A 111,081-nucleotide genomic window follows, 5' to 3' on the forward strand; every position below is an offset into this window, starting at 1 on the left:
GACGCAGGGCGCCTCGGACGACGAGTCGAAGATGACGACCTTGACGCCGATCGAGCAGGCCTGCTGGATCACGGGCGTGAGCGCCGACGGCGAGGCGGGGTCGATGAGCAGGATGTCGGGCTTCTGCAGCAGCAGCGTCTTGATCTGCGCGATCTGCTCGGTGGCCGAGTTGTCGCCGGGGGCGTTCTCGACCTTGAAGCCGGAGATGTCACCGGCCTTCTGCGCCTTGGTCGCCGCCGCTTCGAAGCGGTTCACCATCGTCTGACGCCAGCTGTTGCCGATGAACGAGTTGCTCAGGGCGATGAACGGGGCGTCGGATTTCGAGGCGGCCGGCTGAGCCGAGCATCCGGCCAGCACGGCGACGGTGGCGACCGCGAGGGCGAGCGCCCTGGCGAGAGTCGTTCTCCGCATGTGAATCTCCTTTGATTTCTGGCCCTGCGTCCCAGTCTGCGAGCCCTGGGGAGGGCGGGGAACAGTATGGGGTGGTTTTCGACAAGGTGTCAACCGGTTGACCAATATGTCCCCTGATTGCGGTTCACGATCCGGTCACGGCCGCGGGATCACGGCCGCTCAGACCGCCGCGCGTCCCCCGTCAGCGTCTCGACGCCGTAGATGCTGGTGCTGGCCGCGATGAACAGCGACGACCCGTCGACGCCGCCGAAGCAGAGGTTGCCGGTGAGCTCGGGCAGGTCGACGCCACCCAGGTGCTCCCCCGACGGAGCGAAGACCTCGACGCCACCCGCCGACGACGACCACACGTTGCCCGCGCGGTCGACGCGGATCCCGTCGGCGAAACCGCTCTCGATCGTCGCGAAGACGCGGGAGTTCTTGCAGCGGATCCCGTCGACGACGTCGTAGGCCCGGATGTGCCGATTGCCCACGCCCTCCGGTTTCCGCACCGACGACGAGTCGGCGACGTAGAGAACCGACTCGTCGGGCGAGAACGCCAGGCCGTTCGGCTCCTCGACGTCGAGCACGACCGGGCGGACGTCGCCGGTGGTCTCGTCGACGCGGAACACCCAGTGGTCGCCGTACTCGCGGAAGCCCGGGTGGCCCTCCCGCGCCTCGATGATGCCGTAGGGCGGGTCGGTGAACCAGATCGTTCCGTCGCGCTTGACGACGACGTCGTTCGGCGAGTTGAAGCGCCGGCCGTTCCACGAGTCGGCGATCACCTCGACGACGGGACGGCCGGCAGGATCGCGGCGGCCCGTATCGCGCTCCACACGGCGGCGCCCGTGCGAGCACTGGATGACTGACCCGGCATCGTCGAGGGTGCGGCCGTTCGTGAACTCCACGCCGGCGGCGTAGACGGACGTGTCGCCCGTCGCCTCGGACCACTCGAGGATCCTGTCGCCCGGGATGTCGCTCCAGCGGAGCGCGCGGCGGTCGGGGATCCAACACGGCCCTTCCGACCAGGTCGCGCCGGTGGCGATGCGGACGACGTCGGCACCGGGGGCGATCAGGCCGGTGAGGCCTCGGACGGCGGTCATGACTCTCCTTCGAATCTCGAGGGGTGCGAGGATTGCCCTCACCCGATACTCTGATCCTAACCTCGCAACCGGTTGACCGGTTTCGATCCCGCTTGCTGCGCTCCCCGCGCCTCGACCACATCGACGGAGATGCCATGACCGACACCGCCACCGCACCCGCGGGCTCCGGCCCGGCGAGCGACTGGCGGGCCGGCGAGGAGCGGCATCCGATCGAGAGCACGGGCTGGTCGCTCGAGGTGATCGACGCCTCGCTGGACCACATCTCGTATCGCGGCACCCGCATCCTGCGCGCCCTCCGCGTCATCGTGCGCGACCGCGACTGGCGCACGGTGCCGGCGGTGCTCGACGCACTGGAGACCACCGTCGACGGCGCTGCGACCGTGGTGACGCTCCGCGCCCACCACGACGATCTCGGCGCGCGGGCGCACTGGACCGCGACGCTCCGCCTCGATCAGGGGCGCCTCGACCTCTCGGTCGACCTCGGCGTCGACAGCGATTTCCTGCGCAACAGGATCGGCATCGTCGCCCTGCACCCCACCGATCTCGCCAGCATTCCGCTCGCCGTGACGCACCCCGACGCGTCGACGACGTCCACGGTCTTCCCGGTCGAGATCTCGCCGCACCAGCCCGCCGTCGACATCGCCGGCCTCGCCTGGCACACCGGGGTCTTCGACGTCGCCCTGCGATTCGAGGGCGACGTGTTCGAGATGGAGGACCAGCGCAACTGGACCGACGCCTCCTACAAGACGTACAGCACGCCGCTCGGGCTGCCGTTCCCCGTCGACGTCGGGCCGGGGGATGCCGTGGGGCAGAGTGTGACGGTGACCGTGGCGCCCGGCGGCGCCGCGGATCCTGCGCCCGTCGCCTCGGAGCACGGGATCGTGGCCGACGCCGCACGAGTCCCGTCGGTGACGGTCGGCGCCGCCACCGCGCCTGGCACTCCCGGCGCGCGCCCGGCCTGGCTGCACGGCGCCGGCGTGCTCGTCGAGCTCGACCTGCGCGACCCGGGCTGGACCCGCGCGCTCGCCCGCGCCCGCCGCGACGCCGGGTCGTCGCCGCTCGACGTGCGCCTCATCGCCGTAGACCCTTCGCAGCTCGACCACGCCGTCGCGGCGCTGTGCGGGGTTCCCGTCGCCCGCCTCGCCGTGTTCGACGCCGCACGCCACATCACGACGGCGCCGCTCTGGGAGCGCCTGCGCGACCTCGCCACTCGCGAGCCCGTGCTCGGCCTGCTCGTCGGCGGCACCCGCGGGCACTTCACCGAGCTGAATCGCACGCACGCCGAGCTGCCTCGCGACGTCGGCGGCGTCACCTTCTCGATCACGCCGCAGATGCACGACCTCTCGACCGACCAGGTCGTCGAGTCGCTGGTCGAGCAGCGCCGGGTGGCGCTCCAGGCGAGCAGGATCGCCGACGGCCGCCCGGTGCACGTCGGCCCGGTCACCCTCCGCGCCCGCTTCAACGCCGTCGCCACCTCGCCGTGGGCGGCGGGGCCGGCCGACGTCGACGCCTTCGGGTACGGAGCCGAGCACGTGTGGAACTCGACGGACCCGCGGCAGGGCTCCGACGAGTACGCGACCTGGCTGCTCGCGTCGTTCGTGGCGCTGTCCACCGGCGCGGTCGAGTCGGTCGCGCTGGCAGAGGCGTGGGGGCCCAGAGGGTTCGGGTCGGTCGACGGGGTGCCTGCTCCTGCGGCCTCGGTGCTGGCCTGGCTCGTCGAGGTGCAGGGGGCGCCGGTCGTCGCGCTCGATGCGGCTGCGCTGCCCGACGGGGTGTTCGCTCTCGCCGCCCGCCTCGCGTCGGGCACGGTGCTGCTCGTCGCCAATACGTCGCAGGCGCCGGTGTCGTTCTCGCTGCTCGGCGCGCCCGTGTCGCTCGCTCCCTTCGCCCGCGCCCGCCTCCTCCTGCCGTGATAGACATGCTGCACATCAGCCGCTAGTCTGGGTCCGTACGCCGCATTAGCGACGTGAAGTGGACTCGGCAGCCTTCCGGACGGTGGGTGAGCCGAGTTTCGCGCTTAATCGCACGTCGTCGTAGACCAGATGAGACCCGCGACCCGAGCTCGCCATGAGCCACCGCGAGCAACGCTCCAGGCGACGGCATCTGCAATCCAGAGGAGCGGCTCTGCGTGTGCGGCCTCGTGGCCGTACGACATCACGTCATGAAGCCCGAATCGGCTGATCTGACGATAGAGGAGTCGCCGATCAGCCTTCTCGAGAGAGTCGTCTCGCTCGAGCACGATCTTCGTGTGCCCGGCTTCAACGGCCCACGAGACCACGGCGACGAGGCACGCCTCTCGTGCCACAGCCTGCCGTTTCGACCGCGACGAGAACAGGTGCACGCCGACCTCCATAGCTACGAGGGCGGCGAGGATCTGCCGTCGTCTCGCATCACTCTCATTCGTGAAGTGCAACCGCCGTTGACCGGGCAGGACGAGCTTCCGCAAGGCCTTGCGAAGCTTGACCAGGTCGTTCTCCGAGACGGCGACGGCCGCCATGAGGTATCCCCCGGCCTTGGTCTCGTCGACGAAGAGCACTCCCATGTTCCCCCCCACTCGCCGAAGGTGGTCGCGGCCCGGTGAGTGACGACCGACCCGTCACGCGACGAGGCTAGAGGGGATATCCATATCCGCAAGCGAAGCGGGCAGGCCGGGACAGCAAATGAGTCGAGGGTCAGGCGGCGAGATGGAAGGTGTCGGCGAAACGAGCGAGCAGGGCGCCGGGGCCGCTCAGGATCCTGACCGCACCCGTCTCGAGCGCGCGCGTCGGCTCGAGCTCGCCCGACAGGAGGCGGTGGAGTCCGCCCGACGCGTCGAAAGCGAGGTCCGCGCCGCCGGCGTCTCCGGCACGATCGTCGCGCGTGACGACGAGCGCGGCCCCGTCGACGCGCACGAGCAGCCCCGCGTCGCCGAGGCGCGCCGAGTACGCGGTCGCGGGCAGCGACGCGGCCACCGACGCACGGAACGCGGTCCGGAGTTCGATGGTCAGCGCATCCGGCGTTACCACCTGCGACGGCAGCGGCTCGCCGAGCGCCTTGAACCCCCAGGCGCCGAGCGCGAGCACGATCGGCTCGAGCTCGCGACCGTAGTCGGTGAGCTCGTAGACGATGACGCGCGACCTCGGCGCCCGCCGGATGATCCCGGCCGCCTGCAGCTCCTTGAGTCGCGACGCCAGGATGTTCGTCGGGATCCGCTGCAGCCCCGCGGCGAGCTCGCCGTACCGCCGCGGGCCCACGAGCAGGTCACGCACGATCAGCAGCGCCCAGCGCTCGCCGATCAGCTCGAGAGCCTGGGTGACGCCGCCGTACTGACCGTAGTCTCGGGCGGCCACTCCCCTAGGCCTGCTGCTGCGCGGCGGCCTCCGGGCCCACCTCGGCGGCCTTCGGGTCCATCCAGCCGAGCTCGAGCAGGTTGCCGTCGGGATCGGTGAGCTGCCGCTGGTACATGAAGCCGTAGTCCGCCGCGGCGCGAGGCTCGCTGCCGCCGGCGGCCAGGCCGGCCGCGACGAGCGAGTCGACCTCATCGCGCGAGCCGACCATAAGCGCGGTGGTGTTCGAGGGGTTCACGGAGTTGTCGCCGATCGGGAGGTCGGTGAAGGTCTGGAAGAACTCGCGCTTGAGGATCATGAAATAGTTGTGGCCGTCTTCGACCACGACGCACGCGGCGTTGTCGTCGGTGAAGAGCGGGTTGATCGCGAAGCCGAGCGACTCGTAGAACGCCTTGGCGCGGTCCAGGTCGGTCACGGGCAGGTTGACGAACATCATGGGCATGGCGTGCTCCTTCACCGGCTGCGAGAGCCCCGGTCGAGGCTTCGCACGCGACCCGGCCGGGTCGCGTGCGCCAATACTTGCAAAAAACAAGTGGCGTGTCTAGACCCGCGGCCGACCTTCGCCGTCGAAGGTCGGGATCGTGCCGAGGGTGACGATCCGGTCGAGGTACGGGTGCAGGGCGTCACGCCAGCCCGAGCCCTCGGCGAGGAGGGCGCCGACGCCGACCACCTCGGCTCCTGCGCTCTCGAGCAGCCGCAGGCCGGCGGCGGCCGACGAGCCCGTCGACAGCACGTCGTCGACGAAGAGCACGCGGCGCCCGGCGACGTCGCCGAGGCGCGCTCGGTCGAGCAGGAGCTCCTGACGCCCCGCCGTGGTGATCGCCTCGAGCGGCTCGCGAAGCGCGTCTCGCAGATGCACCTTGTTCGTCTTCTGCAGGATCAGATAGTCGTCGAGCCCGAGCGCCCTCGTCGTCTCGATCGCCAGCGGGATCCCGAGCGTCGCCGGGGCCACGACGATCTCGGGCGCCGCGTCGCGGAACGCGTCGCCGAGCTCGGCGCACGCGGTGCGGACGAACTCGACGCCGTGGTCAATGACCATCAGTAGGGCGATCGTGAGGTCGGGCGAGATCGCCACGAGGGGCAGCTCGACGGTCTGCGTGCCGATCCGGGCGCTGTGGGTCGCGGTCATGGGGACACCCTTCCAGACACGTGTTTCGGGGGCGTGACCAGAGGCGTTCACTTCACGTACCCCCCGTCGTGGGGGTACGGTCACATGACTTTCTTAGGGTCGCCTACGCACCTTCCCAGGCAGGGGGCCTCGGCCGCGGGCGATCGCTCGCGCCCCGATTCCCCCGCGACCCGTATCAGAGAGAAGAAGCCACCCATGCGCACGAAGACCACCCGTTCGACGGTCAGGAAGGTCGCGATCACCGCTGTCGCGGCGTCCTTCCTGGTCGCCACGCCGCTGGCCGCCCAGGCCGCCGGCACCGCCACCGGCACCGCGACCGCGACGCCCACCGCCTCGGCGACCGTCACCCCCGCCTCCTACCCGAGCGACACCCAGGCGCCCGACCTGGTGCCGCTCCTCGCCGGCTACCAGCAGCTCTGGACCCCGAGCGGCAAGAGCGACCTGCACGGCACCGTGCTGAACAGCGGCGTGCTCGCGCTCAACGACAAGCTGACCGTGTGGATCAACAACAACGCCACGAAGCAGCAGCAGTTCCGCGCCCTGCAGAACGCGGAGTACCAGACCGCCGACGGCACCGCGTACGACCAGTCGGTGTCGATCGCCGACGCGCTCGGCTCGAAGCTGGCCGCCGCCTACGTCAAGGGCACGGAGGACGGCGCCCTGCCGCTCACCACCGCGCTGATCAACTCGTCCAACGGCACCTCCGGCGCCTACGTCTCCACCGGCACCGCGAAGGGGCTCTACAGCTACCCGCGCCCGTACCTCCCCAGCGACCCGGCGACCCCCGCCGTCGCGGGCGACGCGGCCGGCTGCGCGCCGACGCTCGTGAACGCGTCGTCGCTGATGGCGAACCGCACCGGCAAGTCGTACGCCTCGGCCGACGGCAACCTGAACATCAAGCGCGTCGCCGACACCGTCGACACCACCCACGAGTTCTCGAAGAGCGACGTCGCCCTCTCGGCCGGCTACGCCTCGACGGGCATCTGCACGGGCGGCTCGTTCCCCTCGGGCCACACCACCACGGCCTACCAGGCGGGCATCACCCTCGCGACGATCCTGCCGGAGCTCGCCCCCGAGATCCTGGCCCGCGCCTCCGAGGCCGGCAACAACCGCATCGTCCTCGGCGTGCATTACCCACTCGACATCGTCGGCGGCCGCATCGACGGCGAGGCCGCCCTGGCCAAGCGCTGGAGCGACCCCGCCTACGTCAAGGGCGTCCTCCTGCCCGCGCGCGCGGAGCTGGTGAAGTACCTGCAGACCTCGACCGGCCTGTCGCTCTCGAAGGCGATCAAGACCGAGAAGGCCTACGCCGACAACCCCTACGGCGGCAAGACGATCCCCGGCGGCTCCGCGCAGATCGTGAACAACCGCGCCTCGGCCGTCTCGGTCTACACCGAGCGCCTCACCTACGGATTCCCGAAGACGGGTGTGACGGGCGCGAAGGCCTCCGTCCCGGCCGGCGCCGAGAACCTCCTCATCACCACCTTCCCGACCCTCACCGCCGCGCAGCGCGCCTCGGTGCTGGCCCAGACCGAGATCGCGTCGGGCTACCCGCTCGACCAGACCGGCTCCGACCAGGGCTCGTGGGAGCGCCTGAACCTCGCCGCCGCGACCAGCGCCACCGTGCTGCTGTCCCACAACGGCCAGGTCAAGGTCATCGCGACCGGCGGCACCGCCCGCGTCGTGAAGAACTACCGCTAGTCACCGCGTCACCGGACGGCCGGTCGCCCCTCGGGGTGGCCGGCCGTTCACCGTGTCCGGCCCCGCCGGAGCGGTCTCGGGCGATCGCGACGAGACGGCAGGATCGCGCGAATCGACCCCGTGGTGTTCAGGCTGAGCTCGCGATGCGGCCTCGCCGGGAACCCCTGCCGGGCGACGATCACGACGACCAGCGCGGCCACCAGCACCGCCGCGCCCCCCACGGGCAGGAGCGCCGGCCCGACCGCCGCGAGCGCCACTCCCCCGGTCGCCGAGCCGATCGTGATGCCGACGTTGCTCGTCGAGTTGATGAACGCTCCCGCGACGCCGGGCGACGTGACGCCGGTGCGGATCGCCGCGGTCATCATGAAGGTGCCGATGCCGGCGAAGGCGATGTTCCAGACCGCGACCACCACGAGCGCGGGCACGTCGAGGCCTGCCGCGAGCAACGCTGCCAGCGCGGCGAGGCTCGCGGCCATCACGCCGGTGTGCAGCAGTGCGCCGAGTCTCGGCCGCCGGTCGACGAGCGCACCGGCGGCGACGAGACCGAGGGCGCTGACGAGGCCGAGGGCGAAGAGCACCGCGCTCACCCGGTCGCTCGTGATCCCCGCCAGGCGCAGGATGCTCGTGACGTACGTGTAGACGAAGTGATGCCCGACGAAGACGAGGGCGTTCACGGCTCCCACCGCGTACAGCCCGGCCCGCCACCAGGCGCGCTGCGACACCGTGGCCGGCGTCTCGTCGACGCCCTCACTTACCCGGGGCAGCGCGACGGCGATCCCGAGCGCGAGCAGCGCCGCCGCGATCGCCATCACCACGAACGCGGTGCGCCAGCTCGTGGCGACGCCGATCGCCGTCGCGATCGGGACCCCGAGGATCCCGCCGACCGACGCGCCGGCGAAGACGACGCTCATGGCCCGCCCGACGAGGTCCGGTGACACGAGACGGGCGGTGTAGCTCGTGACGACCGAGTAGAAGAGCGCGTGGCCGACGCCGCCGACCGCGCGGCCGACGAGGATCACGCCGAAGTGGGGCGTCGACGCGACGATCAGGTCGCTGAGGGCGTAGCAGGCGACCGTGGCGACGAGGAGCGCCTTGCGGGGCAGATGGTCGGTCGCCCGGGCGAGCGGAACCGCGAGGACGGCGACGCACACCGCGAACACCGACACGGTGAGGCCCGCCGTGCCCTCGGCGACGCCGGCGTCGCGAGCGATCTCGGGGATGAGGCCGACGGGCAGCAGCTCGGAGGTGAGCGCGATGAATGTCGAGAGCGTGAGGAAGGCGAGGCCGGTGGCCGTCGCGCGGCGTGGGAGTGCCATCGCGTCAAGGCTAGGGCCTGCCCGGGCGCACGAGCCTCGTGGCGGCGCGCGGGTACCCGCCCGTGGTGGCCCCGCGACTCCTGCGCACCCGCTGTTTCCTTGCCTTGTCACCGATGACGTGCTTTACTCATGTCATCGGTGACATGGACGGAAATGACATCGACGACATGATCCGCGACGAGCGCAACGAAGCGGCCCGAAGAAGGAGACACGCGTGACCACCACTCTCACCGGCAACGATCTGACGACGGCCGAGCGCCGCCAGCTCGCCGCCATCTCGACGGCGAAGGGGCACATGCTCATCGTCGCCGCCGATCAGCGCAACAGCATGAAGGCCGTGATGCAGGACGCCCCCGAGGGCACCTCCGCCATCACCACCGCCGAGCTCGCCGAGGCCAAGGCCGACCTGGTGCGCCACCTCGCCAACCACGGCCCCGCGATCCTGCTGGACCCCGAGGTCGCGCTGCCCGCGATCCCCGACGACGGCGTGCTCGACCGCGACACCGCCCTCGTGGTCGGCCTCGACGCCTCCGGCTTCGAGATCGTCGACGGCATCCGCTACACGCGCTTCGTCGAGGGCATGACCCCGCGCCGCGTCCGCGAGCTCGGCGGCGACGTCGCCAAGATGCTCTGGTACACCCGCCCCGACCGCCAGGGGCTCGACGACCGCGTCGCCGACGAGATCCGCGAGCTCACCGCCGCCTGCGCCGAGGAGGGTCTCCTCCTCATCGTCGAGCTGCTCACCTACCAGCTCGAGGGCGAGAGCGACGGGGAGTACGCCGCGAAGTTCCCGCAGCTCGTGGCCGACGGCGCCCGCCTGGCCGTCGCCTGCGGCGCCAAGATCCTCAAGCTGCAGTACCCGGGCTCGAGCGCAGGAGCCGACCTGGTCACCGAGGCCGCCCAGGGAGTGCCGTGGGCCGTGCTGTCCGCCGGCGTGAACCACGAGACCTTCATCGTCCAGGTCCGCGACGCGATGGCGCACGGCGCCGCCGGCGCCATGGCCGGCCGCTCGCTCTGGAAGGACGCGCTGTCGGTCGACCCGGCCACGCGCGAGCAGCTTCTCACCGAGCGTGCGCGCCCGCGTCTCGAGGAGCTGCGCGCCGCCGTCGACGGCGAGTAGCCCGGCTCCTGCGCCCTGGGGCTCACCCCGAGTGCACGGAAAGCGCCCCCTGACCTGTCGTCAGGGGGCGCTTCTCGCGCACTCGGCGGCCGCCTACACGTTCGTGTAGCCGCCGTCGATCGGCAGGGCGGCGCCCGTGATCATCGCGGCGTCGTCGCTGAGGAGGAACACGATCGGGCCGGCGATGTCGTCCTCGGTCGCCCAGCGGCCGAGCGGCATGCGCTCGAGCGTCGGCCCTTCGATCTCGGGGCGGCCCCAGTACCAGGCGCTCATGGGCGTCATGACGACGGTCGGGTTGACGCTGTTGACGCGGATGCCGAACTGGCCGAGCTCGAGCGCCGAGACGCGGGTGATGTTGTCGAGGGCCGCCTTCGACGAGCCGTAGGAGATGTGGCCGGTGAGCGCCACGAGCGACGCCTGGCTCGACACGTTGACGATCGCGCCGCCGCGGCCGAGGCGGATCATCGACGCGGCCGCGTACTTCGTGACGAGCAGCGAGCCGCGGGCGTTGATCGCGATGACCTTGTCGAAGACCGCGATGTCGGTGTCGACCGGCGACGCGATCTCGCCGCCCCAGCCGCCGCAGTTCACGACGCCCCAGAGGTCCAGGCCCTCGAGCGCCTCGCGGATTTCGCTCTCGCTGGTGAGGTCGAAGGCGAGGGGCGTGGCGCCGGTGTCGGCGACGATGGGTTCGAGACCCTCGAGCGTGCTGCCGGCGGCGATGACGTCGGCTCCTGCGGCCACGAGGCGTCGCACCGTGGCGCCGCCGATCCCGCCCGAGGCCCCGGTGACGAGGATCGTCTTCTCGGTGAAGTCGGCCATGTCGTTCTCCTTGATGTCCTGTCCACGACATCGATGTCATGGAATCGAGACCATCTTGACATCGATGACACGAAGAATCTACGGTTCGAGTGTGACCAGCGCAGATCCCCTCCCCGAGACCACCCTCGACGAGCTCGTCGACCGGGCCAGGGGCCTCGCGGCGAAGGGTGGCAGGCGGATCCTGGGCGTCGTCGGCACGCCCGGCTCGGGCAAGTCGACCGTGAGCGCGGCCCTTCTCGACGCGCTGGGAGACAGCGCCGCTCTGGTCGGCATGGACGGCTTCCACCTCGGGCAGCAGGAGCTGGCGAGACTCGCCCGAGCCGACCGCAAGGGCGCCCCCGATACCTTCGACACCGACGGCTACACCGCCCTCCTGGCGCGCCTCCGGGCCCAGCGGCCGGGCGACGCCGACATCTACGCGCCCGTCTTCGACCGCTCGCTCGAAGAGCCGATCGGCAGCTCGGCGCCGGTGCCCGCCGACGTGCCGCTCGTCATCACCGAGGGCAACTACCTGCTGCTCGACGGCGGCGGCTGGCAGGGCGTCCGCCCGCTGCTCGACGAGGCGTGGTTCGTCCACGTGACGCAGGCCGAACGCCGCCGACGCCTCGTCGCCCGCCGCCTCTCGTACGGCCATCCGCACGGTGCGGCCGAGCACTGGGTCGACCACGTCGACGAGCCCAACGCGCGGATCGTCGAGGCGACCGCCGCACGAGCCGACCTCGTCGTCGCCCTCGCCCGGCTCGACGCACAGCCGCACCCTCTGACATCGACGTCACAGGGGCCGACACCGACGCCACAAGGAGACCCCCGATGACCCGCCTCACCCCCGCCGCCCTGCCCTCGCTGCCCGAGACCGTCGGCACGCCCGACTACCCGCGCGACCCCGCGTCCTGCGGCATCGTGCACTTCGGCGTCGGCGCGTTCCACCGCTCGCACGAGGCGATGTTCCTCGACCGGCTCTTCCGGCACGACCACGCGGCCGCCGACGCATGGGGCATCTGCGGCGTCGGCCTGCTGCCCGGCGACGCCGCGATGCGCGACGCGCTGGGCGAGCAGGGCCACCTCTACACGCTCGTGACCCGCGCGCCCGACGGCACGACCGAGGCCCGGGTCATCGGCTCGATCATGGACTACCTGTTCGCGCCCGACGACTACGACGCCGTCCTCGAGCGCCTCGCCTCCCCCGCGACGCGCATCGTCTCGCTCACCGTCACCGAGGCCGGCTACCCCGTCGACGACGCCACCGGCGAGTTCCGGCCGCAGGATCGCGCGATCGCCGCCGACCTCGCCTCCCCCGGCGCCCCCACCGGCGTCTTCGGCCTCATCGCGGAGGGTCTGCGCCGCCGACGCGACCGCGGTGTCCCGGCCTTCACCGTGATGTCGTGCGACAACATCCCGGGCAACGGCCGCGTGGCCCGGACGGCGCTCACCTCGTACGCCCGCCTCGTCGACGCCGACCTCGCCGACTGGATCGAGGCCGAGGTGACCTTCCCGAACTCCATGGTCGACCGGATCACGCCCGCGACCAGCGACGCCGGCCGCGCGGAGGTGTCGTCGATCCTGCGCCTGGACGACGCCTGGCCCGTGCTCTCGGAGTCGTTCGAGCAGTGGGTGCTCGAGGACTCGTTCGTGCTCGGCCGCCCGGCCCTCGAGACCGTCGGCGTGCAGATCGTGCCCGAGGTCGAGCCGTACGAGCTGATGAAGCTGCGGCTGCTGAACGCGTCGCACCAGGCGATGTCGTACCTCGGGCTGCTGGCCGGGCACACGATGGTGCACGAGGTGTGCCGGGACGAGCGGTTCCGCGCCTTCCTGCTCGGCTACATGCACGCCGAGGCGATCCCGACGCTCGCACCGGTGCCCGGGATCGACCTCGCGGCGTACTGCGACCAGCTGCTCGAGCGGTTCTCGAGCGAGGCGATCGCCGACACGCTTGCGCGGCAGGTGGTCGACGGGTCGGCGAGGCTGCCGAAGTTCCTCCTGCCGGTGCTGCGCGACCAGCTCGCGGCCGGAGGGCCGATCGAGCGGATGTGCACCGTGATCGCGGCGTGGAGCATCTACCTCGAGCGCGACGAGGGCGTCGTCGACGCGCGTCACGACGTGGTCGTCGAGGCGGCGCGGCAGGAACCGACGGCCCCCGGCAGCCTGCTGCTCGTCGCCGACGTGTTCGGCGACCTGGGCTCGGTGCCGCGCTTCCGGGAGGGCTATCTCGCCGCCCGCGAGACTCTGCTGACGGCCGGGCCGCTCGCCGCGATCGACGCCGTCGCGGCGGCCGTCTGAGGTCTTGACATCGGTGACACAGGCAAGCATCATTGATCCTGATGTCATCGATGACATGCCTGCCGCTTCCGTGATCGCGAGCCGATCGCGCCATCCATTCCCCCGAGGAGACCGACGACGATGTCCACGACGCCCCTGACCCCGCAGCCCGCCGCCACGACGACCGGGCGCGCGATCCTCGTCTGCGGCGTGCCGGCCAGCGGGAAGACCACGTTCGGCCGCGAGCTCGCCCGTCACCTCGGCTACGCGCTGCTCGATCTCGACACCGTGACGAACCCGCTGTTCGAGTACGTGGGCGGCGAGTTCCTCGTCGACGTGCCTACGGCCGAGGCGCCGACCCGGGCGACGGTCAACGACGTGCGGTACCAGTGCCTGTTCGACACGGCGGCCGAGATCATGAGCGTCGGCGTCAGCGTCGTCGTCATCGCCCCGTTCACCTCCGAGCGCACCTTCCCCGCGGCCTGGGCTCGAGTGCCCGTGAAGCTCGGCGTCGACGACTCCGACGTCACGCTCGCCTGGGTCGACACTCCGAAGGAGGAGGTCGTCGCTCGCATGATCAAGCGCGGCGCCGACCGCGACCTCGACAAGATCGAGCGGCCCGACGTCTTCCTCACGCCCGACGTCACCAGGGCCCCCGGCGTCGACCACGTGCGGGTCGACGGGCTGCTCACTGTGCCGGCGCAGATCGCCGCGTTCGAGCGGGAGTACTTCGCGGCGTCGCCCGCCGCCGAGCTCGCCGGCTGACCCGCCCCGCCCTGTCCCCGCGACACAACGCGACACCTGCGACGCTCCGAAGCGTCGCAGGTGTCGCGTTGTGTCGCGCTGCGCCTCCCGAAAACGACTCTGCGCACGTGATTTCACGTGCGCAGAGTCGTTTTCGGGAGGGGTAGGGGCAGGCCGAGGGCGCAGGAGCAGGCGCACGCACCTCAGCGGAGCGTGACCCGCACTCCCCCGTCGACCTCCTCGAACCGCACCGCGTCGAGCCCCGAGACCACGAGGTCGGCGTCGAGCTCGGACGCGTCGTGAGTGCCCGCAACGCCGAGCGTCGCGGCCCCTGAGGCGCGACCGGCGACGAGGCCGGCGAAGGCGTCCTCGACGACGAGGCAGTGCGCCGGGTCGACGCCGAGCAGCGACGCCCCGAGCAGGAACGGCTCGGGGTCGGGCTTGCCGTTCGTGACGTCGCTCGCCGTGACCACCGTCGCCGGGCGCACGAGCCCGGCCGCGGCCATCCGCGCCTCGAACAGCGGCGCCGTGCACGAGGTGACGACGGCCTTGCGCGGTTCGCCGATCGCGGCGAGGGCTTCCGCTGCTCCTGCGAGCATGTCGACGCCGTCGACCTCCTCGATCTCGATCGCCTCGATGCGGGCGAAGGCCTCGTCGACCTGCTCGGCCGGGACGAACGACGCGACGATCGAGCGCGCGGGCATGCCGTGGCCGCCGCCCTCCCGGAAGTTCTCGGGCAGGCCCAGCTCGCGGCCCCAGCGGGCCCAAGAGCGCCGCACGGCGGGCGTGGAGGAGATGAGGGTGCCGTCCATGTCGAAGAGGACGGCGGCGAACACGGTGTCGAGCACGGGGCGGGTGGAGGTCATGGGCGTCTTTCGGTCGGCGGCGGGGAACGCACGAGGGCCGCGCCTGCCGAAGCGGGCGCGGCCCCAATGCTGTCAGATCAGCGGGATGCGGCGGGCGCGATGCGGGTCGCAGCCTCGGATGACGAGGCTTGTACGAAGTCCGTGGCGGTGACCCGCATCGCACCCCGGATAATCAGCAGGTCGTCTTGTAGACGTAGTTCGCGCCCTCGCCGGTGAGGTTGTCCTTCGTGATGGTGAAGAAGCCGGTCGGGATCTTCTTGGTGACCTTCTTGCCGGTGAGCGCGTTGTAGGCCTGCTGCACCGCGTCCTTGCCGATGAGGGCGGGCTGCTGGGCGACCAGCGCCTGGACGGTGCCGTTCTTCAGCTGGGTGACCGCGTCGGATCCTGCGTCGAAGCCGACGACCTTGACCGTGTTCTGCTTGCCGGCCTGGCGGATGCCCGTCGCGACGCCCTGGGCGGCGAAGGTGTTGGCGGCGAAGATGCCGACGATGTCGGGGTCCTTCGCGAGCGCCGCGGTGGTGAGCTTGGCGGCGGTCGCCGGGTCGTTGTGCGAGTACTGCACGCCGAGGTAGTCGTACGACGAGTTCGCCTTGGCGGCCTTCGCGAAGCCAGAGACGCGCTGGTCGGCGGTCGAGACGCCGGGGTCGGTCGAGATGACGAGCACCTTGCCGCCGCCCGGGTGCAGCTTCGTGATGGCGTCGAAGGCCGCCTTGCCGCCGCCGACGTTGTCGGACGACACGGCCGTGGTGGCGAACGACGGGTCGTTGACCGTGGTGTCGACGAGGGCGACCTTGATGCCGGCGTTGGCGGCGGCCTTGAGCGGCGCCTCCATGGCCGAGGTGTCGGTCGGGGCGATGAGGATCGCCGACGGCTTCGTGGCGACGACGGAGTCGACGATCGGCTTCTGCAGCGTCGGGTCGAACTTCTGCGGGCCCTGGGTCGACACGGTGACGCCGAGCTTCTTGGCCTCCTGCTCGACGCCGCACTGCATCGTGACGTAGAACGGGTCGCCGGCGACGCCCTGGATGAACGTCATCTTGATGTTCTTGGCGCTGGTGGTGCCGCCGGCCGACGACGTGCCCGACGCGCAGCCGGTGAGGGCGATCGCGGCGACGGCGCCGAGGGCGAGAGCCGAGACGAGCTGTCTCTTCAACTTCATTGTTCTGCTCCTAGAGGAAGGGTGGTGCTGTGAGTGTGATGTGGTGCGGGGAGGGGTGCCCGAGGGCACGGGTCGAGGAGGCCGGAGCCGCGAGGGCCCTGGTCGAGAGGTGTGGGGCGGGATCCTGCGCCCGGGGTCAGCTCTTCTGGCGTTGCAGGAGCCCGGCGAGAGACACCTTCCGAGGGCTGCCCCCGCCGCGAGCCGCCGAGGCCCGCCGCCGCTGGTCGATGTAGACGGCCGCGACGAGCACGACGCCGACCGCGACCTGCTGCCAGAACGGCTGGACGCCGACGATGACGAAGCCGTTCTGAAGGATCGCCGGGATGCAGAGGCCGACGGCCGTGCCGAAGATGGTGCCGAGGCCGCCGAAGAGGCTCGTGCCGCCGATCACGACGGCCGCGATGACGTTCAGGTTGGTCTGCGACTGGCCGGCGATGGCCGTCGTGCCGAACTGCGACAGCGACAGGAGCCCGGCGAAGCCCGCCAGGCCGCCCGACAGGGCGTACACGGAGATGAGCTGCCGGTCGACCTTGACGCCCACCCGCCGCGCGGCCTCCTCGTTCGAGCCGACCGCGAAGGTGTAGAGCCCGAACTTGGTGCGGTGCAGGATCACGCCGAAGACGACCAGGAAGACGATGGCGATGACCGAGATGAGCGGCAGAGTGGTGCCGACGAGGTTGCCGTAGCCGATGTTGTCGGAGAGCACCTGCGGGATCTTCGTGATGTCGACGCCGCCGGTCATGACCTCGGCGAGGCCGAGGGCCGCGCCGAGCGAGCCCAGGGTGACGATGAGCGGCGGCACCTTCGCCTTCGCGATGAGGAGGCCGTTGACCGTTCCCCAGGCGAGGCCCGAGGCGACCGCGACGACGAGGCCGACGAGGGCCGTGAGCCAGCCGTCGCCGCCGACCCAGATCATCGCGTCGGCCGACACGACGCCCGAGAAGACGAGCACGGAGCCGACCGAGAGGTCGATTCCGCTCGTGACGATGACGAACGTCATCCCGATGCCGAGGACGCCGAGGATCGACATGTTCTGGATCACCTGACGCAGGTTCGTCCACTGCGGGAACGCCGTCGGGGCCAGGGCCGTGAAGACCAGGAAGATCACGACCAGCACCAGGACGATCTGGAAGGCCTGGATGCCGAGGACGCGACGGAAGACGTTCGGGCCGCCGTCGGCTCCTGCGGGCGGGGTGGTCGGCTTCGGCGCCGGAGACGTGGTGGTCGCGGCGGCGGTGTTCGTGGTGGTCATTTCGCTCCCTGTGCGACGGCGCCGGTCATGGCTCCGACGAGCTCTTCCATGGACGTGTCCTTGGCCTGGTAGGTCGCGACGCGGCGGCCGAGGCGAAGGACCTGGACGCGGTCGGCCACCTCGATCACGTGCGGCATCGAGTGGCTGATGAACACGACGGCCACGCCCTTGTCGCGGACGCGGCGGATGGTCTCGAGGACGTTCTTGGTCTGGACGACGCCGAGGGCCGCGGTGGGCTCGTCGAGGAACACGACGCCTTTGGCCCAGGCGACGGCGCGGGCGATGGCGATCGCCTGGCGCTGGCCGCCCGACATGCCGCCGACCGGGTCGGTGAGGCTGCGGACCGTGGCGCCGAGGTCGTCGAAGGCCTGCTTCGAGCGGAGCGCCATGGCCTTGTTGTCGAGGAACCCGAACCTGCCGGCGACGCCCTTCCTGGGCAGCTCGCGGCCGAGGAACATGTTCTGCACCGGGTTGAGGTGCGGTGCGAGCGCGAGGTCCTGGTACACGGTCTCGATGCCGAGCTGGCTGGCCGCGGTGGGGCTGTCGAGGTCGACCCTGCCGCCCGCGAAGAGGATCTCGCCGGAGTCGAGGGCCAGCGAGCCCGAGAGCGCCTTGACCAGCGTCGACTTGCCGGCGCCGTTGTCGCCGATGAGCGCGACGACCTCGCCCGGGTAGATCTCGAAGTCGACCGCGTCGAGGGCCCGGACGCTGCCGAAGCTGCGCGTGAGCCCTCGTGCTTCGAGGATGGGAATCTGTCCGACGGTCATGGCGTCTGCCTCCAGCTCTCTGGATCGACGGGCGACGACGGCGCGCTTTCGGCTGCGTCATCGAAGCTCGTTTCCTCCGATCGCGGCGCTCTGTCGGGGGCGCCGCATCGGTTGACAGGTTGAAAGTACCCAGCCATGTCATCGATGTCAAGCACATTTTTCTCGGCGGCTTTGCTAGCGTGGCCTCACCGATGGCGGATTCATGTCATGCGTGACACGCAGATCACGTCATCCATGACATGGAGGGGTGCGGCGATGACCACGATGCAGGATGTCGCGAAGCTCGCCGGGGTGAGCGCCAAGACCGTGTCGAGGGTCTTCAACGACGACCCGCACGTGACCGACGACACGCGCCGCCGCGTCTCCGAGGCGATGGAGTCGCTCAAGTACGTGCCGAACATGATGGCGCGCACGTTCCGGTCGGGTCGGGCCTCGGTCGTCGGGATCGCGGTGCCCGACATCGGCGACCCGTTCTTCGCCGCCATCATCCGCTCGGTCGACCGCGAGTCCCGCCTGCGGGGCATGTCGACGGCCGTGACCAGCCTCGGCGACGACCCCGCCCTCGAGCAGTCGACCGTCGAGTCTCTGCTGCGGCTGCAGGTGAACGGCCTCATCATCGCGCCGATCGCCGCCGACCAGGCCTACCTCGCGCCGTGGCTCGTGAACATGCCCGCGGTCTTCATCGACCGCACGCCCACCGGGGTGACCGGCGACAGCTTCGTCGAGGACGACTTCGGCGGGGCCTACGAGGCCACCCGCCACCTCCACTCGCTCGGGCACACTCGGGTCGGCTTCGTCGGCGACGCGGACCCCGTCAGCACGACCGAGCAGCGCGTCCGCGGCTACCGGCAGGCCGTCGCCGACCTCGGGCTCGACGATCGGGCCGAGCTGCTGGTGCGGGCGTCGACGCATGACGCCGCGGATGCCGTGCGCCGGCTCCTGCGCATCGACGACCCGCCCACCGCGATCTTCTCGTCGAACGCGCGCACCTCGCTGGAGGTGTTCCCGGCGCTGCAGCGCCTCGACCGCACCGACGTCGCCCTCGTCAGCTTCGGCGACTTCCCGATGGCGGCGTCGCTGCAGCCGTCGGTGACGGTGATCGACCAGGATCCCGACCGGCTCGGCCTGCTCGCCACCGAGCGGCTCTTCACCCGCATCGAGACGCCCGGCAAGCGCCTCAAGCGGGCGACGGTGGTGCCGGTGCAGCTCGTCGAGCGCGGCTCGTCCGTCCGCGCGTCGTAAGGGACACCGGGCGATTCGACGCACTCCGGGCGAGCGCGGCGCGCCGGGATGCGTGAAGTCGCCCGGGATCGAGCTCGCGAGCGCGCTCTAGCGCCAGACGACGGCGCCCTGCATGCTCGACGGGTAGGCCGCCGCGATCCGGGCGACGGCCTCGCGCAGCGTGTCGGGCTCGCAGGCGAGGTTGAGTCGTGCGAACCCCCGCCCCTCGCGCCCGAACCCGAGCCCCGAGTTGAGCGCGACGTAGGCGTGCTCGCGCAGCGGCACCGCCGGGTCGTCGCCGAGCCCGAGCCCGCGGAAGTCGAGCCACGCCAGGTAGCCGGCCCGAGGCATCCTGAAGACGACGCCCGGCAGCTGATCGCGCACGAGGGCCGCGAGCAGGCGCGCGTTCGACGCCACGCGGGCGACCGCCTCGTCGAGCCATTCGGTCTCGTGCTCGAACGCCCGCATGTTCGCGTGCAGCCCGAGGATCGACGTGCGGCACGCGACCTCGTCGTTGAGGGTGTCGAGCAACGCCGCCGAGCGGTCGTCGCCCGCCACGACGACCGAGCACTTCACGCCGGCCAGGTTCCAGCCCTTGCTGGCGCTCGTGACGGTCACCGAGCGGGCTCCGCGCGACTCGGCCACGGTCGCGAACGGCGTGAAGACGACGCCAGGATGGGTGAGCGGCCCGTGGATCTCGTCGCTCACCACGAGCACGTCGTACCGCGCCGCGAGGTCGGCCACGGCGGCGAGGGTCTCGTGCGAGTGGACGAGCCCGATCGGGTTGTGGGGGTTGCAGAGGAGGAAGACCCGTGCTCCTGCGAGGAAGGCCCGCTCGAGGCCGTCGAGGTCGAGCGAGTACTCGCCCCAGCGCTCGACCAGCGGCACCTCGGCGACGCGACATCGGGCCTCGTCGACGAGCTCGAAGAAGGGCGGGTACACCGGCGGCGTGATGACGACGTCGCCGCCGTCGGGCAGCGCGACACGGAGGGTCTCGACGATGCCGACGCTGACGTCGGTGGCGATGTGGACGCGCGACGGGTCGACCCGCCAGCCCCAGCGGCGCTCGGCGAAGCCGGCGAAGGCGGGGGCGAGGGGGCCGGGGCCGTCGAGGTAGCCGAGGTCGGACTGCCGGACGCGCTCGATCAGCGCCTCCTGGATGCCGGGGGCGACGCCGTAGTCCATCTCGGCGACGAAGAGCGGCAACACGCTGGGGGCGTAGCGGGTCCACTTGATGCTCGTGCGGGCGCTGCGGATGTGGCCCGTGGGGTCGAGCTCGTCGATGTCGCCTGGCATGCGAGCCATTCTCCCGCCGTGCGGGCGCTGCCGCGAGTCCGGCGTCACGCCGCGTAAACCTCAGCGCGCTAGTCGGCGGCGATCTTCGCCCGGAGCTCCTCCCGCGTCGCCCGGGCCGAGGCCGCCCCCGTGAGCGTCGGCGCCGACCCGACGAGCAGGCGGGTGTAGGCGTGATGCGGTGCGTTGATGATGGCGTCGGTCGAGTTGACCTCCACGATCCTGCCCCGGTACAGCACCACCACGCGGTCGGTGATGCCGGCGACCGAGCCGAGGTCGTGCGAGATGAACAGCAGCGAGACCGAGGGCCCGGCGAGCGACTGCAGGAGCTCGAGGATCTGCACCCGGTTCGCGGAGTCGAGGGCGCTGACCGGCTCGTCGAGGATCAGAAGCTTCGGCTCGGAGACCAGCGCGCGGGCGATCGCGACGCGCTGCCGCTGGCCGCCCGAGATCTGCCCGGGCAGGCGCGAGAGGAGGCTCTCGTCGAGGTGGACGCGTGCGAGGTACTCGCGAACCTTCGCGGCGATCTCGGCGGACGACAGGCGCCCCTGCGTGACGAGCGGCTCGGCGATCGACTGCTCGACGGTGAACTCGGGGTCGAGGCTGCGTTGGGGGTCCTGGAAGACGTACTGCAGCACGCCCGACCGCCGGAACTCGCGCCACTGCGCCGGCTTCAGCCGGCTGAGGTCGGTGCCGTCGAACTCGACGCGGCCGCCCGACGCCTTCACCAGGCCGAGCACGGTGCGCGCGAGCGTCGACTTGCCCGAGCCGGTCTCGCCGATGAGGCCGATGACCTCGCCGGTGGCGATCTCGAGAGAGGCGTCGAAGATCACCTGCTTCTCGCGGCTGCCCCGGCCGTACGAGACCTGCAGGTCGTGGATGCTCAGGATCGGGGTCTGTGCGGTCATGCGGTCTCCTCCGGCTTCCGCAGGAAGCGCTCCAGGCCGAACCGGTGGTGCTCGTCGAGCAGCAGCCGCGTGTACTCGTGCGACGGCTCGTACAGCACCCGCTCGGTCGGCCCCTGCTCGACGACCTGGCCCTCGCGCATCACGAGCACCTCGTCGCACAGCTCGGCGACGACGGCGAGGTCGTGCGACACCACGATGAGCGCCAGGCCGAGGCTGTCCTTCAGGTCGGTGAGGAGGTCGAGGATCTCGGCCTGCACCGTCACGTCGAGCGCGGTCGTCGCCTCGTCGGCGATGAGCACCTGGGGCTCGCACGCGACGGCGGCGGCGATGAGCACGCGCTGCAGCATGCCGCCCGACAGCTCGAACGGGTACTGGAAGTACACGTACTCCGGGTCGTGGATCCGCACCTTCTCGAGCAGCTCGATCGTGTTCTGCTTGGCGGCCCGGCGCGGCTGGCCCTTCTTGACGCGGAGGATCTCGGCCAGCTGCTTGCCGACCGGGATCGAGGGGTTGAGGTACGACGCGGGGTCCTGGAACACCGCCGAGATCGTCGTGCCCCGCAGCGCCGTCCACTCCGAGCGCGAGAGCGTGGCGGTGTCGCGCCCGGCGAGCGTGATCGTGCCCTCGCTCACCTCGAAGAGCTCCGGCAGGATCCCGAGCAGAGCCCGGCAGGTGATCGTCTTGCCGCTCCCCGACTCTCCGACGATCCCGAGCGCCCGGCCCGGCCGCACCTCGAACGAGATGGACTCGACCGTCACGGTGTCCTGGAGGTGGTTGTAGATCTGCACGCCGTCGACGGCGAGGACGGCGGCGCCCGGGGCGGTCGACGCGGCTGCGGAGGGGGCTGTCGTGGTCATCGGACACCCGCCTTCCCGGCCACCGACGGAGTGGCACGCAGCATGCGGCGGCGCTTCTTCGCCAGGGCCCGGCGGCGCAGGAGCACACGCCCCGACTCCCCGGACACGTCGCGCAGCACGTCGGCCATGAGGTTGAGCGCGAGAACGGTCAGCATGATCAGCAGCACCGGGAACGCCGGCGCCCACGGCTGGTACGCGAGGTAGCCGAGGTCGCTCGAGAGCAGGCCGCCCCAGGTCGGCGCCGGGGGCTGCACGCCGATGCCGAGGAAGGTGAGGCTCGCGACGATCACGAGCCCGACGCCGGTGGCGTTGGCGAACGCGATGCCGATCGGCGCGATGACCTTCGGGCCGATGTGGCGGCGGAGCACCCACGAAGTGGACGCGCCGCTCAGCACGGACGCCTCGACGTACTGCGAGCTCGACACCGACAGGGCCGCGGCGCGCGAGACCCGGTAGAACATCGGGGCGAGCAGGATGCCGACGCTCAGCATCGCCTGGTTCAGCCCGTTGCCCAGCAGGGCGGTCATCGCGACGGCGAACACGAGGAACGGGAGTGCGATGAGGGTGTCCATGATCCTGAGCGTGAACCACTCGAAGACGCGGCCGAGGTAGACCGACAGGAGCCCGGGGATCGTCCCGACGACGAGCGCGATGGCCGCCGTCTCGAAGGCGCTGAGGACGCTCACCGGTGCTCCTGCGAGCAGGCGGCTGAGCACGTCGCGGCCGAGGTAGTCGGTGCCGAGCAGATGACCCGCCGACGGCCCCTTGAGGATCGTCGCGCCGCCCGTCAGCGGGTTGACGGGGGCGAGCAGCGTGCCGAAGCAGCCGAGGAACAGGATGAACAGGAGGATGACGGCGGCGACCCAGAAGGTCGGCAGGCGAAGGAGACGCGAGAACACCTAGACCCCTCTCTTCGCGGCCGGATCGATGCGGTTGAGCGCGATGTTGATGAGCAGGTTGAAGCCGACCACGATGACGATCGACACGACGAGCACGCCCTGCACCGCCGGCACGTCGCCGTGCAGCGCCGAGGTCGAGGCGAAGACGCCGTAACCGGAGAGGCCGAAGATCGACTCGGTGACGACGGCGCCGCCGAGCAGGGTCGGGAAGTTGAGGCCGACGAGAGCGAGCGCGGGGCCGCCGCCGTTGCGGAGCTGGTGCACGAAGAAGATCCGGCGCGGGCTGAGGCCGTGCACGAGAGCGCCGATGACGTAGTTCTGGCCGGAGGCGGAGACGAGACCGGCCCGGAGCTGCCGGGCGACGCCCGCCACCATGTCGAGGCTGAGCGCGGTGGCCGGCAGGATCACGTGACTGAACCAGACGCCGAAGCCGCTCGACAGCGACACGTACCCAGCCGACGGCAGCGCGTGCAGCTGCACCGCGAAGACGGCTACCAGCACGATGCCCACGGTGAACGGCGGGAGCGCCGACATGAGCGACGTGATGCCGGTGATGACGCGGTCGATCCACGAGGTGCGGAAGACGGCGGCGAGCGTGCCGAAGGCGGCGCCGAAGACCACGCCGATGATGAGCGCGACGATCGCGACGGAGAGGCTGATGCCGATCCGCTGCCCGATCATGGTCGAGATCGGCACCCCGTCGGTCCAGCTGACGCCGAGGGAGCCGTGGAGCAGGTCGGTGAACCACGACCAGTACTGCACGATGAACGGCCGATCGAGCCCGTACTGGTGGTTCAGCCGGGCGACGGCCGCCGGGGTGGCGGCGTCGCCCAGCTGCACGTACGCCGGGTTCAGGCCCGAGAGCGTGCCCAGCAGGAACGTGATGAACGTGCCGAACACGAAGACCGGAATGAAGATGAGGAACGGGCGCAGGATCGCGAAACCCACCCGCTGGAGCCTCAGCGAACCCGAGGTCCGCGGTGCCCTCCGCGACGCGCGCACCGCGCGCCGCACCTCGACGTCTGTTCCGGTCGCCATGCTCAACTTCCGCTGATGGTCACGCCGGTCCAGGTGACCTTGGCCGGGATCTTCGGGATGCTCGAGACCGCCTTCGTCTTCACGAAGAGGTTCGGCAGGGTGTCGGTGAAGATCAGGCCGGTCGTCGCCATGCCGGCCGCCGTCGCAGCCTGGATGTTCTTCTGGTAGTCGGGCGAGGTCAGCGGGGTCGCCAGAGCCTTGCTGATCGCCGCCTGGTAGGCCGCGCCGCCGTCCTTGCCGCTCGAGTTGAGCGCGCCGGTTGCGCCGAAGTGGGCCTGGAGCGTCTGGACCGGCGAGTCGCGGCCGGTGGTGCCGTAGGTCGAGATCGGCAGCTTCTTGGCGAAGAACGACGTCGCCCAGTTCGGGTCGACCTTGAGAGTCGCGTTGATGCCGACCGCCTTCAACTGTGCCTGCAGGAGCTCGTTCTCGGCCGTGGGCACGAGCGTGCCGACGGTGAAGGTGACGGAGAATCCGTTCGGGTACCCCGCCTCGGCCAGCAGCTGCTTGGCCTTCTTCGGATTGTACGGATACTTGTTCGCCGATCCCTTGTCGTAGGCGATGTAGTTGCTGGGGAACGGTTCGTAGGCCGGTGTGCCGTAGCCGAAGTCGGCCTGGTCGACGATCTGCTTGCGATTGACGGCGTACTGGACGGCCTCGAGCACCTTCGGGTTGTTGAACGGCGCGATCGTGGTGTTCACGCTGAGGTTCGTCGCGTTGAAGCCGGGCTGCACGACCACGTCGAGGCCCGCGGCCTTGGCCGACTTCGCCTGGCTCGCGGCGAGGTCGGCGAAGTTGTAGACGCCCGACTGGAGGCCCGACACGACCTGCGTCGGGTCGACGCCGAACGAGACGTTCACGTTCTTGATGTGGATGTCCTTGGCGTCCCAGTAGTTCGGGTTCTTCACGAACACGGCCTTCGAGCCCGGCACGACGGTGACCGCCTTGAACGGACCGGCTCCCTCGGGCTTCTGGGCCAGCTGCGCCGTCGTGTACTTCGGGTTCGTGATCTGACCGACGCGCTCGGCCACGACCAGCGGGATCTGGTAGTCGGGCTGGCTGAGGTTCATCACGACGCTCGTGGCGTCCGGGGTGTCGATCGACTTGATCACCGAGATGCCCTCGCCGACCAGCGCCGAGGTCTTCTGGGTCTGCGCTCGCACGAAGTAGTCCTTCACCGCGGTGGAGTCGAGCGCCGTCCCGTCGGAGAACTTCAGGCCCGAGCGGAGCGTGAAGGTCACCTGCGTGCCGTCGGAGTTGTACTTCCAGCTCTTCGCGAGCGCCGGCTCCGCCTCGCCCTTCTCGTTGGTCGTCGTGAGCGACGCGTACGCGAGCGACGTGACGCGGAAGACCGCGCCCGAGCCGTCGACCACCGGGTCCCAGCTGGTCGGATCCTGGCCGCTCGCCCAGTTGAGCGTGCCGCCGTCGCCCGACGTGGTCGTCGACGTGGACGACGAGGTGCAGCCCGCGGTGACGAGGGCGAGAGCGGCGGCGCCGGCGACGACTGCGACGAGGCGCGACGCGAACTTCCTGTGGCGTGTGGGTGGGGTCACGAGGTGGGTCTCCTTGGCGGGCGGGGCGGCCGCTGTGACTCGCATCGGGTGCGCAGCGGACGTTTCCGTCAGGCCCCCAGGATAGGAACCGGTCGGTCCGTTTCGGTAACGAGTGTCGCTCTGTGTGACGAAATGTGGCTGGCGCCAAGAGTCGTCTGTGAATCGGGGCGAAGGATGTCCTCATGACGACGAGGGAACTCGCACTCGGGGCCGTGCTGGTGGGGGTCGGAGACGCCTCCACGCCAGAGCTGTGGCGGGATCCTGCGATCCCCCTCGACGCCAGCGTCGACATCGACTGGTACGTGAAGCAGGCGCGCGAGGCCGAGTCGTCGCTGTTCGACTTCGTCTTCATCGTCGACAGCCAGTACGTCGACGCGGGGTTCCCCAACCACCACCTGAACCGTCTCGAGCCACTCACGCTGCTCTCGGCGGTCGCCTACGCCACCTCGCGCATCGGCCTCGTCGCCACGGTGTCGACCACCTACAGCGAGCCGTTCGACATCGCCCGCCGCATCGCCTCGCTCGACCTCATCAGCCACGGGCGGGCCGGCTGGAACATCGTGACGAGCCAGGACCCGGGCACCGCCGGCAACTTCAGCCGTGACGCCCACGGCGGCTACGGGACGCGCTATCGGCGCGCGACGGAGAGCGTCGAGGTCGTGCGCGGCCTCTGGTCGTCGTACGACGACGACGCGTTCGCCACGTCGCACGACGCTCCCGCGTTCCTGAACCCCGCCGGGCAGCATCGACTCGACCACGTCGGCGAGTTCTTCCAGGTCACCGGGCCGCTCAACATCCAGCGGTCGCCGCAGGGCGAGCCGGTGCTGATCCAGGCGGGGGCCTCCGACGAGGGGCGCGACCTCAGCGCGAAGGCCGGCGAGGTGATCTTCAGCTTCTCCCCCACGCTCGCCTCGGCTCTGAGTTTCGCGGACGACGTCACGGCGCGCGCCCTCGAGCTCGGGCGGTCGCGCGACGAGCTGCTCTTCGTGCCGGGGCTGTCGATCGCGCTGGCGGCCACCGACGCCGAGGCGCAGGCGCTCCACACCTCCCGGCTTCGCGCGCAGCCGCTGGGGCCGCTGCTCGCACGTCTCGCCCGCACCTTCGGCGGGCACTCGTTCGCCGATACTCCCCTCGACGAGCCGTTCCCCGAGGTCGACACGTCGACCGAGCGGGGTGCCCTTCGTGGCGCGCAGGAGCTCGCGGACACAGCCCGCGCGAACCACTGGACCCTCCGCGACGCCCTCGACCACGTGGCCGCCTCCCACTGGGCCACCTTCGTCGGCTCGCCCGCGACCGTCGCCGCCGAGATCGTCCGCTGGTTCGACGCGGGCGCCGCCGACGGGTTCAACCTCTTCGTGCAGTACCCCGCCGACTGGCAGCTGTTCCGCGACGAGGTGGTGCCCCTGCTGCGGTCGCAGGGGGTGTTCCGCGACTCGTACGAGGGCTCGACGCTGCGGTCGCACCTCGGCCTCGCGGTGCCGTCGCCGCTCCTGCGCCCTGTGGCCTAAACTCGACGATATTCCACACATCGACGGGCGTGGGCAGAAAGAAACCCCGGCCGTCACACGGAGTGCGCTGCGCCGGGGGCTATGGCTCGATCGTAGTTCGGAATCGGAATATCGGCAAACGAGAGGCCACGCGTGCAACGTCTCGCCGCGACGATCCCCGCCGCGCGACTCGCTCCGTACGTGCACGCCCAGCCGACGAATCCCATCGGCCTGTATCGGTGGGCCACAGGTGTGTCGCTCGCCGTGTTCGATGACATCGGATGCGTCGAGGTCGCACTCCGTTCGGCCATGGCTCGGGAGCTCGCCGGAGCGTTCGGCGACGCCTGGTTCCGGCGCGACGAACTTTTCGACGACAGCACGCGCGGCATGATCGCCGAAGCATGGCGTCGCGGCCGGCTCGACCTCTTGGACGCCACCTCGGACGTCGTCGCCGGCACACTCGTCGCCACACTCAACTTCGGGATCTGGGTGAAGCTTCTCGGGCGAGGCTCGTTCTCGACTGCGTCCGGTTCGAGGGAGCGCCGCATCTACGACTCGCTCCTCTGCAAGCCCGCGCTGCGATCCGCATTTCCTGGTGCCGGCGACCTGGACCGGTCGATGGTCGAATCCGTGGCACGGCGAGTCCAAGCACTGCGCAACAGGATCGCGCACCATGAGCACATCGTCTGGGGAGTGCCGCTGGCAGGAGAGCGGGCGGCCGACGGCTCGTTCCGTCGCATACCGTTGGTCGAGGCGCATCGGGCCGTGACGGCGCTCGCAGCCTTCATCGACCCGGGCCTGGCCTCCTGGCTCGACGACTATTCTCGCGTGCCCGAACTGCTCGCGGCGTGCCCAGCCGATGAGGAAGCCCTGCTGCTCGCGTGAGCGACTGCGACATCCTGAGAAACGACCTATCGGCGCGAGCGTCGGGCAGGCCAGGATGAGGGCATGAGCGCACGCATCCACAACGACATCACCGAGGTCTTCGGCCACACCCCGCTGGTGAAGCTGAACAAGGTCGCCGAGGGGCTGGGCGCCACCGTCCTGGCCAAGCTCGAGTTCTACAACCCGTCCGCCAGCGTGAAGGACCGCCTCGGCGTCGCCATCGTCGACGCCGCTGAGAAGGCCGGCGTGCTGAAGCCAGGAGGCACCATCGTCGAGGGCACGTCGGGCAACACCGGCATTGCGCTCGCCATGGTGGGGGCCGCGCGCGGGTATCACGTGATCCTGACGATGCCGGAGACCATGAGCAAGGAGCGCCGCGCCCTGCTGCGCGCGTACGGCGCCGAGCTCGTGCTGACGCCCGGCCCGGCCGGCATGAAGGGCGCGGTCGACAAGGCCGCCGAAATCGTCGAGTCGACGCCCGGCGCGGTCGCGGCGAAGCAGTTCGAGAACGAGGCCAACCCCGCGATCCACTACGCCACCACCGGCCCCGAGGTCTGGGACGACACCGACGGCGCCGTCGACATCTTCGTCTCGGGCATCGGCACGGGAGGCACCATCACCGGCACCGGCCGCTACCTCAAAGAGAAGAAGCCGTCGGTGCAGATCGTCGGCGTCGAGCCGGCGGAGTCGCCGATCCTGAACGGCGGGGCTCCCGGGCCGCACAAGATCCAGGGCATCGGGGCGAACTTCGTGCCCGACGTGCTCGACCGCGAGGTCTACGACGAGATCGTCGACGTCGACGCCGGAACCGCGGTGAAGGTCGCCCGGCAGCTCGCGACCGACGAGGGCATCCTCGCCGGCATCTCGTCGGGCGCCACGGTGCACGCGGCCCTCGAGCTGGCGAAGCGCCCCGAGAACGCGGGCAAGACGATCGTCGTGATCGTCGCCAGCTACGGCGAGCGCTACCTGTCGACCGTCCTCTACGAGGACCTGGTCGACTGACCCCTTCGTCGACACGGTAGCGTTGTCCCCTCACCGGAAGGGGACTGCGTGACCGACCTCGACGACGCCATCGAGCGCTTCGCCCGGCCCCGGCGCCACGTCTCCCCTCTGCCGGAGGAGTCCGAGACCGTCGCCGCGGGCTGGGCCCTCGAGCTGCTGCTCCAGGAGTCCGTCATCGCCCTGCGCCGTCGCGGCGTCGAGCCGGTGCAGACCGTCATGGTGGCCGCAGGAGCAGGCAGAACCCCGACGTACAAGGTCGTGGCGCCGACCTGGCCCCTCGAGCTCTTCGCCCTCACGGCTCGCGGCGTCGCCCTGCCGTACACGATGCTCACCGCCGACGTTCCCGGCGGCCCGATCTACCCGCGCGTCGACGCACCCTGGGTCGCGGTCGAGCCGACGCCGATCGTGGTGGGCGACGGCCCCGGCGACGTCGAGGTCAACCGCCGTGGTCAGCTGCAGTGGAAGTGGTCGCGGCCGGGCCGCGGCGACGCCCGCGACATGCCGTGGACCAGCGGGTTCCGATCCCGTTTCGAGGTGAACTGGTCCGACGCGCGCCCGGGCCCGCTGCTCGAGCCGATCGCCTTCGCGATCACCGACCACCTCGACCACCGCATCGAGCGCGGCGTCCTCCACTGATGCGCGGGCGGGCGCTCTCGGCGTCCGCGCGCCCTCCCGGCGTCCGCGCGTCCCCTAGGAGCCGCGCGAACGCCGAAGCGGCGCGGCCACCCGCGGCACACCCGAGGAAGCGAGCCGCCGAGCCAACTCGTCGGGATTCCGGGCCACCGCGTAGTCCCACCGCACGACGCGACGGACGAGCGGGTGAGCCTCCAGGCGCGCCTGCCGCCTCTTCTCGTCGATGATCGCCTCGGCGGCCGTTCTGCCGCGAAGCCACCGCGGATCGGTGTACTTCCAGTCGCCGTCGAACTCGCCGACGATTCCCACTTCGGGAAACCAGAAGTCCGCGTTGCCGATCAGCCCCAGACGGTCGCGAAACGGCTGCTGCAGAACGGATGCCACGAACCCGCGGACCGCCATCCCGACCCGACTGAACGACTCGCCCGCGTACTCCGCTTTCTCGGAGGCGAAGTCGACGGCGCGGAGGGCCGTCGGGAGCCGCTTGGCGCGGGGCAGGAGCGAGAGGTGCTCCCGCACGTCGTCTCGCGAGAACATGCCGTGCCGAAGCCCGTGGTCCAGGACCACGACGGCGTTCTCGAACGGCTCAGTCAGCGCCAGGTCGGCCGCGGTTCGCGCCGCGGTCGTCACCCAGAGGTCGCCCCAGAGCTCGACATCGGCGGCGCGGAGCGCCCCCTCGCGCCGCAGGAGGGTCGCCGTGCTCCGCGATCGCACGACGCCAGAATCCGTGACTTCGACGCGCGAGGGCCACCCGTCGGCGTGGGGCAGCCCGACGACGGCCGCCGCCGACCAGTGCGAGATCGCGACGGGACGCGACAGCCGGTCGACGAGGGCTGCCACCTTCGCGACGTACCGGCCGCGGTCGTCGAGCGCCCGCCACTGGGCGGCTTCGAGGTAGACGCCGGGCGCGAGCCGCGCCAGCTCGCCCCGCGCGGCGCGCGTGCGGATGTCGCGGTCGTCGAGACCGGACCGGACGTAGTCGGAGGAACGAAGCGGGTGGACGAGCTCGTGCATCGAGCAAGAGTCGCCGGTCGCGAGCAACCGTGGGGTGGGCGGGCGCGATCTGTGGAGAGACGGCCGGAGCGAGCGGGGTGTGGAGGAGCAGTCTCGACGGCGGCGCACGTCGTCCCGGCGTGTGCGCGCGCCCTAGGACACGCGCGCACACCGGTGAGGCGCGCGCAGACCGGTAGGGTGCGCACACGCCGCCGGGGCGCGGACAGGCCGCCCGGGTACGCGCGGGCTACGTGCGCCGCGTGGCGATGACCTCGATCTCCGTCGTGACGGGCGCGAGCGCCGGGTCGGTCGTGAGCGGGAACACCCGCGGCCTCAGGACTGCGAACACACCGAACACCGCGACGACGACGGCCCCGAAGGGCGCGAGCCAGGCGACGTTTCCGGCGGCCAGGATCGCGCCGCCGACGAGCGAGCCGCCCGCGATCCCGATCTGCATCGCCGTCTGACGCACGGCCGAGGCGGTGTCGCGGCGGCCCGGCGACAGGCGGAGCGCGGCCTGCTGGAGGATGAGGGGCACTGCCGCGAATCCTGCGCCCCAGACCAGAACGGCCACCCAGGTCACGACCTGACCGTGCAGCAGCGACAGCGAGACCAGCGCCAGCACGACCGCGCCGAAGCAGCCCGCGAGCGCCGCACCGGGATGCCGGTCGACGAGACGCCCCACGAAGACGTTCGCGGCGAGGCCGGTCGCGCCGTAGCCGAGCAGCAGGAGGCTCAGCTCGGTGCCCGAGATGCCTCCGGCCCGCGCGACGACGGGTGCCGTGTAGGTGTAGACGGCGTACTGCCCGATCACCGCGCAGGTGGTGACGCAGCAGACGACGAAGATCGGCTTCGACAGGATCACCTGCCGGGCCTGGTCGAGCTGACGCCGCATGGTCGCGGAAGCCTGCGCCGGGGTCGGCGGCATCTTCGGGAGCGCCAGGATCAGGCCGACGGTGGCCGCTGCTCCTGCGACCGCCAGGACCCCGTAGGACGCCCGCCAGCCGACGGTCTGCCCGAGGATCGTGGCCAGCGGCACGCCGAGCACCATGCCGGCGGTGTTGCCGATGAGCACGAGCGACGACGCCTTGCCGCCCTGACCGCGGGGCCCGAGGCGCGACGACACCGGCGCCATGACCGACCAGAACACGCCGTGGGCGAGAGCCGTGAGCACGCGGGCGGCGATCAGCACGCCGAAGTTCGGAGCGAAGGCGGCGAGGGCCTGCGACACGACGTACGCGACGACCAGCAGGATCAGCAGGAGGTGCCGCGGAACCTTCAGGGTCAGGCTGGTGAGCGGCACCGCCCCGGCGGCCGCGAACGCGGCGTACACCGTGACGAGGAGGCCGACCGTGGCTGGGGCGACGTGGAGGCTCGCGGAGATCTGCGGCAGGAGGCCGACCGGGAGCGTCTCGGCGGTGAAGTAGACGAAGGCGCTGCAGGCGAGCGCGATGATCGCGCCGTACCGCATGCCGTCGGGGTGCTGCGGCACGGTCACGCTATGACGGTACCGTGCCGCAGCGAGGGGTTACGCCAGCGTGGCGATGTCGATCACGAAGCGGTAGCGCACGTCGGACTTCAGCACGCGCTCGTAGGCCTCGTTGACCTGGTCGACCGAGATGAGCTCGGTCTCGGGCACGATGCCGTGCTCGGCGCAGAAGTCGAGCATCTCCTGGGTCTCGCGGATGCCGCCGATCGACGAGCCCGCGAAGGTGCGGCGGCCGGCGAACAGGGTGAACACGTGGATCGGCAGGGCCTCCGGCGGGGCGCCGACGTTGACCATGGCGCCGTTCAGGTCGAGCGTCGAGAGGTACGCGTCGAGGTCCAGCGGGGCCGACACCGTGTTGATGATGAGGTCGAACTCGTTCTGGAGCGTCTCGAAGGTCGCCGGGTCGCTCGTGGCGTAGTAGTGGTCGGCGCCGAGCTTGAGGCCGTCCTCCTGCTTCGACAGCGTCTGCGAGAGCACGGTCACCTCGGCACCCATGGCGTGGGCGATCTTGACGGCCATGTGGCCGAGCCCGCCGAGGCCGACGACGGCGACCTTCTTGCCGGGGCCGGCGTTCCAGTGGTGCAGGGGCGAGTAGGTGGTGATGCCGGCGCACAGCAGCGGGGCGGCGGCGGCGAAGTCGAGCGCCTCGGGAACGCGGAGCACGAAGTCCTCGTTCACGACGACCTTCTCGGAGTACCCGCCCTGGGTGATCGAGCCGTCGGCCGGGTCGACGCCCGTGTAGGTCTGGATGTTGCCCTTCTGGCAGTACTGCTCTTCGCCGGCGAGGCAGTTCTTACACTCGCCGCACGAGTTGACCATGCAGCCGACGCCGACGCGGTCGCCGACGGCGTGCTTCGACACGTCGGAGCCTGTGGCGGAGACGAAGCCGACGATCTCGTGGCCGACCACCTGCGGGTAGGCGATCTCGCCCCACTCGCCGCGGACGGTGTGGATGTCGGAGTGGCAGATGCCGGCGTAGGCGATGTCGATGAGGACGTCGTGAGGGCCGAGGTCGCGGCGCTCGATGGTGATCTTCTGGAGGGGTTCGGTGGCGGACAGGGCAGCGTAGGCGTTGACAGTCGTGGTCACGTCATCCATTTTCGCAGGAGCCGGGCGACACCTGAGGTGCACTGACAGTGCCCCCCTCGCAGGGAATACCGCCCCGGGCCGACCCTCGACCGCCCTCAGTCGCGGTGGACGTTGCGCCGGCGCACCGCTCGAGCGGCGTACGCGATGGCGATGAGGATCACCGCGGCGATCGCGAATCCGGCGACGCGGTTGCTGCCCGGGCCGGAAGTCGCCCCCGGGGACGGCGCCGGGCTGGGGGTGACGGCGCTCGTCGCCGCGTGCGCGGAGACCGGGTCGACCAGCACGAGCACGGCCACGACCGCCAGCACCGCGAGCGAGAGGGCGAGCAGGGCGCAGGATCGGCGAACAGCAGTCACGCGACGACTCTACGGGGCTCCAGCATGTCTCGATATCGAGACATTTTCCCGTCAGGCCGCTGAAACGGGTTGCGGAACGGCCACGAAGTTAGGATAGCCTTCGCTACGTTGCTTCGCCCCGCGAGGCACGATCCCCACCCCGCACACCCCGACGAACAGGCGCACGCTCCATGATCGCAACCCTCGTGATCGGGCTCCGAGAGGGCCTCGAGGCGACGCTGATCGTCGGCATCATCGCGGCCTTCCTCAAGCGCAACCGGATCCCGATGTGGCCGATGTGGCTCGGCGTCGGCACCGCCGTCGCGCTCAGCATCGCCGTCGGCGTCGTGCTCGACCTCGTCGAGCAGGCGCTGCCGCAGGCGCAGCAGGAGGGGATGGAGGCGATCATCGGCTCCGTCGCCGTCGTCTTCGTCACCACGATGATCGTGTGGATGCGGAAGCACGCGAAGAACATGCGCGCCGAGCTCGAGGCCGAGGCCACCGCCGCCGCCTCGCGCGGCACCGCGTGGGCCCTCGCCGGCATGGCGTTCCTGGCCGTGCTGAAGGAGGGCTTCGAGACGAGCGTCTTCCTGCTCGCCACCTTCCAGGCCTCGTCGAACACCGGTCTCGCGGCCCTCGGCGCCCTCATCGGCGTGCTGGGCGCGGTCGTGATCGGCTTCCTCCTCTACACCGGCGGCGTGCGGCTCAATCTCGCGAAGTTCTTCACCGGCACCGGCGTCTTCCTCGTCTTCGTCGCCGCGGGCCTCGTCATGACGGCGCTCCGCACCGCGCACGAGGCCGGCTGGATCCTCATCGGCCAGCAGCGCACCGTCGACCTCTCCTGGCTCGCGCCGAACGGCTCGGTGCGTGGCGCCCTCATCACTGGCATCCTGGGCATCCAGCCCGACCCACGCGTAGTCGAGGTGCTCGGCTGGTTCTGCTACCTCGTGCCCGTGCTGGCGCTCGCGCTCTGGCCGCGCGCCTGGCGCCCGTCTCCCACTGCGCTCCCTCGGGTGCGTGCCGGGCTCGCCGCGGGGTTCGCCGTGGCGGCGATCGTCCTCGCGCTGGCCGTCCACGCGCCGGACGGGGCCGCCCCGCAGACGGTGTCTCTGGGCACAGGATCAGGCAGCGGCACGGCGACCGTCTCCACGGCCGGCACCGGCGCGACCGTCCGCACCACCGGCTCCGGCGCCTCCACCGTCGCGTTCGGCTCGTCGGCTCGCCGCACGGCGACGCACGACGGCGTCAGCGCCGACCGCTGGCGCACCACGTCGAAGGTCTCGACCGCGAGCCGCCCGGCGACGGTGACCGTCGACCAGCTCGTCACGCTCTTCGGCCGGATCCCGGTCGGCATCTCGCCCGACAACCAGCCCGGCCCCTACACGGCGAACTGGTCGGCCGAGCGGACCACGACGCTGTGGACGGTCGGCTCGGGGATCCTCGACGCGAAGCAGGAGCAGACGACCGTCGTCACGCTCTCCGGCGGCGGTCTCGGCACCTCCCGCACCTACACGCTCGACGAGACCCGCTGGTCGGTGCCCTCCCGCACGGCCCAGGCGACCGCCGCCGCGGTGCAGTCGCACGCCACGAGCGTCTCGGAGCTGCGGCTCTGGAACACCTGGCTGCCGATCGCGCTGGCGATCGCCGCCCTGTGGCAGGTGTTCGCGATCCTGCGCTCGCGTCGTCAGGCCGCCGCTGCTGCCGGCGCTTCCACCGCCGACGCAGTGCCCGCCGACGCCCCGGCGGACAGCGACGCCCCTCAGACCCCCTCCCCCACCACCGCTGCCGACGACGCGTCGTCGTCGCAGAGCAATCCCCCTAGGAGTTCCCCGTATGTCGTCCGGTAACCCGCAGAAGTCCCGGCTGAGGTCGGTCCTCGCCCTCACCGCCGTCGCCGTCTCGGCCGCCCTCGTGCTCGCCGGCTGCTCGACCTCGTCGTCGTCCGGCTCCGGCGACTCGTCGTCGTCGAAGGTCAACAAGATCAGCGTCACGCTGACCGGCGGCGGCTCGGACAAGTGCGCGGTGTCGTCGACGTCGGTGCCCGCGGGCCCGGTGACCTTCACGGTCGAGAACAAGTCGTCGACCGGCATCACCGAGGTCGAGCTGCTGCAGGAGCAGAAGATCCTCGGCGAGAAGGAGAACCTCGCCCCCGGCCTCGCCAAGTCGTCGTTCACCGTGACGCTCGGCGGCGGCAAATACCAGGTCTACTGCCCCGGCGCGACGAAAGAGCTCACCGACTTCACCGTGACCGGCAAGGCCGCCGCGGCATCGAACAGCTCGGCCGCGACCCTCCTGCGCCAGGGCGCGAAGCAGTACGCGACCTACGTCGACGACCAGGTCACCACCATGGTCGCGACGACCAAGGCGCTGCAGACCGCCGTCGACTCGGGCAACCTCACCGACGCACAGACCGCCTACGCGAAGGCCCGCCCCTACTACGAACGCGTCGAGAGCGACGTCGACGGCTTCGTGAAGCCCGGCTTCAAGGCGACCGACAACGCCGGAAACCTCGACTACCTCATCGACATGCGCGCGTCGAATCTCGACCCGAAGGTCGGCTGGCACGGCTACCACGCGGTCGAGCGCGACCTGTTCCAGTCGAAGGCCATCACCGCGTCGACCAAGACCCTCGCCGCCGAGCTCACCAGCAACGTCGAGGAGCTCTCGAAGCTCGTCCCGTCGCTGTCATACAAGCCCGAAGACCTCGCGAACGGCGCCGCGGGCCTGCTCGAAGAGGTCCAGACCGAGAAGGTCACCGGCGAAGAAGAGGCGTTCAGCCACATCGACCTCGTCGACCTCGCAGCCAACGTCGAGGGCGCCGAAGAGGCCTTCGCTTACATGCGCCCGGGCCTTCAGAAGCTCGACCCGTCGATCACCAAGGCGATCGCCGCGCAGTTCACGAAGACCGACGCGCTGCTCGACACCTACCGCTCGTCGACCGGCCTCGGCGGCTTCATCACGTACGACGCCGCGACGAAGGCGAAGGACGCCAACACGATCTCGCAGCAGGTCCAGGCACTGCAGGACCCTCTGTCGCAGCTGGCCGCCAAGGTCGCCACGGCGTGACCGACGGCGTTTCGCGCCGCGCCCTGCTCGGCGGCGGGCTCGCGGCAGCAGGAGCCGGCGTGGGCGCGCTGGCAGGGGCCGGCGGCACCCTCGCGGCGCAGGCGGCGGCAGCACCCCCGCCCGACGAGAGCATCGACCTCTCGCAGAGCCACCCGTTCTACGCCACAGCGGCCCGGCAGACGCAGGGCGGCATCGAGACGCCCCCGCAGCGGTACTGCGTGTTCATGACGTTCGACATGGCGTCGACGCTGACCACCGACCTGCAGGTGCTGCTCGCCCGCTGGTCCGCGGCCATCGCGCAGCTGCAGGCCGGCAAGACCATCGGCACCGTCGAGCCGTCGCACGGCGCGGGCGTCGGAGCCGACACGGGCGAGGCCCTCGACCTCGGGCCCGCGTCACTCACCGTGACGGTGGGGCTCGGCCCGGGCATCTTCGACGAGCGGTTCGGCCTGGCGAAGCACAAGCCCGCGCATCTCGCGGCGATCCCGGCGCTGCCGAGCGACAACCTCGACGCGTCGCTCACCGGCGGCGACCTGTCGCTGCAGGCGTGCGCCGACGACCCGCAGGTGGCGTACCACGCGATCCGCGACCTCGCGCGGATGGCCCGCGGCACCGCGACCGTGAAGTGGACCGTGCTCGGATTCGGTCGCGCCTCGGCCGGTGCGAACCAGTCGACGCCGCGCAACCTCATGGGATTCAAGGACGGCACGCGCAACATCAAGGAGCCCGCCGACTTCTCGAAGTTCGTCTACCTGAAGGACGACGCCGGCTGGATGGCCGGCGGCACCTACCAGGTGGTCCGCAAGATCGAGATCAACATCGAGATCTGGGACGCCGACGTCATCAGCGACCAGCAGCGCGTCTTCGGCCGCGACAAGGTCGCGGGCGCGCCGCTGTCGGGCGGCACCGAGTTCACCACGCCGAACTTCCACAAGGCCGGCGACTTCAACGGCCGGGCGATCGACCCCACGGCGCACATCGCGCTCGCCGCGCACGAGAACAACGACGGCGTGAAGATCCTGCGCCGCTCGTACAACTACACCGACGGGCTGAACCAGTACGGGCAGCTCGACGCGGGGCTGTTCTTCGCCGCCTACATGAACGACCCCGAGCACTTCACCCGGATTCAGACGCGTCTCGGCGCCTCGGATCGGCTGAACGAGTACATCTCGCACATCGGCTCGGGCGTCTTCGCCGTGCCGCCGGCGCCGCGGTCGGGGTCGTACGTGGGCGAGGCGCTCTTCGGCTGACCTGTTGTTTGCCTCAGTCCTCAGATTTGACGACCCGAAAGTCACCGTCCACAAGCCTTACGGTCATGCCGCCAGATCCCGGAGCAGTTCCGGTGGTCTCCAGAATGTCGAGCCATACGGCCCAGTAAAGGTCGCCCGCGTCGAAGCGTCGACCCGGTGAGCCCTGGACCTCCGCAAGGAGTTCTCGAAACGGACGGTCCAGGTCTTCCGAACCGATTTCGACGACGAAATCGCGCGCACCACGCCCGGTGACGACGAGGTCGTCCGCGTCATTTCTGGCCACGCCCGGCTCATTGGACTCGACCCACGCAACGAAGCCCTCCCTCGTGATTGGCATGTGTCAGCGGACATCTGGTCGCGTGCACGTCAGGTGAATCGCAATTCCGACGATCACCTCAGCGACCCCGATCACGGCGGTTCCCACCTTGAAATCGAAGAGAAGCAGTGCGATTCCAGCCGACACCAGCGCAAACGAAATCAGCGTCCACCGCGGTCCGACTCGTCCGTCAAAATACCTGACGGAGTGTCCCAAGAAGCTTTTCACGTCAGCAATGCCTATCGCGCTTCGGGACGGCTCGTGTCAGCCGCTTTCGGCGACGCATGTGACGTAGCCTCTCCGAACCCGCCAGCGAATGCAAGACCGATGTGGCGGTGCCGCCCCGGCGCCGCGCCAAGGGCAGCGGGGCAGGGCTAGTCTGACCGCGTGCGATCACGCGTCCGGGTGATCGCCGCTGCGGCGGCGGTCCTCTTCGCCACGGGGGCGCTTACGCTCCAGGGCGGCCTCGGAGTGCCCGCGCCCGCCTCGGCCGCACCCGCGGCACCGACCGCGGCCCCAGACCTCCCCGAGTGCCCCACGCCCCAGCAGCTCGCGCAGCGCGAGACCCCGATCGGCACCGACGCCAACGTCTCGGTCTTCGTCGGCGGCGACTACTCGGTCGGGGCGAATGCGGCCGAGAGCGAGGGCGTCCTCGCCGTCGGCGGCACGGCGACCTTCGACAAGACAAACGGCGGCACCTTCAACGTCGGAGTCGTCGGCTTCGGCTCCGGCGTCGTCCCGCCCGCCGGCAGCGACATGCTCCTCACGGGCGGAGACGCGACCCCGGGAGCCACGACCACCGTCGACGTCGGCCACGGCATCGGCGGCAACGTCGTCGCCGGCGGCACCGCCGCACCCCTCGACCGGTTCGAGACGAGCGGCGGCACGGTCACGAGCGACGCCGCCGACCCCCTCGGGCCGTTCGCGACGTTCGGCACGACGATCCGCACGAAGTCGACCCAGTACGCGGCGCTCCCCACGACCGGCACGACGTCCGAGCGCTTCAACACGCTCACCTTCACCGGTGACGGCTCCTCGGCCACGCAGGTCTTCCGGATCCCGGGCGACGAGCTCGGCACACAGAGCGAGCCGCGCGCCGTCGAGTTCGTCCGCATCCCGACCGACGCCCGGATCATCATCACCGTCACCGGTTCGACCGCTGCCGTCTACCCGGCCGGCTTCTTCACCGACGCCTCCACCGAGCAGATCTCATTCGGCGACCCCCGCTTCGTCGAGCTCGCCACGCACACGATGTGGAACTTCGCCGACGCGGCCGACGTGACGATCGGCACCGGCGACCAGCTCCTGGGCTCGGTCATGGTGCCTTCGGCAACCGCGACGACCAGGATCACCGCGAGCACCAACGGGCGACTGCTCATCGGCGGCGACCTCGTCTTCGACGGCCAGGGCAACGAGGCGCACTCGTTCCCGTTCCCCGACGACGACTTCGAGTGCAAGCCGACGATCGACCCGCCGGTGGCGACGGGCGGCCTCGCAGTGCGGAAGGTCGTGAGCGACGCGGATGGCGTCGCCGATCCTGCGCAGGAGTTCGTGGGCACCTGGTCGTGCACGGAGGCGCCCGGCACCGAGGAGCCCGGCGGCACCTGGCGAGTGACGGCGAGCGGGGCCGCGACGACCATCGCCGAGAACCTGCCGGTGGGGTCGGTGTGCCGGGTGGCGGAGGGCCCGCCCGACGGGCCCGTCGCCGACGACCCGTCGTACGGGTGGGCGCCGCCGACGATCACGCCGTCGACCGTGACGATCGGCGACGGCACGGTGTCGGAGGTGACCGTGACGAACACGGTCACGCGCAGCACGGGCGGCTTCGACATCGTCAAGGCGCTCGACGATCCGACCGGCCGCGTCGACCCGGGTCGCACGTACTCGGGCGGGTGGTCGTGCGCGGTCGGCGACGCGACGGTGGCGTCGGGCACCTGGAGCCTCACCGCCGGTGGCGCGCCGCACACCGTCAGCGGAGTCCCGACCGGCGCCGTCTGCTCCGTGACCGAAGACGAACCCACCGCTCCCGTGCCCGGAGACCCGAGCGCCGTCTGGGAGCCACCCGTCATCTCGCCCGACACGATCACGGTCGGCGACGGCACGACCCCGACGGTCACGGTGACCAATCGCGTCGAGGAGGTCACCGGCTCGTTCGCCGTGACGAAGTCCGTGTCGCGGCCGAGCGACGGCGTGGTGCCCGGCACTCGCTTCACGTTCGACTGGCGCTGCACGGCGCCGGGCGGCGCGACGCTGTCGGGTTCGGTCGAGGTGGCGGCGGGAGGCGTCGAGACGGTCGCCGGGGTGGCTGTCGGCAGCTCCTGCACCCTGACGGAGACGGGCACGCCTCCGGTCGCGGACGACTCGTACGAGTGGCTCGACCCGGTCTGGTCGGTCGACGGCGGCGCGGAGACCACGGGACGCGAGGCGACGTTCACGATCCCCGCGGCCGGATCACGGCTCGTGACCGTGGCCTGGCGCGACGAGATCGTGCGGCACGTCGGAACGCTCGACGTCCTGAAGTCACTCGACGACCCCGACCACGTCGTGGCACCCACGCAGACGTACCACGTGATCTGGTCGTGCGTGCTGCCGGGCGGCGGAGACGAGAGCGGGGCCGACGACATCCTCGCCGACGGCATCGGGCACGACCTCGCCACCGACCTGCCCTTCGGCACGCGGTGCAACGTGTCGGAAGACCTGCAGATCTCGGCGTCGCCCTCCTCCGACGGCGATCGGGCGTTCCGCTGGGCGGCACCGGTTCTCGGTGACAGCGAGGTGGTGATCGGCGAGGGCGGCTCGACGGTGTCGATCGTGCACATCGACAACACGGTCGCCGACGTGACCACCTCGGCGACCATCGCGAAGGTCGTCGACGCGCCGTCCGGTGGTGCGCCGAGTGGCGCCGTCTATCGGGGAAGCGTTCGGTGCATCGCACCCGACGGCTCCGTGCGCACCGCGACCTGGGCGGTGTCGGCCGGTCGACCCGCCGCGCCGCTCATCGACGGACTCGTCGACGGCACCGCGTGCACCGTCACCGAGGCGACGCCTCCTGCGGCCGACGGCTTCGAGTGGCAGCAGCCGGTCGTCAGCCCCGACTCGTTCGTCGCCCACGCCGGCTCGACCGTGTCCGTCACCGTGCGCAACACCCTCGTCGCCGACCCCGAGTCGCCCGGTGGCGGCACCGTCTCGCCGAGCGACACCGCCGGGTCGCAGGAGCTCGCGGCCACCGGCTCCACCCCGGCCCCGGCCGCTCTGATCGCCGCCCTCCTCCTCGCCGCGGGAGCGTCGCTCGTGGAGACGTCGCGGCGCCGGCGCCCTCGCCGCTAGTGAGGCGGCTCGCCCTACTTCGTCGGCACCTGGATCTGGCTGAACTCGGAGGCGCTGTGCGAGAAGCCCACGACCAGTCCGATGACGATCAGCGCGATCGAGATCCAGATCGGCCAGAGCCCGCGCTTAGGGGCGACCCCGTGGACGATCACCGAGCGGCCGATCGTGTAGACGATCCCGAGGAACGCCCAGCCCCACGCGAACGGGCGCACCACGCCCTGCCGCTGCAGCCACTTCTGATCGCGGAAGGCCAGCACGATCGTCACCACGTAGAGGGCGAGGCTGACCCCGAGCATCGCGAAGTAGGTCGGCGTGTAGATCGAGAACGGATCGATGGTGCGGATCCCGTTGACTCTCTCGTAGCTCAGGTGCGGCGTGTAGGTGAAGCTCAGCGGCCAGCTCAGCAGCGGCAGCAGCACGATCAGCCAGATGAAGACCGAGTACACGGGTCGATCGGGCGGAAGCTGAGGGCGCTGCCAGACGGCGCCGACCACGACGGGCGGAGTGTTCGACGGGGCGGGGCGGCCGGCCGCGGGGTCAGCGGACGTGCTCGAACTCCAGGCGTAGCCGTCCCACCACCGGTAGGGCGCCTGCCCCGACGGGTCCTGATACCACCCGGCCGGTGTCTGGCGCTGGCCGTCCGGCACACCACTGTCGCTCACGTGCTCCCCCTCGTGCTCGCGCGAGGCGACCGCCGCGTCGCGCTGCCCCCACCCTACGCGGACGTCACAGCGTCGGCCTCGGCCGCCACGCTGCCCGTCAGCGGCCGCGGAACGTCTGCAGGGGCGCGACCTCGCGCCAGCCGAGCGCGGTGTAGAGCGGACGCCCGTCGATCGACGCCATGAGCAGCCCCGTGGTAGCGCCGCCGTCCACCGCGGCCGCGGTTAGAGCCGCCATCACGCGCGACGCCAGACCCCGACGCCGAAAGCGCGAGTCCGTCGAGATCCGGTCGAACACCGCGTCGCCGCCCACGACGGCGAGCTGGCCGCGCGCAGCCTCCTCGCCGTCGATCGTGATCGTCGCGTGCGTGACGCCGTCGATCGCCTCCAGGTCGACGCCGGCCACCGGGTCGGCCGAGCCCGGGGCCGAACCCGAGACCGAGGGCGCAGGATCGGGAAGCCCGAACGTCATCATGCACTCGGCATGCGTCACGGGCTCGAGGCCGGGCGGGAGGGCCGGCTGAGGAGAGCCCAGCACGGTGACCCACACATCCTGCGCGCCGGAGGCCCGGTCGGCGAGGGCGTCGATCTCAGCCTGTGACGGGAGGGCGATGAAGTATTCGGCGGCCCGTGTCGCCGCGCGGACGTCGACGAGCCAGGCGCGGCCGACTCGCCTGCGGGTTGCACCCCGCGAGACGGCCCACGCCGCTACCCACCGGTCGAGGAGCGCCGCGAGGTCGTCGCCTGCCGGCGCAGGGTCGGTGTCGAGAGTCACCCCTCGACCCTAGGCGCACATGTTCGGGAGGATGCGAGTCCTCCCGAGGCGGCCTCGCCCACGGGTGCCGCGGGCGGGCACGCGCCAACATCCTCCCGGCGAGTCGACATCGCGGCCGATCTCCTCCCGAACATGCACCGCGGCGGTCCTGCACTCCGCTGGTTCGCCGTTCGGGAGGACATCGCGGTCGCGCATCCTCCCGAACGCGCGCCGCCGGCCCGGATTTCCTCCGAGAGATGCGCGCAGCTCCGGAAATCCTCCCGAGCGGCGGCGAAATCCTCCCGAGCGGACAACCGCGGCCGAGCGCCCGGCGCACACACCACCCCTCTTGTGGGGCCTTCTGCCGACTTGTCGGCGACCGAACCGGGGCGTACTGTTCGTCGTGAAACGGCCCCGCCACCGCGCTTAACCACCGCACCGGCGAGACGTGTAGACGGTCGTCCGACCGTGGATCAGCCCCGACCTGGGAGTACCGCAATGCCTTTCGTGACCCCTTTCCGCGCGAAGATCGCCGCCTGGATCGCCATCCCCGCCGCCCTCGTGGCCTCGGGCATCGTGGTCGGAACGGCCTCGTACTCGGCCTTCTCGGCGACCACGTCGAACCCGACGAGCAACTGGTCGGCGGGTAACGTCAACCTCACCGACGACGACAACAACGTCGCGCTCTTCACCGCGACCGGCCTCAAGCCCGGCTCGACCGGCACGAACTGCATCGCGGTGACCTCGACCGGCTCGCTGCCGTCGACCGTCAAGCTGTACGGCGCGAACTACGCGACGACGAACGCGCTGGCGAGCAACATCAACCTCACGGTGACGCAGGGCACCGGCGGCGGCTTCGGCACGTGCACCGGCTTCACGGCCCTCGGCACCGGGTCGAGCGTCTACAGCGGCACGCTCGCCGCGTTCGGCACCGGTGACACGAACTTCGCCACCGGCGTCGGCAGCTGGGCGCCGACCGGCACGGCGTCCGAGACCCGCGTGTTCCAGTTCACCTGGACCGTCCCCACCGCCGCCCCGAGCACGATCATGGGCGGCACCGCCGCGATCGGCTTCACCTGGGAGGCCGACAACAGCTGATGTCCGCGTCGACCGCGGGCCGATCGGGCGCGGCGGCACAGACGACGCGGGTCGCCGACGCGGAGAGGCTCCGCGAGATCGTCGACCCGCACCATCGGCACTCGTCGGGGCCCGACCCGAGGGCGCAGGATGCACGTGACTGGCTCCGCCTGATCGTCGCCTCCGTCGCGCGCGGCCTCATCGCGACAGTCCTCGGGCTGGCGTTCTGGGCGGCGGCCCCGGCCGTGCTCGGCTGGCATCCAACGACCGTGATGACCGGCTCGATGGAGCCCCGGATCCACCCGGGCGACGTGGTCGTCTCGGTGCCGGTTCCGCCGGCGAAGATCCAGCTCGGCAAGGTGATCCTGTTCCGCGACCCCGCGCATCCGGGCGAGCTGCGCCTGCACCGCTACTACCGCGTCGGCCCGGGCGGCTCACTCGTCACGAAGGGCGACGCGAACCCCACCGCCGACGCGACGCCGGTGGCGCGGAGCGCGGTCGAGGGCGTGGCCCTGCTGCGGGTGCCGTGGATCGGTCTGCCGATCCTGTGGCTGCACGAGGGGAAGTGGCTGTACCTCGCCATCACGGCGGCGGTGCTCACGCTGCTGCTCGGCTTCACCGGCATCGACAGCGATCTGCGGCACGGGCGCGGCGACCCCGCGCGGGTCCGCCGCCTCGAGACCGAGCGTGGGCGGAAGGCCGTCGCGAAGGCCGAGGCGTCGCGCTCCGCGTACATCGAGGCCGAGCGGAAGGCGATCACGCGGCGCACGATCCGCCTCCGCGCGCGGCGGGTGAAGCGGCTGCGGGTCGCGGGAGGGGCACTCGCGCTGATCCTGCTCGCCGGTGCCGCCACGTCGATGGCGCCGACGCCCGCCGCCCTCGCCGCCTCGTGGGTCGGCACGACGAGCAATCCGACCTCGAACCTCACGGCGGCCACGGCGGTCGCGCCGACGGGTCTCACCTGCACGAACAATGCCGACGGCTCGACGGTGACGATCGGATGGTCGTACGCGGGGTCGGTGACCCCGGCCACCTTCAGCGTGATCAACAACGGGACGGTGTACGCGACCGCCCCCGGCACGTCCACGTCGACGACGCTCAGCGTGACGTCGCTGCTCGGCCTCGGCCTCGCGACCTACCCGGTGTCGGTGCGGACCGACCTCGTCGCGGGAAACACGGCCTGGACGGCGATGTCGACGACCACCGTGGGCGTCAAGGTGACCGCCCTGCTCGGGATCACCTCGGTGCGCTGCGCCTGATCCCGTCGAGCGCGGCGCGCAGGATCGGCCGGACGTAGTCGCGGTCGCCCGAGATCACGGCCACGGCGTGCACCAGGTCCACCACCTGGTCGATGGTGAGTTCCGGCCTGACCTCGCCGGACTCGCGGGCGGCGTCGAGCAGCGGTCTCGCCGCCTCGATGACCCGCGAGCGCGCGTCGCCGAACACGGGGTCGGCGCTGTCGGTGTGCTTGAGCAGCTCGCGGCCCACCAGGCGCTTGCTCGCGATGAAGGCGGCGAACTGACTGAGCCAGGCGTCGAGCCGATCGGCCGGAGTCGCACCGTCGACCGCGCCGGCCCAGGCGCAGATGGCGTCGACCTCGTCGGCGTAGAGAGCCTCGAGTAGCTCTCGGCGGCCCGGGTAGTTGCGATACAGCGTCGCCATGCCGACGCCGGCCCGTCGCGCGACCTCGGCCATCGACACGTCGGCATCAGGATCAGCGAAGGCCTCGCGGGCGGCGTCGAGGATCCGCGCTCGGTTCTGCTCGGCGTCGGCGCGGCGGCCGGTCGAGGGGGTGGCGGGAGTCATCTCATCCTTAAGTGGACAGGCTATCCGTTCAGGCGTACGGTACAACCGGACAGCCTATCCGGCCCCCTCGACGAAAGGAATCCCATGGAGTACCGCCCCCTCGGCTCGACCGGCATGACCGTGAGCCAGCTCTGCCTCGGCGCCATGATGTTCGGCGCGTTCGGCAACGCCGACCACGCCGACTCCGTGCGCGTGATCCACCGGGCCCTCGACGCGGGCATCACCTTCATCGACACCGCCGACGGCTACTCGAACGGCGAGTCCGAGGAGATCCTCGGCGAGGCCCTGGCGGGCGGGCGCCGCGACGACGTCGTGCTCGCCGTCAAGTTCGGCGGTCCCAAGGGCGACAACCCGCACACCGGGGCATCGCGGGCCTACATCCTCTCGGCCGTCGACGAGTCGCTGAAGCGCCTGGGCACCGACCACATCGACCTATACCAGCTCGGCGTCCCCGACCCGGGCACCCCGATCGAGGAGTCCATCGAGGCGCTCTCCGACCTCGTCGACCAGGGCAAGATCCGAGCCTTCGGCGCCTCGAAGGTCACGCCGTCGCGAGTCGTCGAGGGCCGCTGGGCCTCCGAGCGGCTCGGCCGCGGCTTCTTCGAGACCGAGCAGCCGCCGTACTCGCTGCTCACCCGAGCGATCGAGTACGACCTGCTGCCGACCACGCGGCGGTACGACATGGGCGTCCTCAGCTACAGCGCCCTCGCGGCCGGCTGGCTATCCGGCCGGTACCACTCGGGCGCTGTCGGCGCGACGCCGGGGTCGGCGGCGCGCTCCGCGAGGCCCGCGCGCTTCGACGTGACGAACCCCGCGAACGCCGCCAAGGTCGCGGCCGTCGACGCCTTCACGTCTCTCGCGGCCGACGCGGGCCTGACCCTGGTGCAGCTCGCGACCGCCTTCGTCGTGCGGCATCCCGCCGTGACGTCGGCGATCATCGGGCCGCGCACGATGGAGCACCTCGACGGCTACCTCGCCGCCGACGGCGTCGTGCTCTCCGACGAGGTCCTCGACCGCATCGACGAGATCGTGCCGCCGGGCACCTCGGTCGACGTGGTCGACAACATGTGGTGGGTCGACATGCGCGACCTGGCGCCGGCCGCGCGGCGACGATAGCCCGCCGATCCCCCTCGACCCGCCGAAGGAAATACGCAATTCGACGCAGGTCCGAGGTCTGGCGTGGCGGGCTGCTCGCGTGCCACAGTGCTCCCCACCCGAAGGTCGAGGAGGACCCATGAAGATCGAGCCCGAGACATACGCCGAATCACTCGCCGTCGCGCGTGCGCGAGCTCTCGACTGGATCCGGTCGCTGCCCACGCGGCCGGTCGCGCCCACCGCCGACGTCACCGAAATGGAGCGGGTCTTCCGCGAGCCGATGCCCGAGTCGCCGACGCCGGCGCCGGCCGTGGTCGACGACCTCGCCCGAGACGCCGAACCGGGAATCATGGCGATGTCGTCGGGCCGGTTCTTCGGCTGGGTGATCGGCGGCACGCTCCCCGCTGCGCTCGGCGCCGACTGGATGGTGAGCGCCTGGGACCAGAACGCCGGCATGCGCTACGCGTCGCCCGCGGTCGCCGCCCTCGAGCGCGTCGCCGGCGAGTGGCTCGTCGACCTGCTCGGGCTTCCCGACGGGAGCGACGTGGGTTTCACCACCGGCGCCACGATGGCGAACTGGACCGCGCTGGCCGCAGCCCGGGCCGCAGTCCTCGACGCACACGGCTGGGACGTCAACACGCGCGGCCTGCAGGGCGCGCCCGTCGTCACGGTCCTCGTCGGCGCCGAGCGCCACACCTCGGTCGACCTCGCCCTGCGGTACCTGGGGTTCGGCGTGCCGACCGTGGTCGAGTCGGACGACGAGGGCAGGATCCGAATCGATTCTCTGCGCGACGCCCTCTCGCAGGTCGAGGGTCCGCTCATCCTGTGCCTCCAGGCCGGCAACCTGCACTCGGGCGCGTTCGACCCGATCGGCGAGGCCGCAGATCTCGCCCACGAGCACGGGGGCTGGGTGCACGTCGACGGGGCGTTCGGCCTCTGGGCGGCGGCGAGCCCGACCCTCCGACCTCGCCTCGCAGGGCTCGACCGCGCCGACTCGTGGGCGACGGACGCGCACAAGACGCTCAACGTGCCCTACGACTGCGGCGTGGCGATCGTCAGCCGCACGGGAGCGGTGCAGGCGGCGCTGGGCACGCAGACCGCCTATCTGATCCGCGACGCGTCGGAGGCGCCCGACCCGTTCGACCTCGTGCCCGAGATGTCGCGGCGTGCCCGGGGCGTGCCGGTGTACGCCGCGCTCAAGCAGCTCGGGCGCTCGGGCGTCGAGGAGCTGGTCGACGGTCTGGTCGACGCCGCGCGCGACCTCGCCGACGCACTCGGCTCGCTGCCGGGAGTCGAGGTGCTCAACGACGTCGTCTTCACCCAGGTGAGCCTCGCGTTCGGCTCCGACGACGAGACCCGGGCCGTCACCGCGCGGCTGATCGAGGACGGCGCCGTCTGGATGTCGGGCTCCTCGTGGCGAGGCCGCGCGATCCTCCGGGTGTCCGTGAGCAACTGGTCGACCGACTCCGGCGACGTCGAGGCGTCGGTGGCTGCCGTCGCGCGCGCACTGGACGCGGTGCGCGCCGGGGCCACCGTTGCCTGACCGGCCCTAGGCGAGCGAGGCGGTGAGCGCCGCGTCGGCCTCCTTCAGAACGGTCGCCGCGATCTCCAGCCCCTCGATGCGGCCGAGCGAGACGTCCTCGTGCTCGATGTTGACCGCCATCGCGGAGTCGACCTCGTGCAGTGCGCGGAGGAACTCGGTCCAATACGCGGCGTCGTGACCCTTGCCCAGGGCGACGAAGTCCCACGCCGAGTCGACAGGCCACTCGTTGGCCCACTCGTCGCCGCCGAGGTTCGTGCGCGGCTCGTCGGGCCGGAGCTTCCGGAAGGAGTTGTCGAGCACGCCGTTGATCGCAGCAGCGGGATTGACGCGGACGTCCTTCGCGGCGGCGTGGACCACGAGCGGCCCGAGATGCCGCACGACGGCGACCGGGTCCATCTGCTGCCAGAACAGGTGGCTGGCGTCGAGCTCGACGCCGATGTTCGTGAGCGAGCCCTGCTCGACGAGCCGCTCGATGCCGGCCGGGTTGAAGACGAGGTTCTGCGGGTGCAGCTCGAGGGCCACCTTGACGCCGCTCTCGCGGGCGAGCTCGTCGATCTCGCGCCAGAACGCGACCGCGATGTCGAACTGCCGGTCGATCATGTCGAGCGACGCCGAGTTCCACGCGTTCACCTGCCAGTTCGGGTGCTGCTCGGTCGGCGACCCCCCGGGCAGGCCCGACATCGTCACGACGCGCGTCTGGCCGAGGTTCGCGGCGGCCCGGATCGAGGTGCGGACGTCGTCGGCGTGCTTCTGCCCGATCACGGGGTTCGGATGCAGCGGGTTGCCGTTGCAGTTGAGGCCGGCGATCTCGACTCCTGCGCCCTCGAACTCCGCGAGGTAGTCGTCGGCGGCCGCCTTCGACGTGGCGATCGTCGCCACCGCCGGCATGTGCACTGGCGGCAGAAATCCGCCCGTGTTGATCTCGATCCCGGTGAGCCCCAGGTCGCGGATCACCGCGAGGGCGTCGGCGAGCGGACGGTCGTGCAGGATCGCGTTGTAGACGCCGAGCCTCATGCCGGCACCTCCTCGTTCTTCGTGGCGGCGACGTCGCCGACGGTGACGGTTGCTCCGCCGGCCTCGGCGGACGACGCGACGGCGGCGAGCAGCTCCATGTTGTGGACGCCCTCGTCGAACGTGGCGCACCGCGGCAGCGACGCCTCCTCGGGCAGGCCCGCGACCTCCTCGAGGAACGCCCGCGCCTGGAACACGAAACCCTCGTTCTGGCCGAAGCCGACGCCCTGGGCGTCCATGGCGAGACCGCCCGCGAGATACGGGTGATCAGGGCCCAGGATCACCTGCCGGAACCCGCGCTGCGCGGCAGGCCCCTCCGCCAGATACAGCCCCACCTCCGCCGGACGCCGGAAGTCGAACGACGCGGACCCGGCGTCGCCGAACACCTCGAACGTCAGCGTGTTCGCGTGACCGGTGGCCACGCGCGACACCTCGAAGGCGCCGACACCCTCGTCGAAGGCGGCGGAGAACGTGGCGTAGTCGTCGTTCTCGACGCGCCCGAGGGTGTCTGACACGGCGGTCGCGCCCCGGCCCGAGACCATGCCGAGAGGTTCGGGGCGCTCGTCGATGACCGTGGCGAAGCGGCCCCCCGAGACCGAGCGGATGTCGCCGCAGACGAACTCGGCGAGATACGACAGGTGGCTGCCCACGTCGGCGAGCGCCCCGGATCCTGCGGGCCCCTGGAATCGCCACGACAGCGGCGTGCGCGGATCGGCGGCGTAGTCGCACCAGTACCGCCCCGAGAAGTGCAGGACGCGTCCGAGCGTGCCCGAGCGCACGAGGTCGCGGATGTACGCGATGCCGGGCGACCGGCGGTAGGTGAAGCCGACACGGGCGATCGTCGACGCCTCGTGCGCGGCGGTCGCCATGGCGCGGGCGTCGTCGAGCGTGTCGCTGAGCGGCTTCTCGCAGAGCACGTGCTTGCCGGCGGCGAGCAGCCCCTCGACGACCTCGCGGTGGAACCGGTTGGCGATGACCACGCTGACGACGTTGATGCTCGGGTCGTCGGCGATGGCGCGCCAGTCGGTGTCGTTCCGCTCGAAGCCGTACCGTGTCGCGGCGGCCTCGCCGAACGCGGGCGACACGTCGCCGACCGAGACGAGACGGATCGGCGGCAGCACCGGCTCGTAGAGGGTGGCGGCGGTGCGGTACGCGGCCATGTGAGCCTTCCCGGCCATGCCGGCGCCGATGACAGCGACGCCGAGGCCGCGCGTGGAGGCCGATGCGGCCATGGTTTCTCCTTCGAAACGTGAGAGGCTTGGACTTCGTTGGAGCGCTACAATCGCGCTGACGAATTTGACAGTACATACTGACAAGCGGCTCGTCAAGGACCGACGCCGAGTGATCAGACGACAGGCAGGAGCGACGATGGCCGACCGACCCAGAGCGACCCGTCGGGCGACGATCTACGACGTCGCGGCGCGAGCAGGCGTCTCGAAGTCGCTCGTGTCGCTCGTTCTCCAGAACTCGCCGAAGGTCTCGGCCGAACGGCGGCAGGCGGTCGAGGCGGCGATGGTCGAGCTCGACTACCGTCCCAGTCGCGCGGCGACGGCGCTGGCGGGCAGCCGATCTCGCACGATCGGCGTCGTCATCGACGACTTCCGCAACCTGTGGTTCGTCGACCTGCTCGACGGCCTGCGCGAGGTCCTCGGCCCGGCCGGGCTCACCCTCACCGTGGCCGACCTGGCGGGCGAGTCCGCCTCGTCCGAGGCGGATCCGGGTCGCGCCGTGATCGACGGCTTCGTCGCGTCGGCCGTCGACGCGCTCGTCGTCGCCTGCGAGCCGACACCGGCTCTGCTCCGGCCGCAGGGATTCCCCGTGGTCGTTGCGGGCAATCGGTCCGCCACGCCGCCCGACGCCGCGGTCGTCTCCAGCGACGACTCGGCCGGCGCCGAGATCGCCGTCCGGCACCTGCTCGACCTCGGCCATCGACGCATCGCCCACCTCACCGGAGGCGGCGGAGCCAGCGCGCTGCGTCTCGCCGCCTACGAGCGGGTTCTCCACGACGTCGGCCTCACACCGCACGTCGCGAGCGGATTCGGCCGCACCAACGAGCCCGACGGGTACGAGGCGGCCCGCAGGATCCTGCGCGAGGCCCCCGACACCACAGCCCTCTTCGCCGGCAACGACACCATGGCCCTCGGCGCTCTGGCGGCGATCCGCGAGGCGGGCCTCGACGTGCCGGCGGGCATGTCTCTGATGGGGTTCGACAACTCGCCGATCGCGGATGCCCGGATCCTGCGCCTCACGACCGTCGACTCCGAGAACCGCGAGGTCGGGCGCCGGGCGGCTCAGACGGTCGTCGACCGCCTCGCCGGAGCCCGTGTCCACCGGCGCCAGCTCGTGTCACCCCGGCTCGTGCTGCGCGACTCCACAGCCCCGCCGCGCGGCTGAGGGCCCACGCGGCTCCCGGCGTGCCCGTGTCAGCGCCCCGTCTCCGCGTCGTCTCCGCGTCGTCTCCGCGTCGTCTCCTCGTCGTCTCCTCCTCGCGGACGAGAAGCCTCCGCCTCGGGTCTGGCTTGTCACCCTCCTCGCGAGGACCCTGCACACCGGTCGGTAGGGTGGCCGGGACGAGACGGGGGATTCCATGAGGATCGACTGGGCGAAGGCGGTGAGGTCGCGGCCGTTCCGAGTCGACCTCGCGGTCGGCCTGGTCCTCGCCGCGATCTCGCTCGTGCCCTGGGGCTTCGACTTCGTGCGCCCGCACGTCATCACGGCGATCCTCGCCCTGGCCGCGATCGCCCTGCGGCGGGTGACCCCGAGCGGCGCCCTCGCCGTGGCGTGGGTCATGGCCGCGTTCGAGATCGGCCTCGGCGAGCGCCCGAGCCCGATCGCGGTCGCCTACGTGGTCGTCCTCTACGCGACCGCCCGGCTCGGCAGCCGCTACGTCGTCATGGTCGGAGCCGGCTCGGCCGTCGCCGGCGGCGCGGTCGCCTCGTACTACCTCGCCGTGACCGGAGCCCGCTTCACCGAGCTGCTCTACGGGTCGCTCGTCCAGAGCGTCCTCACGGCCGTCGCGCCCGTCGCGCTGCTGGGCTCGGCCTGGCTGGTCGGCCTCGCCGTCCGCTTCTTCTCCGGGCGGGCCGACGAGTCGTCGCTCCGCCTCGTCGCCGAGACCGAGGCGCACCGGGCCCTCGACGTCGCCGCCGAGGAGCGCGCCCGCGCCGCCATGGCCCGCGACGTCCACGACATCGTCGGGCACTCGCTCGCCGTCATCATCGCCCAGGCCGACTCGATCGAGTTCCTCGACGACACCGACCGCATCCGGGCCGTCGGCCAGACCATCGCGCAGACGGCGCGCTCGTCGCTCGGAGAGGTGCGGGACGTCCTTTCCGGCACCAGCTCGCGTGGGGACGACTCCGAGCCGCAGGATCTGGGGGCGCTGGTCGAGCAGGTCCGCGCGGCCGGCGTCGTCGTCGAGCACTCGCTGCGGGGCGAGCGGCGCACCCTCGATCCTGCGCTCTCGATCGTGGTCCGCCGAGTCGCGCAGGAGATGCTGACCAACGCCCTGCGGCACGGCACCCCCGGGCGCCCGATCGACTTCCGCGAGACGTGGCGATCGGGCGACGTGGTGCTCGAGGTCGAGAACGAGGTGCCGCAGGATCCAGCGGCCTCGGCGGCGATCGCCTCCCCTGCCGTGCCGGGTTCGACCGCGACCCCGACCCCGACCCCGGCCTCCGCGCCCGCTCCGGTCTCGACCGCGGGCGGCGGGCTCGGCGTGGCCGGGATGCGGGCCCGGGTGACGGCGGTCGGCGGGTTCCTCGAGGCCGAGGCGCTCGACGGCGTCTTCACGGCCCGCGCCCGAATCCCCCTGCCCCGTACCGACCCGCTCGACATCTTCACTCCGGAGGAGCCATGATCCGCATCGTCCTCGTCGACGACCAGCAGCTGTTCCGCGCCGGCGTGCGCGTGGCGCTCGACGCTCAGACCGACCTCGAGGTCGTCGGCGAGGCGTCGGACGGCCGGGAGGCCCTGGCCGTCATCGCCGCGACGGAGCCCGACGTCGTGCTTCTCGACATGCGCATGCCGGTGCTCGACGGCGTCGAGACGGTGCGGGCGCTGTTCGGGCCCACCGGCCCGGCGAAGCGTCCGCGCGTGATCGTGCTCACGACGTTCGCGCTCGACGCCGCCGCGGCGACGGCGATCCGGGCCGGGGCGAGCGGCTTCCTGCTCAAGGACTCGACACCGGCTTTCCTCATCGCCGCCGTGCGCGCCGTGCACGCCGGGAGCTCGGTGCTCGCGCCGGACGAGCTCGGTCAGCTGTTCGGGCTCGACGTCGACACCGCGCCCGCTCCCCCGGCTCCTGCGGCGTTCCGGTCGCTGACCAAGCGTGAGCGCGTCGTCTTCGAGCTCGCCGCCCGCGGGCTGTCGAACACCGAGATCGCCGCGGAGGAGTTCGTGAGCGAGTCGACTGTGAAGACCCACATCTCGGCCGTCCTCGCGAAGCTCGGATTGCGCGACCGCGTGCAGATCGTGGTCTACGCGCACGACAACCGCCTCCTCGGCCAGCCCTGACGCGACAAAACGCGACACCTGCGACGCGTTGGAGCGTCGCGGGTGTCGCGTTTTGTCGCTGAACGGCCCGGGCGGACAGCCAGAGGGGCGCTAGCGCGGCGTGGGCACGAGGATCTCGACCCGCGACGCGACGTACCGGAAGTCGCCGGGATTCAGGGTCGCGAGCTTCGCACCGAGCTCGAACGCGGTCGCGGCGATCATGAGGTCGCGGGAGCGCGTGTGGCTCGGAGCGTGAGGATGCACGAGCGACATGAGCTCGGCGTGGTATGTCGCAGTCGACTCGAGATACGGGTGCCACTGAAAACCCGACGCACGCAGCCTCGCCAGACGCGTGCGGCGCTCGTTGTAGAGGTCGGCGGTCTTGGCTGCAGCGATTCCGAATTCAAGCTCTGCCAGCACCACGACGGACGACACATAGGGTTCGTCGGGCAGGTCGAGATCGTCGTAGTCGATGAGCACGGACGTGTCGAACAGGATCACTTGCCCTGGCGCTCCCACGGGTCGAAGAACTCGTCGTCGCCGTAGACGGAGCGGATGTCGGCGAGCCACGCGTCTTTCGCCTCGCGAGACATCGGCGGCAGAGGGTTTTCAGCCATGCGTCGGCGGAACTCGGACGCGGAGACGCCCACGACCTGAATCGACTGCGCCTCGACGACGCGCTCGAGCACGTCGAGGGGCACGAGGCCGGCGACCGGTCGGCCGTTCACGGTGATGACGCGGGCCTCGTGATCGGCCTGCACCGCCGCGATGACCTTGGAGGCGTTCTGCTTGAGTTCGCGTACGCCGACGGGCTCGGGGTGCTGCCGCACATCGCGGGGACTCTCGTGGACCACAGACATGCAGCCAGAGTAGCCCAGATGTAGAACATGTGCTTCGACCCTGTGGGCAACGCCCGTTGGCCGGATAGCGAACTTCGTCGACAGAATGTCTAGACGAACTAGCCAGCGCTCCGCCATGATGTGCGAGACGCCCCCGCGGCGTCTCCTTGGGTAAGCATGAAAGCCCGTCTCTCGTAGGGGGAGGCCGGGCACTGGCGAGGGTCGAGATTCGGGTCCCGACCCTCGCCTTTCACGTGGCCTCGGCGGCTTCGCGAGGCACGGGTCGGCGGCGCGAGGTCGCCGCGAGCACGACGATGTCGACCACGAAGAACACCGCCATGGCCAGGGCCATCGTCGGGACTCCCCCGCCCAGGACGCCCGTGAGAGGCGTCGTCGCCGAGCCGACGAGGAACGTGATGCCCGAGAGCAGCGACGACGCCGCACCCGAGTAGTCGGACCCCGCCTCCTGCGCCATGACGGAGCCCGCAGCACCCGTCATGCCCTGGCCCCCGACGATCGCCGTGAGGAAAGGCCACACCATGCCGAGCGTGAGCGGCCCCGGCAGGACATGCGTGACGACGACCAGCAGCACCACCGACAGGGTCGACAGGCCGACGCCGACGACGATGAGGCGTCGCGGACCGAAGCGGCCGACGAGGCGCGCGAACAGCCAGCTCATCAGCACCATCGCCAGCGCGTTCGTCGCGAACACCACGGAGTAGAGCGATTCCGAGACCCCGAGGGTGGTCTCGAGGACGAAGGCCGAGCCGCCGATGTAGACGAAGAAACCGGCTGTCGCCAGGCTGTTGACGACGAGCGGACGCAGGAAGGCCGGCCGGCGGATCACGCGGGCCATTCCGATCCACAGTCGCCGGAAGCCCGAGACCGGGTCGTCCGTGCGCGGCCGCAACGACTCCGGCACGCCGAACCACGCCGACGCCAGCATCGCCACGCCGAGCACGCCCATGAAGACGAACACTCCGCGCCAGCTCGAGAACGACAGGATCACACCGCCGATCGCCGGCGCGATCACCGGCCCGATCAGCGTGATCGCCCCGAGCATCCCGTACTTCTGCGCGCGCTCGACGCCGGTGTAGCGGTCCGCGACCACCGCCCTGCCGACGGCCGCGCAGGCTCCTGCGGCCGCGCCCTGGAACAGCCGCAGCACGAGCAGCGCGCCGATCGACGGGGCCACGGCGCACGCGAGGCCCGCCACGGCGTAGGTGAGGGCACCGAGCAGGAGCAGGGGCCGCCGCCCGCGCACATCGCTGATCGGCCCCGCGAAGAGCATCCCCACGGCGAGGCCCACGATGCACACGGTGATCGAGAGCTGGGCCGCCGACGCCGTCGTGGACAGCGAGGTGCGGAGAGCCGGGAGCGCGGCGATGTACGTGTCGGTGGAGAACGGTCCGGCGCCGACCACGAGGGCCAGAGCCAGGAGCGGCGGAGTCCTCTGGGCCGTTCGGTCGCCCGTCCTCACCGCCGCATCGCTCACACGTGAAAACCTACCGCTGGTTCGCACGCCCGGGATGGGAGAGGGGGAGGCGGGGGCTGTCGGATGCGGTGAGGCGCTCGCGCATCGAGCCCTCGCGCGGCTCCTGCGGCAGCATGCCCCGGTCGCGGAGAAGCGGCATGACCCGGTCGATGAAGTCCCGGTAGCCGTGCGGGCCGCCGTAGGTATGCTGCACGAGGAAGCCGTCGACGTCGGTCGTGTCGACGATCGCCTGCAGCTGGTCGGCGACCTGCTCGGGCGTGCCGGTCGCGCGGGGGCCGCCGATCGACGTGGCGATGCCGTCGAGGATCTCGCCGACGGTCGGGCTCTCGTCGCCGTTCTGGAAGATGGCGAGCGTGGCCTGGCCCACCTCGGTCGAGACGTCCGCGAGGGTCTGGTCGGGATCGAACTTCATGAGGTCGACGCCGCTCCAGCCCATGAAGAGGGCGGCGCCCGATTCGCGAGACGGCGTCGCGTCGAGTTCGGCACGGAGCCGCCACGCCTCCTCCTCCGTGTCGCCCAGGACGATCGAGACGTCGGTGAGCACGCGCGGCGTGCCCGGCTCGCGCCCGTTCGCGGCGGCGAGCTCGCGCAGCGACTTCACGTTGCGGGCGGCGAGCTCGGGGTCGCGGTCGGAGATGAAGACGCACTCGGCGTACTTGGCTGCGAAGGCACGGCCGGCACTCGACGTGCCCGCCTGGAGCAGCGCCGGCGTCCGCTGCACGCTCGGGGTCGACGGGTAGTAGCCGTCGAGCTGGAAGTAGTGGCCGTCGTGCCGGATCCGGTGCACCTTCGACGGATCCGTGAAAGTGCGCGTCGTCTTGTCGTAGACGATCGCGTCGTCGTCCCAGGCGTCCTCCCAGAGCTTCAGCGAGAGCTCGACGAACTCGTCGGCGCGCCGGTAGCGCTCGTCGTGCGGGGTCAGCGTCTGGCCGAGGAGCTTGACGAGCGCGACCTGGTTGTCGCTCGTGACGATGTTCCACGCGATCCTGCCGCCGGTCAGGTGGTCGAGGCTCGTGAAGGCGCGGGCGTTGAGGTAGGGGTGCTGCGAGGTGGTCGAGGCGGTGACGACGAAGCCGAGGCGGTCGACGGTGGCGGCGAGGCCCGAGATCAGGGTCATCGGGTCGTGCACGGGGAACTGCACGGCCTCGCGGAGCACCACCTCGGGGACGTCCTCGCCCGACATCGGGTAGCCGAGGGCCTCGGCCAGGAAGAGGAAGTCGAATCCGCCGGCGTCAAGCTCGCGCACCATGGTCTGCCAGTACTCGAGGGTGGCGAAGTCGCGGGTGTCGCTCCGCTCGTGGCTCCAGCTGTTGCCGATGAAGTTGGGCGTCAGCTCTTCGAAGGCGCCGAGGATGATCTGCTTGGTCACGGGGTGTCTCCTGCGGGGTCGGGGCGGGTCGGGGCGGGCGGGGATGACGTCGGGTCGGGCGGGGTGTCGTCGTGCCGGTGTCAGAGCGTGTGGGGTCGGGCGGCTGCGCCGTTGATCACCAGGATCCGCACGCCACCCGGGGCCGAGCTCGTCCAGCGATGCGAGCGCCCGCTGTCGAACCAGACGGAGTCGCCGAGACCGAGCTCGAGGGTCTCGTGACGCTCGATCTCGAGGGTGAGGGAGCCCTCCACGACGTAGAGGAACTCCTCGCCGTCGTGAGCGAACCAGCCGCCCAGGTCGTCGCCGCAGGAGCCCACGACCTCGTCGACCTGCAGGTCTCGGCCCGGCGCGCTCACGAGCACGTGGACGCGGGCGGCGTTCGGCAGATCGGACATCGGCGACGGCGTCGGCGACCCGCGGCGGACCACGACGACCTCGGAGGCGTCGGTCGGCGGCAGGAGGTCCTGGGGGGTCACGCCGAGCGCGTCGGCGAGACGGAACAGCGTCGCGATGCTCGGTGAGGCCTTGCCGTTCTCCATCTGCGACAGGTGCGGCTGGCTCACGCCCGCGCGCTCGGCGAGCTGCGCGAGCGTGAGGCCGGCGGCTCGCCTCGCGGCCCGGAGGACGCGGCCGAGCGCCGAATCGAGGGCGGTGTCGGCGGGCATGAGAACACCCTGGCAGATATTCGCGTGAGTGAAGTTTCTTCCGTGTTACAAATTCTACCGCAAGCATGTCCTGTCATGCGTACAATAGGCGGACCATCCCGCACGCAGAGAGGCGCGCCATGCAGAGATTCGCCCTGATCGGCGCCGGCTTCATCGGCACGGTCCACGCCCAGAACCTCGCCGCCCACCCCGGCATCGAGTTCGTCGGCATCCACGACGTGGCCGAGGCCCGGGCGCAGGAGCTCGCGGCACGCTTCGGCACGCGATCCCTCTCGGCCGCCGAGGTGTTCGACCCCGCCACGGTCGACGCGGTCTTCATCGCCTCGTCGACCGACACGCACGCCGTCCACCTCCGGAGCGCCGCCGACGCGGGCCTCGCCGTGATGTGCGAGAAGCCCATCGCTCCCGACCTGGCCGAGGCACGAGCCGTCGTCGACTATGTCACCGCCTCCGGCGTCCCGGCGATGCTCGACTTCAACCGCCGCTACGATCGCGACCACGCGGGCCTGCAGCGGGTGGTGCGCAAGGGCGGCGTCGGGGCGGTCGAGCTCGTGCAGATGTCCACGCGCGGGCCGTCGCTGCCGCCGATCGAGTACCTCCGTGTCTCCGGCGGGCAGATGGCCGATCAGACGGTGCACTTCTTCGACCTGCTGCGCTGGATCACCGGGCAGGAGCCGGTGTCGGTCGCCGTCCAGGGCTCGGCCCTGGTCGACCCGTCGATCGCCGAGTTCGGCGACGTCGACACCTCCGTCGCCACCCTCACCCTCGAGTCCGGCGCGATCGTCGAGATCGACAGCGTCCGACGCACGGGCTACGGCTACGACGAGCGCATCGAGGTTATGGGATCGACCGGTCTCGTCGAGTCGCGGCGGAACCGGACGAGCAACGTCGCCGTCTACGGAGCGGGTGCCGTGACCGAAGCCGGGCTGCACCCGGGGTGGTTCGAGCGCGTGCAGCCGACGTACGCGCTCGCGCTGGCGGCTTTCGTCGAGGCGCTCGAGGCCGGGCACCCGGCTCCTGCGACTCTCGAGGACGGCCTTCGGGCGCAGGCCATCGCGGAGGCCGCGACCCGGGCACTCCGGTCGGGGCGCACCGAGGCCATCGAGTACTGAGGCAGTCGTCGCGCGCTGCGGCGCGAGGCCGGTCGCCGGCGCCTCGCGCTCAGCGAGGCAGGTGAGGCAGGAGCTCGGCGACGCGCGGCGAGTCCTGGAACACGCGGAGCTCCTGCGAGCAGCGGCACGCCACGGCCACCTTTCGCGCCCACTCGACGGCCTCGTCGCGGGTCTCGACCTCGATGACGGCGTAGCCCCCGTTCAGATCCTGCGACTGAGGGAAGGACGCCCCGTCGGTGACGGTTCCGTCGCCCGCGACCGTGACCACGGCGACGTCCTCGTCGATGCCGCCGGTGAAGAGGAGGACGCCCGCGGCAGCCGCCTCCTGCACCCAGGCGTAGGCGGCGTCGGCGACCGCCGGCAGCTCGTCGTCGGTGATGTCCATCGCCTCGCTCGGGAACGAGATCAGATACTGCCTCATCGCGGCACCTCCAGTCGGGCGGGGCCGAGGCCGAGTCGCCGTCAGGCGATCAGGGCGCGCGCGCTCCGCAGGAACGATGCCGCCAGTGTGGCACCGTCGCCCAGGTATCCGGCCACCATCGCCCCGTCGCGCAGCAGCATGAGGTCGCGCGCCGTGCCCTCTCGGTCGGCCTCGGCGACCCGTCCGCTCACCGACTGCCCGAGCGCGTCGAGCCACCAGGTGCGGTGGGCGTCGATGAAGCGCCGGATCGGCGACTCACCGTCGGGGAACTCGGCGGCCGCATTGATGAACGGGCACCCGCGGAACCCGGGCTCGCACGCGAGCACGCCGAGGTTGCCCGCGACGAGCTCGAAGAACCGGTCGGCGTCGCCGTCGGCCACGGCGAGCGCCTGCCCGATGCCGTCGCGTTCGAGCTGCGCGCGCTTCTCGAGGTGCGCGAGCACGAGGTCGTCCTTCGAGGCGAAGTGGCGGTAGAAGGTCACCTTCGTGGTGCCCGCCGCCTCGATGATCCGGTCGACGCTCACGGCGCGGATGCCCTCGGCGTAGAACAGCTCGCTCGCGGCCTCGACGAGGCGGTCGCGCATCGAAGTCTTCACGGCGCCGATCATAAGCGTCCTTTCAGGTAGAGTGACTAGTCATTCTACATAGACCTCTGACGAAAGGACACACCATGACCGCCACCGAGACGACCCCCGGCAGGATCGCGCCGACGCTCCGCACGCTCTACTTCGCCCGCTTCGCCTTCGCCCTCGTGTGGGCGGGGGTGCTGCTGATCAGCGGTGCGGGCGCCGGCGGGGACATCGGCGGGGTCGGTGTCGCGCTGCTCCTGCTGTACCCGCTCGTCGATCTCGCCGCGGCCGTCATCGACCGGCGCGCGTCGCACGGGCAGGGGTCGGCGGCGTTGCTGATCGTCAACATGGCGCTGAGCGCGCTGGCCGTGATCGGGCTCGCCGTCGCTCTCGCCGCGGGCGCGGGCACCGGCGCCGTACTCGGAATCTGGGGCGGGTGGGCGATCACCGCAGGAGCCGTGCAGCTCGCGGTCGGCATCGCCCGACGCGGGTACGCCGGGCACTGGCCGATGATCCTCTCGGGCGGCATCTCGGTGCTCGCCGGCGCGGGCTTCGTCGCGCAGTCGATGGGCATGGCCGCGATGCTCTCGGGGATCGCGGGATACGCCACCCTCGGCGGCGTGTTCTTCCTCGTGTCGGCGATCCGGCTGCAGCTGTCGCTGCGTCGCGCCGCCGCCTGACCCCTCCCCTGTGCGACAAAACGCGACACCTGCGACGCGCACTCGCGTCGCAGGTGTCGCGTTTTGTCGCGCTGGGGGCGGCAGCCGGGTGCGCCGGGCGGAGCTAGCGACCGAGGTCACGGCGCAGGAGCCGCACCACGCCGATCGCGAGCAGCACGACGGCGAAGAGGGCGAGCCCCCACGCCCCCATGCCGACGGCTCCCGTCGCGAGCGGCTCGCCGCCGTAGGCCCAGTGGTACGGCGAGAAGCGGTACACCCACGCGACGCCCGACGAGTCGTTGCCGATCCCGTTGAGGGCGTAGCCGCCGGCCGCGACGATCGCGCCCGCGGCGAGCGCGACACCGGAGCGCCCGGTCACGCAGCCGGCGGCGAAGGCCGCCGCGCCCGACGCGAGGGCTAGGAGCCCGAAGAGCGCAGCGGTCAGGACGAGTCGCCCGCCGTCGATCCCGAGGCCGGCCGGCCCGGTGAACGCGAGCACCACGACGTAGGCCACCACGGCCAGGGCCGCGATGCGCGTGACGAGCACGAGCGCCCGGGCGACGCCGAGCGACAGCCGCGACACGTCGTGGGCGGCGACGAGCTCGAGCCAGCCCGACTCCTCTTCGCGGGCGATCAGCCCGGCTCCCCAGGTAATGGCGGCTACGGCCGAGAGAGCGAAGCCGAGCAGCCCGAAGTACGTCGACTCGGTGTAGCCGGCGCCGGTGCTGATGGAGGTGTAGTTGATCGCCTTGATCAGCGCCGGCGGCAGCGATTTCAGCAGGCTCTGGATCTGCGACGACCCGCCGAACGACGAGTAGATGGGCAGGTAGAGGAAGGCGGGGGCGGCGATCACGACGCACCAGAGCACCAGCCCGCGCAGGCCTCGGCGGAGCTCCTGCGCCCACAGCACGCCGATCATGAGGCGGCCTCGGGGCGCGCGTACCGGCCGAGGACCACGCTCTGCAGGTCGGGTTCCTCGACGACGAGGTCGACGAGCGGCAGGGCCGACGCGGCGCGGACGAGGTCGGCGACGGGGCCCGCGAGCACTCCGTCGATCGCGGTCGAGCCGTCGGCCGATGACACCTTCGCGTCGGGGGCGAGGAGGGCGAGCAGGGGCGCCAGGGTGTCGGTGCGGGTGGTGTCGGCCTGCTCCTGCACCACCACCCGGACTCGCCGGGGAGCCGAGTCTCGCAGCGCGGCCACGGAGGAGTCGGCGGCGATGCGCCCGGAGCGCAGCAGGACGACCCGGTCGGCGCCGCGCTCGATCTCGGAGATGTCGTGCGACGACAGCAGCACCGTGCGGCCTCGGTCGCGGGCCTCGCGCACGACGTCGAGGAACGTCTGCTGCACCACCGGGTCGAGGCCGCTCGTCGGCTCGTCGAGCACGAGGAGCGCCGGGTCGTGGGCGAACGCCTGGATCAGCCCGATCTTCTGCCGGTTGCCCTTCGACAGGTCGCCGACGCGGCGGCCGAGGTCGATCTCGAGGCGGTCGGCGAGAGCCCCGAGCCGGGTGGCGCGTGTCGCGACGGCGCCGCCTGAGAGCGCGTCGAGGTCGTGCAGGATCGCGCGTCCGCGCCGCTGCGGGTCGAGCCTCAGGTCGCCGGGCAGGTAGCCGATCTGCCGGCGGAGATGCGCCCCGTCTCCGCGGACCTCGCCCCCGAACCGCACCGCACCCCGGTCGGGTCGCATGACCTCGAGCAGGATCCGCAGGAGCGTCGTCTTCCCCGCGCCGTTCGGCCCGATCAGCCCCACGACCTCCCCCGCGCCCACGTCGAACGACACTCCGTCGAGCGCGTGGACCCGCCCGAACGCCTTGCTCACGTCGGCCACCTCGACGGCCGTCGACGCTGTCGCGCCCTCGCTCATGCCGCCGACGCTACTCCCGCGGCGACGGGATCCACTTCGTGGACCGCGCGCAGCTCAGCTCTTCCGCTTTCGTCAAGAATTCGCGTTCTTTCACGCAAAAGTCAGGCCACAAGCACGCCAGGAGCCCCGAGACTCAATGAATTCCGTGATCTTGACAGGAGTTCGATGATGTCCCTGCCCACGCTCTCTCCCGCTCTCGACCGAGACGTCGTCGCGCGTCTCGCCGACATCCGCCTCGCCGACGTCGACCGCTTCGGCGGCAAGAACGCCTCGCTCGGCGAACTGCTCGCCCACCTCACCGAGGCGGGGGTGAAAGTCCCCGCGGGCATCGCCACGTCGGCCGACGCCTTCCGTCGCCACCTCGCCGCCTCGGGGCTCGACGAACGGATCGCCCGCATCCTCGTCGACCTCGACGTCGACGACACCCGGGCTCTCGCCGAGGCAGGGCGCAGGATCCGAGACCTCATCGAGACCACGCCCCTCGCGGCCGACCTCGACGCCGCCCTCCGCGCGGCCTTCGCCGACCTCGAGGCAGAGCAGGCGGGCCCGACCTCGTGGGCCGTCCGCTCGAGCGCGACCGCCGAGGACCTCCCCGACGCCAGCTTCGCCGGCCAGCAGGAGACCTTCCTCGGCATCACCGGCATCGAGAACGTCCTCGACGCCGTGCGGAAGGTCTTCGCGTCGCTCTACAACGACCGCGCGATCGCCTACCGGGTGCACCACGGCTTCGTTCACGCGGAGGTCGCGATCTCGGCCGGCATCCAGCGCATGGTGCGCTCCGACCTCGCCGCCTCCGGCGTCATGTTCACCGTCGACACCGAGTCGGGGTTCGACGGCGCCGTCTTCGTCACGAGCGCGTACGGACTCGGCGAGGGCGTCGTGCAGGGGGCGGTGAACCCGGACGAGTTCTACGTCGGCAAGGCGGGTCTCGCCGCGGGGCGTCCCGCGATCCTGAAGCGCGGGGTCGGTGCGAAGGCGCTGAAGATGGTGTTCACCGACGACGACCGGGTGGGCGAGACCACGGCCTTCGTCGAGGTGGACCACGCCGAACGAACCCGCCTCAGCCTCACCGACGACGAGGTGCACGCCCTCGCCCGCCACGCCCTCGCGATCGAGCGTCACTACGGCCGCCCGATGGACATCGAGTGGGCGAAGGACGGCCTGACCGGCGAGCTCTTCGTCGTCCAGGCCCGCCCCGAGACGGTCGTCTCGCGCGCGGGCGCCGGCATCGAGAAGCACACCGTCGCAGTCGGGCGGGCGACCGCGCTCCTCACCGGCCGGGCCATCGGCCAGCGCGCAGGATCCGGGAGCGTCGCCGTGCTGACCGACCCCTCCGACATGCACGCCTTCCGCTCCGGCGACGTCCTCGTCGCCGACATGACCGACCCCGACTGGGAGCCGATCATGAAGAAGGCGTCCGCGATCATCACGAACCGCGGCGGCCGCACCTGTCACGCGGCGATCATCGCCCGCGAGCTCGGGGTGCCGGCGGTCGTGGGCACCGGCACCGCCACGAGCGACCTCGCCCCGGGGGCCGAGGTGACCGTCTCGTGCGCCGAGGGCGAGACCGGGGTGGTGTACGCCGGGCTCCTGCCGATCGAGGTCACGACCACTGCGGTCGACTCTCTGCCGGCCGTCGGAACGAAGCTGATGATGAACGTGGGCAACCCCGAGCTCGCCTTCGCGCAGTCGCGGATCCCGAACCAGGGCGTGGGGCTCGCGCGGATGGAGTTCATCATCAACCGGCAGATCGGCATCCACCCCCGCGCCCTGCTCGAGCTCACCTCGCAGCCGGCAGGCGTCCGAGCCGAGATCGAGCAGGGGATCGCCGCCTACGCCTCGCCGCGGGAGTTCTTCGTGCAGCGCCTCGTCGAGGGCATCGGCACCATCGCGACCGCGTTCGCCGACCACCCCGTGATCATCCGTCTCTCCGACTTCAAGTCGAACGAGTACGCGCACCTTCTCGGCGGCAAGGCCTACGAGCCCGACGAGGAGAACCCGATGATCGGGTTCCGCGGCGCTTCGCGGTATGCTTCCGAGTCGTTCGCCGAGGCGTTCGCGCTCGAGTGCGAGGCCCTGCGGTACCTCCGCGACGAGATGGGTCTCGTGAACATCCGCATCATGGTGCCGTTCGTCCGGCGGGTCGCCGAGATCGAAGCCGTCCTCGAGATCATGGCGTCGCACGGGCTGCGTCGCGGCGTCAACGGGCTGCAGATCGTGATGATGTGCGAGATCCCGTCCAACGCGCTGAACGCCGATGCGTTCCTCGACCACGTCGACGGCTTCTCGATCGGGTCGAACGACCTCACCCAGCTCACCCTCGGCGTCGACCGCGACTCCGCCCTCGTCGCCTCGGCGTTCGACGAGCGAGACCCCGCCGTGCTGAGACTCGTCGAACTGGCGATCACCGCCTGCCGCGCCCGCGGGAAGTACGTCGGCATCTGCGGCCAGGGGCCCAGCGACCACCCCGACTTCGCCGACTGGCTCGTCTCGCTCGGCATCGAGTCGATGTCGCTCAACCCCGACACCGTCGTCGAGACGTGGCGGCGCCTCGCCTCCTCTGCCGCCGCCTAGCCTCCGCTCCCCCGGCCCACGTCGCCCCGCCACGCCACGCCCCGCCCCGCGACAAAACGCGACACCTGCGACGCTTCGGTACGTCGCAGGTGTCGCGTTTTGTCGCTCGAGGCAGCGGGTGAGAGGCACCAGTAACCCCCGGGCGAGGGCACTAGTGACCAACCCCGATTGCGGGTCGCGGCCAAACCGTACTGACGAGTACGCTCGCGGCCATGGGGATCACCTTCGACCTGGGAATCCAGAGACGTCGAGAACGGCGAGGCAGCCGTCAGCACGCCGCCGCGCTCGCGGACGCCGAAGCACGAGCGAAAGCCGAACTCGAGCACATCATCGCGGCCGCGCGCCTGGTCGTGTCGACGCGCTTCGCCTCGGCGACGCTGCTCGTCTCGCGCCTGGGCGTCACCGAGGAGGTCGCCGGCCGGATCCTGCACCGCCTCGAGCACTGCGAGGTCATCGCCCCGGCGCAGGCCGGTCGCGACGTGCAGACGGTGCTCACGACGCCGGCGCAGCTGCCCGGGGTCATCCGCGAGTTCCAGGTGCGTGGCTGACACCCCGGTCGCAGGAGCCGGGCCACTCACCTTCGTGGCCCTGCTGTTCCCCCGGGTCACGCAGCTCGACCTCACCGGGCCCGTGCAGTTCCTGTCGCGACTGCCCGGCGCCACGGTCCACCTCGCCTGGCACGACGTCGCGCCAGTGCCGACTGACTCCGGCTTCTCGATCGTGCCCACGGTCTCGTTCGACGAGGCGCCGCAGGCCGACGTGCTCCTCGTGCCCGGAGGGGACGGCGCGTTCGAGCTGATGGACGATCAGGCGGCGCTCGACTTCGTCCGCCGTCAGGCCGAGGGCGCGTCGTACGTGACGAGCGTCTGCACGGGCGCGTTCGTGCTGGGTGCCGCGGGCCTTCTCGACGGGGTGCGCGCGACGACTCACTGGGCCTCGCGCGCGATGCTCGCGGACCTCGGCGCGATCCCGACCGAGGGCCGCACCGTCCGCGACGGCCGCGTCATCACCGGCGGCGGCGTCACCAGCGGAATCGATTTCGCCCTCACGGTCGCGGCGGAGCTCTATGGCGACGACGAGGCACGCCGCGTGCAGCTGCAGATGGAGTACGCGCCCGAGCCCCCGTTCGACGCCGGTTCGCCGACCCGACCCGAGGCCGACCAGGATCGCGTGCGGCGGATGCTCGAGACGAACCGCGAGCGCCGGGGCCCCGCCGTGGCGCGTGCCGCCGCGCGGCTGCGGGAGGCCGGGCGGCCGTAGCCGGACGGCTGTCGGCCGGATCCTGCGCCCTAGTCGCTCACGGCAGGAGCAGGCGGCACGGTCGGCCGAGGCGCCCGCACGGCCGACGGCGCGCGCTTCGGCCACGCGTAGAGGGCCGCGACGATGCGGGAGCGGCGACGCAGCAGCACCATGACGCCCGGGACGGCGACGCCCAGCACCATGAGGGCGACGACGAGGACGCTGCCGTTGCGGACGTGCAGTCGGTCGAGCACGTGGACGGCGGCCGTGACGACGATCCAGTGGGTCGTGTAGTAGACGATCGAGTCGCGGCCGATGGCCGAGAGCCATCCGCCGACGCGCGAACGAGCCACCAGGGATCCGACGGGCTCGGCGAGGATCGCCACGCCGACGACGCCGAGGGCCGTGATCAGCGTGTACCGCACGAAGACCTGCGTGCTGTAGACGGCCAGCACCAGCGCTGCGGCGGCCGCGAGCGCCTCGACCCAGCGGTGACGGACCAGCCGGAGCCAGTCCGGGTAGTGGCGGGTGACGGCGTCGCCGAGGAAGAAGAAGGCGAGGAGGAAGGTCAGCCGGGTCCAGCCGTCGCCGTCGTGGATGACCGCGCTGGCGGCCAGGAGGAACGGGATGCTGAACGTGCGGATGCGCGCGGGCACGACCAGAGAGATCAGGTAGTACAGCAGCAGGTAGGCGAGGTACCAGGTGTACGTGCCGTCGTCGGTGACGATCGACCAGATGCGCGAGACGCCGTAATGACCGTGGCCGGCGACCTGGCTGCCGCCGACGAGGAGGGCGACGATGACCGCCGTCCAGACCACGTAGGGCCAGCCGATGTTGCGGAGCTTGCCGCCGATGTACTCGCGGGTGGGCTTGCCGAGCGAGCGCGGCAGCAGCATGCCCGAGCAGAACATGAGCGTGGGGATCCGGAACGGCGACGCGGCGTCGTTGAGCGTCGACGCCCAGAGCGGCGCGGCGGTGGGCGTGACGGCGAGCGCGATGACGACGTGATAGAAGACGACGAGGAAGACCGCGAAGCCGCGGGTGACGTCGATCCACGCGAGACGCTCGCCGTGGCGGTCGAGGGCGCTCACGGGCGCACCACGGCATCCGTCGCGGCGTCCGTCGGTTCGGGCCGAACGTAAGCCATGCTCAGGATTGTCGACCCGAGCCGACCCCCTGCGCTAGCCCCTGCGCACATCGACCCGGCGAATTCTTAGAGATGGACCCGGCGGGCGCTCACTCGGCGAATCGACCCACCAGAGCGCCGAGGTAGGCGTCGCCATCGAGCGCACGCACGTCGTCCAGGCCGAGGGTTCGCTGCAGCAGCACGAACGATAGCAGGGCGCCGAAGAACGACCGGGCGGCGAGGTATCCCGCCGCCGGGTCGGGGGCGGAGCCACGGCGCGCGAGCTCGGCGCCGAGGGCGGTCGCCGCCCCGTCGACGAAGCGGGCGAAGCGGAGGTCGGGGCCGGACGGGGTGGCCGCTGCTCCTGCGACCAGAAGCCGGATCAGGTCGAGGTTCGCCTCGACCCGCCCCAGGAACCCTCGGCCGAGGAGGGTCAGCAGCTCGACCGTGTTCGCGCTCGCGAGCCGGTCGAGCGGCGGCAGATCGGTGAAGACGGCGATCGCGTCGTCGACGACCCGGTCGAGCACAGCCTGCTTGTCGGCGAAGTGGCGATAGAGCAGGGCGTCGCTGATTCCGGCGGCGCGGGCGATGTCGCGGGTCGTCGTGGCGTGGAACCCTCGGTCGGCGAAGAGCTCGCGGGCCGCGAGGGCGATCTCGGTGCGGCGGCCGTCGGCGCTCAGCCGTCGGCGCGTCGGCGCGGAGGTCACGCGGCCCGCCCGCGGATCAGGCGCAGGAACCACAGCCCCGACCCCATGTTCGCGAGCCCCAGCGGAATCCAGTCGAGGCCCGAGGCCGGCGCGAACGGCGACGTGCGATCGAACAGCAGCAGGGCCACCAGGAGCAGCGTGCCCGCCTTCACGATGCACGACACCCCCGTCAGCCACCCCGGCCCGACCGACGCCTGCGCAGCCACGACCACGATGGCGGCCCACGCGGCCGCGAGCGAGACGAGCACGGGCGAGGGCAGCGGGGCCAAGGCGACCGCCATCGACGCCACGCCCGCGACGAGCAGCACCAGACTCGTGAACCGGCGCTGCGGCACCCACGTGGGCGCGAAGGCGGTGCTCTCGGAGGCGTTCATGACGACATAGTAAGCGTGCGCTCACTTAACGGCAAGACCCGCGATGTCAGCCGTCGAAGGCGTCGAGGAACCGGTTGCGGAAGGCGCTCATCCGCCACAGCGGTGCGTCGGGAGACGGCAGCATGCCCGGCTGCCAGTGCCACGCCGAGATGGCGTGGAAGACCGACGGATCCTTCGAGATGATGCTGATCGGCACGACGTGGTTCGACGAGTGGCCGCTCACCTCGGCGTTCGGCTGGTGGTCGCCGAGCACCACCAGGGCGAGGTTGGGATCGGTCGACCGGTGCACGAACTGAAACAGCGAGGAGAGCGTGTACTGCACCGACTGGCCGTAGAGCTGCTGCACGTGCTGCGGGCTCTGCCACACGACGCTCGGCGGCAGACCCTCGCCGGGCTGCACGTCGTAGATCGAGCCGTCTCCGAGCTCGTTCCACGGCACGAGGTGCGGCAGCGGGGTCCACGGCGTGTGCGACGAGTCGAAGTCGATCTCGGCGAAGAGCGGCTTGTGTGCCGGCCGCAGCTCGTGTTGGTCGAACCAGTTCCAGGTGTACTGGTCGGGGATCCTGGCGTAGCTGAACCGCGGCCCGGCATACCCGACGTTCTGCGAGTTGAGCTGGGTGTCGTAGTGGTAGAACGACGAGCCGACCGGCCAGGGCGCGGCGTCCGACGGCACGTCGCTCACTGTGCGCCAGCCCGCTCGGCCGAACGCGTCGCTGAGCGTGAAGCGCGATCCCGAGGTGACCTCGTCGTAGCGCTGCTGCGAGTCGATCCACTGACCCGTCTGCAGCGTCGAGTGCGCCAGCCAGCTCACGCCGCCGTAGGTCGGCGAGTCGAGCCAGGCGCTCTGGTCGGAGTAGCCGTCGGCCGCGAGCTGCTTCTCGCCCGCCTTCAGCACCGAGTCGACGCCCTTCGAGAACGACGTGCCCTGCACGGCGACCTGCCCGTAGCTCTCGATGAAGGCGACGATGACGTCCTTGCCCCGGAGGCCCGTCAGCAGCTGCGAGGTCGGGGTGTCGGCGTAGCTGTCCGAGGCGCCGGACGCCTGGAACTCGGCCTGGCTCCGCTCGGTCGCCGCCGCCTGGTCGGAGCGCGACACGACCGTGTCGACGGAGTCGGCCGCGGCGACGGGCAGACCGGGCACGACCTGAGCGCCGACGAGGGCCACGATCGCCCACACCGCGGCGAGCGACGAGGTGCCGATCAACACGGCGCCCTGGCGGACCAGGCGGAGCACGCGGCCGAGACGCAGGAGCGACAGGGTCACCGCGACGACGGCGGCGGCGGACGCCGCGAGCAGGGCGGCGAGCACCCCGATCGCGGCTGCTGATCCTGCGGAGTCGCGCAGCACCCCGAAGCCGTCGGCCAGCTCGGGCCACCCGGTGATCACGTTGAAGCGTGCCCCGACCTCCTCGCGGAAGCCCCGGTCGAGCGCGGCGCTCAGCAGGGTCAGCAGCAGCAGGAGCCCGGCGATCGCCGCCACGACCGCCCGAACCCGGCGCCACGGCAGAGCCGTCACGACCACCGTCGCGAGCGCCCCGTCGAGCGGGAGGCGCAGGAGCGCCAGGGGTGTGCCGTCGGCGATGACGCCGGCGCCGGTGGACGCGCCGAATACCACGACGGCCGCCAGCGTGGTCGCGATGACCGCTCTCGTTCTCATTCGTTCTCCTTCACGATCGGTGCTGTGCGGCGGCGGCCATCGGCTTCGGGCGAATGTCAGCTCGGGCCGACAGGGCGTAGCGCAGCAGCACCACGTCGCCGATCGGCGTCGAGTCGATCGGCGTCGCGCGGCCGGGGTCTCCCCACGGCGCCGGCCCGGGGCCGAGGAATCGGGGGGCTGCGGGGTCGCCGACGAAGATCGGCGCGACCGCCAGATGGAGCTCGTCGGCGACGCCGCCGGCGAGGAACTGCCGCAACGTCGTGCCGCCGCCCTCGACCATGAGGCGCTCGACTCCGCGATCGGCGAGGTCCGCCGCCAGCGCCCGAGGCGCGACCGTACGGCCGAGTCCGACGACGGCGGCGCGACGGCCGAGGAGGCGGCGGATGCGCGACGTCTCGGATCCTGGGCAGTAGACCAGCTTCCGCGCACCGTCGTCGGCGAAGAAGGCGGCGTCGGGATCGAGGTCCCCGCTGCGCGTGACGGTGACCTTGAGCGGCGTGGCCGGGGAGCCCTCGGCGAGGCGTCGCGCTCGACGGGCCGCGCTCCGGACGAGGAGGCGCGGGTTGTCGAGCCGGACGGTCCTGGCGCCGACGAGGATCGCGTCGCTGGTCGAGCGCACCTCGTCGACCCGGTCGAGGTCGGCCGCGTTCGAGAGGATCAGGCGGGGCGGCGCGGCGGTGTCGAGGTAGCCGTCGAGCGAGACGGCGCAGCTGAGCACGGTGTACGGGGTCGTCACGAGCGTGTGCCCCCGGTGGCGGACGTCGCGGCGGCACGGGCGGCGGAGGAAGCCGGTGCCGCGGGCGCTTCGGCGTCCGACCGTCGCTCGCCGTGAGCACGCAGGTGCAGAGCCACGAGGGCGACGGCCCCCGGCGCCACCGACAGCAGGGCCAGCACCCCGAACAGCGTCGACGCGGCGACGCCGGCGCCGTCACCCAGACCGGCGAGGGCGAAGAGGCCGGCCGATGCGCCCTCGCGTGGCCCCCATCCGCCGATGTTGACGGGCACGGCCGAGGCGACGAGCACGGCGAGCGCGAGAGCCACGACCACGGGCGTCGGGGCCCGCACACCGACGGCGCGGGCTGCGACGGCGAACGTGGCGGCGTGGCAGGCCACGACGACTCCCGAGCTCAGTGCGACGACGGCCACGGTCGCAGGATCGGCGAGAGCCGCCCGCACCCGCGCCAGCTCTCTCGCGAGAGCTCCCCGCACCCGCCCGCTCGTCGCCACGGCCACAGCACCGGCGGCCGCGATCCCGGCCACGGCGACGGCCAGCGCCGCGAGCAAGAGGCCCGGTGCCGCGAGCAATCCGCCCGGCGCCGCGGGCAGCGATCCGCCACCCCAGGCGACGACGGCGACGGCTGCGACCGCCGCCATGACGATCTGGACGACCTGGCCCGCGACACGCTCGATCGCGACCGCCCGGATCGCGTCGGCGCGCCCGTCGGCCTCGGGCACGGGCACCCGTCGTCCGCCGGTTTCGGCAGCCCGGCCGGCCCTGCGACGCTCGTCGACGGCGCGCTGCACGTCGCCGACGACGCCGCCGGGCAGCACGGCGTTGACGAACTGCGACCGGTAGTAGAGCAGGACGGCGCGGCGCCAGCCGAGGTCGACGCCGAGCCTCTGCGACACCGCCGCCCAGCGCCACGAGGCGGCGGCGGTCGAGACCGCCGTCAGGGCGAGCGCGACCACGACGGTCGTCGGCGAGACCCCGGCGAGACCGCGCTCGAACGGCGTGCCGCCGACCTTCAGGGCCAGGGCGAGCAGGATCGCGACCCCGACCGCGGGGCCGAGCAGTCTCCGCCAGAGAGGCGTCCGCGCGGGACGCGCCGCCGCCTGCAGACGCACCGCCGCCCCGCTCATCGCGGCCTCGCGAGGAGGTCGACGTGGTGGACGACCGCCGACAGCTCGCCCCGGGCTGCCTGGCCGCGCCGCAGGTCGGCGTAACCCGGCGCGGTCGTCGCGAGCGCCGGCTCCTGCTCGAGCGCGGCCCCGAGCCAGCCGTCGAGCCACTCGGACAGCAGCTGCGGCTGCCTCGCGTCGAGCCGCCAGAACGTCGAGGCGGAGTCGACCTGCCACCCCGCCTCGGTGACGAGGTGCCGCGTGAGGTCGGCGGCGTCGGGGCCGGCGAACCTGCGCCCGGCGACGTCGCGGCGCTGGTGGTCGGCGAACGCCCGCTCGAACTGGGGGTCGGCGGCGTGCGGGGGCTCCTGCTCCACCCTCCCTGTGACGCTCAGGCTGAGGAACGCCGGCACGCCCGCGCCGACGAGGGCGTCGACGATCGCGCGGAGATCGGCGACGGTGAGCACGTCGAGGAGCGCGGACGCGGTGACCAGCCGGGCCCCGCGCAGGTCGGCGGCCTCGAGTCGCGACAGCAGCCCCAGCTCGCCGTGGGCGGCGACCCGCTGGCCTCGGCGCCCGAGCGGGCGCGGCTCGTGCAGGGCTCGGCGCAGGAGCGGCTCGTCGGCGTCGTGCAGGATCCAGGTCTGCTCGCCGTCGATCTGCGGCGCCAGCCAGCGCATCATCGATCCGGTGCCGCTGCCGAGGTCGTGCACGACTCCCCCGCCGCGGACCAGGTCGGCGGCCGCGCGGGCGAGGTCGGTCGAGCGCGCGCGGGCGTCCTCGGGCTCGCGGAGGGCGAGCCAGTCGGCGGAGGCGTGGGCGGTCTCGGTCATGCCGGCACCTCGTCCCGGGCGCCTCGCGCGACGCGGGGCAGCGCCCGTACGACGTCGGAGACGGTGTCGTCCCACGCGCGAGCCTCGTGACGGCGGTCTCGCGCGCCGGCGGCGAGCGCGTCGCGGAGATCCCGATCGCCGAGCCAGCGCCGGAGCGCCGCCGCGAGGGCGGGCACGTCGCCCGCGGGCACGCGCAGGGCCGCGTCGGCATGCCGAGCCGCTTCGACCAGGCCTCCGGCGTCGCTGACGAGCACGGGGATGCCCCGAGCCTGCGCCTCGGCGACGGCCATGCCGTAGCTCTCGGAGAGCGACGGCGCGACGACGAGGTCGGCTCGGTCGTACGCGCGGTCGAGGGCAGGGCCCGTGACGACGCCCGAGAACGTGAGCCGGTCGGCGATCGCGGTTGCGAGGGCGGCGGTGACGAGCGAGGAGGCGTACGCGGGGTCGGTGTCGGCGGATCCTGCGACCTCGAGGGTCCAGCCGGCGACGTCTCCGAGCGTGCCGAGGGCCGCCACGAGCGCGTGCTGCCCCTTGTGCTCGGCGAGCGTCCCGACGCACAGCAGGCGGCCGCCGCCCGGCGACAGCGCGGTCGTCGCCGCGAGCCGGTGCCGCTCGTCGACGCCCGGGCGAGCGACCGAGACGCGTTCGCGCCGGACCCCGTGGGCGACGAGGGCCGCCCTCGTCCACTCGCTCGTCGCGACGACTCCGTCGGCGACGCAGAACGCCGTCCACTCGGCCGGGGTGTGCGGCAGCATGTGCGCGAGCACGATCACGTGCGCCCGGCGCGTCAGCTCGACGAGATGGGCCGGGGCCCAGGAGCCGGCGAGCCCGTCGACGATCACCGTCCGCCCGCCCCGCAGACCCCGCACGGCCGCCGCCGCGCCTTCCGCGTCGACGGCGACCGTTTCGACGCGCAGCCCTGCCGCCCGCAGCCCGTCGCGGAGGCGGCGGTCGTAGAGGTTCCCGCCGCTCACGCGCTCGTCGTCGTCGATCGTCGCCGGGACGACGAAGGCGATGGAGTCCGAAAAACTCACCATGCCGCTCATCGCGCCACCCTCCGCGCCCTCGAATAGCTCGCCCACGCGACGTGCGACTCGTGCAGCGTGACGGCGACCGTCTCGACCCGCGAGTCGCCGACCTCGTCGAGCGCGTCGGCCAGCCGGTCGGCGACGTGGCGGCAGAGCACCTCGGTGGTCGTGTTCACGCCGGTGAAGAGCGGCTCGTCGTCGAGGTTGCGGTAGCTCAGCACTCCGACGACTCCCGCGAGCGCGGCGGAAGCCCAGCCGATGTCGACGACCACCCCGTCGGCGTCGAGATCGGCGGCGCCGAACGACGCGTCGACGACGAAGGTGGCGCCGTGCAGTCGCTGGGCGGGGCCGAACGCCTCGCCGGTGAAGCTGTGGGCGATCATCATGTGGTCGCGGACGGTGACGGTGAAGCTCACGGAGCACTCCAGTCGATCGTGTGGCAGAGGGCGTTCAGGCGCCCGGAGGCGAGTGCCGCGAGGGCGTCGGGCAGCTCCTGCCACCCGCTCGTGCCGGTGAGCAGCGTGTCGAAGGCCGGGTCGCGCAGCAGGAGCAGAGCGAGAGCCAGCCGATCGCGCGTCGACCGGCTCCCCCGACGCCGCGCGGGCACCCGCCCGACCTGGCTCGCGCGGATGCTGAGGCGGCGGGAGTGGAAGTCCTCGCCGAGGCGCAGCGTGACCTCGCGGTCGCCGTACCAGCTCGCCTCGATCACCTCGCCCTCGTCGGCGACGAGGCGCAGGCCCAGCTGCAGGCCGTCGCCGGAGCCGCTGGCGTTGATCACAATGTCCTGGCCGGCGGGCGCGTCGTCGGGCGTCGCGAACCCCACGCCGAGCGATCGGGCCAGGTCGCGCTTCGACTCGTCGACGTCGACGAGAGTGACCTCGACCCCGGGCAGAGCACGCAGGAGCCGGCAGATCGCCGCCCCGATCATCCCGCCCCCGATCACGGCGATCCGGTCTCCGACCAGCGGTTCGGCGTCCCAGAGCACGGTCACCGCGGTCTCCACCGCGCCCGCCAGGACGGCCCGTCGCGCCGGCACGCCGTCGGGCAGCGGCAGCACGCCGGAAGCGGGCACGACGTACCGCGACTGGTGCGGAGAGAGGCAGAACACTTCGCGGCCCATCAGCGCGGCCGGCCCCTGCTCGACGACGCCGACGTTCAGGTAGCCGTACATCACGGGGCCCGGGAACTCGCCGCGCTGGAACGGCGCCCGCATGCGCTCGCGCTCGCTCTCGGGCACGCGCCCGGTGAACACCGTCGTCTCGGTGCCGCGGCTGATGCCGGTCCAGAGGGTGCGCACGACCACGTCGCCGGGCGCAGGATCCGGCAGCTCGACCGTCTGGAGCGAGCCTCGGCCGGGCGCGTCGACGACGAATGCGGTGGCCGTCTGCGTCATCGTCTTCCTCCCCTCGATCGCGCCTGCCGTGTGAACCTTCGGCGGCTGCACAGCGTGGTGATAGCAGGGACACGAGACGGAGGCGGGCATGGTTCACACGGGATCGGGCGCGATCGCCCTGGTCGTCGGGGCGGTCGCCGCCGCGACGTGCGTCGCCGTCGCCGGCCTCCTTCTCACCCGCGGACTGCGGCGGCGGGGCGCCCGGCGGCTGGGCGCGGCGAACACCGTGACCAGCGTGCGTGCCCTGCTGGGGGCGGGAACGACGGGCCTCGTGGGGGCGGGGATGGTGGTGCCGGTGGCGCCCCCGATCCTGCTGGCCGTGGTGGTCCCCGCGCTGCTGCTCGACGGCCTCGACGGGTGGGTGGCGCGGCGGACCGGCACCGTGAGCGAGCTGGGCGCGCGCTACGACATGGAGGTCGACGCCTTCCTTCTGCTCGTGCTGAGCGTCGACGTCGCCCGCGACCTCGGGCCGTGGGTGCTCGCGATCGGCCTGATGCGATACGCGTTCGTCGCGGCGTCCTGGCTGCTGCCGTGGATGGGCGCGCCGCTGCCGTTCCGGTACTGGCGGAAGGTCGCCGCCGCCGCGCAGGGGGTCGCCCTCGCGGTGGCGGCATCGCGGCTGCTGCCCGGGCTCGACGTCGTGCTCGTCGCGCTGGCGCTCTCCCTGCTCGTCGAGTCGTTCGGTCGCGATGTGCTCTGGCTCGCCCGCCGCCGCCCGTCGCGCGTCGCCCGTAGGCTCGGAGCATGGCGCAGGACGGATTCGGCACGATGGCCGAGGATTACGTCAAGATCCTCTGGAACGCCGAGGAGTGGGCCGGCGACTCCCCCACCACCAACGAGATAGCCGCTCGGCTCGGCGTCGCCGCCCCGACCGTGTCGGGCAACCTGCGCCGCCTCGCCCGCGAGGGCCTCATCGACTACGAGCCCTACGGCCGCGCCACCCTCACCGACGCCGGCCGCACCCTGGGCGCCGACGTCGTGAGACGGCACCGCCTTCTCGAGACCTTCCTCGTCGAGCATCTCGGCTACGGCTGGGACGAAGTGCACGACGAGGCCGAGGTGCTCGAGCACGCCGTGTCCGACCGGCTCCTGGCCGTCATCGACCAGGAGCTCGGATACCCCGACCACGATCCCCATGGCGATCCGATCCCCCGCCCGGGTAGCACCCACCCCGAGGGCAGGCGGCTGCGCGACGTCGAGCCGGGCCGCACCGTCGTCGTGGCCCGCGTCTCCGACCACGAGCCGGAGCTGCTCCGCTACCTCGCCGGGCTCACGATCGGCGTCGGCACGCGCATCACGGTCGAGGCCCGGCACGACTTCGCCGGCTCGATGACGATCGTCATCGGCGGGTCGGAGCGGGCTCCTGCGTCGGCGCCGACTCCGACGACACGGACGGAGCTGGCGTTCCCGGCAGCGAACGCGATGTGGGTTCGCGACGGAACGGAGCCGTGATCGTCGGCACGATGTCGCGTCGGCGAACCACGAGCAGCGCGATCGCCGCGGCGACGTGCACGGCGCTCAGCACGTAGCGCCCCGTCTCGCCGGTGACCGCGAACTGCAGCGCGAACAGCGCCACCAGCGCGAGGGCGGCCGACCGCGAGAAGCGCAGGCTGATGATGATCGCGACGCCGAGCAGCGTCTGCGACGCGGTGAGCACGAACTCCTCGAGCTGACGGCCGTCGAGGGGCAGCGCGGCGCCGCCTCCGCCGACGAAGTGAGCCAGCGGCAGCGAGCCGACGAGCAGGGTCCACTGGTTGATCTTCGACGCGATCAGGGTTCCGATGGCGGCAGCGCCCTGGCCGCGCAAAGCGAACAGCACGGCCACGATGAACTCCGGCGCCTCCGACGCGAGCGGCGCCAGCCACTGCACGAGGAAGAAGCTGTCGACCCCGAGCGACCGGCCCGAGTCGACGAGCGCGTTGGCGAACGGCTCGGCGCTCGACAGGATGATCGCGGCCGACACGACGAACATGCCGGTGAAGGTCCAGCGGCGCGCCAGAGTCGGGAGATTCGCGATGTTCGCGGCCTGACCGACGAACTCCTCGGGCTCGCCGTCGTCGGCGACCCGCCCGGCCCGCCAGAGGTAGGCGGCGAAGACCGCGATCAGGAGCACTCCGAACCAGATCGCGATGTGCCCCATCGCCGGGATCGCGAACGCCAGCACCGACACGATCGCGAGCACGCCGATGTCGAGGCGGCTGGTCTGCGGCAGGTGCAGGATCCGCGCCTTCTCGCCCGGCAGAGCCCCACTGGCACGACCCCGCAGCGCGCGGCGCGCGACGGCCAGCGACACGAGGACGACGAGGGGCCAGCCGAAGCCGAGCAGCAGACGGTTCGACCCGGTCATGTTCGCCGCGGCGAACTGCTCGTACGCCGGGTCGGAGCCCGAGCGGAACGCGTAGTAGAGGTCGACGGCGTACTCGGGCAGCACGGCGATGAGCGCCAGGATCGCGATCGCCAGCGCTCCGGAGATGTCCTTCTGGGCGGCCTCGGCGGCCCAGGCGAGCATGAACGACGCGGCGACGACGGCAGTGCCGAAGACGACGAGGTCGAGCACGGGGTTCGGCGCGAAGCCGGTGAGACGGAAGACGATCGCGGGGGTCGCGAGGGCGAGGCAGAGCACGATGCGGCGGATCAGAGGAGCAGGCACGGCCACCACCCTTCCGTCCGCCACCCGGGTTCGTCTACGACACATGTCGTTTTAGGCGCGCCTCACTCGCGGCTTCGCCCGCCCGCCCGCCCCCCCCTGTCGCATTTCGCGACCGGCGCGGCCGCCGAGCGGCATGAACGCGGTAACAGGTGTGACGGGCGGCCCGCAACGGTCGCGAATTGCGGCAGGGCATCCGCCGATTGAACCTTTTCGGCCCCGGTCTCGTGCACACGGCATGCGCGTGCTCGTGGTCGACGACCAGCCCGGACTCGCCGACGGCCTCCGGATCGGGCTCGAGGCGGAGGGCTTCGCCGTCGACGTCGCGAGCAACGGCGTCGACGGCCTGTGGATGGCGCAGGAGAACCCATTCGACCTCATCGTCCTCGACGTCATGCTGCCGGGGATGTCGGGCTACGCCGTCTGCCGGGCTCTCCGCGCCGAGGGCAACTGGGTGCCCATCGTCATGCTCACCGCGAAGGACGGCGAGTGGGATCAGGTCGAGGGGCTCGACACCGGCGCCGACGACTACCTGACGAAGCCGTTCTCGTTCGCCGTGCTGCTCGCGCACATCCGGGCCCTCGTGCGGCGGGGAGCGAGGGAGAGGCCGACCGAGCTCACCGCGGGCGACCTCCGCCTGGATCCTGCGGCCCGTCGCCTCTGGCGAGGCGAGACGCCCATCGACCTGACCGCGCGCGAGTTCGCCGTGATGGAGTACCTGCTGCGCCGGCCGGGCGATGTCGTGACGAAGCGGTCGATCCTCGGAGGCGTGTGGAACGACGACTTCGACGGCGACGACAACATCGTCGAGGTCTATGTCCGGCACCTTCGAAACAAGGTCGACCGGCCGTTCGATCGCGACGCGATCCAGACCGTGCGCGGGGCGGGCTACCGGCTCGCCGCCGACGGAGGGTGACGTGACCGCGCCCGGCGCTCCTGCGAGCCGTCGCCGCCGCCGCGGGTCGCTGCGCCTGCGCATCACCCTCTCGGCCGTCGCGATCGTCGGCGTCACGCTCCTGGTGGCGGCCGTCGTGCTCGCCGCCGTGCAGAGCGCGGTGCTGCACCAGGGTCTGGCGTCGCGGGCGTCGTCGGCCGCCGACCGGGTGCTCGCGCAGCTCGAAGCAGGAGCCACTCCTCCCGACGCCGTCTCCGTCGCACGCGCCTCGGTCGGCGACGACGGCTTCGTCGTGGTCGAGACGGCTGCGACGCACGAGATAATCGCGACCGGGGGCGACCCCGCGGCGGTCCGCGCCTACACGCGCCAGGCCGACCGCACGCCGGGATCATCGCTTCGCCTGGGCCCCACGGCGTACCTCGTCGCCTCGAGCGGCGCCGTCGATCGCTCCACGCCCGCGCCGACCATCACCGTCACCCCGCACGACGACCACGGGGGCGCAGGATCGGGCAGCCCGACCGCTCCCTCGTCGTCCACCCCGCCCGACGACCACGGGGGCGCCTCACGCCCGTCGGGCTCAACGTCCGGGGGCGGGGCCGACGACACCGGCGGCTCCGGCGGCGGCGGGAGCGGCCGCGGCTCGTCCGGCGGCAGCTCGGGCGGAGGCAGCTCGGGCGGAGGCAGCGGCGGCGGCTCCGGCGGCGGCTCGGGCCTCGGGGACGGGTTCGCCGGGTTTCTCGGCGGAGGTGCGGGGCGCTCGTCGGCTGTCGCCGATCCTGCGCCCACCGCCTCGGAGTACCTCGTGGTCGCCGCGCTGTCGACCACGTCCCTCGACGCGACCACCGGCGCGACCCGCGCCACTCTCGCCGCCGCGGTGCCCACCCTCCTCGGAGTCATGGCGATCACGACCTGGCTCGTGGTGGGGAGGGCGCTGCGCCCGGTGGAGAGGCTGCGTGCCCGCGTCGCCGGGATCTCGGCGGCGCATCTGTCCGAGCGGGTGGACGATCCGGGCGGCTCGGACGAGGTGTCGCGTCTCGCAGCCACCCTCAACGGCATGCTCGATCGCCTCGACGCCTCGGCTGCGGCACAGCGCCGGTTCGTGTCGGACGCGTCGCACGAGCTGCGCTCGCCGCTCGCGGTGATGCGGCAGCACGCCGAGCTGTCGAAGTCCTACCCCGACCGGCTGCCGCCCGAACGACTCGCCGACACGGTGCTCGCCGAGGGGGCGCGGCTGGCCGACCTGGTCAGCGCGATGCTGATCCTGGCGAAGTCCGACGAGGGCGCGCTGGCTCGCGCGGCGGCCGACGTCGACCTCGACGACCTCGTCGGAGCCGAGGCCGTGAGGCTCCGTGCAGGCGGTGAGCTCGCCGTCGACACGTCTCACCTCGGCCCCGCACGCGTGCTCGGTGACGAGGGCCTCCTGGCCCAGGTGGTCCGGAACCTCGCCGACAACGCCGCCCGCCACGCCTCGTCGGCCATCGCGCTCTCCCTGACCCAGGGGCCCGACGGCCGCGCCGTGCTCACGGTCGACGACGACGGCTCCGGCATCGCCGAGTCCGAACTCGAGCGCGTGTTCGAGCGCTTCGTTCGCCTCGACGAGGCCCGGGCGCGCGAGGCCGGAGGGTCGGGGCTCGGCCTTGCCATCGTGCGCGGGATCGTCACCTCGCACGGCGGCCGCGTCCACGTCGAGTCCTCGCCGCTCGGCGGCGCCCGCTTCGTGGTCGAGCTCCCGGCGGACGGCCGCGAGCCTCGCTGAACGGATCTTCAGCGGGCTTCAGGGCCGCTTCAGCACCCCCGAGCGACAGTTCTTCCATCGACAGCGACCCACAGGAGGGCCGCACCGGGAGGAACATCATGATCACACGCACCACCCGCTGGATCGCGGCCTCGGGTGCCGCAGCCGCACTCGTCCTCGGCTCGGCCGGCGTCGCCTTCGCCTCGCAGGGCGCCGACGACCCCGCCACGCACGACACCCGCACCGCTCCCGCGACGGCTTCCCCCGTCGTCACGGGCACGGCAGCGCCGGCGCCGGTCGCCGACGACCACGGGGGCCTGCGGACCGGCCCCGAGGCCGTCCACCACCACAACCACGGAGCGCCTCACGCCACGACGGCGCCGGTCGCTCCCGCCGCTTCGCCCTCGGCCCCCGCCACCGTGCCGTCGCCCGCGCCCTCCGTCGCGGACGACCACGGCGTGCACGCCCCCGGCACCGACGACCGCGGCGGCGCGTCGCGGGGCGGCTCCGGTGCGAGCGTCTCGTCGAGCCACGGCTCGGGCTCGAGCGGCTCCGGCTCCGGCAGCTCCGGCTCCGGCAGCTCCGGCTCATCGGGTCGCGGCGGTCACGACGACCCGGCGGGCGACGACCACGGCGGCTCGGGCCACGGCTCCGACGGCTGACCGCCGCTTCCGGCGGGACGGCGAGACACCCTCGACCCGACGCGGCGGAGCCCCAGAGGCCGCCGCGGCGTCGGGTCGGGGGTGTCTCGCCGCGTCTGGGGGCGCGGCTGTCGCCGGGGGCGGGTGCCCCTGCTCCTGCGCCCTGACCGAACCCGATCAGACCGTCTGCGTGCGGCGAAGGCCCAGCCCGGCGGTGATCGCCAGCACGACGACGCCGATCGCCTCGATCAGCACCGTCTCGGGCACCAGCGTGAAGGTCCAGACCTCGGTGATGCCGAACAGGCCGACCGTGAGGGCCAGCAGAAGGGCCAGCAGGCTGACGACGTCGAAGGCCAGGCCCAGGAGCAGCGCCGCCCTCAGCAGCCCACCCCGAGCCGCCAGCACACCGACCCCGAGCACCACCCCGGCGATCGCGTTCAGGATGAAGAGCACGCCGAGGGTGCCGCCGACCCCGTCGAACACGAGGAACAGGTGGATCAGCCCCACCGCGAGCAGGACGATGCCGCTGACGATGCGCAGCGTGCGAAGTGTGGTTCCGGTCATGACGTGCCTTCTTCCGCTCCGGCCCCGCCGTCGGGGCCTTTCTGTGGAGACACGAGAAGGAGGTGCGTGCGGTTCATCGCGGTGAAGCCAGGCCCACGGCTCGTGGGCCGCTTGGGAGGGCTTTCTTCCTCCCGAACGGTGGTGGAGCGCCCACGCGGCGCCACTCGGGAGGAACTCGGCGACGTCCAGGAGGGAGCCGCCGCCGAAACTCCTCCCCAACGCGACGCCACCTTCCGCGGTCGCACGCCGGGGAGGAACGTCTTCCTCCCGAAGGGTCGGAATGCGGTCCACGGTGTACCGATCGGACCTTGCCGCTGCTCCTGCGACCCTGCAGGCTGGCCCGATGGACGACAAGGTCAGCTTCACCGACGCCCTCGACGGGCTCACCGAGTTCTGGTCGCAGCGGGTGCTCGCCGAGGCGAACGGCACGCTCATCAAGGTGGCGAAGGGCACCGGATCGACGCGCTGGCACTCGCACGACGACCAGGACGAGACCTTCATCGTGATCGACGGCGACCTCACCGTGCAGCTGCGCGACCGCGACGTCGTGATGAGCGCGGGCGACGTGTTCGTCGTGCCTCGGGGCGTCGAGCACTGCCCTATGTCCGCCACCGAGGCGCGCTTCATCATCCTCGGCACGAGCGTCACGTCCAACGCGGCCGGCGGCAAGCCCGACTGGAGTATGGGCGGCGGCAACCCCGCCTAAAATCGATGATATTTCAGTATCAGAATGCGCTAGGCTCGCGAGTGGAGGGCTCGAGAACGACGCCGACTCGAGCCGCTCCAGGGCAAAATTGAAGCCCAGGCCTGCCACAACAAGCCTGGGCTTCGAGGTTGCCTTCCGAGTGGAAAGCCTGGGACAGCCAAATTGTCCGAGCCACCTGCTCGGACAGTTTAGGCCGATCCGGGTTCCGCGTGCAACATGTCACGCGACCCGGCGACCGCCCCAGGCCTCCCGCTTCTCGTGTTCGTCGGCGCGATCATCGAGGGAGGTGGTGCCGTCGTGTGCGAACGTGACGAGCATCAGCGACCCGAGGTCGACTGGGTTGCCGTGGTGACGATGCTCGCCACCGTGGCCTCGCTCGCTCTCGACGTCGTCCGCGGCTAGCAATAGCCGGCGCCCCGCTCCGTACAGCGGGGCGCACCCGCGCGCGCAGCACTGTCGATTGACGACGAGGCCGATCTCCTGAAGAATCTGCGTATGCACTTAGATACGGAAGTATGCGGGCTCGACCCCGAATCCGAGTACGTCGAACTCGCCGTCGAGGTCTTCGCGATGCTCGCCGACGCCACGCGGGTGCGCATCATCCTGGCGCTCCGTTCCTCCGGCGAGATGAGCGTGAACCACCTCGCCGACGTCGTCGACAAGAGCCCCGCGGCGGTCTCGCAGCACCTCGCGAAACTCCGCCTGGCCCGCATGGTCTCGACGCGCCGCGAAGGCACCACAGTGTTCTACCGGCTCACCGACGAGCACGCCTCCGAGCTCGTCGTCGACGCCGTCAAGCAGGCCGAGCACGTGGTCGGAACAGCCTCGCACCACCGCACGCAGCAGACAGGCGCATGACCGGGTCGCAGGAGCAGGGCCACACCTCCCCCACCGACACCCCCGGCCCCGTCCACCCCCACGCGCACACGCACGACCACGGCGACCTCCCCCACGCGCACACGCACGACCACGGCGGCCTCCCGCACGCGCACGACCACGCCGACGACGACCACCCGCACACCCACCCCACGGCGGCGTGAAAGGCTTCCTCTACGATCTGCTCGTCCCGCACACCCACGACTCCGCCGACTCCATCGACGACGCCATGGAGGCGAGCACCGCCGGGGTCCGGGCGCTCAAGATCAGCATGTTCGTGCTCCTCGGCACGACCATTCTCCAGGCCGCCTTCGTCGCCCTCACCGGATCGGTCGCCCTGCTCGCCGACACGATCCACAACTTCGCCGACGCCCTGACGGCTGTCCCGCTGTGGATCGCCTTCGTCCTGGGGCGCCGCGTGGCGAACCGCCGCTACACCTACGGCTACGGCCGCGCCGAAGATCTGGCCGGCATGTTCATCGTGCTCGTGGTCGCCCTCTCCGCCGTCGTCGCGGGAGTCGAGGCCGTCGACCGCTTCATCCATCCGCGCCCGGTCGACAACGCGGGCTGGCTGATCGCCGCGGGCCTCATCGGGTTCGCCGGCAACGAGCTCGTCGCGATCTACCGGATCCGGGTGGGGCGCAGGATCGGCAGCGCCGCCCTCGTGGCCGACGGCGTCCACGCCCGGCTCGACGGCTTCACCTCCCTGTCCGTGGTGCTCGGGGCGATCGGCGTCCTCCTCGGGTTCCCGCTCGCCGATCCGATCATCGGTCTGCTGATCGCGATCTCGATACTGTTGCTGCTCTGGGGCACCGTGAAGTCGATCGGAGCCCGCCTCATGGACGCCGTCGATCCGGCGCTCGTCGAGCGCGTCGAGCACGCCATCGAGCGCGTCGACGGCGTGTCGGCAGTGCGCGACGTGCGGCTCCGCTGGATCGGCCACCGGCTCACGGGTTCGGCCACGATCGAAGTCGCCGCCGCCGACCTGCACGACGCCGACCACACCGCCGACCACGCCGAAGAGCACGTGCGCGAGGCGCTCCGCACCCTCGACTCGTTCACCGTCACGCCCGTCCCCGCGGGGCATGCGCGCCGAGACACCCTCGACCCGACGGGATTCGGCGCTCCTGCGCCCTGAACGGTCGGATCGGGGGTGTCTCGGCGGCCCGGCCGGGAGGGGCACCGACCGTACCTCTCACGTCGGGGTCGACGCTCGTAGCGTGGGCAGCGACCGACCACGATAGGAGTCACCACATGTCCACCTGGCTGATCACAGGATGCTCGACCGGCCTCGGCCGCGCCTTCGCCGACGCGGTCCTCGAGCGGGGCGACAACGTCGTCGTGACCGCGCGCGACGCCTCGGCCGTCGCCGACTTCGCGACGCGTTACCCCGACACCGCGCTGGCCGCCGCCCTCGACGTCACCGACCAGATGCAGGTCGATGCCGCCGTCGCCGCCGCGGTCGAGCGCTTCGGCCAGGTCGACGTGCTCGTGAACAACGCCGGCTACGGCTATCGCGCCGCCGTCGAGGAGGGCGTGGACGACGACGTGCAGCGCCTGTTCGACACGCACCTGTACGGGAGCGTCCGCATGATCAAGGCGGTGCTGCCGGCGATGCGCGCCCGTCGCTCCGGGACGATCGTCAACCTCTCGTCGATCGGCGCTCGCCTGTCGCCCGAGGGGTCCGGCTACTACGCCGCGGTGAAGGCGGCGATCGAGGCGCTGACCCTGTCGCTCCGCAAGGAGGTCGCACCGCTCGGGATCGCCGCGATGGTGGTCGAGCCGGGCGGATTCCGCACCGACTTCGCCGGGCGCTCGCTCACTCAGTCGGCCACTCCGATCGCCGACTACGCCGATACCGCGGGTCGACGTCGCAAGGAGCACGACACGGTCCACGGCACGCAGCCCGGCGACCCGGCGAAGGCCGCCCGAGTGCTGATCGACGCCGTGGAGTCGCCCGAGACCCCGTACATGCTGGTCCTCGGCAACGATGCGTCGACGGGCTTCCGCGCGGCGCTCGATGCGCTGCGCGCCGAGGTCGACGTCTGGGAGTCCGCGAGCCGCGGCACCGACTTCGACTGACCCGTCAGCCCTCACCCGCTGCGCGCTCCCGCTCGCGCTCGCTCGCGATGGCGGCCGCGCGCACACGCTCGTCACGACGCCGCAATCCCGACCGCACAGGCAGCGCGATTGCAGCCCCGACTGCACCGAGGATGATCAGGTTCAGCAGGAGTCCCACCCACGAGAAATCGACTAGCACCGCGCCGCCTCAGCTCGTCACCGAGAACGAGCCACCGGATGAGTAGATCGTCGCGGAGGCGCTTATCGTGTCGTAGACCGCGACGGATGTGTACGAGCCCGAGCGGCTGAAACTGTACGAGTGCGCCGTCGTCGTGACGCTCGGGCTCGCCGAATAGGTCAGCCCGAGCCCGCCGCTGCCGATCACACCGTACGAACGAATTTCCGCCTGGATCTTCATCTTCGTCGCCTTGGCGCTGCTCGTGGCTTTGACGCTCACGGCGTAGCGGTGCGTCACGGGACCGCTGCCGTCTGTGCTCAGTGACCCCGAGATCGCCCCCGTCACTCCACCGCTCGTCCGTGACTTCGAGAACGCGAGCGTCTTGTTAATGCCGATGCCCGATTCTGCGGCGGCGTCGATCGGCGTCGCGTACATCGTGACGAACTCTTCGTCGACAGGACTGAATCGTTGGCCCACGGCGTAATCACCATCTATCTGCGCGAATCGCGAGTTGATCTCTTCGGCAGAGAGGTCGAGATTGTCAGCGAACACCCCACCGCCACGAGGACTAGGCGAAATAGCCGTCGCCGGATGCGCGTGCTCAGCAGGCGACGCGGCAGCCGAGAGCGGCACGGGAACCGCGAGCAGGAGGGCGACAAAGAGCGCTCCTGAATCGATGCGAATTCGTCGGTAAGCCGTCATAGAAGTAACTCCCTTGGTACTCAGTGTTCTTATATCACTGAGATTGGCGAGTACGTCTATATCCGCAAGCCTAGGTTCGTGGCATGGGCGGGGACGACGAGGCGCCGGACGGATTCGAGAGGCTCGGCTTTGCGCCGGATCCAGCGCCCGAGGCCCCCGCGACTCAGCCGAAGCCGCCGTGGTGGGTGAGCGGCAGGAGCCTCGTCGCCTCGGCGATCATCGGCGGAGTGTGGTGGGCCGTCTTCGTCGTACGGCTGATCGCCCTTCTAACCGGCGCACAGACGAACGGCCTCGACATCACGCTCCTCGTGGCGAGCGGCCTGCTCGGCCTGGCGTACGTGCCTTCGGTCGTCTACTTCACCCGACGCCGGCGGGCGTGACGGCGCGCTACGCCTCGTCGCCGGGCGCCGACGCCTCCAGCTGGGCGACGATCTCGGCCAGGATCGCCGCGCGATCCTCGGCGTCGGGCGCGCGCGGCGGCAGGAGTTCTCCGCGGTAGTAGCGGAGGGCGCTCATGATGATGAAGTTCGCCGCCGCGTCGGTGTCTTCCGCGGCGATGCCGGCGTCGAGGTCGCCCTGTGTGAGCCCGCGGTCCTCCTCGACCTGCGCCAGGCCGACCCGCCACCGGCCGTCCTCCGTGTAGGCCATGATGCCGGTCTCGAAGTCGATCGCGGTCTGCACGAGCCAGTCCGTCGAGTCGCCCGACTGCTCGGTGTGCGAGACGGTCGGGGCGATGAAGGGGGTGATCTCGGTGAGTCGTGCAACGACGGCGGTGCACAGCTGTTCAGGCGTCATGCCTCGAGCGTACCGAGTGCGGGTCGGGCGCAGGCGCACACCCGGGTCGATACTCGATCCATGACCGACCTCCCCACCCGCCGCTACGGCCGCACCGGCTATGACGTCACCCCGCTCTGCATCGGCTCCGGATCCTGGGGCGCGACCCGCGACGGCGAGACGGAGACCGAGGGCGACGAGCGCATCGCCGAGATCTCCACGCCATTCGCGGCGAGGGCGCTCCCGGTGAACTTCCTCGACTCGTCGAACATCTACGGCGGAGGGCGCAGCGAGCTCCTCGTGGGCCGCGGCCTCGCGCGTGCGAAGGCGACCCTGGCCGATCAGGGCGCAGGATCCGCAGGTCTCGTCGTGCAGACCAAGCTCGACCGCGACGTCGCCACGGGTGACTTCTCCGCCGACCGGATGCGACGGTCGCTCGACGAGACGCTGGAGAGGCTGGGGGTCGACCACCTCCAGGTCCTGCATCTGCACGACCCCGACAGCATCGGCTTCGAGGCCGCGATGGCGGACGGCGGCCCCGTCTCGGCGCTCGTGACGATGAAGGAGGAGGGCGTCGTGTCGTCAATCGGCATCTCGGGCGGCCCGGTCGGCATGCTCCAGCGCTTCGTCGAGACCGACCTGTTCGACGCGCTCATCACGCACAACCGCTGGACGCTCGTCGACCGCTCGGCGTCGGCGCTGTTCGACGCGGCGACGGCGAGGGACGTCGGCATCACGAACGGCGCACCCTACGGCGCGGGAATCCTCACCGGCGATCCCCGCTTCGCCGGCACCTACGCCTACCGGCCCGCGACGCAGCAGGTGCTCGACACCGTCACGGCCCTCCAGCGCGTGTGCGACGACTTCGGCGTGCCGCTGGGGACGGCGGCGCTGCAGTTCAGCGTCCGCGAGCGGCGCATCCACTCGACGGTGGTCGGGGTGTCATCGCTGCCGCGCCTCGAGGCGGCGATCGACGCCGCGACGCAGGCCCTGCCCGACGAGCTGTGGGCGGCGCTCGACGCAGTGGTCCCCGAGGGCATCGCGCTCGACGCCTGAGCCGCAGCGAGAGCCGGTCGCGTCAGGCCCCGACGCCCGCGCCCGACCGCAGCCCGACGCCGAGCTGCGACGCGGCCGCGGAGTCCAGGCAGAGCGTCACCTCGTCATGCAGCCGCAGGAAGCTCGCCGGGCACGACTCCCCCACCGGCCCCTCGACGGCAGCCCGCACGGCCCGCGCCTTGGCCGCCCCGCTCGCGACGAGCACGATCGAGCGAGCCCGCAGGATCGTGCTGATCCCCTGCGTCACGGCCTGCACCGGCACCTCCCCCGCCGACCGGAAGAAGCGGCTGTTCGCGGCGATCGTGGACGGCGCCAGATCGACCCGTCGTGTCACGGAGTCGGCGGCCGATCCGGGCTCGTTGAAGCCGATGTGACCGTTGGAGCCGATCCCGAGGATCTGCACATCGACGCCGCCGGCGGCGGCGATCGCGGCGTCGTAGTCGAGGGCTCGGGCGTCGACCTCGTCGAGGGTCCCTGATCCTGCGGGCACGAAGACCCGCGACGGAGAGAACCCGAGCGGGCCGATCACGTCGCGCGCGATGATCGAGTGGTAGCTCTCGGGGTGGGCGGGGTCGAGGCCGACGTACTCGTCGAGGGCGAACCCGCGCGTGCGGCCGAAGTCGACGCTGCCGTCGGCGACCCGAGCGGCGAGCGCCGCGTACAGCGGCTGCGGGGAGCTGCCCGTGGCCAGGCCCAGCACCCCACCAGCCGAGTCGACCACGAGATCGGCGGCGTGCTCGGCCGCCTCGACGGCGGTGTCGCGGACGATGATGCGCACGGGGCTACTTCGTGAGGACGGCCGCGACCTCGGGGATCCGGTCGATGTAGCCCGAGAGGAGGTCGCGCGCGACCGAGACGGAGTCGACCAGCGGGTGCAGGGCGAAGGCCTTGAGCGCCTCGCTCTTGGAGCCGGTCATGGCGGCGGCGATTGTGTGGCGCTCGACGGCCTTCACCTGCTGCAGGAGCCCGATCTGGTCGAGTTCGGGCTGACGGTCGACGGCGAGGGGGTGGACGCCGTTGGCGTCGACCGTCGTCGGGATCTCGACGACCGCGTCGTGCGGCATGCCCTCGACGGCACCGCGGTTGCGGACGTTGAGGATCATCGTGGCGCGCTCATTGCGGCTGATGGCGGCCATCACGCCGAGGGCGACGCCGGCGTAGCCCTGATGGCTCGGATCGGTCTCGCGCTCGCGCTCGGTGGCGGGGTCGCCCTGCTCTCCGCCCTTCGCCTCGGCCATGTAGCTGGCGCTCCGGGCGTCGACCGTCTCGCGCCAGAGGTCGGCGACGCCGTTCCCGGCGGCGGCGGCCCGCTCATAGAAGGCGCCCTGGGTCTCCTTGAGGAAGTCGCCGCGGGTCAGCCTGCTGTCGACGATGCTCCGCACCGCGTCGCGGTTGAAGTAGTAGTAGAAGAGGTACTCGTTGGGGATCACGCCGAGGGTGCGGATCCAGTCGGTGCCGAAGACGAGCCCCTCCTCCATGAGGCCGAGCTTCTCGTCGTCCGCGAGCAGCTCGGGCAGCACGTCTCGCCCGTCGTACATCACGCGACGCATCCACCCGAGGTGGTTCAGGCCGACGTAGTCCATCTGCACGCGGGTGTGATCCAGGCCCAGGAGCCCGGCGACCCGGCGCCCGAGACCGGAGGGCGTGTCGCAGATGCCCAGCACGCGGTCGCCGAGCACACTCTGCATCGCCTCGGTGATGATGCCGGCCGGGTTCGTGAAGTTGAGGAAGTACGCGTTCGGGGCGAGGTCTTTGATGACCTTCGCCATGTTCACCATGACCGGCACGGTGCGCAGCGCGTACGCGAGACCGCCCGGCCCCGTCGTCTCCTGGCCCAGCACGTTCAGATCGAGGGCGACGTGCTCGTCGCAGCGACGCCCTTCGAGACCGCCGACGCGGATGGCCGCGAAGATGAAGTCGCTGCCCTCGACGGCCTTCTCGAGCGACGTCGTCGGCACGAGGCGAGGTGCGTCGGGGAAGCCCGCCGCGAGCTCCGTCAGGATCGCGACCATCGTGTGCAGCCGAGCCTCGTCGACGTCGTAGAGGGCGACCTCCTCGACCCGGGGCGAGCCCTGGTCGCGGAGCAGCGCCTGGTAGACGTAGGGAGTGCGGAATCCGCCGCCTCCGAGGATGCAGAGCTTCATGCGATGGTGACCTCTCCGCCGGCGTTCCGGCATAGTGCGAGCGTGTCGTCGGGCGCGCCGGGCGTCGTGATGACGACGTCGACCTCGGCGAGCGAGCACAGGCGCAGGGCACCGGTGCCGGGGAACTTCTTCTCGGTCGCGAGCAGCACGACCCGGTCGGCCGCGGCGATCATTGACTGCTTGATCGGGGCCTCGACCGCCATGTTGTCGACGACGTGCCCCGAGGCGCGGACGCCGGTGCAGCTGAGGAAGACGATGTCGGCGCTGATCTGAGTCAGGGCGAGCTCGGTGAGCGAGCCCACGAGCGTGCGGTAGTTGCGACGGACGACACCGCCGAGCATCACGAGGCGCACCGCCTCGTCGTCGCGCAGTTCGTCGAGCACGGCGAGGTTGCTCGTGATCACCGTGATGTCGCGGCCCTTGAGCTCGCGGGCGATCAGCGGCGTCGTCGTGCCGATGTCGAGGATCACGACGCTGCCGTCGACGACGAGGCCGGCGGCGGCCCGCGCGACGGCGGTCTTCAGCTCGAGGTCGACGTCCTGCTGGAACGGGCCCTCCTGGTCGACGGGGTCGCCGGGGTCCTGCACCGTTGCTCCCGGACGCAGGACCGCCCCGCCGTACGTGCGCGTGAGTTCGCCGTTGGCGTCGAGGGTCTCCAGGTCGCGCCGGATCGTCGCCTCGCTCACCGCGAGCGCCTCCGCCAGCTCTTTCACCGACGCGGCGCCAGACAGACGCAGGGCCGAGATGATTCGGTCCTGTCGCTCTCTCAAGATCATGGCCACAGCCTAACCCGCGCGTGATCGACTTTGCGAACGTTTGACGTTCTTGAACGTCGAATGATGCTCAGAGTTAACAAAAGTGCGTCATCTGCGTAACATGACGGTCACAACTCGTGCACATCATTGACGAAGTGCCCCGTGCCACCCGGCTGCGGTGCTCGAAGTCGATCACATCGAACGGAGTCACCGAGTGCAGCTGCAGCGATCCGAGGGCGCACCTCTCCTCTTCGCCGGCGACGTCTTCTGCGACGTCGTGTTCTCGGGCGTCGCCGTGCCCGAGGCAGGCACCGAGGTGTTCGCCGACGCCTTCACGGTCACGCCGGGAGGCGTCGCCAATCGCGCCGTGGCCTCCGCCAGGCTCGGCGTTCCTACGATCCTGCTCGCGCAGTTCGGCGACGACGTGCTCGGCATGCACATCCGGTCGCTGCTGGCCGACGAGCCGAATCTCGACGTGAGCCGCACCCGGGTCGTGCCCGGCCACCAGAGCCCCGTGACGGTCTCGCTCACCGGCGCCCACGACCGCAGCTTCATCACGTACGAGGAGAAGATCGACGACCTCGGCCTCCCGGCCGATCTGGCTCCCGTCGCCGCGACGCACATCGGCGTGTCGGCCACCCTGCCCGACTGGGTGCGTACCCTTCGCGCGGCCGGCACGACGATCGTCGGCGGCGTGGGCTGGGACTCCAGCGGCGAATGGCACAGCGACGTGCTGGACAGCCTCTGCGACGTCGACGTGTTCGTGCCGAACGACCTCGAGGCCATGAACTACACCCGCACCGACGACCCCGTCGCGGCCGCCCGTGCCCTCGGCGAGCGCGTCGAGCTCGCCGTCGTGACGCGCGGCTCGAGGGGCGCCGTCGCCTTCGACAGCGGCACCGGCGAGCTGACCGAGGTTCCCGCCGTGCTCGTGCCCGCGGTCGACCCCACCGGCGCCGGCGACGTCTTCGTCGCGACGTTCATGGCCGTGCTCGAGACCGGCTGGCCGATGGAGGAGCGCCTCCGCTTCGCGGGGCTGTGCGCGTCGCTGTCGGTCATGAGCCTCGGCGGCGCCGCGAGCGCCCCGCGACCGGACGACCTCCTGCGTCACATCGACGAGTTCTCGCCCGAGGGCGACTGGTCGTTCGTCGACGACTGGGCGACGAGCCACGCACCCGCTGTTCCCGCAACACCCACCCCCGAGGAGATCTGATGAACCGCACCCACCGTCGTGTACCGCTCGTCATCGGCGTGGCCGCCTGTCTGGTGGCGGGGCTCGCCGCCTGCGCCCCGGGCGGCTCGGGCCCTTCGACCTCCGCCTCGACCGGCCCGGTGTCGAAGACGGTCACGAAAGACAAGATCACGCTGACCGTGTGGGACCAGAACACCGACGGCGGCATCGACACCGCGCAGCAGCAGCTCAACAAGGCCTTCGAGGCGAAGTACCCGAACATCACCATCAAGCGCGTGTCGCGCTCGTTCGCCGACCTCAAGACCACCCTCAAGCTGGCGCTGTCGGGCAACAACCCGCCCGACGTGGTCCAGGCGAACCAGGGCTATCCCGACATGGGCGCGTTCGTGAAGGGCGGTCTGCTGCGCACCGAGAGTGACTACGCGAAGCTCTACGGCTGGAACAGCTACTACCCGCAGAGCCTGCTCAAGCTGAACATGTTCTCGTCCGACGGCAAGGACTGGCAGACCGGCAACCTCTACGGCGTCTCGCAGACGGGCGAGCTCGTGGGCGTCTACTACAACAAGAAGGTGCTGTCGCAGATCGGCGTCTCGGCGCCGAAGACCCTCGCCGACCTCGAGAGCGACATGGCGGCGGCGAAGGCGAAGGGCATCCTGCCGCTCTCCTACGGCTCGCTCGAGAAGAGCCCCGGCATCCACCTCTACGGCGTCGTGCAGGCGGCCCTCGCCGGCAGCACGGCCGTCGACGACCTCGTCACCCTGAAGAGCGGCAGCTGGACCGACTCGGCGAACGTCAAGGCGGCACAGACCATCGCCGACTGGTCGAAGAAGGGCTACCTGACGTCCGGCTCGAGCGGCGTCTCGCAGGACACCGCCGTGTCGTCGTTCGGCGCGGGCAAGTCGGCCTTCCTCATCGACGGGACCTGGCAGGAGGCGACGGTCGCCAAAGACCTCGGCGACTCGAACGCGGGCTTCGTCGCGCTGACGCCCGAGGGCGCGTCGGCTCCCGTGACACAGGGCGGCGAGGGCCTCGCCTGGGCCATCACGTCGAAGACGAAGAACGCCAATGCCGCGGCGGCCTACATCGACTTCATCACGAACGAGAGCGCCGCGAACACGCTCATCAAGACCGGCAACCTTCCGGCGGTCTTCCCCTCCGGCTACACCCCGCCGTCGGGCACGCTCACGGGCGACATCGACACCCAGTACGAGAAGATCTCGGCCGCGAGCTCGGTCGTGCCGTACCTCGACTACACGACGAGCACGTTCTACGACACGATGACGGCCGGCATGCAGAACCTCGTCGCCGGTCAGATGACTCCGGCGCAGTACACCGCGAGCCTGCAGACCGACTACGCGGCGTTCAAGAAGGAGCACGGGTGACCACGGGCGAACGCGTGACGGCGAGGTCGCGGGCGGCCGGGGCGACTCGGTCGGCCGCGCCCTCGCGGCGCCCGAAGCGGTCGTGGAAGGCGTACCTCTACGTGCTTCCGGCGTTCGCCGTGTTCGCGCTTTTTCTCGGCGTCCCGACCCTGCAGACCGTGCAGTACTCCTTCTACACGTGGGACGGCATCAGCCGGGCGACGGCCGCGGGGCTGTCGAACTACGCGGCGGTGCTGCAGGATCCGGAGCTCCGTGGGGCGTTCCTCCACGCCGGGGTCCTCATGGTCTTCTACGCGGCGATCCCCGTGCTCCTGGGCCTGCTGCTCACCATGGTCATCTCACGGGCGAACGCCCTGCGCGGCATGTCGGCGTTCCGCACGGTGCTCTTCCTGCCGCAGGTGATCGCCTCGGTCGTCGTGGCGACGATCTGGGTGTCGATCTACTCGCAGAACGGCCTGCTCAACCAGCTGCTCGACGGCGTCGGACTCGGCTCGCTGACCCGGGTGTGGCTCGGCGACTACGGCACCGCGCTGATCGCCATCGGCTTCGTCGGAACGTGGCTGAACATCGGGCTGTGCGTCGTGCTCTTCGTGAGCGGCGTCGGCAACATCCAGCCCGAGCTGTTCGAGGCGGCCCGGATGGACGGCGCAGGAGCCCTGCAGGAGTTCTTCGGCATCACCCTCCCCGCCCTGCGGGGTCAGATCGCGGTGGCCCTGACCCTCACCGTGACCAGCGCCCTCAAGACCTTCGACCTCGTCTACGTCACGACGCGCGGCGGCCCGGGCACCAGCACCACCGTGCCCGCCTTCGAGGCGTACAACCGCGCCTTCAACACGGGGCAGGTCGGCGCGGCGGCCGCCGTCGCGGTCATCCTCACCATCGTGATCATGATCATCACGGCCCTGATCGGCCGTCTGCAGCCGAAGGACGTCGCATGAGGATCACCGCCCGCGAGAAGGTCGTCAGCTACGTGGTCCTCACGGTCTTCGCCGTCTTCGCGATCCTGCCGCTGATCGGCGTGCTCTTCTCCAGCGTGCTGCCGGCGTCGGCCAACGACGGCGGGTTCCACGTGCCCACGACCTTCGCCTTCGGCAACTACCTCGCAGCGTGGACGCAGGGGCACTTCGCCGCGTACCTGCTGTCGAGCGTGCTCGTGACGGTGAGCGTCGTGATCCTCACGATCCTGCTCAGCGTGCTCGCCGGCTTCGCGTTCGCGCGCCTGAGCTTCATCGGCACGAACATCATCTTCTTCGTCCTGCTGGCGGGGCTCATGCTGCCCGCCGAGGCGTTCATCATTCCGCTGTACTTCGATCTTCGCGGGGCGGACCTCACCGACACGTACGCGTCGCTGATCCTGCCGCAGACCGCCCAGTCACTCGCCTTCGGGGTGTTCTGGATGCGCAACCAGTTCCGGCTGTTCCCGAGCGACGTCATCGAGGCGGCGAGGCTCGACGGCGCGAGCGACCTGCGGGTGCTGTGGCGCGTGATCGTGCCGCCGTCGGTGCCTGCGATCGCGACGATGAGCGTGCTCGTGGCCATGTGGACCTGGAACGAGTTCCTCACCCCGCTCGTCATGATCACGACCGACTCGCGCCGCACGGCGCCGCTCGGCCTCGCCTTCTTCCAGGGCGAGCACACGACGAACTACTCGCTGCTCTCGGCGGCCGGCGTGCTCGTGGCCCTGCCGATCGTGGTGCTGTACTTCGTGCTGCAGCGCCGGTTCATCAACGGCATGGTGGGCGGCATCTCGAGCCGGTGAGCGCTGTGCCGCGTCCGAGTCGGCGCGCGTAGCGTCGAGACGACCGCAGGATCGAGAGGACTCCCCCCATGGCACCAGACCGCATCGCACTCGTCACCGGAGCGAACCAGGGCGTCGGCAAGCAGGTCGCGTCCGAGCTGGCGAAGGCCGGCGTGTTCGTCTACGTCGGCTCGCGTGACTTCGCCCGCGGCGAGGCGGCGGCGGCGGAGATCGGCGAGGGTGCCACAGCGATCCAGATCGATGTCACCGGCACGGCCTCGATCGCGGCGGCTGCGGCCCGGATCGAGTCCGAGCACGGTCGCCTCGACCTCCTCGTCAACAACGCCGGCATCTCCACGGCGCCGGTGCCCGGCCGTCAGCGCGACGAGAGCACGCCGCGCAGCGCGGTCAGCACGGCGTCGCTCGACGAGATCCGCGCGGTGTGGGAGGTCAACGTGTTCGGGGTGGTCGCCGTCTACCAGGCGATGCTGCCGCTCCTGCGCCTGGGCCATGACGCCAGGATCGTGAACGTCTCGAGCGGGCTCGGCTCGCTCGCCGGCAACGCCGACCCGGCCTACTCGTTCAGGTCGTTCTTCGGGCCGGTGTACCCGGCGTCGAAGGCGGCCGAGAACGCGATGACGCTGGCGATGATGATCGAGCTCGAAGACTCCGACATCAAGGTCAACCTGGTGTCGCCGGGCTTCACGTCGACCGCGCTCAACAACTTCCAGGGCACCGAGACGATCGAGGAGGGCTCGCGCGAGGTCGTGCGGGTCGCGCTGCTCGGCCCCGACGGCCCGTCGAACACGTTCACCCGGTGGGAGGACCAGACGATCCCCTGGTGATGCTCTGCAGGCCTACAACCGCAGCGCCAGGGCGTTGGCGGTGAGTCCTGCCGCGGTGCCGCACAGCATCACGGTGTCGCCGGCGCCGATCCGGCCCTCGTCGAGGCAGCGCGCGAGCGTGTAGGGCACGGAGGCGGAGACCATGTTGCCGTACTCGGCGACGTTGTCGACGTAGGTGCCCGCGGGCAGTCCCAGCTTGCGCATGGCGAGCCCGAGGGCGCCGCTGGCCTGGTGCGGCACGACGAGGTCGAGGTCCGTCCGCGCGAGCCCCGCCTTGGCGAAGAAGCGCTCGAAGAAGCCGGGCAGCACCGAGAGCATGCCGCGCAGCGCCCGCCGGCCGTCCATCGAGAACCGGTAGTCGGCAGGGTCTCCGTCGGCGTAGTCGTACGACGGGAACGCCGACAGGCCGCCGCGCAGCTCGGTGTCGTGCGCGTGCTCGGGCCAGGTCTGCTGCAGGCTGGCGATGACTCCGGCCCCCTCCGGCCCGCGTTCGAGAACGACGGCCGCCGCGGCGTCCGAGAAGAGCTCGTAGCTCTCGCGCTGGGCGGGGTCGAGGCTGCGCGAGCCGACGTCGCCCGAGACGATGAGAATCCTGCTGTACTCGCCGTCGGCAAGGTAGCGCGACGCGATGTCGACCGCCGTGATGAAGCTCGTGCAGGTCGAGTTCACGTCGAAGCAGGCTGCCTCCGATCGCGGCCCCAGGCGCTCCATGAGCAGCGCTGCCGTGCACGGGATCGGCTGCACGCCGACGGCGCACGCCGCGATGAGGCAGTCGACGTCCGACGCGTCGAGCCCGGCGCGGTCGAGCGCCTGCGAAGCGGCGGCTGCCAGCATGTCGAGCTGACTCGTGTCGGCCGTGATCCGGTAGCGCGTCTGCCTGCCGAAGGTCACCGTCGTCGACGGCAACCAGGTCCCCCACCCGGTGATCGTTGCGTTTCTCATGCTCCCCCTTGCATCAGGTCGACACCCTCGCGGTGCCGGTCGTGACTGAACAGCAGCCGCACGCCGCGACGCTCCGCGGCGAGCAGTGCGAGCGCGGTCGCCGCCTGCGCGGCCGCGTCGTCGGCGACGGCGCGGGGCACGGGTTTCAGCCGGTGCTCCTCGCCGAGCAGCGATCGCCCCCATGCGGCGTCGCCGGCGAGCAGCACCCTCCCGTCGACGAGCGCGCCGACGTGCCCTCGCGCGTGCCCGGGCAGGTCGACGAGCTGATACGAGTCGTCGTCGAAGAGGTCTGCGGTGCGCAGGCCGGTGACGGGATCGTCGACGAACTCCGAGTCGGCCACGACACGTGCCCGGTCGAGCAGGTCGGGCGGCAGGAGCCGGCGGAACACCCCCTGCGACAGCCGCGGCGCCGCGAGAGTCCGGGCGATCCCCTCGCTGAGCACGACCTCGGCGTCGGGAAACGCCGTGAGCCCGCCGACGTGGTCGGGGTGGAGGTGCGAGAGCACGACGTGGGTGACCGATTCGGGCGGGAGGCGTTCGCCGATGGTGGCGCCGGGCGGGATGAGCGGGGGAAGGAGGCGCCGGTAGAGCCATGCCGCGGATCCTGCGCCCCAGGGCTCGGGCGCGTAGCCGGTGTCGAAGAGCACGCGCCGGTCGCGGTCGCGGTAGAGGAAGACTCCGGAGGGGAACACGCGCTGCTCGCGCTCGGCACCGCGGAGCAGCCGATGCATGCCGTGCGACGTCTGCCCGCACGCGAAGTACTCGAGGCTACCCATCGACGGCCCGCCCCTCGCGCGGCGTCCGAGAGCCTGCCGCTGCGGCGCCCACGTAGCTCGCCAGGCTCTCGTCGAGCGTCACTCGCGGCTCGTAGCCGAGCATCCGTCGTGCCCGTGAGATGTCGAGCGTCTGCGAGTGGGCGATCGTCGTCACGGTGTACCGGGTGAGCGACGGCTCGGGCCGGCCGGGCAGCACCCCGCACACCGCTTCGAGCACCCCGGCGAGGCCGTAGACCAGCCGCGCGGGCAGCGGCCGGTGCCGGTGGGGCAGCCCGAATCCGTCGAGCAGCTGGTCGAGCAGGTCGACGAACGGCCGGGGGTCGCCGTTCGTGATGTTGAAGACCTCGCCGTCGAGGCCCGGGGTCTCGGCGGCAAGCCGGACGGCGAGCGCGACGTTCTCGACGGCGGTGAGGTCGATCAGGCCTCGTCCGCCTCGCATCAGCGGCACGCCGAAGCGCTGGTGGACGCGCAGGAGCCGAGGGACGAGCGCGGGGTCGCCCGGCCCGATGATGCCGCGGGGGCGCAGCACGACGATCTCGGGCCCTCCGGTCGCTCCGACCTCGTCGCGCAGCAGGGCCTCGGCCTCGAGCTTCGACCGGATATAGGAGTTCATCGGGCGCGACGGGTCGACGTCGCTCTCCCGGAGGTCGACGAGGTCGCGCGGCGCGGCGTAGATGCCGGGCGACGAGATGTGGACGAAGCGTCGCGCCCCGCCGGCATGCGCTGCGGTGAGTGCGCGCGAGGTGCCGATCACGTTGGCGTGCTCGAAGTCGCGCCACTGGCCCCACGGCGACGACAGCGCCGCGCAGTGCACGACGACGTCGAGGTGCCCGAGCGAGCCGCCGCGGGCGGCCTCGGCCAGCGCGTCGAGGTCGCCGACGAAGGTCGGACCATCGGCGGGCAGCGCCTCCCTGCGACGCCCCGCGGCCACGACCTCGTAGCCGTGCTCGCGGAGGTCGCTCACGACGTGCCCACCGAGGAATCCGCTGGCACCGGTGACCAGTGCCCTCCCCCGAGTAGCCGTTCCCCCCATGCGTCGATCCTATGCGTGCGCTCGACGACACCCGTAGGCTCGCCGCGTGAGGATCGCGCTCGTCACCGACTACTACCTGCCGACGCTCGGGGGCGTGCAGACGGCGGTGCGGGCACTCGCCGAGGGGCTCGCGAGCGCGGGGCACGAGGTCACGGTGTTCTGTCCGCGGGATCCTGCGCCCTCGGCCTCGCCCGCCGCAGGGTCGGCCGAGCGGTCCGGCGACGGAGCCCGCGAGCCGGGCCACGGACCCCACGAACCGGAAGTCGTGGCGCTGCCGGTCTCGCCCGTCTTCCGCCCCGACGGGTACCCGTTCGCGTGGTCGCCGCGGCGGGTACGGGAGACCCTCCGGCGCGAGTTCGCCCGGCGCGGCATCGAGGTGATGCACACGCACTCCGAGATGTTCGCCGCCCTGAGCGCCATCCGGGTGGCGCACGAGCTCGGCCTCCCGGTGGTCCACACCATGCACGGCCGCATCGACGTGTACACGGCGAACGTGCTGCCGCTGCCCGCCGTGACGACCGTTCTGCTCGCCCTGCTCCACTCTCGCCACGTGAGCCACGCAGGCCTCCGTGTGTCGTCCGGCACGGCCTACACGCGCACCCGCCTGGCCCGGCGGATGTGGCGGCTCATGCTCGCGCAGTCGCGGGCGAGCACGCAGGTGATCGTGCCGTCGTCGCACTTCGCCCGCAAGCTCCGCGACTGCGGGGTCACCACGCCGGTGACGGTGCTGTCGAACGGTCTCGAGCCGTCGGCCCTGGCGTCGCCGCTGCTGGCGTCGCCCGCGGTGCGATCCGTGCCGGTCGACGGCCCGCTGCGCCTGATCTGGGTGGGGCGGCTGTCGCCCGAGAAGCGCCCGACGGTGCTCGTGCGAGCGGCCCACGCCTTCGGTCCCGGCGTCGAGGTCGACGTCTACGGCGACGGCATCGCCCGAGCGGCGGTCACGCGAGAGGCCGCAGGAGCTCCGGTCCGCCTCCACGGGGCCGTGTCGCGCGCCGACGTGCTCGTCGCCATGGCCGACGCACACGTGCTCGTGTCGAGCTCGCTCGACTTCGACAACCAGCCCATGGTGATGCTCGAGGCGATCGCGTCCGGCCTGCCGGTGCTCTTCTGCGATCCCGACCTGGCCGAGGTCGTGCCGCCAGGCGGCGGTTTCGAGACGCCGACGCCGGACGCGGCGGGCCTCGTCGCGGCGGTGGCGAGACTCCGTGCTGAGCCTGCGCTCATCGAGGCCGCGAGCGCCGCGATGCTCGCAGCCCGCTCGCGCGCCGCCCAGCCCGTCACCGCCGTCGAGGCCGTCTACGCCGCCGCCCTTAGCTCGCCCTCTTCGCTGCCTGCGGACCCTTCGCTGCCTGCGGACCCTTCGGGGCGGTCAGGATCTGCGACACGCGACCCGGGCTCATCTCGAGGGCCCCGCTGATGTCGCGCACCGAGTAGCCCTTCGCCTGGAGGACGGCCGCCATCTCGGCCGCGCGACGAGCGAGGGCGCTCACCTCCGTGTCGAGCTGCTTGCGGCGAGCGCCGATGTCGTTCGCGTCGATGAATGCCTCTTCGACATTGTCGAAAGCCCAGCTGACGCTGACCTCCTGGTCGTCGTCGAGGTCGTCCATGACCCGGATCGCTTCGTCCATCTCGCGTTTGAGCCCCGAGAACGTTCGCGCGTACGTCTGGATGCCCTCGCGGGCGACGACCTCGCCGAGCCAGACGCCGTCTTCTCGGGTCACATGGACCACGTAAGCCTCCGTACTCATGCGAGCCACCCCTTTCCGAACGCGGGCTCAAGTGAACGCTGGATGGAGAGCAGCGTGCCGACCGGAATCTCGTGGCCGCGGTGCTGAGCGACGATCGTCGAATACGTGACGCCCGCCACGACCACCGCGTACTTGCGGTGGCTGCCTCTCTGACTCACCTGTTCACCCCCGAGGGACTCGATGACACGGTTGACGTCGACGGATTTCATCGGCTTCATGAGCCTAGAGTTTAGGACCTAAACACGTCAAGTGTCCAGTGGCTAAACATCTAGACAATTAGGCCGCGGGCACCGCAGCACGCGGCCGCGACCGATGCGCGTACCACCACGCCACGAGCGCCCCGACGGCGAGCACCCCGGCGAAGATCCCGATCGCGGTGATCACGCCGAGCGCGGCGCCGACCACGCCGAGCGTCACACCGCCGCCCGTCCGCAGCCCCGACGCGAACATGCCGTAGACGCCGAGCGTGCGACCGCGCTCCACCGCGGGCGCCTCGAGCTGCACGACGCTCTGCGTGATCGACATCGACGCGATCTCGCCGACGCCGGCGATGAGCAGCGCGACGAGGGCGAGCAGGTAGCTCCCGGTCAGCGCGAACGCGACGATCGCCCCGCCGAACACGACCGTCGAGAGCACCGCGGCCTTGAGCGTCGGCTTGATGACGCCCGTCGCCTCGAGCAGGAATCCGCCGACGACGCCACCCAGCCCCATCGCGAACAGGAGGCTGCCGTAGGTGAAGTCGCCCTCGGATCCTGCGCCCAGACGCGCCGCGAAGACCGGCATCGACGACGGCAGGGCGTTGCCGATGGTGATGGCGGCGAGGCCCGAGATGACGATCATGGCGATGATCAGGTGGTTCGACCGGACGTTGCGCAGCACGCGCAGGGTGTCGCGCAGCGAGACGCGAGCCGGCTCGGAGACGTCGGCGGCGACCCCGGCGGCAGCGCCCGCCGCCCGCGCCTCGGCGTCGCGCGTGTGCCCCGTGAACCGCGTCCGGAACATCAGCAGCGTCATCGGCAGGTAGAGCAGCACGTTCACGTAGATGCCCGCGATCGGCCCCAGCCAGAGCAGCAGCGCCGAGCCCACGACCGGCCCGAACAGGATTCCGAGGCTCTGGAACGTCGCGTTCAGCCGGATGGCGCTCGGCAGCTCCGACCGGTCGACGAAGTCGTGCAGCAGCAGCTGCTCGGCCGGGCCCCACAGCGAGCCGGCGGTGCCGTGCAGCACGAGGAGGATGCAGGCCTCCCACACGGTGAGCGAGTGGGTCACGAAGAGAGTGCCCCATCCTGCGCTCACCAGCATGAAGAGCACCTGCCCGGCCTGGATGATCTTGCGGCAGTCGTACTTCTCGGCCAGCGTGCCCGACCACACCGACAGCAGCAGGAACGGCAGCCAGTGGCTGATGATCTGGAACCCGACGAGCGCCGGTGAGTGGAACGTCTGCCACAGCACCCAGTAGGTGATCACGTGCTCGGTGTTGTCCGCCATCATCGACAGCCCCGACGTGAAGAGGTAGGGGCGCGAGTCGCGGTTGCGCAGGGCCGCGAAGCGTCGGGGCACGGCGGCGGGCAGCGGCAGCGCCGGCTCCAGCTCTTGCACGGGTCGTTCTCGTCTCGTCGTCAGGGCACAGGGCAGGGCGCAGGATCCGCACGCCGCCCGACAAATGTTGCGCTCGCCAACATACCTGATCCCGCGGAACGGCGAGAGCCCGCACCGCGACTGCGATGCGGGCTCCCGAGTGCTGCGCTCAGACCGCGACCGGCTCCAGCGTGGAGGCGAACGGGTCGAAGCCCTCGGCCAGCGACGGCACGGGGGCGACCGTGCTCGCGACGTCGACGAACGAGCGGCTGGCGATCGACTCCTCGACGCTCACCATCGTGTCGAGCACGTGATAGCCGACCTCGCCCGTGGCGATGTGCGACCCGCCGGTGCGGATCGCGCGGGCCATGTCGAGGATCCCCAGGCCGCGGCCGACGTTCGGCTCCTCGTCGAGGACGGTCTCCCACTCCTGCTCGAAGGGATAGGTGGCGCCGTCCTTGAGGGGTCGGGCGATGCGGATCGGCCAGCCGCCGCCGAACATGTTCGGGTCGGGCAGAACGATCGTGCCCTCGGTGCCGTTGACCTCGAAGACGCCGTGGCGCAGGAGCGGCGTGTCGAACGACAGCAGCGACTGTCCCTGGCCGCCCTGCTCGAACGACGTGAGCACGGAGACGTGCGTCGGCACCTCGACCGGGAACTCCGCTCCGGCGTTCGGGCCGACGGCGAGCGTGCGGGTCTCGCGCGACTTCGCGCCCGTCGCGACGACGGAGGCGACGGGGCCGAGCAGGTGCACGAGCGCCGTGAAATAGTACGGGCCGATGTCGAACAGCGGGCCCGCGCCCTTCGCGTAGAGGAACGACGCGTTCGGGTGGATGAAGTCGGGGCCCTGCCACTGCATGCTCGTCACCGCGGTGAGGGGCGTGCCGATGGCGCCGGCCTCGATGGCGCGCTTGGCGGTCTGCCAGCCCGGGCCGAGCACGGTGTCGGGCGCGATGCCGAGCTTGAGGCCGAGCGATGCGGCCAGGTCGACGAGACCCTTGGCGCTCTCGCGGTCGACGCCGATCGGCTTCTCGCTCCAGACGTGCTTGCCTGCCTTGAGGGCCGCCGACGACACCTCGACATGCGTGGCCGGAAGCGTCAGGTTGACGACGATCTCGACGTCGTCGTCGGCGAGCACCTCGTCGCCGGTGCCGGAGCGAGCGACGCCCCACTTCGCAGCCGACGCCGCGGCGCGCTCGGTGTCGATGTCGCCGACGCGGACGACCTCGACGTCGGGGAACCTCGTGAGGTTCTCGAGGTACTGCTCCGAGATCATCCCGGCGCCGATGAGGCCGACGCCGACGCGCCCGTCGCGGCTCACGCCGAGACCGTCTCGGTCGACGCGGCCTGCTCCGACAGCCACTGGAACGACTGCTGGACGCCGTCGAAGATGTCGCCCTCGAAGTGGTCGTACTCGATCACGGCGAACTTCACGGCAGGAGCCGAGGCGATCGCCTCCGCGAGACGCACACCGCCCTGCCCGGCCGGCTTCTGGTCGGTGGGGAGCTCGGCGGTCGAGATGCCGTCGCGCATGGGGCCGTCCTTGGCGTGGACCGCAACGACCCGCTCGCCGAGGCGCGGCAGGAGCTTGACGATGTCGATTCCGGCGGCCGAGGCCCAGTACAGGTCGACCTCGAGCTTGACGCTCGGCTCGAGGTTCTCGACGAACAGCTCGTAGGCGGGGCGGCCGTCGATGACGTTGCGGAACTCGTGGTCGTGGTTGTGGTAGCCGACCTTCAGGCCGAACGCCGCGGCCTGCTCGGCGCGCTCATTGAGGCGCTCGGCGCCCCACTTCACGCTGTCGGCCGTCGCCCAGCGAGCCGGGGCGAGGTACGGGTCGATGACGACCTCGAGGCCGAGAGCGGCCGCCGCGGCGAAGGTCTCCTCGACCGGCGGGATCGACAGCAGCTTGTCGGGGGTGTCGACCTCCTCCTCGATGAGGATCGCGTGGCCGGTCGGGGCGGTGAGGCCGTGGGCGGCGAACGACTTCTTCAGCGCGTCGGCGCGCGAGACGAAGTCGAAGGCCTCGACGTGCTTCAGGCCGATCTCGGCGAGGCGGGCGAGGGTGCCGTCGAGGTCCTTGTCGATCTCGCGGTACACGGAGTACAGCTGAACGGAGATGGCGGGGAAGGCCATGATGTCCTTTCGTTTCTGTGACGGCGTCGGCCGGTGGGTCGGCGCGGGTGGAGTCGCACGGGGTGGGTGCGAGCCCGAGGCGGGTGCGGCTAGCGCACCGACTTGATCGGGAAGATCGCGAGTGCGCCGAGGATCACGGCGATGCCGGCACCCCAGAGCATGAGCGTGTAGTTGCCGCCGGCGCTGCTGCCCACGTGCAGGAGGAAGAGGCCGAACGCCGGGGCCAGCGACTGCGGCAGCGCGTTGGCGATGTTGAGCACGCCGAGGTCCTTGCCGGGGCGGTCGGCGTTGGGCAGCACATCGACGACGAGCGCCGTGTCGATCGAGAGGTAGGCGCCGAACGCGAAGCCCATGATGACCTCGGCCGTGTAGAAGGAGCCGATCGTGGTCGAGTGTGCGAGCACGATGAGACCGACGGCGGTGAGCGCTGTCGACGTCCAGACGAAGACCTTGCGGCGCTGGAGCCGGTCGGAAGCCCAGCCGGAGATCGCGGTCGAGACGAGGAGCGCGATCGTGTAGAGCAGCACACCGAAGGCGACGGCGGCCGTGGCTGCGGTGGCACCGAGCCCGATCCTGTCCTCCATGTAGAGGAGGCGGTAGGTCGTGAACATGTAGGTGCCGAAGATGATGAGGAATCGGCCCCACCAGGCGAAGCCGAAGTCGCGGTGCTTGAACGGGTTCGTCCAGAACGAGCTCACGATGTTGAGCAGTGTGAAGCGCTTGAGCTTGTGGGTGGGCAGCTCGTCTTTGACGATGAAGGAATAGAAGAGGATCACCGCGATGGCGAAGATGCCCGGCGCGATGAAGAGGACGGGAATGTTGCCGGCCAGGTAGACGGCGAGGTAGAGGCCCGCGAGCGCCGAGACGTTCTGCGCGAGACCGATGAGGCTCGAGGCACGACCGCGCTGGATCTCGGGCACGTTGTCGGCGAAGCTCGCCGTCATCGCCGAGAACACCGCGTTGGCCGACACCTGCGCGAGCAGCCAGGCGAGCATGAGGTCGGTGCGCGTGTGCCCGAACGCCATCCACGCCAACGAGCCAACGAAGACGATGGTGCCGCCGACCATCCACGGGCGACGGCGACCCCAGCGGGTGCGCGTGCGGTCGGAGAGGGCGCCGGCGAGCGGGTTGGCGAAGAGGGCGCCGAACGCGCCGACCGAGAGCACCGAGCCGACGATCGACGACGGGTCGTTCGGGGCGATCTGCTGCGCTTTGAGCGACAGGCTCACGTAGATCGGCGCCAGCAGGGCGAAGAAGAGCCCGAACTGGGCGAGTGCTAGTGCGAACAGGTACAGCTTCGTGACCTTCCGCGTGGCCACGGGCTGCGTGATGCCCTCGTCCAGCAGCGCGGAGGGAATCGTGCCGGAGGTCGCAAGACCTTCAGCGGGGTTTTCCATTGACGTCGGTGTCGACATGACTCCTCCTCGAGCCACAGGGGGCGACTCTCGCCCGATCTGGTCCCCTGGCGATGCCAGGCTCAGGAGGAGACGCTAGCACCGAAAACCTCCAAGTGGAAGTTTTGAGAAGAGATTCTTCGGCGGCTCTCCGGAGAGCCCGGGGTAGTGTTCCCTCGATGACCAACGACACCGCCGCCGGCACTCGCGGTCCGTACGCCAAGGGCGTGCGACGGCGACGCGAGATCCTCGACAAGACGCTCGACGTCGTGGCGTCTCGCGGCATCGACGGGACGTCGCTCCGAGCGATCGGCGAGGCGATCGGGGTGTCGCACGCCGCTCTGACCCACTACTTCGACTCGCGCGAGGCGCTCCTGGTCGAGGTGCTGCGCGAGCGAGACGTCGAGTCGACCCGACGGGTTCAGGGCATCGACGGCGTCCTCGAGCGCATGACCGCGGCGGCCGACGACAACGCGAAGGTCCCCGGCCTCGTCACGCTCTACACGAACATGCTGGCCACCGCCGTCGAGCCCGGCAACGACGTGTCGCGCGAGTTCTTCGTCGAGCGCTTCGAGTCCGGTCGCGCAACCCTGGCACGCGAGCTCCGTGAGCAGCTCGAAGCCTCGGGCCGGCACTCCGACACCGACCTCGAGCTCGTCGGGTCGCTCATCATGGCCGCTTTCGACGGCCTCCAGGTGCAGTGGCTCCTGGACCGCCGGATCGACATCGCCGGCACGCTCGCGCTCCTGCAAAGGCTCCTCTAGCACCATGGCCGTCCAGGCGAGAGCCGAGGAGACCCGACGACGCCTCATCGAGGCGGCGGCCGAGGTCCTGACCGAGCGCGGCTACCCGCAGACGACGCTCAACGACGTCGCGGCCCGCGCCGGCGTGACCAAGGGCGCGCTCTACCACCACTTCGCCTCGAAGCAGGAGCTCGCGAACGCGGTCATCGCCCTCCAGTTCGACATCGCTGCCGCGTCGACCGTGGCCGCCGTCGACCGCGGCACCACGGCGTACGAGAAGCTCGTCTGGATGAGCCGCGCCTTCGCCGAGCAGATGCGCGACGAGGTCGTCGTGCGCGCCGGGGTCCGCCTCACGACGGAGACCGGTGCCCGCGAGCTCGAGCAGCAGGCGCCGTACGACGGCTGGATCGCCTCGGTGACGCCCCTCATCGCCGCCGCCATCGCCGAGGGCTCGTTCCGCTCCGACCTCGACGCCGGCGTGGTGGCGTCGATGCTGATCCCCGCCTACTCGGGCGTGCAGATGGTCTCCGACATCCGCACCGGCCACGCCGACCTGCTCGAGCAGGTCCTGAACCTGTGGGAGGTGCTGCTCGCACCGGCCCTCGTGGCGCCCGATCGGCGTGCAGAGCTATCCGGCGTGCCGGCGTCCATCCTGAGCTGAGACGGCGCCGCAGACCGGGCAGGTGCCGTGCGAGGCGCCGACGTCGACCACGTAGGTGCCGGATCCCGAGCGCACCTCGACCATGCCGAGCACCTCCAGCACGGTGAGGGCGTTCCTCACCGCCGACTCGGTCACCCCGAGCTGCGCGGCCAGCTCGGCGCGTGACGCGAGGCGCCCGCCTGCGCCCGCCGCGGCTCCTGCGGCCCGGATCGCCTCGGCCAGCTCGAGAGCGGCCAGCGCCGCGACCGAGACCCGACCCCGGTGTGGCTCGACGAGCAGCCTCTCCCCCGATGCGCCCATGGCTCAGAGGCTCGTCATGCCGCCGTCGACGCGGAAGATCGCCCCGGTGGCGAAGCCCGCCTCGTCGCTCGCGAGGTAGGTCATGATGCCGGTGACGTCGGAGGGTGCCCCGGGCCGTCCGAGCGGAGTGCGCGAGACGATGCCGGCGCGAGCCTCGGCGTCGCCCGAGATCGTGGTGACGAGGCCGGTCTCCGTGTAGCCCGGCACGACCGTGTTGACGCGTATGCCGTCCGCGGCATACGCCATCGCGGTCGCGCGCACGAGCGAGTGGATGCCGCCCTTGCTCGACGAGTAGGCGGCGAAATCCGCTCCCTCGCCGTTGAGACCGGTCGGGCTGCCCGTGCACACGATCGAGCCGCGCGAGCCTGAGGCGAGGAAGGTCCGCACGGCGTGCTTCACCGTGAGGAACGTGCCCGTGAGGTTCACGTCGATCGTCGATCGCCACGCCTCGAGCGAGACGTCGGCGGTCTTGGCGTCGCGCCCGAACAGCTGCACTCCGGCGTTCGCCACCACCACGTCGGGCGTGAACCCGGCGCCGACGGCCGACGCGAACGCGGCCTCGACCTGTGCCTCGTCCGCGATGTCCACCGCCACGGCGAGAGTCGAACCCGTGGTCGCAGGAGCAGCGGCACCCGCCGCCGAGGCCGCCGCCGACGCCGCCTCGAAGTCCCGGTCCGCGTACACGACGCGGGCGCCCTCGGAGGCGAAGGCGTCCGCGATGGCTCGACCGATCCCGGATCCTGCGCCCGTCACCAGCGCCGTCTTGCCGGTGAGCCGCCCCGTCACTCGCCGGCCCCGGTGTCGACGCGGGTCAGCCGGACGGCCATGTAGGCGCGCGCGGGCAGGTCGACGACGAAGCGGCCGGAGGCGGTGCCCGGCAGCTCGTCGACGGTCATGTTCCAGGTGTCGATGACCTCCACCCTCCAGGCGAACTGCGGGTCGTGGAAGAAGCGACGGAACCGCGGCCTGCCGAACCCGAAGTAGTAGAGGTACTGCTCGCCGGGTCGGCCGGCGACGGTGGCGTCCCACTCGGTCTCGAGGGGCTCGAGCACGCCGGCCGGGCTCTCCTCGATGAAGCGGGTGAGGAACCCGATGCGCGCCGGGCTCTCGCCGTGCAGCTCGCCGCCCTTTGCCCACCAGAGGATCTCGTCGGGGTCGACGTAGGTCTCGCCGTGGCCGACGTACCCGCCGCGCAGCGCCCCCTCCCAGAATCGCCGGGTCATCTCCTCGCCGGAGATGTTGCCCCAGCCCTGGTCGATGTCGCCCTCGTAGGCGGCCTCGTCGACGACGACCGGCTTGCCCCAGGTGCGGCGCCACTCTGTCGTCATCTCCGACGTCTTGTACATGTCGGTCCGCTGCATGCTCACGTGGGTGATCCACGGGCGGGACTGGTCGTAGACGATGCGGCAGTTGTGGATCGAGCGCGGGTGCTGTGCGGCGTCCCAGGTCTCGATGATCTGCGCCCAGCGCTCCCAGTCGGCCTCGGACTTGTCGAAGAGCAGGTCGAACTCGTTGGCGAGCGACCACCACAGGTTGCGGAACGCACCCAGCCTCGCCACGGCGTAGCGGACGTAGCGGTCGTCCGAGGCGGCGTCCATCGTCGAGAATCCCCAGCGGTCGTAGGCGTGGAAGAGGATGAGGTCGGCCTCGACGCCGAGCTCGGCCAGCTGGTCGATCCGGTGCTCCAGTCGGCGCCAGTAGTCGACGTCGAACGCCTCGAGGTCGAACGCCCCGTCGTCGCGCCGGTCGAACGGGAAGCGCTCGGGCTCGTTGCTGTTGAACGTGTACGACTTCGGGAACACGCACATGCGGAGCTTGTTGAACGGCGACTCGGCGAGCGTGCGCAGGGTGGTGTCCTGCAGCTCGTCGGGTTGATGGGTCCAGGCGTAGCTCGTGGTGCCGATCGGCAGGTACCGACGCCCCGACGCGTAGGCGAAGTGGTATTTGTCGGCGACGCGGACGGGGCCGTCGGAGGTGGCGGGCGTCACGGTGAAACCTCCGCGGATCCTGCTCAGCGACCGGGCGTTGCTCGCCGTCTCGAAGCGCCATGACCCCTCGACGTCGGGCAGCAGGCGCACCACGTACGACCCGTCGCCGTCGTAGAAGCCGAGCACGTCGCGCACCTCGTCGCCCGGCCCGAAGAAGCGGGCCGTGAGCTCGACGTCGACGAACGGGTTGCCGTGCGACGGCCCCGCGAGGCGGATCTCGAAGCGGGTCCACCGGGCGACAGACTCGTCGTGCGTGACTCTGGCCGACCCGATCGCCACGTCGTCGGCCTCGTAGTCCTGCGACGGCGGCACGGGAGGGGTCCTGCCCGCGATCTCGGCGACGGGCGCCTTGATGGTCTCGAGTTCACGCAGGATCGCCTCCCGGTCGCTCGCCGTCAGCGAGTCCTCGGTCTCGAGCACGAGCCCGAGCGGCTGCGCGTGGAAGGTGTGGAGCAGCGTGGACTCGACGATCGACGGGGCGTGACGGCGCAGGACGCCGGCGGCCTCGTGGTCGCGGAGCACGTCGAAGAGAGCTGATCCCGCGTGGAATCGGCTGGTCGGGGAGGTCATGGGTCAGCCTTTCACGGCGCCGGCGAGGGCTCCGCGGACGAAGTATCTCTGGAACATGAGGTAGACGATCAGGACGGGGAAGATCGACATGATGATGTACGCGTTCAACTGCGGGTAGTTGGACCCGTACTGGGTTTGGAAGTTCGTGATGCCGAGGGGGATCGTGAACTCGTTCGTGGTCTGCAGCAGCGTCAACGCCATCGGGTACTCGTTCCACGTCGCGACGAAGTCGAGGATGAACAGGGCGGCGAGGGCCGGTTTCGCCAGCGGCAGGATGACCTGCCAGAACAGGCGCCAGTTCGAGGCGCCGTCGATGCGGGCGGCTTCGTCGAGGTCTTCGGGGATCGCTTTGAAGAACCCGTAGAGGATGAAGATCTGGTACGAGATGCCGAACGCGAGGTACGGCAGCATCAGCCCGAGTTTCGTGTTCAACAGGTTCAGGTTCAGCATCGTGGAGAACAGCGGGCCCAACGCGACCTGGACGGGGATGAGGGCGCCGAGCGCGATGACACCGAGCAGGCCCTGCTGCCA

Annotated in this window: 114 protein-coding genes and 1 pseudogene (2 of these 115 cut by a window edge); 48 read left to right on the plus strand and 67 right to left on the minus strand. The window is 71.2% G+C overall.

Going from position 1 to position 111,081, the window contains the following annotated elements; genetic code table 11:
• Positions 1–411 carry the start of a substrate-binding domain-containing protein gene (locus C8E83_RS11395; protein WP_121370001.1) on the minus strand. The gene continues 657 nt to the left of window position 1, outside the view, so 411 of the gene's 1,068 nt are visible here — the first part of the coding sequence; the start codon lies at positions 409–411; its stop codon lies beyond the left edge, outside the window.
• 149 nt (positions 412–560) lie between these two features.
• Positions 561–1,490, minus strand: a complete 930-nt coding sequence (locus tag C8E83_RS11400) for an SMP-30/gluconolactonase/LRE family protein (protein ID WP_121370002.1) — start codon at positions 1,488–1,490, stop codon at positions 561–563.
• A 134-nt stretch (positions 1,491–1,624) separates the two neighbouring features.
• On the opposite strand from C8E83_RS11400, the gene C8E83_RS11405 reads away from it, so the two are divergent.
• Positions 1,625–3,403 carry a D-apionate lactonase family protein gene (locus tag C8E83_RS11405; RefSeq protein ID WP_147430160.1) on the plus strand — a complete coding sequence of 593 codons (1,779 nt, stop codon included), beginning with the start codon at positions 1,625–1,627 and terminating at the stop codon, positions 3,401–3,403.
• 104 nt (positions 3,404–3,507) lie between these two features.
• On the opposite strand, the gene C8E83_RS11410 is transcribed toward C8E83_RS11405, so the two are convergent.
• The 4 genes from C8E83_RS11410 to C8E83_RS11425 form a co-directional block, all read right to left on the minus strand.
• On the minus strand, positions 3,508–4,032 hold the full coding sequence (locus tag C8E83_RS11410; RefSeq protein ID WP_121370004.1) for a hypothetical protein: 525 nt from the start codon (positions 4,030–4,032) through the stop codon (positions 3,508–3,510).
• A 130-nt stretch (positions 4,033–4,162) separates the two neighbouring features.
• On the minus strand, positions 4,163–4,819 hold the full coding sequence (locus C8E83_RS11415; RefSeq protein WP_121370005.1) for a winged helix-turn-helix transcriptional regulator: 657 nt from the start codon (positions 4,817–4,819) through the stop codon (positions 4,163–4,165).
• Positions 4,820–4,823: 4 nt separating this feature from the next.
• On the minus strand, positions 4,824–5,258 hold the full coding sequence (locus C8E83_RS11420) for a VOC family protein (protein WP_121371877.1): 435 nt from the start codon (positions 5,256–5,258) through the stop codon (positions 4,824–4,826).
• Positions 5,259–5,357: 99 nt separating this feature from the next.
• The gene (locus C8E83_RS11425; protein ID WP_121370006.1) at positions 5,358–5,945 is read right to left on the minus strand and encodes a phosphoribosyltransferase family protein; all 588 of its coding nucleotides are present in this window, start codon (positions 5,943–5,945) and stop codon (positions 5,358–5,360) included.
• 195 nt (positions 5,946–6,140) lie between these two features.
• Here C8E83_RS11425 and C8E83_RS11430 point away from each other — a divergent pair, with 195 nt between their 5' ends.
• Positions 6,141–7,646, plus strand: coding sequence for a phosphatase PAP2 family protein (locus C8E83_RS11430; RefSeq protein WP_121370007.1), 1,506 nt, complete (start codon positions 6,141–6,143; stop codon positions 7,644–7,646).
• A gap of 47 nt (positions 7,647–7,693) precedes the next feature.
• On the opposite strand, the gene C8E83_RS11435 is transcribed toward C8E83_RS11430, so the two are convergent.
• Positions 7,694–8,962, minus strand: a complete 1,269-nt coding sequence (locus C8E83_RS11435; RefSeq protein ID WP_121370008.1) for an MFS transporter — start codon at positions 8,960–8,962, stop codon at positions 7,694–7,696.
• 214 nt (positions 8,963–9,176) lie between these two features.
• On the opposite strand from C8E83_RS11435, the gene C8E83_RS11440 reads away from it, so the two are divergent.
• Positions 9,177–10,082, plus strand: a complete 906-nt coding sequence (locus C8E83_RS11440; protein ID WP_211331691.1) for a hypothetical protein — start codon at positions 9,177–9,179, stop codon at positions 10,080–10,082.
• A gap of 93 nt (positions 10,083–10,175) precedes the next feature.
• Here C8E83_RS11440 and C8E83_RS11445 read toward each other — a convergent pair whose 3' ends face one another.
• Entirely contained in the window at positions 10,176–10,904 is a 729-nt protein-coding gene (locus C8E83_RS11445) for an SDR family oxidoreductase (protein ID WP_121370009.1), read from the minus strand.
• A gap of 91 nt (positions 10,905–10,995) precedes the next feature.
• Between C8E83_RS11445 and C8E83_RS11450 the strand changes: the two genes are divergently transcribed.
• The 3 genes from C8E83_RS11450 (at position 10,996) to C8E83_RS11460 (ending at position 13,925) form a co-directional block, all read left to right on the plus strand.
• A complete protein-coding gene (locus C8E83_RS11450; protein WP_245981623.1) occupies positions 10,996–11,718 on the plus strand; it encodes a nucleoside/nucleotide kinase family protein in 723 nt (240 codons plus the stop codon).
• Positions 11,715–13,181 carry a mannitol dehydrogenase family protein gene (locus tag C8E83_RS11455; protein ID WP_121370011.1) on the plus strand — a complete coding sequence of 489 codons (1,467 nt, stop codon included), beginning with the start codon at positions 11,715–11,717 and terminating at the stop codon, positions 13,179–13,181. Before C8E83_RS11450 ends, C8E83_RS11455 begins: the two co-directional genes overlap by 4 nt.
• 120 nt (positions 13,182–13,301) lie before the next feature.
• The gene (locus C8E83_RS11460; protein ID WP_121370012.1) at positions 13,302–13,925 is read left to right on the plus strand and encodes a P-loop nucleotide/nucleoside kinase family protein; all 624 of its coding nucleotides are present in this window, start codon (positions 13,302–13,304) and stop codon (positions 13,923–13,925) included.
• A 182-nt stretch (positions 13,926–14,107) separates the two neighbouring features.
• Here C8E83_RS11460 and C8E83_RS11465 read toward each other — a convergent pair whose 3' ends face one another.
• From C8E83_RS11465 to C8E83_RS11480, 4 genes are all read right to left on the minus strand, one after another.
• On the minus strand, positions 14,108–14,770 hold the full coding sequence (locus tag C8E83_RS11465) for an HAD-IA family hydrolase (RefSeq protein ID WP_121370013.1): 663 nt from the start codon (positions 14,768–14,770) through the stop codon (positions 14,108–14,110).
• Positions 14,771–14,942: 172 nt separating this feature from the next.
• Entirely contained in the window at positions 14,943–15,929 is a 987-nt protein-coding gene (locus C8E83_RS11470) for an ABC transporter substrate-binding protein (RefSeq protein ID WP_121370014.1), read from the minus strand.
• A gap of 136 nt (positions 15,930–16,065) precedes the next feature.
• A complete protein-coding gene (locus C8E83_RS11475) occupies positions 16,066–17,181 on the minus strand; it encodes an ABC transporter permease (protein ID WP_121370015.1) in 1,116 nt (371 codons plus the stop codon).
• On the minus strand, positions 17,178–17,948 hold the full coding sequence (locus C8E83_RS11480) for an ATP-binding cassette domain-containing protein (RefSeq protein ID WP_121370016.1): 771 nt from the start codon (positions 17,946–17,948) through the stop codon (positions 17,178–17,180). The genes C8E83_RS11475 and C8E83_RS11480 overlap by 4 nt, the downstream gene beginning before the upstream one ends.
• A 255-nt stretch (positions 17,949–18,203) precedes the next feature.
• Here C8E83_RS11480 and C8E83_RS11485 point away from each other — a divergent pair, with 255 nt between their 5' ends.
• On the plus strand, positions 18,204–19,190 hold the full coding sequence (locus C8E83_RS11485) for a LacI family DNA-binding transcriptional regulator (protein WP_121370017.1): 987 nt from the start codon (positions 18,204–18,206) through the stop codon (positions 19,188–19,190).
• A gap of 87 nt (positions 19,191–19,277) precedes the next feature.
• On the opposite strand, the gene C8E83_RS11490 is transcribed toward C8E83_RS11485, so the two are convergent.
• The 6 genes from C8E83_RS11490 to C8E83_RS11515 all read right to left on the minus strand — a co-directional run bounded on the left by C8E83_RS11490 (position 19,278) and on the right by C8E83_RS11515 (position 25,714).
• Positions 19,278–20,465 (minus strand): MalY/PatB family protein, encoded by a 1,188-nt coding sequence (locus tag C8E83_RS11490; protein ID WP_121370018.1) that lies wholly within the window; start codon positions 20,463–20,465, stop codon positions 19,278–19,280.
• A 68-nt stretch (positions 20,466–20,533) separates the two neighbouring features.
• Positions 20,534–21,370 (minus strand): ABC transporter ATP-binding protein, encoded by an 837-nt coding sequence (locus tag C8E83_RS11495; RefSeq protein ID WP_121370019.1) that lies wholly within the window; start codon positions 21,368–21,370, stop codon positions 20,534–20,536.
• Positions 21,367–22,227, minus strand: a complete 861-nt coding sequence (locus C8E83_RS11500; RefSeq protein WP_121370020.1) for an ABC transporter ATP-binding protein — start codon at positions 22,225–22,227, stop codon at positions 21,367–21,369. The genes C8E83_RS11495 and C8E83_RS11500 overlap by 4 nt, the downstream gene beginning before the upstream one ends.
• Positions 22,224–23,126 (minus strand): ABC transporter permease, encoded by a 903-nt coding sequence (locus C8E83_RS11505; RefSeq protein ID WP_121370021.1) that lies wholly within the window; start codon positions 23,124–23,126, stop codon positions 22,224–22,226. The genes C8E83_RS11500 and C8E83_RS11505 overlap by 4 nt, the downstream gene beginning before the upstream one ends.
• A complete protein-coding gene (locus tag C8E83_RS11510; RefSeq protein ID WP_121370022.1) occupies positions 23,127–24,164 on the minus strand; it encodes an ABC transporter permease in 1,038 nt (345 codons plus the stop codon). It abuts the gene before it with no gap.
• 2 nt (positions 24,165–24,166) lie between these two features.
• The gene (locus C8E83_RS11515; protein WP_245981625.1) at positions 24,167–25,714 is read right to left on the minus strand and encodes an ABC transporter substrate-binding protein; all 1,548 of its coding nucleotides are present in this window, start codon (positions 25,712–25,714) and stop codon (positions 24,167–24,169) included.
• Positions 25,715–25,896: 182 nt separating this feature from the next.
• On the opposite strand from C8E83_RS11515, the gene C8E83_RS11520 reads away from it, so the two are divergent.
• The 4 genes from C8E83_RS11520 (at position 25,897) to C8E83_RS11535 (ending at position 29,724) form a co-directional block, all read left to right on the plus strand.
• Positions 25,897–27,222: an NtaA/DmoA family FMN-dependent monooxygenase gene (locus C8E83_RS11520; protein WP_121370024.1), complete on the plus strand. Its 1,326-nt coding sequence runs from the start codon at positions 25,897–25,899 to the stop codon at positions 27,220–27,222.
• A gap of 132 nt (positions 27,223–27,354) precedes the next feature.
• Positions 27,355–28,086: an Abi family protein gene (locus tag C8E83_RS11525; protein ID WP_170159923.1), complete on the plus strand. Its 732-nt coding sequence runs from the start codon at positions 27,355–27,357 to the stop codon at positions 28,084–28,086.
• Between the two features lie 63 nt (positions 28,087–28,149).
• Positions 28,150–29,088 carry a cysteine synthase A gene (gene cysK / locus C8E83_RS11530; protein WP_121370026.1) on the plus strand — a complete coding sequence of 313 codons (939 nt, stop codon included), beginning with the start codon at positions 28,150–28,152 and terminating at the stop codon, positions 29,086–29,088.
• 48 nt (positions 29,089–29,136) lie between these two features.
• On the plus strand, positions 29,137–29,724 hold the full coding sequence (locus C8E83_RS11535) for a hypothetical protein (protein ID WP_121370027.1): 588 nt from the start codon (positions 29,137–29,139) through the stop codon (positions 29,722–29,724).
• Between the two features lie 54 nt (positions 29,725–29,778).
• Here the strand turns inward: C8E83_RS11535 and C8E83_RS11540 are convergent, their stop codons facing one another.
• The 4 genes from C8E83_RS11540 to C8E83_RS11555 form a co-directional block, all read right to left on the minus strand.
• On the minus strand, positions 29,779–30,735 hold the full coding sequence (locus C8E83_RS11540; RefSeq protein ID WP_121370028.1) for a hypothetical protein: 957 nt from the start codon (positions 30,733–30,735) through the stop codon (positions 29,779–29,781).
• A gap of 226 nt (positions 30,736–30,961) precedes the next feature.
• Positions 30,962–32,212 (minus strand): MFS transporter, encoded by a 1,251-nt coding sequence (locus C8E83_RS11545; RefSeq protein ID WP_121370029.1) that lies wholly within the window; start codon positions 32,210–32,212, stop codon positions 30,962–30,964.
• Positions 32,213–32,242: 30 nt separating this feature from the next.
• Positions 32,243–33,301 carry an NAD(P)-dependent alcohol dehydrogenase gene (locus C8E83_RS11550; protein ID WP_121370030.1) on the minus strand — a complete coding sequence of 353 codons (1,059 nt, stop codon included), beginning with the start codon at positions 33,299–33,301 and terminating at the stop codon, positions 32,243–32,245.
• Between the two features lie 86 nt (positions 33,302–33,387).
• The gene (locus tag C8E83_RS11555; protein ID WP_121370031.1) at positions 33,388–33,648 is read right to left on the minus strand and encodes a hypothetical protein; all 261 of its coding nucleotides are present in this window, start codon (positions 33,646–33,648) and stop codon (positions 33,388–33,390) included.
• A gap of 170 nt (positions 33,649–33,818) precedes the next feature.
• Between C8E83_RS11555 and efeU the strand changes: the two genes are divergently transcribed.
• Genes efeU through C8E83_RS11570 form a run of 3 tightly spaced genes read left to right on the plus strand, consistent with a single transcriptional unit; the run spans position 33,819 to position 37,943 of the window.
• Positions 33,819–35,474 carry an iron uptake transporter permease EfeU gene (gene efeU, locus C8E83_RS11560; RefSeq protein WP_121370032.1) on the plus strand — a complete coding sequence of 552 codons (1,656 nt, stop codon included), beginning with the start codon at positions 33,819–33,821 and terminating at the stop codon, positions 35,472–35,474.
• Positions 35,461–36,693, plus strand: coding sequence for an iron uptake system protein EfeO (gene efeO, locus C8E83_RS11565; protein ID WP_121370033.1), 1,233 nt, complete (start codon positions 35,461–35,463; stop codon positions 36,691–36,693). The genes efeU and efeO overlap by 14 nt, the downstream gene beginning before the upstream one ends.
• On the plus strand, positions 36,690–37,943 hold the full coding sequence (locus C8E83_RS11570) for a Dyp-type peroxidase (RefSeq protein WP_121370034.1): 1,254 nt from the start codon (positions 36,690–36,692) through the stop codon (positions 37,941–37,943). The genes efeO and C8E83_RS11570 overlap by 4 nt, the downstream gene beginning before the upstream one ends.
• 13 nt (positions 37,944–37,956) lie before the next feature.
• On the opposite strand, the gene C8E83_RS11575 is transcribed toward C8E83_RS11570, so the two are convergent.
• Positions 37,957–38,226 (minus strand): hypothetical protein, encoded by a 270-nt coding sequence (locus C8E83_RS11575; RefSeq protein WP_147430161.1) that lies wholly within the window; start codon positions 38,224–38,226, stop codon positions 37,957–37,959.
• A gap of 420 nt (positions 38,227–38,646) precedes the next feature.
• On the opposite strand from C8E83_RS11575, the gene C8E83_RS11580 reads away from it, so the two are divergent.
• Positions 38,647–41,586 carry a DUF5979 domain-containing protein gene (locus tag C8E83_RS11580; RefSeq protein ID WP_147430162.1) on the plus strand — a complete coding sequence of 980 codons (2,940 nt, stop codon included), beginning with the start codon at positions 38,647–38,649 and terminating at the stop codon, positions 41,584–41,586.
• Between the two features lie 14 nt (positions 41,587–41,600).
• On the opposite strand, the gene C8E83_RS11585 is transcribed toward C8E83_RS11580, so the two are convergent.
• Complete coding sequence (locus C8E83_RS11585) at positions 41,601–42,248, minus strand: DUF2510 domain-containing protein (RefSeq protein WP_121370037.1); 648 nt, start codon at positions 42,246–42,248, stop codon at positions 41,601–41,603.
• 97 nt (positions 42,249–42,345) lie between these two features.
• On the minus strand, positions 42,346–43,020 hold the full coding sequence (locus tag C8E83_RS11590) for a GNAT family N-acetyltransferase (protein WP_121370038.1): 675 nt from the start codon (positions 43,018–43,020) through the stop codon (positions 42,346–42,348).
• A gap of 477 nt (positions 43,021–43,497) precedes the next feature.
• Here C8E83_RS11590 and C8E83_RS11595 point away from each other — a divergent pair, with 477 nt between their 5' ends.
• Complete coding sequence (locus C8E83_RS11595; protein ID WP_121370039.1) at positions 43,498–44,097, plus strand: hypothetical protein; 600 nt, start codon at positions 43,498–43,500, stop codon at positions 44,095–44,097.
• A complete protein-coding gene (locus tag C8E83_RS11600; RefSeq protein WP_121370040.1) occupies positions 44,097–45,335 on the plus strand; it encodes a signal peptidase I in 1,239 nt (412 codons plus the stop codon). Before C8E83_RS11595 ends, C8E83_RS11600 begins: the two co-directional genes overlap by 1 nt.
• Here C8E83_RS11600 and C8E83_RS11605 read toward each other — a convergent pair.
• Complete coding sequence (locus C8E83_RS11605) at positions 45,313–45,882, minus strand: TetR/AcrR family transcriptional regulator (protein ID WP_121370041.1); 570 nt, start codon at positions 45,880–45,882, stop codon at positions 45,313–45,315. The two genes, C8E83_RS11600 and C8E83_RS11605, sit on opposite strands and share 23 nt — an antisense overlap.
• A gap of 84 nt (positions 45,883–45,966) precedes the next feature.
• Here C8E83_RS11605 and C8E83_RS11610 point away from each other — a divergent pair, with 84 nt between their 5' ends.
• Positions 45,967–46,998, plus strand: coding sequence for an aldo/keto reductase (locus C8E83_RS11610; protein ID WP_121370042.1), 1,032 nt, complete (start codon positions 45,967–45,969; stop codon positions 46,996–46,998).
• Between the two features lie 118 nt (positions 46,999–47,116).
• Positions 47,117–48,520, plus strand: coding sequence for a pyridoxal phosphate-dependent decarboxylase family protein (locus C8E83_RS11615; protein WP_121370043.1), 1,404 nt, complete (start codon positions 47,117–47,119; stop codon positions 48,518–48,520).
• 6 nt (positions 48,521–48,526) lie between these two features.
• Here the strand turns inward: C8E83_RS11615 and C8E83_RS11620 are convergent, their stop codons facing one another.
• Both C8E83_RS11620 and C8E83_RS11625 read right to left on the minus strand, forming a co-directional pair.
• On the minus strand, positions 48,527–49,534 hold the full coding sequence (locus C8E83_RS11620; protein WP_121370044.1) for a sugar phosphate isomerase/epimerase family protein: 1,008 nt from the start codon (positions 49,532–49,534) through the stop codon (positions 48,527–48,529).
• Positions 49,531–50,763, minus strand: a complete 1,233-nt coding sequence (locus C8E83_RS11625) for a Gfo/Idh/MocA family protein (protein WP_121370045.1) — start codon at positions 50,761–50,763, stop codon at positions 49,531–49,533. Before C8E83_RS11625 ends, C8E83_RS11620 begins: the two co-directional genes overlap by 4 nt.
• Before the next feature lie 136 nt (positions 50,764–50,899).
• Between C8E83_RS11625 and C8E83_RS11630 the strand changes: the two genes are divergently transcribed.
• The 3 genes from C8E83_RS11630 (at position 50,900) to C8E83_RS11640 (ending at position 54,046) form a co-directional block, all read left to right on the plus strand.
• Positions 50,900–51,925 carry a LacI family DNA-binding transcriptional regulator gene (locus C8E83_RS11630; RefSeq protein ID WP_121370046.1) on the plus strand — a complete coding sequence of 342 codons (1,026 nt, stop codon included), beginning with the start codon at positions 50,900–50,902 and terminating at the stop codon, positions 51,923–51,925.
• Positions 51,926–52,118: 193 nt separating this feature from the next.
• Positions 52,119–53,390, plus strand: coding sequence for a sensor histidine kinase (locus C8E83_RS11635; protein WP_121370047.1), 1,272 nt, complete (start codon positions 52,119–52,121; stop codon positions 53,388–53,390).
• On the plus strand, positions 53,387–54,046 hold the full coding sequence (locus tag C8E83_RS11640) for a response regulator transcription factor (protein WP_121370048.1): 660 nt from the start codon (positions 53,387–53,389) through the stop codon (positions 54,044–54,046). The genes C8E83_RS11635 and C8E83_RS11640 overlap by 4 nt, the downstream gene beginning before the upstream one ends.
• Positions 54,047–54,136: 90 nt before the next feature.
• On the opposite strand, the gene C8E83_RS11645 is transcribed toward C8E83_RS11640, so the two are convergent.
• The 5 genes from C8E83_RS11645 to C8E83_RS19535 form a co-directional block, all read right to left on the minus strand.
• Complete coding sequence (locus C8E83_RS11645) at positions 54,137–54,526, minus strand: PIN domain-containing protein (RefSeq protein WP_170159924.1); 390 nt, start codon at positions 54,524–54,526, stop codon at positions 54,137–54,139.
• Positions 54,523–54,885: a type II toxin-antitoxin system Phd/YefM family antitoxin gene (locus C8E83_RS11650; RefSeq protein ID WP_170159925.1), complete on the minus strand. Its 363-nt coding sequence runs from the start codon at positions 54,883–54,885 to the stop codon at positions 54,523–54,525. The genes C8E83_RS11645 and C8E83_RS11650 overlap by 4 nt, the downstream gene beginning before the upstream one ends.
• 229 nt (positions 54,886–55,114) lie before the next feature.
• The gene (locus tag C8E83_RS11655; protein ID WP_170159926.1) at positions 55,115–56,359 is read right to left on the minus strand and encodes a multidrug effflux MFS transporter; all 1,245 of its coding nucleotides are present in this window, start codon (positions 56,357–56,359) and stop codon (positions 55,115–55,117) included.
• Positions 56,360–56,369: 10 nt separating this feature from the next.
• Complete coding sequence (locus C8E83_RS19530; protein WP_170159927.1) at positions 56,370–57,728, minus strand: NtaA/DmoA family FMN-dependent monooxygenase; 1,359 nt, start codon at positions 57,726–57,728, stop codon at positions 56,370–56,372.
• Between the two features lie 80 nt (positions 57,729–57,808).
• Positions 57,809–58,393, minus strand: a complete 585-nt coding sequence (locus tag C8E83_RS19535; RefSeq protein ID WP_121370052.1) for a helix-turn-helix domain-containing protein — start codon at positions 58,391–58,393, stop codon at positions 57,809–57,811.
• 119 nt (positions 58,394–58,512) lie between these two features.
• Between C8E83_RS19535 and C8E83_RS11670 the strand changes: the two genes are divergently transcribed.
• Positions 58,513–59,505, plus strand: a complete 993-nt coding sequence (locus C8E83_RS11670; RefSeq protein ID WP_121370053.1) for a Gfo/Idh/MocA family oxidoreductase — start codon at positions 58,513–58,515, stop codon at positions 59,503–59,505.
• Between the two features lie 49 nt (positions 59,506–59,554).
• On the opposite strand, the gene C8E83_RS11675 is transcribed toward C8E83_RS11670, so the two are convergent.
• Both C8E83_RS11675 and C8E83_RS11680 read right to left on the minus strand, forming a co-directional pair.
• Complete coding sequence (locus C8E83_RS11675; RefSeq protein WP_121370054.1) at positions 59,555–59,926, minus strand: YciI family protein; 372 nt, start codon at positions 59,924–59,926, stop codon at positions 59,555–59,557.
• 41 nt (positions 59,927–59,967) lie between these two features.
• A complete protein-coding gene (locus C8E83_RS11680; RefSeq protein WP_245981630.1) occupies positions 59,968–60,522 on the minus strand; it encodes a TetR/AcrR family transcriptional regulator in 555 nt (184 codons plus the stop codon).
• 74 nt (positions 60,523–60,596) lie between these two features.
• On the opposite strand from C8E83_RS11680, the gene C8E83_RS11685 reads away from it, so the two are divergent.
• Positions 60,597–61,175, plus strand: coding sequence for a hypothetical protein (locus tag C8E83_RS11685; RefSeq protein ID WP_121370056.1), 579 nt, complete (start codon positions 60,597–60,599; stop codon positions 61,173–61,175).
• A gap of 103 nt (positions 61,176–61,278) precedes the next feature.
• Here the strand turns inward: C8E83_RS11685 and C8E83_RS11690 are convergent, their stop codons facing one another.
• Entirely contained in the window at positions 61,279–62,073 is a 795-nt protein-coding gene (locus tag C8E83_RS11690; RefSeq protein WP_121370057.1) for an ABC transporter permease subunit, read from the minus strand.
• Positions 62,070–63,020, minus strand: a complete 951-nt coding sequence (locus C8E83_RS11695) for an ABC transporter ATP-binding protein (protein WP_121370058.1) — start codon at positions 63,018–63,020, stop codon at positions 62,070–62,072. The genes C8E83_RS11690 and C8E83_RS11695 overlap by 4 nt, the downstream gene beginning before the upstream one ends.
• 165 nt (positions 63,021–63,185) lie before the next feature.
• Here C8E83_RS11695 and ppsA point away from each other — a divergent pair, with 165 nt between their 5' ends.
• From ppsA to C8E83_RS11710, 3 genes are all read left to right on the plus strand, one after another.
• Entirely contained in the window at positions 63,186–65,594 is a 2,409-nt protein-coding gene (gene ppsA, locus C8E83_RS11700) for a phosphoenolpyruvate synthase (RefSeq protein WP_245981632.1), read from the plus strand.
• 212 nt (positions 65,595–65,806) lie between these two features.
• Entirely contained in the window at positions 65,807–66,142 is a 336-nt protein-coding gene (locus C8E83_RS11705; protein ID WP_121370059.1) for a hypothetical protein, read from the plus strand.
• Positions 66,135–66,854 (plus strand): DJ-1/PfpI family protein, encoded by a 720-nt coding sequence (locus C8E83_RS11710; RefSeq protein ID WP_245981634.1) that lies wholly within the window; start codon positions 66,135–66,137, stop codon positions 66,852–66,854. Before C8E83_RS11705 ends, C8E83_RS11710 begins: the two co-directional genes overlap by 8 nt.
• Before the next feature lie 29 nt (positions 66,855–66,883).
• Here C8E83_RS11710 and C8E83_RS11715 read toward each other — a convergent pair whose 3' ends face one another.
• The 10 genes and pseudogenes from C8E83_RS11715 to C8E83_RS11755 form a co-directional block, all read right to left on the minus strand.
• Positions 66,884–67,924, minus strand: coding sequence for an acyltransferase family protein (locus C8E83_RS11715; RefSeq protein ID WP_121370060.1), 1,041 nt, complete (start codon positions 67,922–67,924; stop codon positions 66,884–66,886).
• A gap of 559 nt (positions 67,925–68,483) precedes the next feature.
• A pseudogene (locus tag C8E83_RS20100) lies at positions 68,484–68,699 on the minus strand (helix-turn-helix domain-containing protein); the annotation flags it as partial.
• The gene (locus tag C8E83_RS19545) at positions 68,663–69,040 is read right to left on the minus strand and encodes a hypothetical protein (protein ID WP_170159929.1); all 378 of its coding nucleotides are present in this window, start codon (positions 69,038–69,040) and stop codon (positions 68,663–68,665) included. The pseudogene C8E83_RS20100 and the gene C8E83_RS19545, both read right to left, overlap by 37 nt.
• Before the next feature lie 46 nt (positions 69,041–69,086).
• Complete coding sequence (locus C8E83_RS11725) at positions 69,087–70,697, minus strand: alkaline phosphatase family protein (protein ID WP_121370062.1); 1,611 nt, start codon at positions 70,695–70,697, stop codon at positions 69,087–69,089.
• 10 nt (positions 70,698–70,707) lie between these two features.
• Entirely contained in the window at positions 70,708–71,433 is a 726-nt protein-coding gene (locus C8E83_RS11730; RefSeq protein ID WP_121370063.1) for a RibD family protein, read from the minus strand.
• Positions 71,430–72,557, minus strand: coding sequence for a lysylphosphatidylglycerol synthase transmembrane domain-containing protein (locus C8E83_RS11735; RefSeq protein WP_121370064.1), 1,128 nt, complete (start codon positions 72,555–72,557; stop codon positions 71,430–71,432). Before C8E83_RS11735 ends, C8E83_RS11730 begins: the two co-directional genes overlap by 4 nt.
• Positions 72,554–73,369: an SAM-dependent methyltransferase gene (locus C8E83_RS11740; RefSeq protein ID WP_121370065.1), complete on the minus strand. Its 816-nt coding sequence runs from the start codon at positions 73,367–73,369 to the stop codon at positions 72,554–72,556. The genes C8E83_RS11735 and C8E83_RS11740 overlap by 4 nt, the downstream gene beginning before the upstream one ends.
• Complete coding sequence (locus tag C8E83_RS11745; protein ID WP_147430164.1) at positions 73,366–74,415, minus strand: glycosyltransferase family 4 protein; 1,050 nt, start codon at positions 74,413–74,415, stop codon at positions 73,366–73,368. Before C8E83_RS11745 ends, C8E83_RS11740 begins: the two co-directional genes overlap by 4 nt.
• Positions 74,412–74,813, minus strand: a complete 402-nt coding sequence (locus tag C8E83_RS11750) for a 6-pyruvoyl trahydropterin synthase family protein (RefSeq protein WP_121370067.1) — start codon at positions 74,811–74,813, stop codon at positions 74,412–74,414. The genes C8E83_RS11745 and C8E83_RS11750 overlap by 4 nt, the downstream gene beginning before the upstream one ends.
• Positions 74,810–75,790, minus strand: coding sequence for a zinc-dependent alcohol dehydrogenase (locus C8E83_RS11755; RefSeq protein ID WP_121370068.1), 981 nt, complete (start codon positions 75,788–75,790; stop codon positions 74,810–74,812). Before C8E83_RS11755 ends, C8E83_RS11750 begins: the two co-directional genes overlap by 4 nt.
• An 88-nt stretch (positions 75,791–75,878) precedes the next feature.
• On the opposite strand from C8E83_RS11755, the gene C8E83_RS11760 reads away from it, so the two are divergent.
• The gene (locus C8E83_RS11760) at positions 75,879–76,634 is read left to right on the plus strand and encodes a CDP-alcohol phosphatidyltransferase family protein (RefSeq protein WP_121370069.1); all 756 of its coding nucleotides are present in this window, start codon (positions 75,879–75,881) and stop codon (positions 76,632–76,634) included.
• Positions 76,535–77,242 carry a metal-dependent transcriptional regulator gene (locus tag C8E83_RS11765; RefSeq protein ID WP_121370070.1) on the plus strand — a complete coding sequence of 236 codons (708 nt, stop codon included), beginning with the start codon at positions 76,535–76,537 and terminating at the stop codon, positions 77,240–77,242. The genes C8E83_RS11760 and C8E83_RS11765 overlap by 100 nt, the downstream gene beginning before the upstream one ends.
• On the opposite strand, the gene C8E83_RS11770 is transcribed toward C8E83_RS11765, so the two are convergent.
• Entirely contained in the window at positions 77,130–78,440 is a 1,311-nt protein-coding gene (locus tag C8E83_RS11770) for a sodium:proton exchanger (protein WP_245981636.1), read from the minus strand. The two genes, C8E83_RS11765 and C8E83_RS11770, sit on opposite strands and share 113 nt — an antisense overlap.
• A 235-nt stretch (positions 78,441–78,675) precedes the next feature.
• Between C8E83_RS11770 and C8E83_RS11775 the strand changes: the two genes are divergently transcribed.
• The 3 genes from C8E83_RS11775 (at position 78,676) to C8E83_RS11785 (ending at position 81,729) form a co-directional block, all read left to right on the plus strand.
• On the plus strand, positions 78,676–79,353 hold the full coding sequence (locus tag C8E83_RS11775) for a response regulator transcription factor (protein WP_121370072.1): 678 nt from the start codon (positions 78,676–78,678) through the stop codon (positions 79,351–79,353).
• A 1-nt stretch (position 79,354) separates the two neighbouring features.
• Positions 79,355–81,088 carry a sensor histidine kinase gene (locus C8E83_RS19900; protein ID WP_245981638.1) on the plus strand — a complete coding sequence of 578 codons (1,734 nt, stop codon included), beginning with the start codon at positions 79,355–79,357 and terminating at the stop codon, positions 81,086–81,088.
• A gap of 98 nt (positions 81,089–81,186) precedes the next feature.
• A complete protein-coding gene (locus tag C8E83_RS11785; RefSeq protein ID WP_121370073.1) occupies positions 81,187–81,729 on the plus strand; it encodes a hypothetical protein in 543 nt (180 codons plus the stop codon).
• A 156-nt stretch (positions 81,730–81,885) separates the two neighbouring features.
• On the opposite strand, the gene C8E83_RS11790 is transcribed toward C8E83_RS11785, so the two are convergent.
• The gene (locus C8E83_RS11790) at positions 81,886–82,272 is read right to left on the minus strand and encodes a hypothetical protein (RefSeq protein WP_121370074.1); all 387 of its coding nucleotides are present in this window, start codon (positions 82,270–82,272) and stop codon (positions 81,886–81,888) included.
• Between the two features lie 343 nt (positions 82,273–82,615).
• Here C8E83_RS11790 and C8E83_RS11795 point away from each other — a divergent pair, with 343 nt between their 5' ends.
• From C8E83_RS11795 to C8E83_RS11815, 6 genes are all read left to right on the plus strand, one after another.
• Complete coding sequence (locus tag C8E83_RS11795) at positions 82,616–82,978, plus strand: cupin domain-containing protein (protein WP_121370075.1); 363 nt, start codon at positions 82,616–82,618, stop codon at positions 82,976–82,978.
• Positions 82,979–83,194: 216 nt separating this feature from the next.
• The gene (locus C8E83_RS11800) at positions 83,195–83,380 is read left to right on the plus strand and encodes a hypothetical protein (protein ID WP_121370076.1); all 186 of its coding nucleotides are present in this window, start codon (positions 83,195–83,197) and stop codon (positions 83,378–83,380) included.
• Between the two features lie 93 nt (positions 83,381–83,473).
• Positions 83,474–83,836: an ArsR/SmtB family transcription factor gene (locus C8E83_RS11805; RefSeq protein ID WP_121370077.1), complete on the plus strand. Its 363-nt coding sequence runs from the start codon at positions 83,474–83,476 to the stop codon at positions 83,834–83,836.
• Entirely contained in the window at positions 83,833–84,018 is a 186-nt protein-coding gene (locus C8E83_RS19905) for a hypothetical protein (RefSeq protein WP_170159794.1), read from the plus strand. Before C8E83_RS11805 ends, C8E83_RS19905 begins: the two co-directional genes overlap by 4 nt.
• The gene (locus C8E83_RS11810; protein WP_245981641.1) at positions 84,015–84,992 is read left to right on the plus strand and encodes a cation diffusion facilitator family transporter; all 978 of its coding nucleotides are present in this window, start codon (positions 84,015–84,017) and stop codon (positions 84,990–84,992) included. Before C8E83_RS19905 ends, C8E83_RS11810 begins: the two co-directional genes overlap by 4 nt.
• A 116-nt stretch (positions 84,993–85,108) precedes the next feature.
• Positions 85,109–85,936: an oxidoreductase gene (locus C8E83_RS11815; protein ID WP_121370078.1), complete on the plus strand. Its 828-nt coding sequence runs from the start codon at positions 85,109–85,111 to the stop codon at positions 85,934–85,936.
• A 187-nt stretch (positions 85,937–86,123) separates the two neighbouring features.
• Here the strand turns inward: C8E83_RS11815 and C8E83_RS11820 are convergent, their stop codons facing one another.
• On the minus strand, positions 86,124–86,795 hold the full coding sequence (locus tag C8E83_RS11820) for a hypothetical protein (RefSeq protein WP_147430165.1): 672 nt from the start codon (positions 86,793–86,795) through the stop codon (positions 86,124–86,126).
• An 83-nt stretch (positions 86,796–86,878) separates the two neighbouring features.
• Between C8E83_RS11820 and C8E83_RS11825 the strand changes: the two genes are divergently transcribed.
• Positions 86,879–87,175 carry a hypothetical protein gene (locus C8E83_RS11825; RefSeq protein ID WP_121370080.1) on the plus strand — a complete coding sequence of 99 codons (297 nt, stop codon included), beginning with the start codon at positions 86,879–86,881 and terminating at the stop codon, positions 87,173–87,175.
• A gap of 7 nt (positions 87,176–87,182) precedes the next feature.
• Here the strand turns inward: C8E83_RS11825 and C8E83_RS11830 are convergent, their stop codons facing one another.
• A complete protein-coding gene (locus tag C8E83_RS11830; protein WP_121370081.1) occupies positions 87,183–87,590 on the minus strand; it encodes a hypothetical protein in 408 nt (135 codons plus the stop codon).
• A gap of 60 nt (positions 87,591–87,650) precedes the next feature.
• Between C8E83_RS11830 and C8E83_RS11835 the strand changes: the two genes are divergently transcribed.
• Entirely contained in the window at positions 87,651–88,625 is a 975-nt protein-coding gene (locus C8E83_RS11835; RefSeq protein WP_121370082.1) for an aldo/keto reductase, read from the plus strand.
• A 22-nt stretch (positions 88,626–88,647) separates the two neighbouring features.
• Here the strand turns inward: C8E83_RS11835 and C8E83_RS11840 are convergent, their stop codons facing one another.
• From C8E83_RS11840 to C8E83_RS11850, 3 genes are read right to left on the minus strand one after another with little or no spacing between them, the layout of a single operon-like run.
• Positions 88,648–89,403: a glucosamine-6-phosphate deaminase gene (locus tag C8E83_RS11840; protein ID WP_121370083.1), complete on the minus strand. Its 756-nt coding sequence runs from the start codon at positions 89,401–89,403 to the stop codon at positions 88,648–88,650.
• 4 nt (positions 89,404–89,407) lie between these two features.
• Complete coding sequence (locus C8E83_RS11845) at positions 89,408–90,769, minus strand: 6-phospho-beta-glucosidase (protein WP_121370084.1); 1,362 nt, start codon at positions 90,767–90,769, stop codon at positions 89,408–89,410.
• Positions 90,766–91,545: a DeoR/GlpR family DNA-binding transcription regulator gene (locus C8E83_RS11850; protein ID WP_121370085.1), complete on the minus strand. Its 780-nt coding sequence runs from the start codon at positions 91,543–91,545 to the stop codon at positions 90,766–90,768. Before C8E83_RS11850 ends, C8E83_RS11845 begins: the two co-directional genes overlap by 4 nt.
• A gap of 193 nt (positions 91,546–91,738) precedes the next feature.
• On the opposite strand from C8E83_RS11850, the gene C8E83_RS11855 reads away from it, so the two are divergent.
• The 5 genes from C8E83_RS11855 to C8E83_RS11875 all read left to right on the plus strand — a co-directional run bounded on the left by C8E83_RS11855 (position 91,739) and on the right by C8E83_RS11875 (position 96,681).
• On the plus strand, positions 91,739–92,737 hold the full coding sequence (locus tag C8E83_RS11855; RefSeq protein ID WP_170159930.1) for a carbohydrate kinase family protein: 999 nt from the start codon (positions 91,739–91,741) through the stop codon (positions 92,735–92,737).
• Entirely contained in the window at positions 92,737–94,098 is a 1,362-nt protein-coding gene (locus C8E83_RS11860; RefSeq protein WP_121370087.1) for an extracellular solute-binding protein, read from the plus strand. Before C8E83_RS11855 ends, C8E83_RS11860 begins: the two co-directional genes overlap by 1 nt.
• Positions 94,095–95,036: a carbohydrate ABC transporter permease gene (locus tag C8E83_RS11865; RefSeq protein WP_245981643.1), complete on the plus strand. Its 942-nt coding sequence runs from the start codon at positions 94,095–94,097 to the stop codon at positions 95,034–95,036. Before C8E83_RS11860 ends, C8E83_RS11865 begins: the two co-directional genes overlap by 4 nt.
• Entirely contained in the window at positions 95,033–95,857 is an 825-nt protein-coding gene (locus tag C8E83_RS11870; RefSeq protein ID WP_121370088.1) for a carbohydrate ABC transporter permease, read from the plus strand. Before C8E83_RS11865 ends, C8E83_RS11870 begins: the two co-directional genes overlap by 4 nt.
• A gap of 68 nt (positions 95,858–95,925) precedes the next feature.
• Complete coding sequence (locus C8E83_RS11875) at positions 95,926–96,681, plus strand: SDR family NAD(P)-dependent oxidoreductase (protein ID WP_121370089.1); 756 nt, start codon at positions 95,926–95,928, stop codon at positions 96,679–96,681.
• A gap of 12 nt (positions 96,682–96,693) precedes the next feature.
• Here C8E83_RS11875 and C8E83_RS11880 read toward each other — a convergent pair whose 3' ends face one another.
• From C8E83_RS11880 to C8E83_RS11890, 3 genes are read right to left on the minus strand one after another with little or no spacing between them, the layout of a single operon-like run.
• Positions 96,694–97,623 carry a 3-oxoacyl-[acyl-carrier-protein] synthase III C-terminal domain-containing protein gene (locus C8E83_RS11880; RefSeq protein ID WP_121370090.1) on the minus strand — a complete coding sequence of 310 codons (930 nt, stop codon included), beginning with the start codon at positions 97,621–97,623 and terminating at the stop codon, positions 96,694–96,696.
• Positions 97,620–98,399 carry an MBL fold metallo-hydrolase gene (locus C8E83_RS11885; RefSeq protein ID WP_121370091.1) on the minus strand — a complete coding sequence of 260 codons (780 nt, stop codon included), beginning with the start codon at positions 98,397–98,399 and terminating at the stop codon, positions 97,620–97,622. The genes C8E83_RS11880 and C8E83_RS11885 overlap by 4 nt, the downstream gene beginning before the upstream one ends.
• Positions 98,392–99,432, minus strand: a complete 1,041-nt coding sequence (locus C8E83_RS11890) for an NAD-dependent epimerase/dehydratase family protein (RefSeq protein WP_121370092.1) — start codon at positions 99,430–99,432, stop codon at positions 98,392–98,394. Before C8E83_RS11890 ends, C8E83_RS11885 begins: the two co-directional genes overlap by 8 nt.
• 46 nt (positions 99,433–99,478) lie before the next feature.
• Here C8E83_RS11890 and C8E83_RS11895 point away from each other — a divergent pair, with 46 nt between their 5' ends.
• The gene (locus tag C8E83_RS11895) at positions 99,479–100,849 is read left to right on the plus strand and encodes a glycosyltransferase (RefSeq protein ID WP_121370093.1); all 1,371 of its coding nucleotides are present in this window, start codon (positions 99,479–99,481) and stop codon (positions 100,847–100,849) included.
• Here C8E83_RS11895 and C8E83_RS19250 read toward each other — a convergent pair.
• The 6 genes from C8E83_RS19250 to C8E83_RS11920 form a co-directional block, all read right to left on the minus strand.
• Entirely contained in the window at positions 100,743–101,180 is a 438-nt protein-coding gene (locus C8E83_RS19250) for a hypothetical protein (RefSeq protein ID WP_147430166.1), read from the minus strand. The two genes, C8E83_RS11895 and C8E83_RS19250, sit on opposite strands and share 107 nt — an antisense overlap.
• Positions 101,177–101,398 (minus strand): type II toxin-antitoxin system HicA family toxin, encoded by a 222-nt coding sequence (locus C8E83_RS11900; RefSeq protein WP_211331692.1) that lies wholly within the window; start codon positions 101,396–101,398, stop codon positions 101,177–101,179. Before C8E83_RS11900 ends, C8E83_RS19250 begins: the two co-directional genes overlap by 4 nt.
• Before the next feature lie 58 nt (positions 101,399–101,456).
• A complete protein-coding gene (locus C8E83_RS11905; RefSeq protein WP_121370094.1) occupies positions 101,457–102,779 on the minus strand; it encodes an MFS transporter in 1,323 nt (440 codons plus the stop codon).
• A gap of 148 nt (positions 102,780–102,927) precedes the next feature.
• Positions 102,928–104,079: a Gfo/Idh/MocA family protein gene (locus C8E83_RS11910; RefSeq protein ID WP_281270811.1), complete on the minus strand. Its 1,152-nt coding sequence runs from the start codon at positions 104,077–104,079 to the stop codon at positions 102,928–102,930.
• Entirely contained in the window at positions 104,076–104,894 is an 819-nt protein-coding gene (locus C8E83_RS11915) for a sugar phosphate isomerase/epimerase family protein (protein ID WP_121370095.1), read from the minus strand. The genes C8E83_RS11910 and C8E83_RS11915 overlap by 4 nt, the downstream gene beginning before the upstream one ends.
• A gap of 89 nt (positions 104,895–104,983) precedes the next feature.
• Positions 104,984–106,309 (minus strand): MFS transporter, encoded by a 1,326-nt coding sequence (locus C8E83_RS11920; protein WP_121370096.1) that lies wholly within the window; start codon positions 106,307–106,309, stop codon positions 104,984–104,986.
• Positions 106,310–106,467: 158 nt separating this feature from the next.
• On the opposite strand from C8E83_RS11920, the gene C8E83_RS11925 reads away from it, so the two are divergent.
• Positions 106,468–107,052, plus strand: a complete 585-nt coding sequence (locus tag C8E83_RS11925) for a TetR/AcrR family transcriptional regulator (RefSeq protein WP_121370097.1) — start codon at positions 106,468–106,470, stop codon at positions 107,050–107,052.
• Positions 107,053–107,056: 4 nt separating this feature from the next.
• A complete protein-coding gene (locus tag C8E83_RS11930; protein WP_121370098.1) occupies positions 107,057–107,692 on the plus strand; it encodes a ScbR family autoregulator-binding transcription factor in 636 nt (211 codons plus the stop codon).
• Here the strand turns inward: C8E83_RS11930 and C8E83_RS20070 are convergent.
• The 4 genes in view from C8E83_RS20070 to C8E83_RS11950 are tightly spaced (at most 3 nt apart) and all read right to left on the minus strand, a layout consistent with a single transcriptional unit that may run on beyond the window.
• A complete protein-coding gene (locus C8E83_RS20070; RefSeq protein WP_121370099.1) occupies positions 107,660–107,992 on the minus strand; it encodes a GntR family transcriptional regulator in 333 nt (110 codons plus the stop codon). The two genes, C8E83_RS11930 and C8E83_RS20070, sit on opposite strands and share 33 nt — an antisense overlap.
• A 3-nt stretch (positions 107,993–107,995) precedes the next feature.
• Complete coding sequence (locus C8E83_RS11940) at positions 107,996–108,778, minus strand: SDR family NAD(P)-dependent oxidoreductase (protein WP_121370100.1); 783 nt, start codon at positions 108,776–108,778, stop codon at positions 107,996–107,998.
• On the minus strand, positions 108,775–110,550 hold the full coding sequence (locus C8E83_RS11945) for a DUF5605 domain-containing protein (RefSeq protein ID WP_121370101.1): 1,776 nt from the start codon (positions 110,548–110,550) through the stop codon (positions 108,775–108,777). The genes C8E83_RS11940 and C8E83_RS11945 overlap by 4 nt, the downstream gene beginning before the upstream one ends.
• 3 nt (positions 110,551–110,553) lie before the next feature.
• Positions 110,554–111,081, minus strand: the 3' portion of a protein-coding gene (locus C8E83_RS11950; protein WP_121370102.1) for a carbohydrate ABC transporter permease. Its footprint extends 381 nt past the window's final position; only the last 528 of its 909 coding nucleotides appear in the window; its start codon lies off the right edge, out of view; its stop codon occupies positions 110,554–110,556.

The organism is Frondihabitans australicus (assembly GCF_003634555.1).
Lineage (GTDB): Bacteria > Actinomycetota > Actinomycetes > Actinomycetales > Microbacteriaceae > Frondihabitans > Frondihabitans australicus.

Coding starts and splice junctions, on each gene's coding strand:
- C8E83_RS11600 (WP_121370040.1), top strand. CDS start 44,097: ATGTCCGCGTCGACCGCGGGCCGATCGGGCGCGGCGGCACAGACGACG.
- C8E83_RS11400 (WP_121370002.1), bottom strand. CDS start 1,490: ATGACCGCCGTCCGAGGCCTCACCGGCCTGATCGCCCCCGGTGCCGAC.
- C8E83_RS11420 (WP_121371877.1), bottom strand. CDS start 5,258: ATGCCCATGATGTTCGTCAACCTGCCCGTGACCGACCTGGACCGCGCC.
- C8E83_RS19535 (WP_121370052.1), bottom strand. CDS start 58,393: ATGCCCGCCGACACCGCCCTCGATTCGGCGCTCGGCCGCGTCCTCCGG.
- C8E83_RS11685 (WP_121370056.1), top strand. CDS start 60,597: ATGACCGCCACCGAGACGACCCCCGGCAGGATCGCGCCGACGCTCCGC.
- C8E83_RS11610 (WP_121370042.1), top strand. CDS start 45,967: ATGGAGTACCGCCCCCTCGGCTCGACCGGCATGACCGTGAGCCAGCTC.
- C8E83_RS11435 (WP_121370008.1), bottom strand. CDS start 8,962: ATGGCACTCCCACGCCGCGCGACGGCCACCGGCCTCGCCTTCCTCACG.
- C8E83_RS11705 (WP_121370059.1), top strand. CDS start 65,807: ATGGGGATCACCTTCGACCTGGGAATCCAGAGACGTCGAGAACGGCGA.
- C8E83_RS11445 (WP_121370009.1), bottom strand. CDS start 10,904: ATGGCCGACTTCACCGAGAAGACGATCCTCGTCACCGGGGCCTCGGGC.
- C8E83_RS11735 (WP_121370064.1), bottom strand. CDS start 72,557: ATGAGCGGGGCGGCGGTGCGTCTGCAGGCGGCGGCGCGTCCCGCGCGG.
- C8E83_RS11620 (WP_121370044.1), bottom strand. CDS start 49,534: ATGAGGCTCGGCGTCTACAACGCGATCCTGCACGACCGTCCGCTCGCC.
- C8E83_RS11670 (WP_121370053.1), top strand. CDS start 58,513: ATGCAGAGATTCGCCCTGATCGGCGCCGGCTTCATCGGCACGGTCCAC.
- C8E83_RS11485 (WP_121370017.1), top strand. CDS start 18,204: ATGACCACGATGCAGGATGTCGCGAAGCTCGCCGGGGTGAGCGCCAAG.
- C8E83_RS19905 (WP_170159794.1), top strand. CDS start 83,833: ATGACCGGGTCGCAGGAGCAGGGCCACACCTCCCCCACCGACACCCCC.
- C8E83_RS11785 (WP_121370073.1), top strand. CDS start 81,187: ATGATCACACGCACCACCCGCTGGATCGCGGCCTCGGGTGCCGCAGCC.
- C8E83_RS19545 (WP_170159929.1), bottom strand. CDS start 69,040: ATGAACGCCTCCGAGAGCACCGCCTTCGCGCCCACGTGGGTGCCGCAG.
- C8E83_RS11490 (WP_121370018.1), bottom strand. CDS start 20,465: ATGCCAGGCGACATCGACGAGCTCGACCCCACGGGCCACATCCGCAGC.
- ppsA (WP_245981632.1), top strand. CDS start 63,186: ATGATGTCCCTGCCCACGCTCTCTCCCGCTCTCGACCGAGACGTCGTC.
- C8E83_RS11605 (WP_121370041.1), bottom strand. CDS start 45,882: ATGACTCCCGCCACCCCCTCGACCGGCCGCCGCGCCGACGCCGAGCAG.
- efeU (WP_121370032.1), top strand. CDS start 33,819: ATGATCGCAACCCTCGTGATCGGGCTCCGAGAGGGCCTCGAGGCGACG.
- C8E83_RS11900 (WP_211331692.1), bottom strand. CDS start 101,398: ATGAAGCCGATGAAATCCGTCGACGTCAACCGTGTCATCGAGTCCCTC.
- C8E83_RS11805 (WP_121370077.1), top strand. CDS start 83,474: ATGCACTTAGATACGGAAGTATGCGGGCTCGACCCCGAATCCGAGTAC.
- C8E83_RS11870 (WP_121370088.1), top strand. CDS start 95,033: ATGAGGATCACCGCCCGCGAGAAGGTCGTCAGCTACGTGGTCCTCACG.
- C8E83_RS11520 (WP_121370024.1), top strand. CDS start 25,897: ATGACGACGAGGGAACTCGCACTCGGGGCCGTGCTGGTGGGGGTCGGA.
- C8E83_RS11425 (WP_121370006.1), bottom strand. CDS start 5,945: ATGACCGCGACCCACAGCGCCCGGATCGGCACGCAGACCGTCGAGCTG.
- C8E83_RS11495 (WP_121370019.1), bottom strand. CDS start 21,370: ATGACCGCACAGACCCCGATCCTGAGCATCCACGACCTGCAGGTCTCG.
- C8E83_RS11945 (WP_121370101.1), bottom strand. CDS start 110,550: ATGACCTCCCCGACCAGCCGATTCCACGCGGGATCAGCTCTCTTCGAC.
- C8E83_RS11825 (WP_121370080.1), top strand. CDS start 86,879: ATGGGCGGGGACGACGAGGCGCCGGACGGATTCGAGAGGCTCGGCTTT.
- C8E83_RS11460 (WP_121370012.1), top strand. CDS start 13,302: ATGTCCACGACGCCCCTGACCCCGCAGCCCGCCGCCACGACGACCGGG.
- C8E83_RS11690 (WP_121370057.1), bottom strand. CDS start 62,073: ATGATCGGCGTGCTGTGGGCGCAGGAGCTCCGCCGAGGCCTGCGCGGG.
- C8E83_RS11880 (WP_121370090.1), bottom strand. CDS start 97,623: ATGAGAAACGCAACGATCACCGGGTGGGGGACCTGGTTGCCGTCGACG.
- C8E83_RS11510 (WP_121370022.1), bottom strand. CDS start 24,164: ATGGCGACCGGAACAGACGTCGAGGTGCGGCGCGCGGTGCGCGCGTCG.
- C8E83_RS11790 (WP_121370074.1), bottom strand. CDS start 82,272: ATGACCGGAACCACACTTCGCACGCTGCGCATCGTCAGCGGCATCGTC.
- C8E83_RS11795 (WP_121370075.1), top strand. CDS start 82,616: ATGGACGACAAGGTCAGCTTCACCGACGCCCTCGACGGGCTCACCGAG.
- C8E83_RS11650 (WP_170159925.1), bottom strand. CDS start 54,885: ATGTCTGTGGTCCACGAGAGTCCCCGCGATGTGCGGCAGCACCCCGAG.
- C8E83_RS11820 (WP_147430165.1), bottom strand. CDS start 86,795: ATGACGGCTTACCGACGAATTCGCATCGATTCAGGAGCGCTCTTTGTC.
- C8E83_RS11615 (WP_121370043.1), top strand. CDS start 47,117: ATGAAGATCGAGCCCGAGACATACGCCGAATCACTCGCCGTCGCGCGT.
- C8E83_RS11745 (WP_147430164.1), bottom strand. CDS start 74,415: ATGAGCGGCATGGTGAGTTTTTCGGACTCCATCGCCTTCGTCGTCCCG.
- C8E83_RS11640 (WP_121370048.1), top strand. CDS start 53,387: ATGATCCGCATCGTCCTCGTCGACGACCAGCAGCTGTTCCGCGCCGGC.
- C8E83_RS11830 (WP_121370081.1), bottom strand. CDS start 87,590: ATGACGCCTGAACAGCTGTGCACCGCCGTCGTTGCACGACTCACCGAG.
- C8E83_RS11890 (WP_121370092.1), bottom strand. CDS start 99,432: ATGGGGGGAACGGCTACTCGGGGGAGGGCACTGGTCACCGGTGCCAGC.
- C8E83_RS11930 (WP_121370098.1), top strand. CDS start 107,057: ATGGCCGTCCAGGCGAGAGCCGAGGAGACCCGACGACGCCTCATCGAG.
- C8E83_RS11410 (WP_121370004.1), bottom strand. CDS start 4,032: ATGGGAGTGCTCTTCGTCGACGAGACCAAGGCCGGGGGATACCTCATG.
- C8E83_RS11630 (WP_121370046.1), top strand. CDS start 50,900: ATGGCCGACCGACCCAGAGCGACCCGTCGGGCGACGATCTACGACGTC.
- C8E83_RS11540 (WP_121370028.1), bottom strand. CDS start 30,735: ATGCACGAGCTCGTCCACCCGCTTCGTTCCTCCGACTACGTCCGGTCC.
- C8E83_RS11550 (WP_121370030.1), bottom strand. CDS start 33,301: ATGGATGACGTGACCACGACTGTCAACGCCTACGCTGCCCTGTCCGCC.
- C8E83_RS11470 (WP_121370014.1), bottom strand. CDS start 15,929: ATGAAGTTGAAGAGACAGCTCGTCTCGGCTCTCGCCCTCGGCGCCGTC.
- C8E83_RS11765 (WP_121370070.1), top strand. CDS start 76,535: ATGGCGCAGGACGGATTCGGCACGATGGCCGAGGATTACGTCAAGATC.
- C8E83_RS11625 (WP_121370045.1), bottom strand. CDS start 50,763: ATGGCCGCATCGGCCTCCACGCGCGGCCTCGGCGTCGCTGTCATCGGC.
- C8E83_RS11775 (WP_121370072.1), top strand. CDS start 78,676: ATGCGCGTGCTCGTGGTCGACGACCAGCCCGGACTCGCCGACGGCCTC.
- C8E83_RS11725 (WP_121370062.1), bottom strand. CDS start 70,697: ATGAGAACGAGAGCGGTCATCGCGACCACGCTGGCGGCCGTCGTGGTA.
- C8E83_RS11430 (WP_121370007.1), top strand. CDS start 6,141: ATGCGCACGAAGACCACCCGTTCGACGGTCAGGAAGGTCGCGATCACC.
- C8E83_RS11920 (WP_121370096.1), bottom strand. CDS start 106,309: ATGTCGACACCGACGTCAATGGAAAACCCCGCTGAAGGTCTTGCGACC.
- efeO (WP_121370033.1), top strand. CDS start 35,461: ATGTCGTCCGGTAACCCGCAGAAGTCCCGGCTGAGGTCGGTCCTCGCC.
- C8E83_RS11455 (WP_121370011.1), top strand. CDS start 11,715: ATGACCCGCCTCACCCCCGCCGCCCTGCCCTCGCTGCCCGAGACCGTC.
- C8E83_RS11695 (WP_121370058.1), bottom strand. CDS start 63,020: ATGAGCGAGGGCGCGACAGCGTCGACGGCCGTCGAGGTGGCCGACGTG.
- C8E83_RS11755 (WP_121370068.1), bottom strand. CDS start 75,790: ATGACGCAGACGGCCACCGCATTCGTCGTCGACGCGCCCGGCCGAGGC.
- C8E83_RS11500 (WP_121370020.1), bottom strand. CDS start 22,227: ATGACCACGACAGCCCCCTCCGCAGCCGCGTCGACCGCCCCGGGCGCC.
- C8E83_RS11405 (WP_147430160.1), top strand. CDS start 1,625: ATGACCGACACCGCCACCGCACCCGCGGGCTCCGGCCCGGCGAGCGAC.
- C8E83_RS11595 (WP_121370039.1), top strand. CDS start 43,498: ATGCCTTTCGTGACCCCTTTCCGCGCGAAGATCGCCGCCTGGATCGCC.
- C8E83_RS19250 (WP_147430166.1), bottom strand. CDS start 101,180: ATGAGTACGGAGGCTTACGTGGTCCATGTGACCCGAGAAGACGGCGTC.
- C8E83_RS11915 (WP_121370095.1), bottom strand. CDS start 104,894: ATGGCCTTCCCCGCCATCTCCGTTCAGCTGTACTCCGTGTACCGCGAG.
- C8E83_RS11875 (WP_121370089.1), top strand. CDS start 95,926: ATGGCACCAGACCGCATCGCACTCGTCACCGGAGCGAACCAGGGCGTC.
- C8E83_RS11835 (WP_121370082.1), top strand. CDS start 87,651: ATGACCGACCTCCCCACCCGCCGCTACGGCCGCACCGGCTATGACGTC.
- cysK (WP_121370026.1), top strand. CDS start 28,150: ATGAGCGCACGCATCCACAACGACATCACCGAGGTCTTCGGCCACACC.
- C8E83_RS11760 (WP_121370069.1), top strand. CDS start 75,879: ATGGTTCACACGGGATCGGGCGCGATCGCCCTGGTCGTCGGGGCGGTC.
- C8E83_RS11480 (WP_121370016.1), bottom strand. CDS start 17,948: ATGACCGTCGGACAGATTCCCATCCTCGAAGCACGAGGGCTCACGCGC.
- C8E83_RS20070 (WP_121370099.1), bottom strand. CDS start 107,992: ATGGGCGCATCGGGGGAGAGGCTGCTCGTCGAGCCACACCGGGGTCGG.
- C8E83_RS11860 (WP_121370087.1), top strand. CDS start 92,737: ATGAACCGCACCCACCGTCGTGTACCGCTCGTCATCGGCGTGGCCGCC.
- C8E83_RS11740 (WP_121370065.1), bottom strand. CDS start 73,369: ATGACCGAGACCGCCCACGCCTCCGCCGACTGGCTCGCCCTCCGCGAG.
- C8E83_RS11800 (WP_121370076.1), top strand. CDS start 83,195: ATGTCACGCGACCCGGCGACCGCCCCAGGCCTCCCGCTTCTCGTGTTC.
- C8E83_RS11885 (WP_121370091.1), bottom strand. CDS start 98,399: ATGGGTAGCCTCGAGTACTTCGCGTGCGGGCAGACGTCGCACGGCATG.
- C8E83_RS11850 (WP_121370085.1), bottom strand. CDS start 91,545: ATGATCTTGAGAGAGCGACAGGACCGAATCATCTCGGCCCTGCGTCTG.
- C8E83_RS11475 (WP_121370015.1), bottom strand. CDS start 17,181: ATGACCACCACGAACACCGCCGCCGCGACCACCACGTCTCCGGCGCCG.
- C8E83_RS11635 (WP_121370047.1), top strand. CDS start 52,119: ATGAGGATCGACTGGGCGAAGGCGGTGAGGTCGCGGCCGTTCCGAGTC.
- C8E83_RS11925 (WP_121370097.1), top strand. CDS start 106,468: ATGACCAACGACACCGCCGCCGGCACTCGCGGTCCGTACGCCAAGGGC.
- C8E83_RS11815 (WP_121370078.1), top strand. CDS start 85,109: ATGTCCACCTGGCTGATCACAGGATGCTCGACCGGCCTCGGCCGCGCC.
- C8E83_RS11675 (WP_121370054.1), bottom strand. CDS start 59,926: ATGAGGCAGTATCTGATCTCGTTCCCGAGCGAGGCGATGGACATCACC.
- C8E83_RS11845 (WP_121370084.1), bottom strand. CDS start 90,769: ATGAAGCTCTGCATCCTCGGAGGCGGCGGATTCCGCACTCCCTACGTC.
- C8E83_RS11465 (WP_121370013.1), bottom strand. CDS start 14,770: ATGACCTCCACCCGCCCCGTGCTCGACACCGTGTTCGCCGCCGTCCTC.